The organism is Nodosilinea nodulosa PCC 7104 (assembly GCF_000309385.1).
Lineage (GTDB): Bacteria > Cyanobacteriota > Cyanobacteriia > Phormidesmidales > Phormidesmidaceae > Nodosilinea > Nodosilinea nodulosa.
Map to the genome: position 1 here is coordinate 2,944,815 of NZ_JH976537.1, position 115,343 is coordinate 3,060,157.

82 protein-coding genes, 2 pseudogenes and 1 riboswitch (1 of these 85 only partly in view) are annotated in these 115,343 nt (G+C 58.9%); of the genes and pseudogenes, 30 read left to right on the top strand and 54 right to left on the bottom strand.

All coding sequences use genetic code 11. The annotated features are described in order from the left end of the window. Both LEPTO7104_RS40110 and LEPTO7104_RS0113705 read left to right on the top strand, forming a co-directional pair. Window positions 1-209 (top strand): annotated as a pseudogene (locus LEPTO7104_RS40110) (IS1634 family transposase); the annotation flags it as partial. A gap of 22 nt (window positions 210-231) precedes the next feature. After that, window positions 232-1,041: pseudogene (locus LEPTO7104_RS0113705) on the top strand (ISKra4 family transposase); the annotation flags it as partial. Between the two features lie 184 nt (window positions 1,042-1,225). Here LEPTO7104_RS0113705 and LEPTO7104_RS38275 read toward each other — a convergent pair. Beyond that, the gene (locus LEPTO7104_RS38275) at window positions 1,226-1,558 is read right to left on the bottom strand and encodes a DUF5615 family PIN-like protein (protein WP_071527238.1); all 333 of its coding nucleotides are present in this window, start codon (window positions 1,556-1,558) and stop codon (window positions 1,226-1,228) included. After that, a complete protein-coding gene (locus LEPTO7104_RS0113715) occupies window positions 1,555-1,785 on the bottom strand; it encodes a DUF433 domain-containing protein (protein WP_017299156.1) in 231 nt (76 codons plus the stop codon). Before LEPTO7104_RS0113715 ends, LEPTO7104_RS38275 begins: the two co-directional genes overlap by 4 nt. A gap of 673 nt (window positions 1,786-2,458) precedes the next feature. Between LEPTO7104_RS0113715 and LEPTO7104_RS41660 the strand changes: the two genes are divergently transcribed. Beyond that, entirely contained in the window at window positions 2,459-3,607 is a 1,149-nt protein-coding gene (locus tag LEPTO7104_RS41660; protein WP_026072685.1) for a transposase, read from the top strand. Window positions 3,608-3,735: 128 nt separating this feature from the next. After that, on the top strand, window positions 3,736-4,218 hold the full coding sequence (locus LEPTO7104_RS0113725; protein ID WP_017299158.1) for a hypothetical protein: 483 nt from the start codon (window positions 3,736-3,738) through the stop codon (window positions 4,216-4,218). Here LEPTO7104_RS0113725 and LEPTO7104_RS0113730 read toward each other — a convergent pair. The 3 genes from LEPTO7104_RS0113730 to LEPTO7104_RS33800 all read right to left on the bottom strand — a co-directional run bounded on the left by LEPTO7104_RS0113730 (window position 4,163) and on the right by LEPTO7104_RS33800 (window position 7,389). Then, entirely contained in the window at window positions 4,163-4,915 is a 753-nt protein-coding gene (locus LEPTO7104_RS0113730; protein ID WP_083887169.1) for an IS1 family transposase, read from the bottom strand. The two genes, LEPTO7104_RS0113725 and LEPTO7104_RS0113730, sit on opposite strands and share 56 nt — an antisense overlap. A 497-nt stretch (window positions 4,916-5,412) precedes the next feature. After that, window positions 5,413-6,828 (bottom strand): dihydropyrimidinase, encoded by a 1,416-nt coding sequence (gene hydA / locus LEPTO7104_RS0113735; RefSeq protein WP_017299159.1) that lies wholly within the window; start codon window positions 6,826-6,828, stop codon window positions 5,413-5,415. Window positions 6,829-7,143: 315 nt separating this feature from the next. Further along, window positions 7,144-7,389, bottom strand: a complete 246-nt coding sequence (locus LEPTO7104_RS33800) for a hypothetical protein (RefSeq protein WP_017299160.1) — start codon at window positions 7,387-7,389, stop codon at window positions 7,144-7,146. Window positions 7,390-7,589: 200 nt separating this feature from the next. Continuing rightward, window positions 7,590-7,681, top strand: a riboswitch (Glutamine riboswitch). Window positions 7,682-7,713: 32 nt separating this feature from the next. Between LEPTO7104_RS33800 and LEPTO7104_RS41665 the strand changes: the two genes are divergently transcribed. Continuing rightward, window positions 7,714-8,199 carry a DUF4278 domain-containing protein gene (locus tag LEPTO7104_RS41665; protein ID WP_017299161.1) on the top strand — a complete coding sequence of 162 codons (486 nt, stop codon included), beginning with the start codon at window positions 7,714-7,716 and terminating at the stop codon, window positions 8,197-8,199. Here the strand turns inward: LEPTO7104_RS41665 and LEPTO7104_RS0113750 are convergent. The 4 genes from LEPTO7104_RS0113750 to LEPTO7104_RS0113765 all read right to left on the bottom strand — a co-directional run bounded on the left by LEPTO7104_RS0113750 (window position 8,196) and on the right by LEPTO7104_RS0113765 (window position 11,722). Further along, the gene (locus LEPTO7104_RS0113750; protein WP_017299162.1) at window positions 8,196-8,990 is read right to left on the bottom strand and encodes a lipoate--protein ligase family protein; all 795 of its coding nucleotides are present in this window, start codon (window positions 8,988-8,990) and stop codon (window positions 8,196-8,198) included. The genes LEPTO7104_RS41665 and LEPTO7104_RS0113750 overlap by 4 nt on opposite strands. Continuing rightward, window positions 8,987-9,898, bottom strand: coding sequence for a lipoyl synthase (gene lipA, locus LEPTO7104_RS0113755; protein ID WP_026072686.1), 912 nt, complete (start codon window positions 9,896-9,898; stop codon window positions 8,987-8,989). Before lipA ends, LEPTO7104_RS0113750 begins: the two co-directional genes overlap by 4 nt. A gap of 87 nt (window positions 9,899-9,985) precedes the next feature. Next, window positions 9,986-10,351, bottom strand: a complete 366-nt coding sequence (gene folB, locus LEPTO7104_RS0113760) for a dihydroneopterin aldolase (protein WP_026072687.1) — start codon at window positions 10,349-10,351, stop codon at window positions 9,986-9,988. A gap of 195 nt (window positions 10,352-10,546) precedes the next feature. Beyond that, window positions 10,547-11,722 carry an RNA polymerase sigma factor, RpoD/SigA family gene (locus tag LEPTO7104_RS0113765; RefSeq protein WP_017299165.1) on the bottom strand — a complete coding sequence of 392 codons (1,176 nt, stop codon included), beginning with the start codon at window positions 11,720-11,722 and terminating at the stop codon, window positions 10,547-10,549. A 519-nt stretch (window positions 11,723-12,241) separates the two neighbouring features. On the opposite strand from LEPTO7104_RS0113765, the gene priA reads away from it, so the two are divergent. Both priA and LEPTO7104_RS0113775 read left to right on the top strand, forming a co-directional pair. Then, window positions 12,242-14,785 carry a primosomal protein N' gene (priA, locus tag LEPTO7104_RS0113770; RefSeq protein ID WP_017299166.1) on the top strand — a complete coding sequence of 848 codons (2,544 nt, stop codon included), beginning with the start codon at window positions 12,242-12,244 and terminating at the stop codon, window positions 14,783-14,785. Between the two features lie 587 nt (window positions 14,786-15,372). Beyond that, window positions 15,373-16,233, top strand: coding sequence for a pantothenate kinase (locus LEPTO7104_RS0113775; RefSeq protein WP_017299167.1), 861 nt, complete (start codon window positions 15,373-15,375; stop codon window positions 16,231-16,233). A gap of 39 nt (window positions 16,234-16,272) precedes the next feature. Here LEPTO7104_RS0113775 and LEPTO7104_RS0113780 read toward each other — a convergent pair whose 3' ends face one another. Beyond that, on the bottom strand, window positions 16,273-17,121 hold the full coding sequence (locus LEPTO7104_RS0113780) for a M48 family metallopeptidase (protein WP_040696694.1): 849 nt from the start codon (window positions 17,119-17,121) through the stop codon (window positions 16,273-16,275). A 246-nt stretch (window positions 17,122-17,367) separates the two neighbouring features. Here LEPTO7104_RS0113780 and LEPTO7104_RS0113790 point away from each other — a divergent pair, with 246 nt between their 5' ends. Both LEPTO7104_RS0113790 and bioB read left to right on the top strand, forming a co-directional pair. Then, a complete protein-coding gene (locus LEPTO7104_RS0113790; protein ID WP_017299170.1) occupies window positions 17,368-17,904 on the top strand; it encodes a DUF4330 domain-containing protein in 537 nt (178 codons plus the stop codon). Between the two features lie 214 nt (window positions 17,905-18,118). Continuing rightward, window positions 18,119-19,174: a biotin synthase BioB gene (gene bioB / locus LEPTO7104_RS0113795; protein ID WP_026072689.1), complete on the top strand. Its 1,056-nt coding sequence runs from the start codon at window positions 18,119-18,121 to the stop codon at window positions 19,172-19,174. A 33-nt stretch (window positions 19,175-19,207) separates the two neighbouring features. On the opposite strand, the gene LEPTO7104_RS0113800 is transcribed toward bioB, so the two are convergent. Then, window positions 19,208-19,744 (bottom strand): TetR/AcrR family transcriptional regulator, encoded by a 537-nt coding sequence (locus tag LEPTO7104_RS0113800; protein WP_083887181.1) that lies wholly within the window; start codon window positions 19,742-19,744, stop codon window positions 19,208-19,210. Window positions 19,745-20,379: 635 nt separating this feature from the next. Between LEPTO7104_RS0113800 and LEPTO7104_RS40120 the strand changes: the two genes are divergently transcribed. Then, window positions 20,380-20,541, top strand: a complete 162-nt coding sequence (locus tag LEPTO7104_RS40120) for a hypothetical protein (protein WP_017299173.1) — start codon at window positions 20,380-20,382, stop codon at window positions 20,539-20,541. A 100-nt stretch (window positions 20,542-20,641) separates the two neighbouring features. Continuing rightward, on the top strand, window positions 20,642-23,110 hold the full coding sequence (locus LEPTO7104_RS33810) for a serine/threonine-protein kinase (protein WP_017299174.1): 2,469 nt from the start codon (window positions 20,642-20,644) through the stop codon (window positions 23,108-23,110). On the opposite strand, the gene LEPTO7104_RS0113815 is transcribed toward LEPTO7104_RS33810, so the two are convergent. Together LEPTO7104_RS0113815 and LEPTO7104_RS0113820 are read right to left on the bottom strand one after the other, a co-directional pair. After that, window positions 23,107-24,585 carry a M16 family metallopeptidase gene (locus tag LEPTO7104_RS0113815; protein ID WP_026072691.1) on the bottom strand — a complete coding sequence of 493 codons (1,479 nt, stop codon included), beginning with the start codon at window positions 24,583-24,585 and terminating at the stop codon, window positions 23,107-23,109. The genes LEPTO7104_RS33810 and LEPTO7104_RS0113815 overlap by 4 nt on opposite strands. 129 nt (window positions 24,586-24,714) lie before the next feature. Beyond that, window positions 24,715-26,301 carry a M16 family metallopeptidase gene (locus LEPTO7104_RS0113820; protein WP_051158499.1) on the bottom strand — a complete coding sequence of 529 codons (1,587 nt, stop codon included), beginning with the start codon at window positions 26,299-26,301 and terminating at the stop codon, window positions 24,715-24,717. 323 nt (window positions 26,302-26,624) lie between these two features. Here LEPTO7104_RS0113820 and LEPTO7104_RS0113825 point away from each other — a divergent pair, with 323 nt between their 5' ends. From LEPTO7104_RS0113825 to LEPTO7104_RS0113835, 3 genes are all read left to right on the top strand, one after another. Next, complete coding sequence (locus LEPTO7104_RS0113825) at window positions 26,625-27,425, top strand: MlaE family lipid ABC transporter permease subunit (RefSeq protein WP_017299177.1); 801 nt, start codon at window positions 26,625-26,627, stop codon at window positions 27,423-27,425. 130 nt (window positions 27,426-27,555) lie between these two features. Beyond that, entirely contained in the window at window positions 27,556-27,945 is a 390-nt protein-coding gene (locus tag LEPTO7104_RS0113830) for a DUF3119 family protein (protein ID WP_026072693.1), read from the top strand. Window positions 27,946-28,017: 72 nt separating this feature from the next. Beyond that, window positions 28,018-29,145, top strand: a complete 1,128-nt coding sequence (locus tag LEPTO7104_RS0113835) for a DUF3086 domain-containing protein (protein WP_017299179.1) — start codon at window positions 28,018-28,020, stop codon at window positions 29,143-29,145. A gap of 52 nt (window positions 29,146-29,197) precedes the next feature. Here LEPTO7104_RS0113835 and LEPTO7104_RS0113840 read toward each other — a convergent pair whose 3' ends face one another. After that, complete coding sequence (locus LEPTO7104_RS0113840) at window positions 29,198-30,559, bottom strand: UDP-N-acetylmuramoyl-tripeptide--D-alanyl-D-alanine ligase (protein WP_017299180.1); 1,362 nt, start codon at window positions 30,557-30,559, stop codon at window positions 29,198-29,200. A gap of 605 nt (window positions 30,560-31,164) precedes the next feature. Between LEPTO7104_RS0113840 and LEPTO7104_RS0113850 the strand changes: the two genes are divergently transcribed. Then, window positions 31,165-32,460: a hypothetical protein gene (locus LEPTO7104_RS0113850; RefSeq protein ID WP_017299182.1), complete on the top strand. Its 1,296-nt coding sequence runs from the start codon at window positions 31,165-31,167 to the stop codon at window positions 32,458-32,460. A 94-nt stretch (window positions 32,461-32,554) separates the two neighbouring features. Then, window positions 32,555-33,646: a hypothetical protein gene (locus LEPTO7104_RS33815; protein WP_017299183.1), complete on the top strand. Its 1,092-nt coding sequence runs from the start codon at window positions 32,555-32,557 to the stop codon at window positions 33,644-33,646. Between the two features lie 56 nt (window positions 33,647-33,702). Here the strand turns inward: LEPTO7104_RS33815 and LEPTO7104_RS0113860 are convergent, their stop codons facing one another. Next, a complete protein-coding gene (locus LEPTO7104_RS0113860) occupies window positions 33,703-34,137 on the bottom strand; it encodes a hypothetical protein (RefSeq protein ID WP_017299184.1) in 435 nt (144 codons plus the stop codon). Window positions 34,138-34,700: 563 nt separating this feature from the next. On the opposite strand from LEPTO7104_RS0113860, the gene LEPTO7104_RS0113865 reads away from it, so the two are divergent. Beyond that, complete coding sequence (locus tag LEPTO7104_RS0113865) at window positions 34,701-35,240, top strand: DoxX family protein (RefSeq protein WP_017299185.1); 540 nt, start codon at window positions 34,701-34,703, stop codon at window positions 35,238-35,240. Between the two features lie 120 nt (window positions 35,241-35,360). Here LEPTO7104_RS0113865 and LEPTO7104_RS0113870 read toward each other — a convergent pair whose 3' ends face one another. The 3 genes from LEPTO7104_RS0113870 to LEPTO7104_RS0113880 form a co-directional block, all read right to left on the bottom strand. After that, window positions 35,361-37,433, bottom strand: a complete 2,073-nt coding sequence (locus LEPTO7104_RS0113870; RefSeq protein ID WP_017299186.1) for a cation:proton antiporter domain-containing protein — start codon at window positions 37,431-37,433, stop codon at window positions 35,361-35,363. A gap of 157 nt (window positions 37,434-37,590) precedes the next feature. Continuing rightward, window positions 37,591-38,718 (bottom strand): diguanylate cyclase domain-containing protein, encoded by a 1,128-nt coding sequence (locus LEPTO7104_RS0113875; RefSeq protein WP_017299187.1) that lies wholly within the window; start codon window positions 38,716-38,718, stop codon window positions 37,591-37,593. 224 nt (window positions 38,719-38,942) lie between these two features. Then, window positions 38,943-41,918, bottom strand: a complete 2,976-nt coding sequence (locus tag LEPTO7104_RS0113880) for a chemotaxis protein CheB (RefSeq protein ID WP_017299188.1) — start codon at window positions 41,916-41,918, stop codon at window positions 38,943-38,945. A 394-nt stretch (window positions 41,919-42,312) separates the two neighbouring features. Between LEPTO7104_RS0113880 and LEPTO7104_RS0113885 the strand changes: the two genes are divergently transcribed. Both LEPTO7104_RS0113885 and LEPTO7104_RS0113890 read left to right on the top strand, forming a co-directional pair. Then, window positions 42,313-44,607 carry a GAF domain-containing sensor histidine kinase gene (locus LEPTO7104_RS0113885; protein WP_196358114.1) on the top strand — a complete coding sequence of 765 codons (2,295 nt, stop codon included), beginning with the start codon at window positions 42,313-42,315 and terminating at the stop codon, window positions 44,605-44,607. Between the two features lie 63 nt (window positions 44,608-44,670). Beyond that, the gene (locus tag LEPTO7104_RS0113890) at window positions 44,671-45,306 is read left to right on the top strand and encodes a response regulator (RefSeq protein WP_017299190.1); all 636 of its coding nucleotides are present in this window, start codon (window positions 44,671-44,673) and stop codon (window positions 45,304-45,306) included. Between the two features lie 69 nt (window positions 45,307-45,375). Here LEPTO7104_RS0113890 and purB read toward each other — a convergent pair whose 3' ends face one another. From purB to LEPTO7104_RS0113905, 3 genes are all read right to left on the bottom strand, one after another. Next, complete coding sequence (purB, locus tag LEPTO7104_RS0113895) at window positions 45,376-46,671, bottom strand: adenylosuccinate lyase (protein ID WP_017299191.1); 1,296 nt, start codon at window positions 46,669-46,671, stop codon at window positions 45,376-45,378. 146 nt (window positions 46,672-46,817) lie between these two features. After that, window positions 46,818-50,306 (bottom strand): hypothetical protein, encoded by a 3,489-nt coding sequence (locus LEPTO7104_RS36980; protein WP_020479978.1) that lies wholly within the window; start codon window positions 50,304-50,306, stop codon window positions 46,818-46,820. 129 nt (window positions 50,307-50,435) lie between these two features. Further along, entirely contained in the window at window positions 50,436-53,219 is a 2,784-nt protein-coding gene (locus tag LEPTO7104_RS0113905; protein WP_017299192.1) for a UPF0182 family membrane protein, read from the bottom strand. A gap of 473 nt (window positions 53,220-53,692) precedes the next feature. Between LEPTO7104_RS0113905 and LEPTO7104_RS0113910 the strand changes: the two genes are divergently transcribed. Both LEPTO7104_RS0113910 and LEPTO7104_RS0113915 read left to right on the top strand, forming a co-directional pair. Beyond that, a complete protein-coding gene (locus LEPTO7104_RS0113910; protein ID WP_155523636.1) occupies window positions 53,693-57,055 on the top strand; it encodes a tubulin-like doman-containing protein in 3,363 nt (1,120 codons plus the stop codon). A 139-nt stretch (window positions 57,056-57,194) separates the two neighbouring features. Continuing rightward, the gene (locus LEPTO7104_RS0113915) at window positions 57,195-58,757 is read left to right on the top strand and encodes an ABC transporter substrate-binding protein (RefSeq protein WP_017299194.1); all 1,563 of its coding nucleotides are present in this window, start codon (window positions 57,195-57,197) and stop codon (window positions 58,755-58,757) included. A gap of 130 nt (window positions 58,758-58,887) precedes the next feature. Here the strand turns inward: LEPTO7104_RS0113915 and LEPTO7104_RS0113920 are convergent, their stop codons facing one another. Further along, complete coding sequence (locus LEPTO7104_RS0113920) at window positions 58,888-60,810, bottom strand: lipase family protein (protein WP_017299195.1); 1,923 nt, start codon at window positions 60,808-60,810, stop codon at window positions 58,888-58,890. 104 nt (window positions 60,811-60,914) lie between these two features. Beyond that, window positions 60,915-61,061, bottom strand: a complete 147-nt coding sequence (locus LEPTO7104_RS40125) for a hypothetical protein (RefSeq protein WP_017299196.1) — start codon at window positions 61,059-61,061, stop codon at window positions 60,915-60,917. Between the two features lie 232 nt (window positions 61,062-61,293). Between LEPTO7104_RS40125 and LEPTO7104_RS0113930 the strand changes: the two genes are divergently transcribed. The 4 genes from LEPTO7104_RS0113930 (at window position 61,294) to LEPTO7104_RS33825 (ending at window position 62,970) form a co-directional block, all read left to right on the top strand. After that, the gene (locus tag LEPTO7104_RS0113930) at window positions 61,294-61,497 is read left to right on the top strand and encodes a hypothetical protein (RefSeq protein WP_026072696.1); all 204 of its coding nucleotides are present in this window, start codon (window positions 61,294-61,296) and stop codon (window positions 61,495-61,497) included. A 193-nt stretch (window positions 61,498-61,690) separates the two neighbouring features. After that, complete coding sequence (locus LEPTO7104_RS0113935) at window positions 61,691-61,984, top strand: RNA recognition motif domain-containing protein (protein ID WP_017299198.1); 294 nt, start codon at window positions 61,691-61,693, stop codon at window positions 61,982-61,984. A 169-nt stretch (window positions 61,985-62,153) separates the two neighbouring features. Further along, the gene (gene rpsU, locus LEPTO7104_RS0113940) at window positions 62,154-62,342 is read left to right on the top strand and encodes a 30S ribosomal protein S21 (RefSeq protein WP_017299199.1); all 189 of its coding nucleotides are present in this window, start codon (window positions 62,154-62,156) and stop codon (window positions 62,340-62,342) included. Window positions 62,343-62,433: 91 nt separating this feature from the next. Then, window positions 62,434-62,970, top strand: coding sequence for a hypothetical protein (locus LEPTO7104_RS33825; RefSeq protein WP_017299200.1), 537 nt, complete (start codon window positions 62,434-62,436; stop codon window positions 62,968-62,970). Between the two features lie 32 nt (window positions 62,971-63,002). On the opposite strand, the gene LEPTO7104_RS33830 is transcribed toward LEPTO7104_RS33825, so the two are convergent. The 6 genes from LEPTO7104_RS33830 to LEPTO7104_RS0113975 form a co-directional block, all read right to left on the bottom strand. Further along, window positions 63,003-63,854: an FkbM family methyltransferase gene (locus tag LEPTO7104_RS33830; protein WP_017299201.1), complete on the bottom strand. Its 852-nt coding sequence runs from the start codon at window positions 63,852-63,854 to the stop codon at window positions 63,003-63,005. A gap of 187 nt (window positions 63,855-64,041) precedes the next feature. Beyond that, a complete protein-coding gene (locus LEPTO7104_RS0113955; RefSeq protein WP_083886984.1) occupies window positions 64,042-65,412 on the bottom strand; it encodes an IS4 family transposase in 1,371 nt (456 codons plus the stop codon). A gap of 138 nt (window positions 65,413-65,550) precedes the next feature. Continuing rightward, on the bottom strand, window positions 65,551-66,744 hold the full coding sequence (gene bioF, locus LEPTO7104_RS0113960) for an 8-amino-7-oxononanoate synthase (RefSeq protein ID WP_017299202.1): 1,194 nt from the start codon (window positions 66,742-66,744) through the stop codon (window positions 65,551-65,553). Window positions 66,745-66,792: 48 nt separating this feature from the next. Then, a complete protein-coding gene (locus tag LEPTO7104_RS0113965; RefSeq protein ID WP_017299203.1) occupies window positions 66,793-67,215 on the bottom strand; it encodes a VOC family protein in 423 nt (140 codons plus the stop codon). A 27-nt stretch (window positions 67,216-67,242) separates the two neighbouring features. After that, window positions 67,243-69,537, bottom strand: coding sequence for a 1,4-alpha-glucan branching enzyme (gene glgB, locus LEPTO7104_RS0113970; RefSeq protein WP_017299204.1), 2,295 nt, complete (start codon window positions 69,535-69,537; stop codon window positions 67,243-67,245). Window positions 69,538-69,654: 117 nt separating this feature from the next. Beyond that, complete coding sequence (locus LEPTO7104_RS0113975) at window positions 69,655-69,951, bottom strand: hypothetical protein (RefSeq protein ID WP_017299205.1); 297 nt, start codon at window positions 69,949-69,951, stop codon at window positions 69,655-69,657. Between the two features lie 137 nt (window positions 69,952-70,088). Here LEPTO7104_RS0113975 and LEPTO7104_RS0113980 point away from each other — a divergent pair, with 137 nt between their 5' ends. Next, entirely contained in the window at window positions 70,089-70,811 is a 723-nt protein-coding gene (locus tag LEPTO7104_RS0113980; protein ID WP_155523637.1) for a pre-peptidase C-terminal domain-containing protein, read from the top strand. Between the two features lie 201 nt (window positions 70,812-71,012). Here the strand turns inward: LEPTO7104_RS0113980 and LEPTO7104_RS0113985 are convergent, their stop codons facing one another. The 22 genes from LEPTO7104_RS0113985 to LEPTO7104_RS33865 all read right to left on the bottom strand — a co-directional run bounded on the left by LEPTO7104_RS0113985 (window position 71,013) and on the right by LEPTO7104_RS33865 (window position 108,211). Further along, window positions 71,013-71,774, bottom strand: coding sequence for a phycobilisome rod-core linker polypeptide (locus LEPTO7104_RS0113985; RefSeq protein ID WP_017299207.1), 762 nt, complete (start codon window positions 71,772-71,774; stop codon window positions 71,013-71,015). A gap of 156 nt (window positions 71,775-71,930) precedes the next feature. Beyond that, window positions 71,931-73,331: a class II fumarate hydratase gene (gene fumC / locus LEPTO7104_RS0113990; protein ID WP_017299208.1), complete on the bottom strand. Its 1,401-nt coding sequence runs from the start codon at window positions 73,329-73,331 to the stop codon at window positions 71,931-71,933. Between the two features lie 144 nt (window positions 73,332-73,475). Beyond that, entirely contained in the window at window positions 73,476-74,168 is a 693-nt protein-coding gene (locus LEPTO7104_RS36985) for a PEP-CTERM sorting domain-containing protein (RefSeq protein WP_017299209.1), read from the bottom strand. Window positions 74,169-74,360: 192 nt separating this feature from the next. Next, window positions 74,361-75,557: a DNA double-strand break repair nuclease NurA gene (locus tag LEPTO7104_RS0114000; protein WP_017299210.1), complete on the bottom strand. Its 1,197-nt coding sequence runs from the start codon at window positions 75,555-75,557 to the stop codon at window positions 74,361-74,363. A 653-nt stretch (window positions 75,558-76,210) separates the two neighbouring features. After that, complete coding sequence (locus LEPTO7104_RS0114010) at window positions 76,211-77,431, bottom strand: ferrochelatase (protein ID WP_026072697.1); 1,221 nt, start codon at window positions 77,429-77,431, stop codon at window positions 76,211-76,213. A 203-nt stretch (window positions 77,432-77,634) separates the two neighbouring features. Then, a complete protein-coding gene (locus LEPTO7104_RS0114015; RefSeq protein ID WP_017299213.1) occupies window positions 77,635-80,883 on the bottom strand; it encodes a hybrid sensor histidine kinase/response regulator in 3,249 nt (1,082 codons plus the stop codon). Between the two features lie 181 nt (window positions 80,884-81,064). Beyond that, a complete protein-coding gene (locus LEPTO7104_RS36990) occupies window positions 81,065-83,992 on the bottom strand; it encodes a methyl-accepting chemotaxis protein (protein WP_017299214.1) in 2,928 nt (975 codons plus the stop codon). 60 nt (window positions 83,993-84,052) lie between these two features. Continuing rightward, window positions 84,053-84,646, bottom strand: coding sequence for a chemotaxis protein CheW (locus tag LEPTO7104_RS0114025; protein WP_017299215.1), 594 nt, complete (start codon window positions 84,644-84,646; stop codon window positions 84,053-84,055). Window positions 84,647-84,697: 51 nt separating this feature from the next. Beyond that, complete coding sequence (locus LEPTO7104_RS0114030) at window positions 84,698-85,063, bottom strand: response regulator transcription factor (RefSeq protein WP_017299216.1); 366 nt, start codon at window positions 85,061-85,063, stop codon at window positions 84,698-84,700. A gap of 59 nt (window positions 85,064-85,122) precedes the next feature. Next, window positions 85,123-86,325 (bottom strand): response regulator, encoded by a 1,203-nt coding sequence (locus LEPTO7104_RS33845; protein WP_017299217.1) that lies wholly within the window; start codon window positions 86,323-86,325, stop codon window positions 85,123-85,125. Between the two features lie 218 nt (window positions 86,326-86,543). Next, window positions 86,544-86,825 (bottom strand): hypothetical protein, encoded by a 282-nt coding sequence (locus tag LEPTO7104_RS0114045; protein WP_017299219.1) that lies wholly within the window; start codon window positions 86,823-86,825, stop codon window positions 86,544-86,546. Between the two features lie 488 nt (window positions 86,826-87,313). Then, a complete protein-coding gene (locus LEPTO7104_RS0114050; RefSeq protein ID WP_017299220.1) occupies window positions 87,314-87,817 on the bottom strand; it encodes a hypothetical protein in 504 nt (167 codons plus the stop codon). Between the two features lie 9 nt (window positions 87,818-87,826). Then, window positions 87,827-90,877, bottom strand: coding sequence for a hybrid sensor histidine kinase/response regulator (locus LEPTO7104_RS0114055; protein ID WP_017299221.1), 3,051 nt, complete (start codon window positions 90,875-90,877; stop codon window positions 87,827-87,829). 117 nt (window positions 90,878-90,994) lie between these two features. Beyond that, window positions 90,995-94,471, bottom strand: coding sequence for a GAF domain-containing protein (locus tag LEPTO7104_RS33850; protein ID WP_017299222.1), 3,477 nt, complete (start codon window positions 94,469-94,471; stop codon window positions 90,995-90,997). A 226-nt stretch (window positions 94,472-94,697) separates the two neighbouring features. Then, entirely contained in the window at window positions 94,698-95,213 is a 516-nt protein-coding gene (locus LEPTO7104_RS33855) for a chemotaxis protein CheW (RefSeq protein ID WP_017299223.1), read from the bottom strand. Further along, window positions 95,210-95,596 carry a response regulator transcription factor gene (locus LEPTO7104_RS0114070; protein ID WP_026072699.1) on the bottom strand — a complete coding sequence of 129 codons (387 nt, stop codon included), beginning with the start codon at window positions 95,594-95,596 and terminating at the stop codon, window positions 95,210-95,212. The genes LEPTO7104_RS33855 and LEPTO7104_RS0114070 overlap by 4 nt, the downstream gene beginning before the upstream one ends. 194 nt (window positions 95,597-95,790) lie before the next feature. Further along, window positions 95,791-96,831 (bottom strand): response regulator, encoded by a 1,041-nt coding sequence (locus LEPTO7104_RS0114075; RefSeq protein ID WP_026072700.1) that lies wholly within the window; start codon window positions 96,829-96,831, stop codon window positions 95,791-95,793. 941 nt (window positions 96,832-97,772) lie between these two features. Beyond that, entirely contained in the window at window positions 97,773-100,316 is a 2,544-nt protein-coding gene (bcsA, locus tag LEPTO7104_RS0114080; RefSeq protein WP_017299226.1) for a UDP-forming cellulose synthase catalytic subunit, read from the bottom strand. 177 nt (window positions 100,317-100,493) lie between these two features. Further along, complete coding sequence (locus LEPTO7104_RS0114085; protein WP_020479979.1) at window positions 100,494-102,797, bottom strand: cellulose biosynthesis cyclic di-GMP-binding regulatory protein BcsB; 2,304 nt, start codon at window positions 102,795-102,797, stop codon at window positions 100,494-100,496. 56 nt (window positions 102,798-102,853) lie between these two features. Beyond that, window positions 102,854-104,122, bottom strand: a complete 1,269-nt coding sequence (locus LEPTO7104_RS33860; RefSeq protein WP_225886982.1) for a family 8 glycosyl hydrolase — start codon at window positions 104,120-104,122, stop codon at window positions 102,854-102,856. Between the two features lie 112 nt (window positions 104,123-104,234). Next, the gene (locus LEPTO7104_RS0114095) at window positions 104,235-106,475 is read right to left on the bottom strand and encodes a tetratricopeptide repeat protein (RefSeq protein ID WP_017299227.1); all 2,241 of its coding nucleotides are present in this window, start codon (window positions 106,473-106,475) and stop codon (window positions 104,235-104,237) included. Between the two features lie 221 nt (window positions 106,476-106,696). Next, on the bottom strand, window positions 106,697-108,211 hold the full coding sequence (locus LEPTO7104_RS33865) for a hypothetical protein (RefSeq protein WP_155523638.1): 1,515 nt from the start codon (window positions 108,209-108,211) through the stop codon (window positions 106,697-106,699). 758 nt (window positions 108,212-108,969) lie between these two features. Between LEPTO7104_RS33865 and LEPTO7104_RS0114110 the strand changes: the two genes are divergently transcribed. Continuing rightward, window positions 108,970-109,704, top strand: coding sequence for a hypothetical protein (locus LEPTO7104_RS0114110; protein ID WP_017299230.1), 735 nt, complete (start codon window positions 108,970-108,972; stop codon window positions 109,702-109,704). Window positions 109,705-109,830: 126 nt separating this feature from the next. On the opposite strand, the gene LEPTO7104_RS33870 is transcribed toward LEPTO7104_RS0114110, so the two are convergent. Continuing rightward, window positions 109,831-110,373 carry a pentapeptide repeat-containing protein gene (locus LEPTO7104_RS33870; protein WP_017299231.1) on the bottom strand — a complete coding sequence of 181 codons (543 nt, stop codon included), beginning with the start codon at window positions 110,371-110,373 and terminating at the stop codon, window positions 109,831-109,833. Window positions 110,374-110,508: 135 nt separating this feature from the next. Then, window positions 110,509-110,853, bottom strand: coding sequence for a hypothetical protein (locus LEPTO7104_RS0114120; RefSeq protein ID WP_026072702.1), 345 nt, complete (start codon window positions 110,851-110,853; stop codon window positions 110,509-110,511). A 266-nt stretch (window positions 110,854-111,119) separates the two neighbouring features. On the opposite strand from LEPTO7104_RS0114120, the gene LEPTO7104_RS0114130 reads away from it, so the two are divergent. Together LEPTO7104_RS0114130 and LEPTO7104_RS0114135 are read left to right on the top strand one after the other, a co-directional pair. Next, window positions 111,120-111,434 (top strand): antibiotic biosynthesis monooxygenase family protein, encoded by a 315-nt coding sequence (locus LEPTO7104_RS0114130; protein ID WP_017299234.1) that lies wholly within the window; start codon window positions 111,120-111,122, stop codon window positions 111,432-111,434. After that, entirely contained in the window at window positions 111,412-111,948 is a 537-nt protein-coding gene (locus LEPTO7104_RS0114135) for a GNAT family N-acetyltransferase (protein ID WP_017299235.1), read from the top strand. The genes LEPTO7104_RS0114130 and LEPTO7104_RS0114135 overlap by 23 nt, the downstream gene beginning before the upstream one ends. Window positions 111,949-112,087: 139 nt before the next feature. Here LEPTO7104_RS0114135 and glcD read toward each other — a convergent pair whose 3' ends face one another. Further along, window positions 112,088-113,560, bottom strand: coding sequence for a glycolate oxidase subunit GlcD (glcD, locus tag LEPTO7104_RS0114140; protein WP_017299236.1), 1,473 nt, complete (start codon window positions 113,558-113,560; stop codon window positions 112,088-112,090). A gap of 217 nt (window positions 113,561-113,777) precedes the next feature. Here glcD and LEPTO7104_RS33875 point away from each other — a divergent pair, with 217 nt between their 5' ends. Further along, a protein-coding gene (locus tag LEPTO7104_RS33875) for an alpha-glucosidase family protein (protein ID WP_017299237.1) crosses the window boundary here: on the top strand, window positions 113,778-115,343 show its 5' portion. Its footprint extends 159 nt past the window's final position; the window shows 1,566 of its 1,725 coding nt (coding positions 1-1,566); the start codon lies at window positions 113,778-113,780; its stop codon lies off the right edge, out of view.

Consider the following 115,343-nt stretch of genomic DNA (forward strand, 5'->3'; position numbering starts at 1 on the left):
GTAATCCCAAGCGGGCGACGGCACGTCCGACAGCCGAATTACTGTTGGCCAGTTTTCGCGACATTACTCTAGTCATGGTGAATGCACGAGGGCAGACCTATGCCCATCTGACGGAGCTGACGCCTTTACAGCAGCAGATCTTAAAGGCTCTCAACTTCCCGGTAAGTATTTACACCCTGCTGGGGCCCGTATCTGACGAACCACCTTAGAAATGAGCGAACCGGGAGAGAACAGTTAGGCGTAAAGGCTTACAGCCGTCTCAGTGGTGGCCTAGAGAAAGCCAACTTACGCTTAAGTGCTAACGAATCGTTTCAAGGTGCAGAGGATGACATCGCGGCCCTGACCGGGATGAAGGTCGGGCACTCGACCCAACAACGCCTGGTGGGGCGTCAGTCGTTCGAGTCTGCCGAGGCCAAACAAGGCGTCAGTGAGGTCAGCATTGATGGCGGCAAAGTCCGTCTGCGTGACCTGGTGGAGTCCACCAGCCCGTGGCGAGACTACAAAGCGGTGCGGGTGCAAGGGATCTACTACAACGCCTTCTTCCAGGACAATGAGAGCTTGATTGACTATCTCAGCGCTCAGCGATTGCTCTCCCCGCTGGTCTGTCTGGGCGATGGTCACGCTGGAGTGTGGAATTTGTTTAGTCAACTCACCACCGTTGAGACCCGTTGGGAAATCCTCGATTGGTATCACCTCAAAGAAAACCTCTACAAAGTCGGTGGGTCGCTCAAGCGCTTAGCGGCGGCGGAAACGCTGTTATGGCAAGGTGAGGTGGCGTCTGCCCAGGCCCTCTTTGCGGACTGTCGGCGCAAGCAAGCCCGCAACTTTGAAGCTTATCTGAGCACCCATCGGGCTCGCATCGTGAATTATGGAGCCTATCAGAGTGAGCAACTCTGCTCCATTGGTTCAGGAGCCGTTGAGTCGGCTGTCAAACAGATTGGGCGACGTCTCCAAATCTCGGGTGCCCGCTGGAATACGGCCTCCGTCAATGCAATGTTGAGTCTGCGCTGTGCCTACCTCAATGGTCAACTCGCAAGTTGACTATTTTGTCGAAAGTGGGATGCTCCCGGTTGACGAAGGAAACCCAACAAGCTGGAAAAATCCTTACTCCCAGAACATCGTGTCTTGAGGGATGATATCTTCATCAGTTCTTGAATTATTCTGGCTGAATGGTTGCGCCGTTTTTTTAAGTGTTGGGTTTCGCAAACTCAACCCAACCTACCAACTAATGAAGCTCCAGACAGTGCAAATCGGGGTTGCTCAAGAGTTCTTGAATTGCTATTTCTCCGGAACGAATTAATACTTCAACTTGGCTGGTTGGTGCATTACCGCACCGGAGCCAAACAACTTTGGGTGGAGAACCATAAAGCCGACTTCTTTCAGGGAAATCTGCATCTTGCGTCACGATGCAGAAGTCATTGAGCTTAGCAAATTCCCAAATCTCGGTATCTGTTTTCTCAGCTAGGTTGTGAAATTGGACATGGCTGGATTCAGGAAAAATATCAGCTAACCGATTAACCAGCTTACGACTGAGGTTTTGATCAAACAGCAGTTTCAAGCAGCACTCACCGATGCAACTAAACGATGTTCACGATCAGCGGCAAACTCCAGGCAAGCTCTAATATCGGTTTCCGTTAATTCTGGAAAGTCGTCAATGATCTCATCGGTAGACATGCCAGCTGCTAACCACCCCAGAACATCGTAAACCGTAATCCGCATCCGGCGAATGCATGGCTTGCCACCACGCTTATCAGGTTCAATCGTAATGATGTCGCGATAGCTCATAATGCGGATAGGTTGATTAGGTATACCTAAGTCTAGAGCAGGCTAACACCTCGCTGCAACGGACAGCAGGTAATTGGTCGGCCAGAAGCAAGAGGCTGCCTGCCGTCGTTGAGCTTCACCATTATCACGATCGCTACCAAAGTAGTTTAGCTGCCACGTTTTGACGGGTGCATAGAGACGCCTCGTCACGGACCGCCGTGATGCCAAGGACAAGAAGCCCTAAGGCAAAACCACAGGGTCGCCCAAAACCTTAACTTTATTCAGAGGGTCATCGATTCCCGTTCGCAATGCGCTAACGAAGAAAAATATAGAATCGACAGTGCCCCAAACAGAATTGATAGAGAAAAATATAGAATTGACGATGCTTCAAACAGAATTGACAGAGAAAAATACAGAATCGACAACGCTCTAAACAGAATCGATGGAGAAAAATATAGAGTTGGCAGTGTTCTGGAGCGAATCCGAAGGACTTTACTCCAGGAGCCTACGCCATTTTGCCTATTGACAGCTTGATACCTGATTGACTGACAAAAGGTGCTTGTCAAGTTCTTGAAACGATTGACACTAGGGGGCTTGAGCGACCTTGAAAATCTGTGCGGGAGCCAGCATTCTAAGATGAGATACCACTCAACATCAAGAATGCTGTGAAAAAAACTCCCGCCTCTACGATGCCTTGAAAATCTGGACGAGTCAATCGGGTGAATGGGTTCACCTGACCCATCTGACCACCTGTCTCTGGATGGTCGTCGCGTTAATCCATACCGGTGAGGTGAATTTGACCCGATGGTTGCCGCATCTGCCGTGCCGGGGCCACCAGGCGCAAAGTAAACAACGCCGACTCAGTCGGTGGTTGCACAACAGCCGCATTAACGTGCATCGCCTCTATAAACCCCTGATTCAAGCGGCATTAGCCCATTGGCAAGAGGACGTGCTCTATCTAAGCTTAGACACCTCCGTGTTTTGGGATGAGTATTGCTTGGTGCGATTGGCCGTCGTTCATCGAGGACGAGCCATGCCGGTGGTCTGGCGGGTGCTAAAACGGCGAAGCGCATCGGTGTCGTTCTCGGACTATCGCGAGATGCTGCACCAAGCCGTTGACCGACTTCCTCAGGGCGTCAAGGTGGTGCTGCTGGCGGACCGAGGCTTTGTTCACACCGACTGCATGCGAGCAATGAGCACTCAACTCGGGTGGCACTACCGCATTCGTCTGAAGCGAGACACCTGGATTTGGCGGGAGGGGAAAGGCTGGCATCAACTGAAGGACTTCCATCTGAACCGCGGTGAAGCCTTGTGCTTTCACAACGTCAAACTCCATCAGGGTCAGTGGTTTGGCCCTGTCCATCTGGCGTTTGGTTACAACAACATTAATGGTGAGTTTTGGGCCATCATCAGTGATGAACCCACCTCCCTGCATACCTTCGAGGAATACGGGTTGAGGTTTGATATTGAAGAGACCTTCTTAGATGACCAATCGAATGGCTGGAATGTTCAGAAATCAGAGCTTCGCTCCATCTGTGCCCTCTCTCGCCTCTGGTTTATCCTGGCCGTCGCGACCCTCTATGTAACCGCTCAAGGCGTTGACGTGGTCGAGTCGGGTCGGCGTCGCTGGGTGGACCCCCATTGGTTCCGGGGTAACAGCTACTTTCGCATTGGCACCGACTGGGTTAAAACTGCCTTGGAGAGCGGATGGCGGCTTATTCGGCGTGTCGTCTTCACCGGCAACCGAGATCCTCAACCCGCCATGGCCTCGCGGAATCAACACCACCGCCGCACCTACCAAGTGGAATTCAAGATACGAACGTACCAATACGCGACGGCCTAGTTTTGTCAGTCAACCAGGCTTGATACACATCAACTCCCGTATATTTACAGAAGCTAGTCGAAGCTTTCATAGAGGATTTATTGAAAAGTGCATCACGGGATGCATCATCCCCTATTTGAAAATCCAAAATGAACAATCAAACCGTAACGGCTACACTATCTGCCCAAGAGGTTTCAGAGATCTTGGATCAGTTTAAAGAGATTCGCGAGCAGCTTACCTTCCTGATTGGTTTAACTCCCCAAGAGCGACGTCAAATGACCAAAATGGGTCTCAAGTCGCAAACATTTACCACTCGCGCTCTAGACATGGCCGCCCAACACATCGACATGATGCCGCGCCATCTCGATGTCGAAGAAGCCCGCCGCGATCTAGCCCTCTTCGAAGCGCTGAACCCTATTTTGCAGGCCGTGAACCACTTCAAAGAACTGCTGGAAGATACCCAAATGCTGGCCGGTAGCGAAGCCTATGCCGCAGCCCGGCTAGCCTACAACTCCGCCAAAGTGACAGGCAAAAATAGAGGGCTGGATGACGTCATTGAAGATCTGGTAGTGCACTTTAGTGCAGGCCAGAGGAAAAGACGAGGTCACCTTGCTCTGCGAGCTTCTGTCTGATTTGGCGATTGTAGTCATGGATGAACAGCCAGATCGCCCCGATATGGTTCTTGAGCTTCTTGGAGAACGACAGGGTCTTCCTCACCAGTCGGGCAATTCGCTGCCTCAGGGTGTTGTTCAGGCGCTCGATATAACTCGTCAAGCCGCTGTCTTTGCCCACGGCCTCATGCCGTTTGCTCGGAATCACCGTGACGTAGGCCTCCCAGAAGTCAGTGTAGACCTTGGCGCATTGTCGATAGACCGCTGGGATGGACTGCCATAAGGCGATGGCCGACTCCCGAGAGCGGTCACCGATGTGGCAACCAATAATTTCTCGGGTCTTGGCATCCATGGCCAACCAGACCCATTGTTTATTGCCTTTATGACCGACAAAAGACCACAATTCATCCATCTGCACCGCTAGCGGGCCTTTGGGCTTGGGAATGACCGCCGCCGTTTGGGGAACCGCCTCATAGACGGCATTGGCATGACCTTGAAGCCAACTCTCTGACACCGCCGTGGCCCTCGCAATGCCCGCCAGCGGGATCTTCTCCTGTAACAGCCGATTCACCAGTGCCTTCGTCTCCTTCGGCTTCGGTCGCCATTGCGGATCTTCGACGAATTGACGTCCACAGTCCCGGCACTTGTAGTTTTGCTTCCCTCGGTGGCTAGTGCCGTTCTTGGAGATGTCATGAGACCCACAGGTCGGACAGGTCATCTCAATCGTCATGGGGCCGACTTCCTTGTCCTCGTGATGGTATCGCCTGATTTTCCTCTTTCCCGTGCACTAATGCACTACCGAAGATCTTTCTCAGCAGTTTCGCAAATCGCGCCGACAAAGCGCCACGGCTCAGTCTCCCGCTCCCCAGTCGCAGACGGCCTAATTTAACCTCAGTTCGGGATAATGCCGTCCCCTCCTTTGGAGGGGTGCCCGGAGGGCGGGGTGGGTCAAAACGGCTACCGCAAGGAATTGGCTGGAGACGGTGAAGTTCCGCAACTAGCCCCGCCTGACCCACCCCTACCCCTCCCAGGAGGGGACAGCAGGCCTACCTGTGCAGAGAATTTTCTTATCCCGAACTCAGATTAACTTACCCTATATAGCGCTTCACAGGCCCAAGCCCCACCGCCGCGATCGCGGCCTTGTCGGCAATCATTGGGGCGATAGTCTTTTTATCAGATCACTGCCGCCACCCAACCTACAAAAACTACAAAAACCTACAGAACTCGCCCCGACGCGCCGCGCGGCAGGTACTCCCCCATGCCAGCGCCCCCCAGCCACTCATCCCCATCCACAATGCACTGGCCGCGCAGAAACACCTTCTTCACCCTGCCCGTTACCTCGCGCCCCTCAAACAGCGAGTAATCCACCAGGGAATGGTGGGTGCTGGCGCTGAGGGTGTGGGTTTCGTTGGGGTCAAACAGCACCAGGTCGGCGTCGCTGCCCACGGCGATCGTGCCCTTGCGGGGAAACAGGCCAAACATTTTGGCCGGGGCGGTGGCGGTAAGCTGCACAAAGCGGTTGAGGTTGATGCGCCCCGCTCTCACACCGCCATCGTAAAGCAGGGTGAGCCGCAGCTCCACCCCAGGGGCACCGTTGGGAATGCGGTTAAAGTTTTCGCGGCCAAACTGCTTTGACTTGAGAATGCCCAGGGGGTTTTCGTTCATGCAGAAGGGGCAGTGGTCGGTGGCCACTAGCTGCAAGTCGTCAAACTGCAACCCCCGCCAGAGGGCGTGTTGGCAGTCATGGTCCCGCAGGGGTGGGGTCATCACGTACTTTGCCGCCTCAAAGCCGGGGGCATCGTACTCAGACCCATCGAGGAATAGGTAGTGAGGGCAGGTTTCGGCAAAGGCATGGATGCCGCGATCGCGCGCCTCCACCACCGCCTCCAGAGCCTCCTTCGCCGACAGGTGCACAATGTACACCGGCACCTCCGCCAGCTCCGCAATCCGAATCACCCGGTGGGCGGCTTCACCCTCCATCAGCCGGGGACGAGTGAGCTGATGGTACTTGGGCGAGGTGTTGCCCTGCTCCAGCGCTTCCTCAATCAGCGCCTGAATCACCACCCCGTTTTCGGCGTGGAGGTTGACCATGCCGCCATGATCGCCTGTGCGGCGCATGGTTCTAAAAATATCGGCATCGTCTACCATCAGCACGCCGGGGTAGGCCATGTAGAGCTTAAAGCTAGAAACCCCGTCGTGGTTGATTAAATCGGGCAGTTCTGCCAGAGATTCAGGGTTTACGTCCGTGAGAATAACGTGGAAGGCATAGTCGACGCAGCACTGGGGCTCTGCTGCCGCCAGGCGCCTGTCCAGCGCGGCCTTGGGGCTGTCGTTGTGGAACTGCTGGGCAAAGTCAATGATGGTGGTGGTGCCGCCAAAGGCCGCCGATCGCGTGCCCGTTTCAAAGCTGTCGCAGGTATAGACATCGTTGCCCATGGGGGTTTCCATGTGCACGTGGGCGTCAATGCCGCCGGGCAGCACCAGCAACCCGGCGGCATCGTGGCGCTCTGCATTCTCCACCGAAAGCTGGCGGCCAATGGCTTCAATGCGGCCATTTTGAATGAGAATGTCGCCCTGGTAATCGTCTACCGCCGTGACAATGCGACCACCCTGAATCAATACCGATGTCATAGCAGCTCCTTTGGAGCGAAATGGCTGGCCAATCTGGCCCAGGTTGCGGCAACTCCCTCTAGGGAAAACGCAACGCTGCCATGACTATAGTTAGAGACTCCGCCCTTGCCCATTAAATAAATGTGCAGGAAATAGAGGCGTGGGCAGACCTGTAGTGAAGCCATCAGCGCGAAATTGGGTTTAATGCCCTACTTGCGCCCGGTTATACCTGGTACTCGAAGGCTGAACTATGCCGACTGTTCCAGCTCGCTTGGCTCCCTAGCTCCCCTGCTCCCCTGCGATTGACAATAGTCGTCACACTTGTGCCCCAGTCTACTAGTTGCGATAGTGCAACTCCTCTAGCCAGGTGCGCAACTCGTCGGCAGAGGCGTGGTCAATGGCAAGCTGAGTCATAGGATCGTAGGCGCTCCAGCGGGGTTCGCCAGAGGTGCTGCTGGTCCACACCCGAGGTTCTGTGGTGGCTTCTAGGTGGGTCAGCGTTTTATTCCAAAACGATTTGAGCTGGGTAGCCAGGCTGGATGCAGGGCTAAACGTATGGATTGGCCAATAGCTGGTGTTCATGGAAAGATCTCCTTTTGCGTGCGAAGGGTTTTTCACCCTCAATACCACCATATATTTCTGTATCAGAAATAACAAAAGCTTTCTGTCATGGCTGGCATGAATAACTTTCATGGGTCATATCGGGGCTTGACCCTCTGTATAGAATTGTCAAAAGCCGATATTCCCAAAAAACAGTAGCGTATTATACAGATATGAAATGAATCGTTCATCTCACTGCCCGTTAAGTCGGTGCATGCCCCTCAGGCACCCTGGCAAAGAGACGGAAGTAGGGAAACTCCCGAAGGAACGCGCCTCACTACGCCATCGCTTCTAGGAGGCGACATTATGAAACTCACCTATCGCGGCATTAGCTACGAATTGACCTTTAACCCTGCGCCCAAGCTGGGTAAAACCCTTGGCACAGGCCATTATCGCGGTGCGCCCGTGGTATTTAAAGCCCTGGCCGAGCTGCCAGCCCAGCCCGCTGCAGATTTGACCTGGCGCGGAGTGCCCTATCGCACTGGTATTGCAGCCCCTGCGGCTCCGGTAGAAATTCCTGCCGTTGCGGCTAGTCTGGCGACTGCTCCAGCGGTTGTGGCCGACCCGGTGCCCGCCAGCGCTGCTCCGGCGACCAGCATTTCCGACCTGGCGAGGAACTTGTTTATTCGTCGCCACCAGCGCAGCCGTCGGCGCGAACAAGGCATGATGGTGCGGCTAGCCGCTGAGGTTGGCATTCCCGTTGAGGATGCCGCCCACTATGAAAGCCATATTCAGGGCAAAATGCCCCACGATTTCTCTGGGTACGATCGCGGCTCATCAGCCATGAGCTAGCTTCTAGACGATACGGCAGATGGCCCGGTGCGCTGGCACTCCGGGCCATTTTTTTGGGCTAGAGCATAGATGTCGATCCACTCGCGATCGCTGAGCGGCTGGGCCATGAGCTGAGCATTAAAACAATCTGCGGCAGCCTGAGTTAGCGATGCCATCACCTGAGATAGGGTTAGCCCACGCTGCATCGCTAGCTGAGCCTGGTTCGGCTGTGGCCCCGGCGTTTGAAACACCTGCTGCCACAGCTCTGGATCGGGAGCGAGACTTATGGATCCATGCTGTAACAGGTAGGTGCCGCGCCGCAGCTGGGCGCTGCCAATAACTTTATGACCTTGAGAATCGACTAGATCGGCGCTGGTAGCCAGGGCAAAGCAGTTGGATGAACGACTGTAGTCGCGATCGGGCTGGCCAAACCCTAGCGATACGCCCAGCTTTGCCCAACCCTCAATTAAGAATTGGCAGAGGAAGCGGTAGACCTGACTTCGGCTACCTTCAACCGCAGACGTAACCAGGGCATAGGTCAGATCGCCCTGGTGCAGCACGCCGCGTCCGCCGGTTGGTCGCTGCACCAGATCCACAGGCTGCCCCTGCCAACTCAGGTTGCGCCAGTGGTCCGGTATCTGCCGCCGCTGGCTGACGCCTAGCGAAATCGCCGCCGGATTCCAGGTGTAGAACCGCAGGACGGGCGGATGGCCGTGGTGCTGGTGCTGGTCGAGCAGCCAGGTGTCGATCGCCATCTGCACTGCACCGGGGGCATCCAGCAGGGGAATTAGCCGCCAGGGTTGTCCCGTCACGGGGCTTCTCCGGCGTGGTACGAGCTGCGCACCAGGGGGCCAGAGCGCACGTGCCCAAAGCCGAGTTCGCGGGCGATATCGCCCAGGCGGTCAAATTCTTCTGGCGTCCAGTACCGTGCAACCGGGCGGTGAGCCAGCGAGGGGCGCATGTACTGGCCCAGGGTGATGCGATCGCACCCCACCCCCCGCAAATCTTCCATGGCCTCAATTAGTTCCGCCTCGGTTTCGCCGTGACCGACCATCAACCCTGACTTAGTGGGCACTGAGGGATCAAATTCTTTTACCAGAGACAGAACGCGCAGGGAGCGATCGTACTTGGCCCCCCGCCGCACCGGGTCTTGCAGTCGCCGCACGGTCTCCAGGTTGTGGTTGTAGCAGGCGGGCTTTGCCGCCACAACGGTTTGAACGCGATCGGCTTGGCCGTCGTCCCGCGACGATCCGCCCCAAAAATCTGGGGTCAGCACTTCAATATCAGTCCCTGGATTCACCTGGCGAATTCTCTCCATCACGGTGACGAACCAGCTCGCCCCGTGGTCAGCCAGGTCGTCCCGCGCCACCGAGGTCAGCACCACGTAGCGCAGGCCCAAGAGACGGACGGATTCGGCCACCTGCTCTGGCTCGTGGGGGTCGAGGGTCATGGGCGCATGGCCTTTCTCCACCTGGCAGAACGAGCAGGCGCGGGTGCACACCGACCCCATCAGCAAAAAGGTGGCAGTGCGGTTGGCGTAGCATTCGCCCCGGTTGGGGCAGCGGCCCTCTTCGCAAATGGTGTGAATCTGCCGCTCTTTGACGATGCGCTGCACCGTTGAAATCTCGCTGGCGTTGCCAATCGGGCGGCGCAGCCAGTCGGGCATGCGCTCTAGCTCGGCTCTAATCTGCTGACGCGAGTTAGTTGTAGAAGAAGTCATTAGCTACCGCAGGGCACTGCCCGCCAGATTCTTTACCGCCAGAAAATCGAATCAGCCCGTCAACTGAAGGCAAACGACCGTTTGCTCCTACTGGATTCTATCGCGGGTAATTTCTACCGCAACCTGGCCTGTATAGTCGGGGATAGGCGGCGTGAGCTTTGTCACCCGAACCGTCACCCGCTGTAGACGTGGGTCAGACTCCAGGGCGGCGGCGGCGATCGCCCCGGCCAGGCGCTCAATCAGCACATAGTTTGCTTCCCGAACAATGTGCTGGGCGCGGTTGATCACCGTGCGGTAGTCGTGGGTGTCGGCCAGGCGATCGCTCTCGCTGGCCTCAGCCAAATCTAAATACAAAATAATATCGACCTGAAACCACTGGCCCAGCACGTTCTCCTCGGGCAGCGCTCCGGTGTAGCCGTAGGCTCGAATATTGGTGAGATGAATGGCATCCATAGGTGCAGTTTGTGGGGCGGAGAGGGCGATGGCTGGGTCGGCCAGATTCTCCCTGTCGCTGGCCCTGCCCATTCCAACTAAAACCCCCCTTGAAAAAGGGGGGCATAAGGTGATCTGAGGAGGAAACTTAGAAGCCTGTCCAGGGTCAGGCACACCAGAAAAAGGAATCAAGAAATATAGATAGAGGGCAGCGATCTACTTCAGCCAGCCCTTGAGGCGGGCCGCTACCTGGGGCCGCCGCAGCTTGCGCATGGCCTTGGTCTGAATTTGGCGCACCCGCTCCCGCGACAGGTTAAAAATGCCGCCCACCTCTTCTAGGGTGTGGGTTTCGCCCGTAGCGAGGCCGTAGCGCAGAGTAATAATGTCCTTTTCGCGCTCGGTTAGCACCTCGGCCAGCACGCTGGTAATCTCCTGGCGCATCATGTTTTCGCTAATTTTAGATTCCGGCGTCTGGGTGCTGCTGTCTTCCAGAAGCTCCATCAGTTCGGTGTCTTCCCCTTTGCCGACGCGGTGGTTGAGGGAGAGCGATCGCCTGCGCACCTGCTGCAAACTCCTGAGCTGGTCGACCGAAACATCGAGGGCATCGGCCAGCTCTTGCTCACTGGGGTTGCGCTGCAAATCGCGGCGCAGATCGCGGTGAGCTTTTTTCAGCTTGTTCAACTTTTCCACAATGTGGATGGGCAGGCGAATGGTGCGGGCATCGTTGGCAATGGTGCGGGTAATGCCCTGACGAATCCACCAGTAGGCGTAGGTCGAAAACTTGTAGCCCTTGTCGGGATCAAATTTTTCGGTGGCTCGGTTCAGCCCCAGCGCGCCCTCCTGAATTAGGTCGAGAAAGGGCACCCCGCGATTTAAATACCGCTTGGCGATCGACACCACGAGCCTCAGATTAGAGCGAATCATTCTGCGCTTGGCGGTGCGACCCTCATGGAGTTTTTGGGTGAATTCGGCCTCGCTGATCTTTAACTTCTCTACCAACTCCTGACGATTGGGTTTACGGCCCAACTCTTTCTGAAGTTTTTCGCTGGCGCTTTCAACCTTAGATAGGAACCTGACCTGCCGCGCCAGCTCAATTTCTTCGCTGGGTTTTAGCAGAGGATAGCGAGCCATCTCCTTAAAGAAAGCGCCAACGGCATCGTCAGTTAGGGTCTTGCTGTAGCCCGACAGCCCCATCTCCGACATCGCCTCTGACTGAGAAAACTTAGCCAGTACCTCGCGGTCTTCGTCCCAGGCCGTGAGGTCAGGGGTGAGCTGGCTATCCGCCGCCGAGACCTTTTCTGCCATCCGATTTAGGTCGGTGTCGAACCCATCTATGGATTCGTCGGGCCAAGCAATAGAACTGTCTCTGTCAGAGTTATATGTAGTAGTCATGGGGTAAGGAGAACTGTATACCTACAGGTCAAAGCGTGCGGATTTGGAGCATGTATATTGGGAGCGCCCTGCTGATGGCAACCCCTGACAAAACGCTTGATCCCGGAACTGGATCTCGGACTTATTTTGTGAGTCCACAATACGGATATTTTTGTGAATTCCCAGGCAATGTAACATTTCTTTGGCAACTTGCGTAGTGTAACAGCGAAATCAAAAAATGGACTAAAAATCTAAGGGAAACCTGGACTGGTTTTTTGCTATCCTCAGATACTTTGCCTAGGCATTGATCGCTGCCTAGGAATAATGGCTTATCCCTTTAGGTAGAGTCCGTTGCTGTTGCCCCTGGGGAAGATCTCTGGGCTATTTTCTGTTAGACCCTAAGGGAGAGTTTTCCACAGGGTGAAAAAGTTTTCCACAGAAAATATGCTGTGGAAAACCTGGGGGTTTTGGGGCGCTAAACGGCTAATCTCTGGCCCAGACTCGTACACTGGCAGAGGTAGCGTAGGTGGTGTAGCAAGCGTGGGCCTTGGTGAGAGCAATACCCAGCCCCAGTGGGTCAATGTTTTGGTGGACTACGGCGGTCAGCCCGCCGAATATACCTATGCCGTGCCTGCTCATTTAAAGGTGCAGGTGGGCGATATTTTAACGGTGCCCTTTCGTCACCAGAGTGTTGGGGCGATCGCGCTTTCCCTTTCCCCCACTCCGCCAGCGAATCTGCTGCCCGACCAGATTCGCGCCGTAGGGGGCATCGTCGAACAGCGGTTTTTCGCGCCCTCCTACTGGGCGCTGCTGCAGCGAGTCGCCCACCACTACCAGGTGCCGCTGATGCAGGTGCTCAAGACGGCGCTGCCGCCAGGGCTGCTGGCCAGGTCGCAGCGACGACTGCGGCTCAGGCGCGATCGCGTTCCCCAGACTCGCCCCGATGTTCTATCGCCGGGGGGCTCCGCTCTCCTCGACGACCTCCAGCGATCGCGCTCCGCAGACTACACCTGGCCCTATTTGCAAAAGCGCGGCCACAGCTATCGGGCCATGCAGCAGCTGGTTCAGCTGGGCTGGGCCGAGTCCTACCTGTCGCCGCCCCAGCCGCCCCAGGCCAAGCGGCGCCAGGCGGTCACCCTGGTGGGCGGCGACCCGCTGCCCATCGATCTCACCCCTCGTCAGCAGGACATCATTGCAACCCTGCGCCGTCAGGGCGGCGATCTATGGCTGAGCGATGCCCTACAGCTGTGTCAGACCACCAGCCCCACGCTCAAGCGGCTGGCCCAGGCCGGCTGCCTGGTGATTGAGCCCCGCGAGCAGCTGCGGGCTGAATCTGGGCCAGCGCTAACGCCTGACCAGCCCAAGGCCCTAACCGGGTATCAGGCCGCCGCCCTCGACTCTATAAATAGGCATTCGCAGGGCCGTCAGTTTTTGCTCCACGGGGTGACCGGGTCGGGCAAAACCGAGGTGTATCTACAGGCGATCGCCCCTCGCCTTGCCGCCGGACAGTCGGCCCTGGTGCTGGTGCCCGAAATTGGCCTCACCCCCCAGCTCACCGATCGCTTTCGCCGCCGCTTTGGCGATCGGGTATGGGTATACCACAGCGGCCTGGCCGATGGCGAACGCTACGATACCTGGCGGCAGAGCCTGCGGCCCCTAACCCCGCTAGTGGTCGTCGGCACCCGCTCCGCCATCTTTATGCCTCTGCCCAACCTGGGACTCATTATTCTTGACGAAGAACACGACAGCAGCTACAAGCAAGACGTTCCCCCCTGCTACCACGCCCGCACCGTTGCCCGCTGGCGGGCTGAATTAGAGAACTGTCCCCTGGTGCTTGGCTCAGCCACGCCATCGCTAGATACCTGGGTGCAGTGCCGGGGGCCGGGCGAAAGCCAGCAGGAAAACCCAGATTGGGCAATACCCACCATTAGCCCAGCTCCCCCCCACGCCCCCACGCCCCCACGCCCCCACGCCCCCACGCCCCACTCTCTACCCTGGACCTACCTATCGCTGCCCGAGCGGGTACAGGCCCAGCCCCTGCCCACGGTCGCCGTGGTCGATATGCGCGACGAACTGCAAGACGGCAACCGCAGTATTCTCAGCCGCCCGCTGCAAACAGCCCTGGCCAACATGAAGGCCGAGGGTAACCAGGGCCTGCTGTTCATTCATCGGCGGGGGCACAGCAGCTTTGTATCGTGCCGCAGCTGCGGCCATGTCATGATGTGCCCCCACTGCGATGTGTCGCTGTCGTACCACCAGCCCAAGGCAAACAGCGCCATGACCCTGCGCTGCCACTACTGCGGCTTTAGCCAGGGCCACCCCAAGCAGTGCCCCGCATGCAGCTCGCCCTACCTCAAGCACTTCGGCAGCGGTACCCAGCGGGTGGTCAATGCTCTGGGCGAAACCTTTCCAGACCTGAGCTGCATTCGCTTCGACAGCGACACCACGCGCACTAAAGGCGCCCATCGCGCCCTGCTCACCCGCTTTGCCGAGGGCAATGCCGACCTGCTGGTGGGCACCCAAATGCTGACCAAAGGTATCGATCTGCCCCAGGTCACGCTAGTGGGCATCATCGCCGCCGATGGACTCCTATATATGAATGATTACTGGGCCAGCGAGCGGGCGCTGCAAATGCTGATTCAGGTGGCGGGTCGGGCCGGTCGCGGCACCCTGCCGGGGCAGGTAATTTTGCAGACCTACACCCCTGAGCACCCCGTCATAGAGGCCGTTACTCGGCACGCCTACGAGGGTTTTATCGCCACAGAATGGACGCAGCGGCAGCTGTTGCAATACCCCCCAGCCGGGCAGATGATCCTGCTGCGGCTGAGCAGCACCGATCCTATCGGAGTGCAGGAAACGGCTGAAGCTCTGGCACAGCGTGTGGCCCAGGCCCTCAAAGGCTCGCCCTATCAACTGCTGGGCCCGGCTCCGGCCACCATACCCCGCCTGGCGCAGCGCTATCGCTGGCATCTGCTCGTCAAGGGACCGCTGGGGCATGCTCTGCCCAACCTGCAAGACTTGAAGCAGTACTGCCCCGCTTCAGTTAGCCTCACCATTGATGTAGATCCGCTCAATTTAGCTTAAATTAGGGGCTTAGAGGATCCAATCGTCTATTTTTTGCGGGAAGTGTTGTTACCATTGCTAATCCCTGTAACGGTGAGTAACGATAGGTCAATGGCCTTCTCACCTCCCGCCTACTGTGATAATTTGGATATATCGAAAACAACTGAATAACCCGCAAGCCCAATTCGGTTTTATCGCCCTGTAGAGCTTGCAAGTAAGCTGAAAAAACCCAAAATCGCTGTTTACAACCCTCTTAGAGGTAGTCATTATTTGGCTTAACCTATCCTAATTGTCGGCCAGACAACGGGTTGTGGTAGCAAGTGTAGTTTAGCGAGCTTTGTGATTCCGCTAACTTTTCCTTCATTCTAGAGGTGTTTAACTCGGTTAAGCAACCTATTCCAGCCACGGCAATCCCGAGTTTGTCTGGCGTATATCACAAAAGTTTTAACGGAGAGTGGCCACGATGGTCACTCTTCAGTTGTTTAAAGGGTTATTTCTAACGTCCGGCGCCCTAGACTATTCTGGAGATAAGAATTCGCTGGCAAAACGCCCCGGCTTAAAAGATTTTTCTTGGAACAGCTTTTTGTTTAGCTATTAATAGTTGAGCTATGGACACAGGTCAACGCGCTGTGTGGCTGGCCTTGATTATGGGCAACAGCCGCTGGCACTGGGGTGCTTTTGAGGCGAATGGGCAGGGCCAGGTTTCCTCGAGCGATCGCTGGCTGGGCAGCTGGCATACGGCACACCTATCTCAGACTCAGGTTCAAATGCTGCAACGGCGTCACTTTGCCCCTAGCGCCTGGCAGCAGATCGACAGTTCGGTAACCCTACCGCCTGCTTTAGCGGATGGCGGCATACCTTGGGCTGGGCCGCCGCCTGAACTGTGGCTGGCTTCAGTGGTAGACGCTCCCCTCGATTGGCTGGCCCATTACCCGGCGCTGCATCAGGTCACCACCGCCGAGGTGCCGCTGCAAAATACCTACCCAACCCTCGGCGTCGATCGCGCCCTGGCCCTGGCGGGGGCTGGAGAAGTCTGGGGGTGGCCAACCCTGGTGATTGACTGCGGCACTGCCCTGACTTTTACCGCTGGGGCAGACCAACGCCTGATCGGGGGTGCTATTTTGCCGGGGCTGCGATCGCAGCTCTTAGCCCTCCACGCCCACACCGATCGGCTGCCCGCGCTGGATCTCAATTTAGACCAGTGGCCCCAGCGCTGGGCGACCGATACGGCAGCGGCGATCGCCAGCGGTATTCTACATACGCAGCTGGCGGGCATTCGCGACTTTATCAGCGCTTGGGAGGCCGACTGGGCCGATGGCTCGATCGGGCTGACCGGAGGGGACAGCCGCACGGTCCACCAGCTGCTGGCCCAGCAAACCCCGGCCCTGGCCCAGCGGGTCAAGGTAGATCCAGACCTGGGCTTTTGGGGCCTGAGAATTTGCCGCCGGAGGAGTCTGAAGAGGCGATAGCCCTTTAGTTTTGCGCCCTATTTCCAGAGTTTTCTAGTTCTAGAGTCCTCTAATATGGTTCTTGTAGGCATTGGCATCGGTGCCGACGCCGTTGTTGGGATACAGCCCCTCGCTGTTCATGCGCTGTAGATTGCTGACCCGGTTGCCGGGGTTGGGGTGCGTGCTGAGAAACTCGGCGGTGGACCCCCCCTCCAGCTTTTGCATGAAGGTGATAAATCCCCTGGGGTCGTAGCCCGCCCGCCCCAGCGTATTGAACCCACGGCGATCGGCGTCATACTCGGCTTCGCGGCTATTGGGCAACTGCAGGGCCAGCTGCACGCCCAAATTGACCAGCGTATCCTGGCTGACCTCTAAGGCTCCGGCCACCCCGCTGGCCAACGCCGTCTGCCGCATTTGATTGATGGCGTGGCGACCGCCAATGTGGCCAATTTCGTGGGCCATAACCCCTGCTAGTTCGGCTTCGTTAGACGCCGCCTTAATTAAGCCTGACTGAATGTAGACATAGCCACCTGCGGTCGCAAAGGCGTTGATGCTGTCATCCTCTACGACCTGGAAGGTGTAGGGTATGTTGGGGCGATCGCTGTTGGCCGCCAGCCGCTGACCAACCTCATTGATATAGGCATTGATGGATGAGTTGCGGTTGTAAACCTTTACGCCCTGGGCCTTGAGCTGCTGGTCGATCTGGCTGCCCAGGTTGACTTCATCCTGGTCAGATAGATTGCCCAACTGCACATAGCGAATGCCCTGAAAAATCAGGTCGAAAATGCCGGCCTGGGAGGGGGTGGGAGTCGCCAGGCCAATGGTGACGGCCATTACGGCGGCAAGCAGGCCGTACAGCCCGCGCCGCAGGAAGGAATTCTGCTTTAGCGAAGTGAGAGGAGAAAGCATAGAAGCGCCTCGCGTGCTGCTGAGGGTCATGACTACTTCCATCTTGCCCGGCCCAGCCCGGAGCCGCCACAGGAAGTGGCCAATAATAAATTTGGCTCTGCCTGCGCCGCCTGGGTTCTGCCCCTGCGCCCCTGGGCCTACCCCGATCCAAATGCCGCAAAGGAACCGGCCTGTGCTTCAATGGTATCGATCATTCCGCTCCTATAGAAACCCTCAATCCCTCCCTACGTCGAGGGCATTTCAGTCATGACCCTACTTGACTCCAAAGGTCGCCTGTTTGGCAAAGTCAGCATCTTAGATGTCGCGGCAGGCCTGATTATTTTAATGGTGCTGTTCGGTATTTTTCTGTATCCCGGTACGTCGGGGTCGGTGGCGCAGGTAGGGGCGACCACCAAACCGGTAGAAGTGGACGTCATGGTGCGGGGGCTGACCGCCTCCGACCCCGAGAAATTGTTTAATGCCATCAAGAATTCAGAAACCACCAACATCATTATTCGCAACCAGCCCTACGGCCAGGTCAAGGTGAAAGATGCGCGGCTGCTGCCCCGCAGTACGGCGGTGCCCCAGCCCGATGGCTCTGTCAAAGCCCTGCCCGATCCTCGCCCAGAGCTGGACTACACCATCGACATGCTGATTACGCTGGCCGACAATGCCCAAATGACCGACACCGGCCCGGTGTTTGGCAACACCAAGGTCAAAGTGGGTACCCCCATCGAACTCGATGGCGACCTCTACAACTTCAACACCAGCGCGGTCGATGTGCGGGTCTTAGAGGATAGCTAGCCAAAACCGTCCCGATCTTCCAGGTTTCTCAGGGGTTTCTGGCCGCACAGCCGAGACATTTCCCAGAGGCATTGCCAGGGGGCCGACAGCTGCTTGCAATAACTTCCCCAATTCCCCAGGGAGGATGCAGCCAGCTTTTGCAAGCCAACCCGCCTGGGGGATTTAATCTGAGACAATAGACCTTGCCCCGTTGGAACTCATTGACCTCACCGCTATGACCGCCATCTCTGCTCCATCCCGTGTCGATTGGCAAGCTCTGGCAGACCAGGCTCTAGCCGGTGAGGTTCTGAGCCGTGAGCAGGCCCAGGCTGTGCTCACGGCCCCCGATACCGACCTGCTCGATCAGCTGGCGGCGGCCTACCGGGTGCGGCGACACCACTGGGGTAACCGAGTGCGGCTGCATTTTTTGCTCAATGCCCAGAGCGGGCTGTGCCCAGAAGACTGCCACTACTGCTCTCAGTCGAAGCTCTCCACCGCTGAGATTGAGAAATATCCCTTCATGGCCCAGGAGAAAATTTTGGCCGCCGCCGAGCGGGCTAACAGCCTCAAGGCAGGTACCTTTTGCATGGTGATTTCGGGGCGATCGCCCTCCGATCGCGTCTTTGGCGACGTGCTGGAGGCCGTGCGCCAGGTCAAGGCCCGCTACCCGATGAAAATCTGCGCCTGCCTGGGCCTGCTCGACGAGGCCCAAACCCAGCAGCTGGCGGCGGCGGGGGTAGACCGGGTCAACCACAACCTCAACACGGGCGAAAACCACTACGGCGATATCTGCACCACCCACACCTTTGGCGATCGCCTGGCGACGATTGAGGCCGTGCAGTCTGCGGGCATGACCACCTGCTCCGGGGGCATTTTTGGCCTGGGTGAGTCGAACGACGACATTGTTGACATGGCCCTGACCCTGAGGCGGCTGGGGGTAACCAGCGTGCCGCTGAATTTTCTGATTCCCATTCCGGGGACCCCCTTCGAGGGACGCCAGGAGCTGAATCCACGCCGTTGCCTGCGTATTTTGTGCCTGTATCGACTGCTGCTGCCTGCCCAGGAAATTCGCATTGCCGGGGGGCGCGAGGTGCAGCTGCGGCAGCTCCAACCCCTGGGGCTGTATGCCGCCAACTCCATTTTTGTTGGCGACTACCTGACTACTCCGGGCCAGGCGGCCCAGGCCGACTACGCGATGATTCGCGACGCCGGGTTTGTGCTGGAAGGCCCCGACGGCAGCGAACTTGAACTGCCGGAGGTGCTGGCCAGCGAGCCGGTTCAGGCGGGGTAGAGGGGATATGGCCCAGGTGCTTGCCTGGGCGGCCTACGATCGCACCACCAAATCCACTAAACTGTCGACCAGGCGGCTGGGTTCCATGGGCATGATGGCTTCCCCGTGCATCATGCTTTGGGTCATGATGAAAAACACCATTGAACCCAGCACTATCCGCGCCGTGGCTTCTGGATCGGGCAGATCTAGCTCCGGGCAGTTTTTCAGGTAGTCGGTGAGGCGATCGGCGGCGGGCTTCGTCAGGTATTCTACGAAAGCCTGGGCCAGCTGCGGAAACCGCCCCGACTCCCCAGCCACCAAACGAACAAAATTTTGGTAATCTACGTCGTGCAGCTCGCTTTCGATAGCCTTGGTAACCAAGCGTCGAATCACCGCCTCGGGGCGGCCTTCCAGGTTGCCGTCCCCCATCACCTGCTGGCAGCGAGACTCGGCCACGTACTGAACCAATGCCCTAAACAGACCTTCTTTATCCTTGAAATAGTTATAAACCGTGGGCTTAGAAACACCAGCGGTGGCCGCTACCTTGTCCATGCTGGTGCCCGCATAGCCATTTTGCAGAAACTCTTGCATGGCTCCCTGCAAGATTTGCACGGCTTTGTCATTCAGCACTGACGGACTTTGGACCACGCGTTTCTACCTTCCTAACCTAACTGATTCATGTATAGCACCCAGCCGCTAGATGACAGCAGCCCAACGGCCTCAGTGCATGGGAAAGCACCGTCTATCCTTGGGTATCTCCCGGGCACTGAGGCAACAGAGTATAGCGCTATACCTTTATCTTAACGGGCCATTGATTAATTTTACCAAACCGTTTAGTATAGTGTCATTGCCTGACCCGCTGCGGGTTAACCCTGTTAACTCCAATGCTTCGGTTCTGGCAAACTCGTAGCGATCGCGCTGCGGCCTGCTATTCCCTGATTTGCCACCCACCGTGGGGAGATGCCAGCGGTCCTGAGCGGCGAAGCATTTCGTCGGTGACCTACCGTCTCCTGCGGCCTTTGGTCCTTGCCAGCGGAGATAGAGGTTAGGTGTCTGGTTTCTCCCAGGTCTCCATCCAACGGCTCTGGCCTGCTCTGAGCTGCCCGTGGGTCAAACCGTGCTCAAATCTGGCTTTCTTCCCGAATTGGCTGCCGGAAACGGTGAGTCTGACGCTGTATCTAATCAATCGAGACTTTAGCTACCGCCCTGTATCGAGGTGGAAATTCATGCAATCTAGCGTTTACCGCGACCTCAAGTGGAACCGTCTGCTGCTCACCCTGCTGGTAACGCTGGTCGTTGCCGACACCGTGCCCTGCCCGCAGCTGTCGCCAGGGCTGCTGCACTTCGTTGCCGTCCATGTGCAGGCGGCTGCCCGCGGCGGCCAGTAGGGGCTGCGATCGCATTCTGGAGCTAAGATTCCGTAAACCAACCCCTGGACAGGCCGTTTGGTGATTAAGCTAGGGGGTGCCCCCCCGCCGCGCCCTGTCCATGAATTCGTTTTCTAAAACCAAGACCGCCGCCCTTTCCACCAGCTATCTGGTCAAGGGCTGGGTGCAGCGGCAAATTAAGCGAGACTGGGTCAAGCTTTCGCTGGCGGGGCTGTGGCTAACCTTTGTAGCCGCCCACGTAGCCACCGACTCGCCCCTGGCGCAGCTCGTCGAGCGGCAGCTGCAAACGCTCTTTTTTGAGATGCGCGGCCCTGTGGCGGCTCCCAGCGATGTTGTCATTCTGGCCATGGATGACGATTCCTTTGGTCAAGCCGAGTTCTACCGCACCGATCCCGATCAGTACAGTTATCTGGCCCCTATTTCTACCAGTCCGTGGCAGCGTGAGGCCTATGCCATCGCCATTGAACGCGTCCTGGAGGCTGGGGCCAAGGCGGTGGCGCTCGATATTTTGATGTTCTCTGACAGCAGCCATGGCCCTGCCGATGACCAGGCCCTGGCCGATGTGCTGACCCGCTACGGCGATCGCGTGGTGCTGGCTACCTCCGTAGACGATGTCAACATCCGCCAGGGGCTCCTAGTAAAACCGACCCAGCCCCTCCCCAAGCTGCTCGATACCCCGGTTCACGTGGGCAATATCAATTTCCCCATCGAGCCCGATGGCCGTATTCACCGCCACGGGCGCGCATACCTGGATGGCCTGCTGGGCAGCCAGGCCGACCTTGACCCCGGCCAAATTGACAGTGAGGTTCAATCCACCCAGTCCTTTGCAGAGGCCACCCTCCAGGCGGCCGGAATCCCCCATGCGCCTTACCGGGGTGACTTTATCAACTTCTATGGACCTACCTACAGCTTTAACCACGTGCCCTTTTGGGAGGTGCTCGACCCCGACACCTGGGCGCACAACCTCGAAAACAAGACGTTCAAAGACAAAATTGTGCTGATTGGAGGTACCGCCAAATCTCTCCAAGACTTTCACCAGGCCCCGTTTTCGGAAACCTTGTTTTACCCCAAGACCATGGCCGGGGTTGAAATTTTGGCCACCGACATTGCCAACCTGCACAGCGGCAACAACCTGCGAATGGGCATACCCAACCCCTGGCTGCGGGGGCTGCTGGTCTTAGTGGGTGGTGGCGGGTTTGTGCTGCTGCTGCGGTGGTTTAACCGTCCCGTCTCTCGCCTGGGCTGGACGGCGGCGACGGCGGGGGGCTGGTTCTGGATGAGCTATGGAGCTTTTGTGGGGGCGGGGTTGCTGCTGCCCACTGCGGCACCGATCGCAGGACTCACCCTGCTGGGCAGCACCTACATCGTGGCAGACATTATCACAGAACAGCTGCGTAAAAAGCGTCTGCGCCAAACCCTGGAGCAGTACGTTACCTCCCCGATTGTGCAGGAGATCATCAGCCAGCAGGATGACCTGCAAGACCTGCTGAAGCTGAGGGAGGCGGAGGTGATCGGCCTGCTGCTGGCCAATCGCTACCGCATTGTGCGACTGCTGGGCTCGGGCGGCTTTGGCGAAACCTACGTAGCCGAAGATACCCAGCGCCCTGGATCGCCCGTCTGCGTGGTGAAGCAGCTGCGCATTATCAGCAATGATCCGAGGGCTCACCGCCTGGGCAGGCGGTTTTTCCAGGGCGAGGCCGAAACGCTAGAGAAATTGGGCCACCATGCCCAGATTCCGCGGTTGCTAGCCTACTTTGAAGCTCAAAACTCATTTTATCTGGTCGAAGAAATGATCGAGGGCCGCCTGCTCAAGGATGAGCTTGTCTCTCGCCGCCCGATGCCCCAGACCTACGCGCTCGATCTGCTGCTGGGGCTGCTGCCGGTGGTTGCCTTTGTGCACAACCAGGGGGTTATCCACCGCGATATTAAGCCCTCCAACATTATTCGGCGGCAGGCTGACGGGCTGCTGGTGCTAATCGACTTTGGGGCTGTGAAGCTGATTTCTAATAAGCTGGCGGATACGGGGGTAAACCTTACTTCCACTTCCACCATTGGTGTGGGAACCCAGGGCTACATGCCCAGTGAGCAGTCGGCGGGTTTACCCAAGTTTGGCAGCGATCTCTACGCGCTGGGGATTACCGCCATTGAGGCCCTGACCGGAATACCAGCCTACGCGCTGCGCCGCGATGTCAACGGAGAGTTGATCTGGCGCCATGAGGCGCCTCACCTCGACCCTGAGCTTGGCGATGTTGTCACCCGCCTGGTGCTCTATGACTTTACCGATCGCTACCAGCGAGCCGAAGAGGTGCTGGCCGATTTGAGCCGGATTGAGTCACGGGTGCGATCGCACCCGCCGCTCGAAGGTATTCGGGTCGTTAGCGGCGATGGGGCGATCGGTGTTCCCCCCTACGGCGTATGGGTTGACAGCATGGCTACCGACAACATGGACGACCCCGAGGCAGCCGAAGATTCCACCCGTATGCTGCCCGGTGACTGGTTTGCCACCGCCGGAGAAGTCTCCGCCAGCGATACTGACACCGACAGCTCCGAGTCCAATTCTGACCCCTAGGCCGGTGGGTCGGGAATGGTGATATCGATGGGCGTAACGGTGATGTTGGGAGCCAGAGAATCCAGACTGGGCTGAATTTCGGCTGGATTGCCGACCACCAAAACCACCATCTGCTCTGGATTGAGGTGAGCCTGGGCTGCTGTCTGAACCTGAGCTATGGTCGTCGCGCGCACCCGGTCTTGGAACTGAAAGACAAAGTCCTGGGGATAGTCGTAGTACTCGTAGCGGATCAGCCGCGCCAGGGTCTGGTCGGGGCTTTGGAAGTTGAAGACAAAGCTGTTGAGCACGGCATCCTGGGCCTGCGCCAGTTCTACCCCGGTAATGGGTGCGGAGCGGATGCGATCGATTTCGGCCATCGTTGACTTAATGAAGGGCACAGTGGCCTCAGATCGAGTTTGACCGCCGCCAATAAACAACCCCGGATGGTCGTAGCGAGGCGCCCAGTAGGCATAGACCAGGTAGGCGAGCCCCTGGCGCGATCGCACCTCATTGAACAGCCGCCCGCTAAAGCCGTTAAGCACCTCGTTCATGACCGATAGGGCGGCGTGGTCGGGATAGTCCAGCTGTCCGCCCAGGTGGCCCAGCTGAACATAGCTCTGGGTCAGCTGGGGTTGCGACACCATAAATACCCCGGCTCTGGCTTGCTCCACCGTCGGTAGCGTGGTGTCCAGGGCCGCTCCGGTGCCCTGCCAATCGCCAAAGTAATCGGCAATCCACTGCTTCATCTGAGCGCTGTCAAAATCGCCCACGATGCCCAAAATGGTTTTCTCCGGGCGAATAGAGGCCTGATAGAACCGCTCAATGTCGCCGTGGTCGATGGCCGCCAGGGTGGCGTACTCCATCGTGCGAGCGTAGGGGCTGTCGGCCCCGTACACCAGCTTGCGAAACTCCCGACCAGTGATGTCATCAGGATCGTCGTTGCGGCGGGCAATGCTGCCGCTGTACTGGCGCCTGAGCAAATCGATTTTGTCGTCCGCAAAAGCGGGCCGCTGCACCACATCGGCAAACAGAGCAAAGACCGCTGCGGTGTCTTCGCTCAGGGCGCTAAAGCTGGCGGTGCCGTCACTGGTATCAATGCTGGTTTCAATGGATGCAGCCCGCTGTTCCAGCGCCTGGTTGAGGTCATCGGCACCCAGGTTGGTGGTGCCCCCCAAGCGCATGGCCTCGCCGGTCAGGCTGGCCAGCCCTACCCTATCGGCGGGTTCAAACCTGGTGCCGGTGCGAAAGGTAGCGCTGCCGCTGACCAGGGGCAGCTCGTGGTCTTCGAGCAGGTAGACTACCAGGCCGTTGGGTAGGGCGTAGCGTTCATAGGCGGGGAGTTCAATATCTGGCAGGGGCGAAAACTCAAGCTCATCGAAGTGGCGCGGCGTCAGGGCGCTGGCCGATGGCTGCCAGGCCAGCAACAACCCGCCAAACAGCCCGATCAGGGCCAATAGCGGCATCATTCTCCGCCGCAGGCTTCGACGGTTACCCATAAACCAGCTGATCGAGTTCATCACTGTGCGTTCCAATTACCGTAGGTCTGAAAGGTGAGTAGTGCGGAGGTGTCTGTAGGAGCTGTTTATCTGCCAATCTGGCGAAACCATGGGGTTCTGGGCCCTCAGCTATTCAGCTGAGGGAGCCTGCACCAGCTTGCCCACGGTGCGATTCTCAGGGCGGAAGAGATCTTGGGCCACTCGCTGAATATCTGCCGCCGATACGGCCTCAATGGTTTTAAGGTTGTTAAAGATATTGCGCCAGTCGCCGGTTTTGGCCTGGTACTCGGCCAGAAGCGCGGCCATCCCGCTGTTAGAATTCAGGCTTTGCAGCAGCCCGGCGCGGGCCTGAGTTTTAACCCGAGCCAGCTCCTCGGGGCTGATAGTTTCCCGCTGGAGGCGCTGAAGCTCTTGGGCAAAGAGGGTGCCGATGTCTTCGGGGGTGTGGCCGGGGGCAGTGAGACCATAGATTAAAAAGATGTTCTCGTAGCGATTGCCCGGAAAGCCATTCAGGCTGCCAATATCTAAGGCAACGCCAGCGTCGTCAACCACGGTCTTATAAATTCTGGAGGTGCGCCCTCCCACCAGCAAGCTCTCAATCATGCCGTAAATAACGTGGTCAGGGTGGTTGAGGCTGGGGCGGTGGTACCCTTCCAGGTACCAGGGTTCTGTGGGCAGGGCTAGAGAAAACTCCTTGGGTGCGGTTTGAGGCGGCTCATTGACCGCGGGTTCAGGCGGCACTGCCCGAGCTGTGTAGCGGCTAAAGTAGACTTCAGCCAGCCGCTTTACTTCGGCGGGGTCAACATCACCTACCACCGCAGCGGTCAGGTTGGCAGGGCCGTAGTAGGTGTCGTAAAAGGTTTTAACGTCTTTGCGGGTGGCCGTAAAGAGGTCATCCTGGTAGCCAATCACCGGGCGACGGTAGGGGTGGCTGACAAAGGCCTCCTCCAAAAACCGCTCGATCATGGTGCCAATGGGCGAGTTGTCTACCCGCATGCGGCGTTCTTCGAGAATAACGTTCTTTTCCTCGTAAAACTCGCGAAAAACAGGGTCTAAAAACCGCTCCGACTCCAGCGACATCCACAGCTCTAGCTTGTTGGCGGGCAGACTGTAAAAGTAGCGGGTCTCATCGGCAGAGGTGGTGGCATTGAGGCCCACACCCCCCGCCTGTTGAACAATCTGGCCGTACTGGTTTTGCTCTACATAGCTGGCGGCTTCTTTTTCTAAATCCGCTAGCTTGGCCTGTAGTTCGGCTGTTTTGGCGGTGTCGTTCGCGGCCTGAGCCGCCAAGAGGTTGTCAAACACCCCATCGAGCTGAGTCAATACCGCCTTTTCTGCAGCAAAGTCTTTGGTGCCAATTCGGCTGGTGCCCTTAAAGGCCAAATGCTCTAGGTAGTGGGCGATGCCGGTTTTACCGTCGACTTCATCTACGGCACCCACATTGGCGTGGATCATAAACGACACCACCGGAGCCTGGTGTCGTTCCATTACGATAAACTTCATACCATTGTCGAGGGTAAACTCGGTCACGGCCTCGGCCACCCGGTCTAGATAGGGCTGGATGGTCTGAGCGGTTTGCAAAGGCTCGCGCGCTGCCGCCGGGGCCACGGGCCACCACAACCAAAGACTGACCAGGGCTACCAGACCTATTAGAGTCGGGCGTAGGCGACCTGACCTCGCCCGAGCACCGTGGACAACCGGCGGTTTTGCGTTCATAAGCTGCACTCAAACAGATTAGATCTAGACTCCGACCTTCAGGATAGTGGAGTCTTGTGGACAATGACCACTCAACTCCGAACTCCTCCAGACGCCCCCAAGGTGAGCTATAGACCGGCTAGGGGCAGTTGTCAAAGCCTCAAATCCTGGGTAGAGTTCCCATAGACCTGGGGCGGAGTGCGCGATCGCGCCTCTTACTCCCCACCATTTCTAGTGCAGGTTGGGGAATGTACCCAGGGGCAGGTCTGGCCCAGGCTGCTAGCCACCATCAACATCGGTATTGTTCAGTTCTGCATTGTTCAGTTCTACAGAGGGGTCAGGCTTTGACACAGGCGGCGGACGATAGCTCGAACCTGAGGCAGTGGGGTCGTCGGGCTCTAGCGGCCATTTTTCTGTCGGGTCAGGTGGTCATCCACCTGATTTCCCGGCCCATACACCGTCGCAACACCCTAGAGCAAATGGCGGCAGTGGGGCCAGAGTCGCTGCTGATTGCCCTGATTACGGCTTCCTTTGTGGGGATGGTATTCACCATTCAAGTAACGCGAGAATTTCTCAGCTTTGGGGCCGGAGCAGCCGTAGGCGGCGTGCTGGCCCTCACCCTGGCCCGAGAGCTAGGCCCAGTACTAACTGCCGTGATTATTGCTGGGCGGGTAGGATCCGCCTTTGCCGCTGAAATCGGCACCATGCGCGTCACCGAACAAATCGACGCCCTACAAATTCTCAAAACCGACCCCATCGACTATCTGGTCATTCCGAGGGTGATAGCCTGCGCCCTCATGCTGCCCCTGCTCAATGTGCTGTCGTTCATTACCGGCATGACTGGCGGACTGCTCATTGCCACTAACCAGTACGGCATTTCTTACTCAGTCTTTTTAGACTCCGCGAAGAATTTCCTGTCCATTTGGGATCTGGTCAGTTCTTTGATCAAGGCATTTTTCTTTGGTATTTTGATTGCTGTCATCGGCACCAGCTGGGGATTGACCACCACCGGTGGTGCCAAAGGCGTCGGGCAGTCCACCACTACCGCCGTAGTGACCGCACTCCTGGCCATTTTTATCAGCAACTTTTTTCTTTCGTGGCTCATGTTTCAGGGCACAGGCAGCGCGGTCATCAGCAACTTTTAGCCTGCGCTATTTGGGCCGTTTAGCATCGCCTTTGCCGCCCTGGTGGTGCTAGGCGCCAGAGAAGGTTCAGAGCAGCTCTGAGGGCCAGTTTACATATACTAAAAGATGTCCCTACCGCTGGTTGTAACTCGTGACCTCTACCTCAACGAAGGCCCCCATCGATTTACCCCCGAGCTACCGTATACCCTTAGCAGTCATGGGGTTAGCAGTCCCGCTGGCCTTTGTGCAGCTGTGGCTGGGTGGTTTAGTTGGTGCGTTCGGTCTGTTCTTGCTGGCGCAGAGCCTGACGCTCACCCTTCGCTTTACCGATAGCGCCTTAGATATATACCGTCGCACTACCCTAATCCGCCGCTTTCCCTACGCTGAATGGCAGCACTGGGAAATTTTTTGGCAACCGTTACCCGTGCTCTTTTACTTCCGCGAGGTCAACAGCATTCATTTCCTGCCCATCCTGTTTGACCCCAGCGAACTGCGAGCCTGCCTGGAAACCCACTGCGCCATGGATCAAGACTCAGAGTAGCGGTCTGGAGCGGTGCTGGGGCGAACCCGGCTCTCATCTGATAGGCTGACATCAGGGTCTATGGGAGCCAGTATGACCGCAGATGAGCTATCGAAATCGAACCTGGGGCCGGAGAGCGGCACCGGAAGCTATGGCAGCTCTGAGGTGAGTGCCAGTTCCCCTTCTGCCGACTCTAGCGGGCTTAAGTCAGACTGGAGCAGTCGTATTGATGCCCTGCGCCAGCAGGAAACCGACCTGAAGCGCGCCATTGTCGATCTGCAATCGACCTATAACCGCCTGACCCAGGACCAGTTTCAGAAAATTCAGGCTGATATTGGCCGTATGGTGCAGCAGGGTACCGTTGACCTAGAGCAGCGCAAACGCAGCCTGCAAAAGGAAATTGAAGCTCTTGAGCGCCGTCAGGAGCGGATTCAGACCGAAATGCGCACCACTTTTGCCGGGGCCTCCCAAGACTTAGCGGTACGGGTGCAGGGGTTTAAAGACTATTTGGTGGGTAGCCTGCAAGATCTGGCGGTGGCGGCAGAGCAGCTCGACCTAGCTTCGGCTTCGCGCTCTAGGGCGGTGCCCGAAGGTGAGGAAGGCGGCAACGCACCAAATCGCCCCTCACCTCGTCGGGCTGTTGCCGACTCTGCCCCTGCCCAGCCCGCCTTTGCCTCTAACGCCTTTCAAGATCAAACAGAGCGCGTCCGCAGCCTGCTCGATCAGTACCGTATGCGACCCGACTACTATGGTCCTCTGTGGCAGCTGCGCCGGACGTTTGAGCCGATTCACGCCGAACGGGTTTCAAACTGGTTTTTTGCCCAGGGCGGGCGGGGGGCGGTAAAGAGCATGGGCAGCCGTCTACAAAATGTGCTGGTGGCCTCAGCGGCACTATCTGTCTTGTATGCCCTCTACGGCAACCGTCTGCGCACCCTGGTGCTCTCCAACAGCCCGGAGCGCTTGGGAGAGTGGCGACGGGGTCTGCAAGACTGTCTGGGCATCTCTCGGGCTGATTTTGGCACGGGGCAGGGGGTAATGCTGTTCGATGCGCCTGAACCCCTGGCTCAGCGGGCCGATCGCATTACTGCCGACAGCGGCCTGCCTTTTATTGTGGTAGATGAGGCCGAGTCAGTTATCAGCCTGGCGCTGCTTCAGTTTCCGCTGTGGTTAGCGTTTGCCCCCGACCCCATGAATCCGGCAGCTGAGTATGACTACTACTAGCCCTTCCTAAGCCGCTGGATGCTTAGCAGAGGGCGAGCTGACGCCAGGGAGACTACTGAGCCAGCGGACCTAGGCAGGCCGCTAGCCTGTCGACCACCTGGTCTAGAGCAACCGATCGCGATGCTTTGAGCAAGACGCGATCGCCCGGCTGTAGCACTTTTAGCAGATAGTTCGCCAGGCTGTTGTGGTCGCTAAAGGCAACGGTCTCAACGCCTTTAGCGCCTTCAGCTAAAGCCACCGCCTCTGGGGAATCGGCCAACGTCAGTAGGCTATCTAGACCTAACTGGCTGACCACTTGGCCCACCTGGCGGTGCAAAGCCACAGATTGCTCCCCCAGTTCTTTCATGGTGCCCAGGACGGCAATGCGGCGCTGACCTGGGGTCTCGGCCAGCAGGTGGAGGGCAGCGGTCATCGACTCTACCCCGGCATTGTAGGTTTCATCGAGCAGCACAATGTCGTTGGGCAGCGCCATCTGGCGGGCGCGCCCGCCGGGCAGATCTACGTGCAGGCCGGCGCTGAGCACCCGCCAGTTGAGGTCGAGGGCCTGCATAACGGCGATCGCGGCCAGCAAGTTCAGCGCGTTGTGGCGACCGGCAAGCGGCAGGGGCAGCCTGACCCCCTGCACCTCTAAGGTTTCACCGTTGAGGAGGTGGCCCTGCACCTCGCCGCCCTCCAGCCCAAAGGTAATGGTGCGCCCGGCCCAAACTGTCTTAGCGGTAGCCATCAGCCGGGCGTTGTCGTAGTTAAGAACGGCGATGCCGTGATTCGGCAGCTCCGCCAAGAGCTCACACTTGGCGTTGGCAATGGCCTGCTCAGAACCCAAACGGCCGATGTGGGCAGTTCCCACATTGGTAATGACGGCGATATCGGGGACCGCAATGCGGGCCAGTCGAGCGATTTCTCCTGGCCCTCGCATACCCATTTCAACCACGCCAAAGTCATGTTCAGGCCGAAGCTGAAGCAGGGTTTTAGGAACGCCGATATCGTTGTTGTAGTTTGCCTGGGTTTTGTGCACCCGCCCCTGGGTGCTCAGCGCGGCGGCAATTAGCTCTTTGGTTGTAGTTTTGCCCACCGATCCGGTAATGGCGACAATGCTAGCGGGCTGCTGGGTGCGCCACCAGTGGCCCAGGTCCTGGTAGGCCGTCAGGGTATTGGCGACAGGCAGGCAGGGCAGATGCGGCAGGTGCTTGCCCCGCTCTACCACGGCGGCGATCGCTCCGTTCGCGATCGCCTGCTCCACAAACCTGTGGCCGTCGAATCGATCGCCTACAAGAGCTATGAATAGGGCGTTTTCACGGAGATCGCGTGTATCCGTAGTAATATTTAATACTTGCTTTTCCTGAAGTGAGAGCGGCACATTATCCAGCGGGGCCTGTATAGCCGCCGCCAGGGCCGCCAGGGATGAAAAACCCATAGCCTTAATTTAGTATGCTGTAGCGGACATTGCACTACATCAGCTTTTTACCAAAGCTTTTCTACAAAGCAACCTTGATTGTAAGGGAATTTTGGCTGAAGGACACCGAAAGAACTTCCCAAAATGCGGGTATTCTAAGCCTCACACTCCCCTCCATGAAGCCATCTAAGGGCCTGCTAGCGGTGATGATGGCCCTCGACCCTCTTCCCAACGCGACCGCCTCAGTCTAAGGTCTGGAGTGCAGCATTGATGGAGCAAAGCAACTATCTCTGGATCAGGAAAGGTGGCGTTGGAGTTTACGGTTACCTTATGGTTTGGTAATAAACTTTACTGGAATTTCGTTAACGCTACCGACATAATCTCAGAAACTAGAAGATTCACGCAGTAATCTGAAGGTACGCGAGCGGTATTCCAGTGTAAAAACTGACGCGAAGAGGCTTGTATACGGCTTTTAATGAAGCCTAGGGACTATTACTGCCATCTGAACTGTGCATCTTCCAGGTTCGTATTCTAACTGCTGGTTATATTCCAAAGTTTTTCCCATCTCAGCCTGTGGGGGCTTATACGCACAACCCCACCTGTGATGGGGCAAGGGCGGTGAATCCGTGAAGACAAAAGCGACCTATAACAATCGAATTACGACCGCCGACGAGCAGCGCATATACAGCCATCTGCTCGCCTGCGTAAGCGTGGAATCTCCCGATGCCATGATTGCTCGGTTCCAGGCGCTGTTTTTGGACGGGTTTGGCTATCCCGATCGCGATGTTGTTGCAGCCCTCGATCGCCTGCTGGCCGGACAAGATGTCGAAGACTATTTTCGCTTCATCCTCAATCGCTGCTGCCATATCCTGATCAATCGCTGGCAAACGAATACCCAGCTTCAGCCCGCCATTCCTATTCTGATTGAGCTGCTGGAGTCTGTCCCGACTGGCCGGGTGCCAGAGCTGTCGCGATCGCGGTCGGTTCGCCGTCTGCGCCAGGTCACCGAGAGCTTTCGGGACACTGAGCAGTACTGGGCGCTCAAGCGTTTGGCCAACATCATTGAGGCTCGCCACTCCGCGCTGCCCCGCAACCGCCAGGCCGAAGCAGTACCCCTGGGGTCATTGATTAACCGCTACCCCTACCTGTACGAGCACTGCCTGGTGACCGAAGACAGCGATCTACAGCACCAGCAGTATGTTCGCAGTATGCAGCTCGAGGCCCAGCACAAGTTTGAGGTCGACCTGACCCACTATGTTACCTATCGGGTGCGCCAGGGACGGCTGCATCGCCAGGGGCAGGCAGATTTTGTCGATAAGCTGCGGGTAGTGCCGAACCCCACCCTGCTGAACGATCAAGACCTGGCATCGTCGCTCAAGCAGTTTTCCCGCCGCCGCGACCACGGCCAAAGCTACCGCGATGGGGCTCAGCGCTTTTTGCTGACCCACGACCAGGGGGCTTCATTTCGGCAGTTTAAGGAAGACCTGTTCGACTACATCATCACCGATGTCAATGCTGGCTACAGCCAGCGGCAGTTCAAATCGATGCTGCAAGACCATCTGCTATCTACCTTTACCGATAGTGACAGCAGGCCCGTCGATGACTTCCTGCGGGTGCGGACCTGCAGCAATTTGTTTAACTTCTTGGTGGTTGATCCGTCCGCTGGCCGTCAGCACTACGTATTTCTCGATCTGATCAACAACCTAGGGCCTGTGCACACTACAGGCTTGCTGCTGAGAATTTTGCTGATTTGTCAAAAGGTTAGGCCCTTTCTAGAGCGGCGCTTCTCCATTTTGTTCAACCATTACGAAACGGCCTCCAGCGACACGGTGGCCTGGTTAGTCAATATGTTTGAAAACATCAACATCGCCCTCAGCCTGAACTTTGGCACTGTTGACCTTTCTCACACCAAAGCTCGCTAACCCACAGCCGCTAACCCATAGCCGCCAATCCATGGCTCGCTGATCAGGGGCGAATGCTAAAGTCGTACCACGCTAGCTCTCCGTCACATCTAACATGTACGACCTTGTTTCTGCCGCCCTGGGTGCTCAGCAGCTGACCCAGGCCGCCCAGCTGATTAAGCAGTGGCAGCAAAAGACGCCCCAAGACCCGTGGCTCAAGCTGGCAATGGGGCAGTATTGGGAGGCCAAAGATGAGCTAGAAAAAGCCCAGGTTACCTATACCCGGCTGCTGCAAACCACAGCTAACACTAAGGTGCTGATCAATGCGCGGGAGGGAGTCCAGCGGGTGCGCGATCGCCTGGCCCGCCGTCGAGAGCACGAACTCAGTGCGGCGAAGCAGCAGCCGGGTGCGGCGAGTATGGCGGTGCTGGCTCTGGAACCGGTGACGGGCGATCGCAGAGAGCCTGCGGCCCAGGGTCTAGCCCGGATTATGCAGGTCGATGCCTATACCGCCAGAACTCGGTTGCCGAGCAAAACCTGGCGCTTGCTGCGAACAGGGCCAGCGGGGGAGTTGCAGTACTTCTGCGAACAGCTAAGAGCCGAAGATATCCCTGCCCACTGGGCTACGATAGATCAACTCAGGGGGCTGTCTATCTTTCGGGTGCAGGCTATTCAGGCCATAGAACCCCAGCTCACGGTGATGTGCCAAAGCAGTACTGGTCAGCGGGGCACCATTCAGCTGGCCTGGGGCGACATTACCCAGTGGGTGGTGGGGCAGCTGCCTATCTACGAATCGGTGGTTGATTTAGACGCGCGGGGCAAACTTAGGCGCAAAGACGCTACCCAAGACTACAGCGAGGTGATTGACTGGCACCTGCATGGGCGGGGATGCTTGCTGCGGCTGTGCGATCGCACCTATCGATACCGCGATGCCGTTCCCCTACCGCCCGCCGACGGGTTTCCCTCACCGCTGATTGCCGCTGCCGCCTGGAAGGCTATGAAGGCCTATTTTGCAGACCATATTTTGACAGCTCCCGTCACCGATTTCAGCGGCTTTGGGGAGAGCGCCCTTGATTTTATTGATTTGCTGCCCCATTTTGATGCCCATGTGGACTTGGGGCGATCGCTTCCCTCGCCCTGGGATGGAGCTTTTCACCTTTACAGTAGCCTGAGATTTCTATCAAAGGCCAACAAAGACAGGGCTTAAGGCCAAGCCCTAAACCCTGCAATCTGCCGCTGTTGGTTAAAAGTCTGGAACCGCGCCTACCGCGCTTTCACTTGTTTAGCCATATCCATAAACGGAGACAGGCTAGGGCCAGGGCGACGACGGCGGGGCTGACTGGTACCCACAGTGGTCAGGTAGTTGGAGGCAAAAGCCGTGGCCACAGGCTCAGCCGGGGCTGCGGGTACAGGAGCAGGAGCCGCTTTAGCTGGAGTTTTAGGCTCTTTAGGCTCAGCTTTAGCTTTTTTAGCCGAAGCTTTGGCCTCTGCTTTAGCTGGGGCAGCAGCCTCAGGCTCAGCCTGGGCCTCGACAGGGGCTGCGGCTGGAGCGGTGGTAGGTTCGCTATCGCTGTCAGACTCGTCTGCCTCTAGAAAAAACTCGGACTTTTTGCCCAGACCGACCAGGCCACCAACGGTTTTGAAGATGCCGCCAATTAGCCCAAAGATTGCCCCAAAAATAGACTTGATTAAACCCATGGGTATGTCCTTGATTTATCTGCGTTTCTGAATTGATTATCAAGTTCCGTTACGTCCTATCACAAGGTTGAGGTGCAACTAGAGACAAAAGTTAACATCGGCCCTCAGAATTTTTGATTCAACACTCGAGCTTTGGATTGACGGTTTGCACGTGAGTTAGGCCAGGGTCTTGTTACCCCCATGGATTAAAGATTGGGCTAATCCCCCAATCCGATCGCCCTCTTGCTGCCCCCAAAGGCCGCGATCGCATTCTAGACAGGCTCTAGCCGCATTCTTGCTGAGGCCCGCCAACTAGTCGGCAATGGCGTCCCAGCATGGGACGCACTCTGCTTCGGTTCACAGCCACAGCAGCTAGCCACCGAGGATATAGGACGCAGGATGAGGAATCCTGCATTTGAGCACGGTGAATGGGCATCCAGCCCCGACGCAAATGGCGGCCCTAAGCGCAGGGCGCATCCCCACCCCGGTTATTTAGCGAAGGGAGAAAAATTAAGAGTCGAGCCTTTATTTTTCTTGAAACTTCGTTACGATAATTAATAACGATGTTAACTTTCTTTGCTCCTATGATTGCTCAGCAACGCATCCTATCCCTGGGCAGCCTTGCGCTTCAGCCCAATCAGTCTGCTAACGCTGCTTTTCAGATTTCCTGGACAATTCTGAGAGTCGTGGCCGGTGTCGTCATGATTCATAACGGTCTCGACAAGCTGGCCAATATCGAAAGCTTTGCCCAGGCCTACGTGGCCTACCTGGGCCTGCCCTTCCCCATCACCCTCAGCTACATGGCGGCCTTCACCGAGCTGATTGGCGCTCCGCTGGTGGCCCTGGGGCTATTGACCCGCCCTGCCGCCCTCGGGCTGCTGTTTACGATGCTGGTGGCCATGTATCACCACGTTAAGGTGGCGGGTCTGAGCATTCCCTACCTGGAGTTGTCTGCCCTCTACGCCGCAACCTTTCTGTTCTTTGTGGTCAACGGTGGGGGATGGTTTTCTGTCGATGCGGTGCTGGCCAACCTGCTCAACCGGCTGCGCACCAGCCAAACCGCTGGCAAGCGCGCCTCTTTGGAAGATGTTTTCCAGCGCGATAAGGCTGGCTCTGCCCTGTAATACCGAATCCTAACCGAATCCTATTTGTTCACACCTGGCCCGTAGGAGCGTTGCACTGCAACGCCCCTACGGGCCTTCTGCTTTGCTCCAAAATTGCCGACTTGAGCCCCAACATTGACCTTACGTGTGGGGTTCTCCAAACAGCACCAGGGAACAGGTGGCCTCATCGATGACCTGGTGGGTGACATCGCTTACCGCTAGGCCCCCTGCCGTGCGCCGCCGCATCGATCGCAGCACGATCATGTCGTGGGTCTGAGCGATTTCGAGAATGACCTCGGCGGGGTTGTCGCTGTCGATGGTGAGTAGGTTCCAGCTAATCTTCGGGCCGTCGGCCATGACTTTGCTGAGGGCCGCCTCCAGGGCCTTGATCTGGTCGTCGGGGGTGTGGCGATCGCGCACGTGCAGCAGCGTTACCGCCGCACCGTGGGAGTCGGCAAACACCTGGGCAAAGCGGACCGTGCGCACCGCCTGGGGCGTCACATTTTTCATGGGTACCAGAATGCCGCGAATTTCGGTCGGTTCGGTCAGCAACCGGGCCACCGCCACCGGGCAGTGGCTGGACCAAAACACCTCGTCTACGAGGGTGCCAAACAGTTTGGCCCGAAACCCCTGGCGACTCCAGCCCAGCAAAATCAGGCTGGCGTTTTGCTCGCGGGCGGTGCGGGTAATGCCCTCCGACACATCGTCATCGATGCGCAGCACCGAATAGGCCTGGGCGTTAAGCTCCCGGCTCAGGGTTTCGGCCCGGTGCAGCAGCTTGCGGCACTGCCCGAGGGCGGTGAGTAGGTGGGGGTCATCCATGTGCACGTGGGCGCGGGCGACGGTCACCGGAATCACGTAGCCGCCCTCGTGGCTGGCCAGCAGGGCGGCCATTTCAATCAGGTAGTGCTGGGTCACCGGGTTGTAGATGGGCACGACCACCGTAAACGGCCCGGTAATGGTAAAGTCGGCCCGGTTTTCGGGGGCATCCCCGTAGTCAAACCACAGCGAGGCCAGCTCGGCGCGGGGAAGTTTGGGTTCCACCAGCTTGCCCGCGTACCGAGCCGTCAGCAGCGGCCCCGCCACCGAGGTAACCAGCATCATCACAATGACGGCGTTGAACACCAGGGGTGAAATAATGCCCTGCTGCATGCCCACCAGGGCCGCCGCCAGGGTGGCCGCCACCTGCGGCAGCGACAGCGACCACATGGTGAAAACCTGTGTCCAGCTGTAGCCATAGAAGGGCTTGATGACCAGGGCCGCCAAAAACTTGCTAGAAATAAGGCTGACCGTCAGCGTTATGGTAAACGCCAGGTTGGTGGTCATCGACTCCATCAGCAGGTTGAGGTCGAGCAGCAGCCCCGTGCACACAAAGAAAAAGGGTATAAACAGCACCCCACCGACAAATTCCACCTTTTCTTTGACGGGGCCGTTGCCCACTACGTCGTTGACCGCCAGGCCTGCCAGAAACGCCCCGACAATTTTGTCAACGTTGATCAGCTGCGACCCCACCGCCGCCACGAACACCGCCGCCAGCACAAACAAAAACTGGTTGCCTTCGCGATCGCCGTTGCGCCGAAAATACTGCTTGCCTACCCAGTCGATGCCCACCAGCACTGTTGTGGCAAAAATGCCCAGCATGAGCAACTGGGCCACCACCGTCTGGGCCGAAAATTCGCCCGCCTGGGCGGCGACGCACATGGCCAGCACCAGCAGCGCCCCAATGTCGGTGAAAATCGTGGCACCCACGGTGGCCGTCACCGAGGGTTCTTTGGTTACCCCCAGGCGCATCACAATCGGGTAGGCCAGCAGGGTGTGGGAGGCCAGCAGCGAACCCACCAGCACCGCCGCAATCCAGTTGAAGCCGAAGACGCGGCTGAGCAGTATGCCCGCAATGAGCGGCACCGCAAAGGTGGTAAAGCCAAAGCCCAGGGAGCGGTTGCGGGTGCGCTTAAAGTCTTTGAGGTCGATCTCCAGACCGGCCACAAACATGAGATAGATTTTGCCCACATCAGAGAGCAGGGTTTCCACATCGCCCGCCGGGTCGAGCAGCCCCAGGGCGCTAGGCCCCAAAATTACCCCCGCCGCCAGCAGACCCACCAGCCCCGGCAGCCGCAGCCGCTCAAAAATAGGCGGAATAATTAGCGTTACCAGCAGCAAAATTGTGAACGCAATGATCGGGCTATTGGGTAGTTCGCTTAAAAGTCCAGCCACAGCATCGCCTCCACAGAACAGGCTTGAGCTATAAGCGTATTCGATTTAACGGGAGATCTCTGCATCTGCAAACTCAGGGGCCGGTTGCCGCCGCCAGCCGGCTACCTTGGGGAGGGACGGTTGGCCTACGCGCTGTTGGTTTTTGGCTGCCGGGAGGTTACTGGAGTTCGCCATCGAGCCGGGTGCGGCGGCGATCGCGGCTCCCGGCCAGCCCCACTGAAGCGTTATAAAACCAGTAGCCGCAGTTCTGGGTTTTGGCCTGGTAGAGGGCGATGTCGGCGTAGCGCAGCAGGGTTTCGGGGTCGTCGCTGTCTTGGGGAAACAGGGCAATGCCAAAGCTGATGCTGATCTGCAAGGTGTGCTCCCTGAGCGTAAAGGCTGGCTCCAGGCTGGCAATGATGCGATCGCAGGTGAGCGCCACCGCCTCCGGCGACTCCACCGAGGGCAAAATCAGGGTAAACTCATCGCCGCCCCAGCGGGCCACGGTATCCTGCGATCGCAAGCAGCTTTGCAGACGTGTCCCCACTTCCCGCAGCACCTCGTCGCCGACCCGATGCCCCAAAACATCGTTGACCATCTTGAAGCGGTCTAGATCTAAAAACACCACGGCCAGCTGGTCTTGCTGGCGTTGGGCCTGGGCCAGGGCCAGCGGCAGGCGATCGTCAAACAGCATCCGATTGGGCAGGCCGGTTAGCGCGTCGTAAAAGGCCTGATGGCGAATCACGGCCTCGGCCTGCTGGCGCTGGGTAATATCGCGCAGTGACCAGAGCATGGCTTCACTCTGCCCCTGGGCATTGCCAACCGCAGCAGTGGTAACAGCCACCGCCAGGGGCGGCAGCTGGCGGCGGTTCAGTTCAATATCGAAGGGCTCAGTGCCCTGGGGCAGGGCTAGCCGAGCTGAAACTTTGGCCCTGTCATCTGGCTCAACTAGCACGACCAACGGCTTGTGGACCAGGTAGGCCGGGTCTACGTCAAACAGAGCCGCCGCCGCCCGGTTGGCGTGGTGAATGTTGCCCCGTCGATCGGTCACCAGGTAGCCGTCGGGGGCCAGCTCAAACAGGGTGTGGTAGCGCTGGCGCTCGACCTCAATCTGCTGTTGAGCATCGATCAGGCTTTGGTTTTGTCGCTGGAGTTCGGTGTCGGCAGCCTGCAATTCTTCTAGGACAAAATACAGCTCTCGCAGTGCCTCATTCAGCAGGTCGGGCTGCACTGGCAGGGCCGTAGCGCGCTGGCGCAGCAGCAAGGCCCGTTGGTACACAGCCTCAATCTGTTGCGAAATGCCCATGGTGGTGACAGCCTCCTGGGCAGAGTTGTAGGGCGTGACTAAACATTACCCTGTAACCATCGCTGGCTGGTCTGGACGAGTTAGCTGGATAACTCACCCCATTGGTATCATTACAGAGTTTTTAGGAACAGCGCTGATTTCTGAGAAGAATTATTGACCGATGTAGAGTTTCTCTCACGCAATGTTGCCGGAGGTATTTTGAGGATTGTTTTGGCCTTCGGTTTCTAGGGGCGATCGCCCTCGGGTTGAATGGTTAACAAAATCATTGGGCTACCGGTTGTCGTAAAGATTTGGCGGGCGTTGAGCTGCATCACTTGAGGGCCGATGTGGTCGAACACATAGCTAACCTGAAAGTTTTCGACCTGGGTATTTTGGGGCAGCAGGTCTTGCAGCAGCGATCGCAGCTGGGGAATATTCCACTGCCCGTTGCCGATCTCAAAGATAGAGCGGCCCTCGGTTTCCTGGGGTGTAACTTGAAAGACGGCGTAAAACTGCCCGTTGGCCCTCACCACCCGCAGGGCGGCATCCAGCACCAGCAGCGAGTCTCGCACCATTTCAACAATCGCTTCGGCGTAGTCGCGGGCCTGGATTAACTCCTCGGTGCTGCGTTTTAGCCCATCGATATCGACCAGCACCAGCACCGCCCCGTCAATGCGATTGTCGAGGGTGCGGTAGGGGCGAATGCGCAGGTCATACCAGTGGCCATCCTGGTCTTGCACCTCCCGGCTGTACTGGATGAGGGTGGTAATGACCGCCAAAATCTGCGCTTCTAAGTCGTCGATGGTGAGGCGATGGTTAATATCGCTGAGGGGGCGGCCAATGTCGGTGGGAATGAGGTTAAACAGCGCCGCCGCTGTGGGGGTAAAACGGCGAATGCTGAGGTCGCCCTCAAGCATGAGAATGGGAATGTTGATGCTGCCCAGCAGATTTTGAAAGTCGTTGCTGATCCGCGTAGTTTCGGCGTTGCGGCGGTACAGCTCGTCGTTGATGGTGCTGAGTTCTTCGTTGGTGGCCTGAATTTCTTCCTTGGCGGTTTGCAGCTCTTCGTTGGTGCTTTGCAGTTCCTCGTTGCTGGAGAGAATTTCTTCGTTGGCGGCCCGCAGATCCTGGTTGGTGGCCTCCTGCTGTTCGATGATCGATTGCAGGTGCGATTTGGTGGTTTCTAGCTCCTGCTGCAAGCGGTGGGCGTTTTGACGCTCTGGGCTGGGGCTTTCCTCTGTGGAGCCTGCGATCGCGCCTTCCTCCGCCTGGCCCTGATCTTCACGGTCAAACAGCACCAGGAAGTAAATTTCCCCCTCGGCGCTGGGCTGAAAGGGCAGCACCTCGATGGTTACCGGGAAAACGCGATCGCCCTCGCGCAGCAAACTGGCCTTGCGGACCGACTGGCCGAACTGTCTGGCCTGGTAGAGGGCGGTGCGCAGGTCCAGCCGCAGCGAGTCTTTGGCCATGGTGAGCAGGTTGAGGCTGGCTCGCCCTGGGGCCGGGCCGAGATAGGCCCCGGTTTGGCCGCGAAACTGCAAAATATCGAGCTGGCTGTTGACCACAACCCCCACCGGACCATAGCGACCCAGCACTACCTGGTCTGCCGCACTGTAGATGTCGAGGGTGGGGCGGGGTTCTTGGTAGCTAGGGATTGCCGAGGGCGTTTCGCGATCGCGGTTGACTTCTACCAGATCTAGGTTTAGCCGCAGGGCCGCCGACTGCTTAGCGTAGATCTTGTACTGGCGATCGAGCAGGGTAAACAGGTCAGAAAATTCCCCCACGGTTTCGGATGAACCCAGCATTAAAAACCCCCTGGGCTTGAGGCCGTAGTGAAACATGGGCAGCACCTTTTTTTGCAGGGCGCTGCTGAAGTAAATCAGCACGTTGCGGCAGCTAATTAAATCGAGCCGCGAAAAGGGCGGGTCGCTGATCAGATTTTGGCGGGCAAACACGCACAGCTCCCGCACCGGCTTGCTGATCTGGTAGCCCCCCTCCACGGGCACAAAAAAGCGCTGTAGCCGGTCGGCGGAAACCTCGGCCACTTTGCTGGGCAGGTAAACGCCCAGACGGGCAATTTCAATGGCCGTTTCGCTAATATCGGTGGCAAAGATTTGAATCGGCGGGCGCTGGGGCTGGTTGGCCAAAAATTCCAGTAGGCTAATGGCAATGGAGTAGGCTTCCTCCCCGGTTGAGCAGCCCGCCGTCCAGACGCGCAGCGACAACTCCGGCGAGCGATCGCGCAGCAGCGCCGGAAACACCTCCCGCTTCAGGCAGTCAAACGCTCCGGCATCGCGAAAGAAGCTGGTAACGCTGATTAAAATTTCCTGGTACAGCGCCTGCACCTCCGCCGGGGTCTCCTGGAGATACTGCTGGTAGCGGTCGATCTGCTCGATGTGGTGCAGCGCCATCCGCCGCAGAATGCGCCGTTTGAGGGTGGTGGGCTTGTACTGGCTAAAATCGACTCGGCTGCGGGCCTTGAGCAGGGCAAAAATGGCCGACAGCGTGTCGGCCTCGCTGACCGCCGCCGGTAGCTCGGCGATGGGGCGGCTGACGTAGGGGTGGCGGCTGAGGCTGGCCAGGGTAGCGGCGATCTGATCGGGGGGCAGCACAAAGTCGACCTGGCCGGTGGCAATGGCCATGTGGGGCATGCTGGTCACCTGGGCCGAGTCCTCCGACTGGGCAAAGGTAATGCCCCCCGCCGCCTTAATGGCCTCTAGCCCCAGGGTGCCGTCTGAATCGCCCCCCGACAGCACGACTCCAATGGCGTTGTGGCCGCGATCGCGGGCCAGCGCCTCAAAAAATCGGTCAATGGTTTTGTTCACCCGCTGGGTAGATTCCCTGGGCTGGAGCCGCAGCCGTCCGTTTTCGATATCCAGCAGCGCGTTGGGCGGAATCACGTAGATGTGGTTGGGGGCCACCGCCAGCCCGTCGGTAATCGCCTGCACCGGCATTGAGGTCGTGCGGGCAATAATATCGCTCAGCAGGCTGCCCTGGCTGGGGTCGAGGTGCTGCACCAGCACGACCGCCATGCCGGTGTCCGGTGGGAGGTGGGTGAGCAGCTGAGTAAAGGCCTCTAGCCCCCCGGCTGATGCCCCAATGCCCACCACCGGAAAGCACCCGTCGTCGTCGGCTCTGTCGTCGGTTCTGGGGTCATCTTCGGCGGCGGCTGGTAGAGAGCGATCTTGCGGCGGCTGGGAGTCCGGCGTTGGGGAAGACATGCAGCAATAACCTGGGGCTAGATCGGCGATCGAGGTCAGCCAAGTTCCTTAATCTACCGCAGTGGTTCCTGGGGTGAAGCGCTTTGACTTGGCGTAATTGTATCGTGGCGACAGGATGAGCTTATGCAGGGATTGAGCGAGTTGCCAGATCGGCCCACGTAGGTAAGCCCGATCGCCTCAAACGCTGGTATCAGAGCTGTCGATTTCAGATTGATTTGGATGGAAGCACAGTCTCTGCTTCTGGGCCGCAGGACGGTCAGGCTGATTCCAAAGTGGTTCTCCAATGCGGGGCTGGTGCATACCGAGGTGACAAAATATAGGCAGTCAGCATGGTGGGCAGCTACCCTCCAGCGATAGCTCAGCTGCTATGCTAGGGGCCAAAACAACCCATGCTGTGGCTTTTACCTCCAACCCGCTATCGCCTGATCCAGCTGATCGGCAGGACGCTGCTATTGCAGACGGTCGCGATCGCATGCTACAGCGGCGTGATCAACTTTTAGAAGCTGCCGCCGCCGCCGCCAATCTTCTACTTACGCTGGAGAACCTTGACGAAGCGATTGATACGGCTCTGAATTTAATCGCGGCAGGCGCAGGCTGCGATCGCATCAACGTTTTAGAAAATGCCGCTGATGCGTCATCAACGGTGCCCGACTACTACACCGTACTCTACGAGTGGACTAGCCCAGGGACGATACGGCAGGCGACCCATTCGGAGACAGCTCGCATCAGCAGTGCAGGGATAGAAGCCTTTATGGAGGAGTACTATCTCCACGGCGATGGATTTGGCGGACTGCTGGAAGACTGGATTGAACCCCTGCGAAGCGCCTATGCCGCCGTTCAAGTCAAGTCGAGTTATTCCGTGCCGATTCGCGTCAATGGGCGGTGGTGGGGCGTATTGTGCTTTAACTACTGCCGCGAAGCCATTTGCATCAGTCCGGCAGAGGTGGCCATTTTGCGAACAATCGCAGACTTTATCGGCAGCGCCATTCAGCGCGATCGGATCACTCGTGAACAGCAAGAATCTGCCCAAAGGCAGGCTTTAGAGCTGGAAAAAGCTAACCATGTGCTCAAGCAAACCGTCGATTTGTTGGTAACTGAATCCGACCTAAATCGCTTTTTAGATCATGTTCTAAAGGCTCTTTCTGAACAATTTGATGCTCCCCTAATCCAGTATTGGGAGCATCCAGAACCTGGCAATATTTCCTATCTAAGACTGGCCTGTAGTAACGGTAAAATTCTCACTGTAGCCGACCTGCCTGATGATTGTTTTGTAAGAGGCATCCAAATTCCGCCGGAACTCATTGGATATGAAAATCTCCACACTCGCAAACGCCATTTTGTCGTAGAAGATGTGCCTGCTGATCCGATTCAGCAGTCGATCTTTTCTCCTCTAAATTTTGACTTAGAGACGTGGTGTACCGAAAATCACATCAGGAAGATGATTAACATTCCTCTGATGCGGGCAGGAAAAACGACAGGGGCACTTTTACTTTATTTTCCCAGTGGTCACTATTTGAGCGAGCAACAGACTGAGCTGATGCATGCGCTGGCACAACTGGTGACGCTGGCTATTCAGCTGACTCAGCTGGCAGAAATTAAGCAAGCAGAAGCGATCGCCCAGGCGCAAGAACAAGTGGCGCAAGAACGGGTTGCAGAATTAGTTAAAGCAAACACAGCCCTCAAGCAGTCTCTCGATACCCTTGCCGCCGATCCCGACCTGGATCGCTTCATTGGGCACCTCCTGAAACTTATTGCGGATCAATTTGACGCCCCGGCAGTGGAGTATTGGGTACATGCCACCCAGGCTGAGCCTGAGACTAATGCCTACGTCCACTTAGCCTGCTGGCAGGGGAAGATTTTTCGCCACCTGCCCGAGCAGCACCCCGACCTCGACCTAATCCCGTTTCTCAGCCTGCTGCTTAGCGTCAGCGACACCACCATTGGTGCCTTAGTCATCTACCTACCCAGCCATAGCACTGTCTCGGGTCAAGTCATCGAGCTTGCCCATGCTCTGGCCCAACAACTGACTCTCGCGATCGAGCTGACCCGCCTGGCCGAAGAGGCGCAGCAGGCGGCTCTGCTGCAGGAGCGGGCCCGTATGGCGCGCGAAATTCACGATACCCTGGCCCAGGCTTTTGGCGGTATTTTAATGCAGCTGCAGGCCGCTACCTACTTTACCCCTACACAGTTAACAGCCGCGCAGAACCACGTGATGACCGCCCAAGCCCTGGCTCGAGATGGCCTGGCCGAAGCTAGGCGATCGGTCTGGACGCTGTATCTAGAAACCGCTGAGTACGAAGATTTGTCTCGGACGATCGCCAAGTTTATTGCCCAAACCGCGTCGGGGCAGCCGGTGCCTATCAGCTTAGACATTGAGGGTATTCCCTATCGCCTTCACCCCGACCTGGGCCTGAATCTGCTCCGCATTGCTCAGGAGTCGGTTACTAATGCTCTGCGCCACGCCCAGGCCCAAACTATCTCCATTGGCCTCAGCTACCAGCCGCACACCCTACAGCTGATCATCCGTGACGATGGCTGTGGCTTTGATTCACAACCGTCTAGCTGGGGATTTGGCCTATTGGGCATGCAGCAGCGAACCGCGCGGCTGCGTGCCACTTGGCAACTTGTCAGCCAGCTGGGGCAGGGCACCACTATTACGGTCACCCTGGCTAATCCAGCTATTCTTTAAGTTCACTCTACGCCAATTACCTCGCCAATTACCTCTGCCTCACACCTAGCCTACAGACCAACCATGTTGACTCAACCCACCGAGACAATCCGCATTTTGGTCGCCGACGATCATCCGATTGTGCGCCAGGGTTTGGTAGCTATTTTGAATGACCAACCGGATATGTCCGTCGTGGCCGAAGCCAACAACGGACAAGAGACAATTGAGCAGTTTCGTCTGCACCAGCCCGATGTTGCCATTCTCGATTTGCAGATGCCCGTCGTTAGCGGCGTAGAGGCGATCACCAAAATTCGTGCAGAATATTCCCAAGCCTGCATCATCATGTTTTCTATCTATGAAACCAATGAAGATATCTACCAGGGCCTGCGGGCCGGGGCGAAGGCGTATCTGCTCAAAGACACCCCCTGCGGCCAGGTTTTAGAGGTGATTCGGGCGGTTAGCACAGGGCAGCGCTACATCCCGGTAGACATCGGCATTAAGCTAGCAAATCGCATGAGCCAGACTGATTTGAGCGATCGCGAGTATGAAGTACTAACTCTGATGGCAAAGGGTAAAAACAACAGGGCGATCGCCGGGGAACTCCTCATTGCCGAAAGCACTGTAAAGTTTCATGTCGCCAATGTGATCAGTAAGCTCCGGGCCAGCGATCGCACCCACGCCGTGGTCAATGCCCTCCAGCAGGGCATCATCAAGCTGTAATCCCAAATCCGCACCACCCCGCCTACTTGCCTATAGTAAAAGCGCGGCGGTAAAGAAACGGTAACCCACCTAAATTCCCAGCCGCTGAAAGACCTGATCTAGGTTTCTCAGGTGGCGATCGGGGTCAAAGCAGGCGGCAATTTCCTCAGCGGAAAGCCGCCCCTGCACCCGCTCGTCGGCCTCAATTAGCCCCCGAAAGTTGCCGTCGTCGGTGTTCCAGGCCTGGTGGGCGCAGCCCTGCACAATGGCGTAGGCCTCCTCGCGGGCCAGCCCCTTGTCCACCAGGGCCAGCAGCACCCCCTGGCTAAACACCACGCCGCCGTAGACGTTCATGTTGCGGGCCATGTTGTCGGGGTAGACCAGCAGGTTTTTGATCAGCTCGGTGGTCTCCACCAGCATGAAGTGGGTGAGAATGCAGCTGTCGGGAAAGGCCACCCGCTCCACCGAGCTGTGGGAAATATCGCGCTCGTGCCACAGGGCCACGTTCTCCAGCGCCGCCATGGCGTTGCCCCGCAGCAGCCGCGCCATCCCCGTCAGCCGCTCAGAGCGAATCGGGTTGCGCTTGTGGGGCATGGCCGAGGAGCCCTTTTGTTTTTTCGAGAAAAATTCTTCCACTTCCAGCACGTCGGTGCGCTGGAGGTTGCGAATTTCGACCGCAAAGCGCTCAATACTCGCTCCCAGCAGGGCCAGGGCATTCATAAACTCGGCGTGGATATCGCGGGAGATCACCTGGGTGGAGGCGGTGTCGGGGCGCAGGCCCAGGTTTTGGCAGGCCAGGGCCTCAATTTTGGGATCAATGTTGGCGTAGGTGCCCACCGCGCCGGAGATCTTGCCGACGGCGATCGCGTCTTGCAGGCGGGTCAACCGCTCCCGGTGGCGCAGCATTTCGGCCAGCCAGCCAGCCAGCTTAAAGCCAAAGGTAATCGGCTCGGCGTGAATGCCGTGCGATCGGCCAATCATCACCGTGTCACGGTGCTCCTGAGCTCGGTAGCGAATCGCCTGAATCAGGCTCTCCACGTGGGTCAGAATCACCTGGAGGCTGTCCACCAATTGCAGCGACAGGGCCGTATCCAGCATGTCGGAACTGGTCATACCTAGGTGAATGTAGCGCCCTACGTCGCCCACGTACTCGTTGACGTTGGTGAGAAAGGCGATCACATCGTGGCGCACCTCAGCTTCAATTTCGAGAATGCGCTGGGGGTCAAACTTAGCTTTGGCCTTGATTTCCTCTACCGCCTCTGGGGGAATGTAGCCTAGCTCAGCCTGGGCTTCACACACCGCGATTTCAACCCGCAGCCAGGTTTTGAATTTGTAGTCGTCGGTCCAGAGGTCGCCCATCTCGGGCAGGGTATAGCGTTCAATCAAGGCTTTGGTCTGAATACAACCGTCCCATTCTACCCGTCTGCCCCAGCCTGTGGAAAACGCGCCCGACGATCTGGCCAGAAAACTGGCTGGACCGTCGGATTCTGAAAAGGTTGGCTAGAGGCTGGGCGCGATCGCCCCAAAGCTCCCTACTTAAGCCGCTGCACGTTTTGCTGGGCGTAGGTCAAATTGGGCTGGTAGTCCACCACCTTCTGCTGGGCCACAGCGTAGTTGGGGTCTGACTTGGGCACCCGCTTCATCAGCTCAATGGAATTGGACCAGGAATCGGCAACGGCCTGCCACTGGTCCGCTGTGCTGGCGGTCTGGGCCTGGTTAGCCGCGGTCTGGGCCGCATTGACCGCCTGCCTGAACAGGTCTTCCTGGGGCACGTCAGCGGGGGGCGTGGTGGGCGCAGGTACCGCAGGCTCAGTCACCACGGTGTCATTCCCAGGGGCGGGCTGTCGCAGCCGACCCAGCACGCTGTTGAGCAGCAGGCCTACCAGCGCCAGGACCAGCGCCCCAAGACCCAGCCCCACAATTAGCCGCAGCGGCAGGCCCGAGCGGCCCCTGCCCTCGTTTTCAAACTGGCCAGGGGCCAGGGCCACGTGGGTAGAGGGATCGGAGCCAAATTCTTGAATAAAGTCGTCGGTGGCGTCAGGCTCATCCTCCAGCAGGACAGCACCGTTGCGGTCTTGAATGAAGCCGTTGCTGTCATCGTGGCTGTCGCTGAAGATGTCGTTGGCGTCAAAGCCCTCATCCCCAAAGCCCTCATCCCCAAGGCCTTCATCCCCAAAGCTCTCATTGCCAAAGCCTTCGCCAAATCCCTCGTCCTCGAAGCTGGCATCGGCGCCAAATATCGGGATCTCAGGCTCGGCCTCATCGCCGAAGCCCGATACCTCAAACCCAGGGCTGCCGGTTTCATTAATGTCAAACTCGACCGATTCAAACGCCAAATCTGCTTCGGCGTCATCGGTGTAGTCAAGCGGGGCAGGGGTTACATAGGTCTCTGCAAAGTAGGTTTCGGGCTGCTCTTCAATCAGCGCGTTGTCATAGTCGTTGGACTCGCTGAAGCCGCCCTCGGGGGCTAGATCGGGCCTGAAGTTGCCCTCCACGGTCTGATCGAGTTCCATCGTCGAGAAGGGCAGATCGGCCTCAGCCCCCAGGTCAAAGGCCTCTGGCTCCCTCTGCGGCGTCTCAAAGTCGGGGGCATCGGCGGTGTAGTCCGTCTCCTCTGCGATTGCCCCCATCTCAAAGGGATTCGGCGTTGGATCGATGCCCTCGCTCTCGGGATCAAAGACCAGTCCGGGATCAAACTCGGTGCCTGCATCAGCTTCAAAGTCGCTGGGGGTGCCTAGGTCTAAACCGGGGCTAAAATCGTCAGGGACCGCATCCCAGGGCGGTGCGGCTGAGGCTGTAAGGTCAGGGTCGGCAGGCTGATCCCAGTCGGCGCTAAAGCCTGGGTCAAAGGCTTCGGCGGGAGCGGCTTCATCGGTGCCAAAGTTATCGGTGCCAAAGTTATCAGTGGCCAAGTTATCAGTGCCCAGGTCACCCATGCTTAGATCGCCGTAGTCGCCTAGGTCGGTGTCTGTTTCAGCACCCATGGCTAGGTCGGGGGAAAACTCGTCGAAATTGTCGGTGAATGGGGTGGTTGAAGCCTCGCCAGGGCCATCTGTAGCCAGATCAACGTCGCCGCTGCCCAAGGCATCAATGCCCAAGTCATCGGTGCCCAGGTCGCCATAGTTATCGAGGTCGGCTTCTGCTTCGTCGCCCAGGGAGAGGTCAGTTGAGGCGTCGGCCCAGTCTTCGATGAGGTCATTGGCGGCCAAATCGAGGGTGGCAGCGCTGCTCAGGTCTTCAAACACAAGCTCCTCGGCGGTGGGAGCTGCGAGCAGATCGTCGGTACTGTCAGTGGCCTCCAGGGCCAGGTCCTCAGATTCAAAATCGAGGAATGCAGCGTCTTCAAAGGCGATCGCCCCTGCGCTCCCAGCTTCTGCTTCGGGCGTTTCCGGCTCTGTATCTGCCCTCACATCACTATCGAAGTCAGCGTCTAGGTCGGCCCACTCATCGGGGCTAGTTAGCTCCGGGGTCAGAATATCGTCCAGGGCGGCCAGGTCGTCAATGGCAGACCCGTCGGCCCCTGCAGCGGGGGCGGTATTACTGGTATCGCTATCGCCCCACAGATCGTCCAAATCCATCGTTTCATCGGGCGCGTGCGGGCTGGCTGGAGGCGTATTGAGGTCAAAGTCCAGGTCGTCGGATTCGAGATAGTCGGCGATCGCGGCCGATCCATCCTCTGCCTCCGCTAGGCTCAAATCTGCTTCAGGCTCAAACTCTGCCCCAAAGTCCAGATCCAGGTTGTCCGCAGACCCCAGGGCCACTTCATCTCCAGCGGCGTCAAACCCTAGATCGAAATCTGCGGCGTCTAAATCCAGGGCATCGGGGACGCTGCCCTCAGCGGCAGGGTCAGCCAAATCAAAATCTAATTCGCCTAATTCGCTAGTGGCGGGGTCGGCGGCGGATGCTGCGGCGAGAGATGCTTCGGTGAGACCAAAATCTAGCGCCCCCATCGAACTGTCGGTAGTGGGTTCTTCTACCCAGCCCAGGTCAAGATCGCTGTCAGCCTCCCCAGAGCCATCGACAGCGCCCAGCTCAAAGTCGAGATCGCTGGTGTCGCCCACCTCCCCCGAGTCGTTGTCCAGACCCAGGTCGAAGTCGAGATCGGTGCCGGTTTCGCCCGATGCTTCGGCGAAGTCCAGATCAAAGTCCAAAGCTGTTGGATCAGTCGACTCAGCTGGCCCAGCGGCCAGATCGAGGTCAAAATCGAGATCTCCGTCGAGATCCCCATCCAGATTTGCAGAGTCGGTGGCCTCGGCTAGACCCAAATCAAAATCGAGATCTGTGGGGTTTCCAGGGGGCTCCCCCGCCAGCGCTAGGTCTAGATCGAGATCTTTGCTGTCGAGGGTATCGTCAAAGCCGCTACCGAGATCCAGGCCATCCGGGCTGCTTTCACCCAGGTCAAGGTCAAAGCTGTCGGTGGCCTCAGGCCCAGAGGTTGGCTCGGCCAGGTCGAGGCCAAAGTCACCGTCATCAAAGTTTAGATCGAAGTCCGCTGCCCCGGAGCTGACTTCGCTGTCGCTATCGGTCAGGCCCAAATCATCGAGGCCCATATCGGCTCCGCTAAATTCGTTGCCCAGGGCGGCATCCAGGTCGCCGAGGTCGTCTATCTCCAGGGCAGAGCTGTCCGCATCAAACCCCAACGCTGCTCCCAGGTCTGTGTCGTCGCTGGCCGCAAAGTCGTCGGGGGCAGCGTCAAAATCCAGCTCAAAGGCGCTGGGATCGGTCTGTAGCGCCAGATTTTCGCTCCAGGCGCTAGTGCTGGCCCCAGTCTGTTTACCGCTCACGATCAGGTGATGCACAGCCGCTAGCTCCAGCCCCGTGATGCCTTTTTTGACGTAGGCGACCAAATCGGCCTGATTGGGAATTTGAGCACTCTCCAGGTTGACCTGGAGGGTGTTTTCCTGCTGCACGACGTGGGCGGTGATACCCTGGGCCTCGAGATGGCGATTCATCAGGGCCGCGATCGCGTCTGGGTTGCCCTGGCGGGCCAGTTGCAGAACATTGGGGGGCGTAGTAGACATAGAGGGCTATTGAATTCGATGAATTCAGCGCACGGGCCGGAGAATTCCCTATAGTATGCCCGTGGTGGCTAATATTGGCACAATCAACCTTTTGCGGTACGTAAACCTAACGTAATGTCACCCCAAATGTTACGGAGTTTGTTGGTTTAGCTGTCTCAAAATGCTTTCTAGCTGCTGTTGGGCCTCGCCGTAGCGCTGCCAATCTCCCTGCTGGAGGGCCTGCTGCCCCGCCTGGTAGGATTCAAGGGCCGCCTGCACTAGCTCGGAGGTCGTGCTGGCGGGGGGGGATACTGACCCCGGCGATGGGGTGGTGGGTGCCGGTGTGCTCGCTTCTCCAAAGATAGCATCCAGGCTTTCATCCAGGGTTTCGCGCATGACGACGCGATCGCTGTAGGCGACAATCACCCGCCGCAGCTCGGGCAGCTCGCCCTGGTCGGCCCGCAGGTAAATGGGCTGCACGTACAGCAGCGACTGCTCCACCGGAATCACCAGCAGGGTGCCGCGAATGACCCCGGACCCCTGCTGACTCCAGAGGGTAATTTGCTCTGAGATTTCCGGGGTCTGGCTGATGCGGGCCTCGATCTGGGTGGGGCCAAACACCAGCTCCTGCTTAGGAAATTCGTAGAGCAGCAGGCGACCGTAGTTGTCGCCGTCGGATCCGCCCGCCATCCAGGCGATCATGTTGTCGCGGTTGGCGGGGGTAAAGGGCAAAATTTGCAGAAACTCCTCCTGGGCCAGCTTGGGCAGCTTCATGATCACGTAGTACGGCTCCATGGGCTGCACCGCGCCGTCGTCTACGACGTGCTCGGGGAAGCGCCACAGGTCTTCGCGGTTGTAGAACACCTCCGGATTTTCCATGTGGTAGGCCCGGTACATCTGGGCCTGCACATTAAAAATATCGTGGGGATAGCGCAGGTGCTGGCGGTAGCTGTCGGGCAGATCGGCTATGGGCTTAAACAGGTCAGGAAAAATGCGGCTGTAGGTAGACAGCAGGGGATCGGTGCTGTCGCGGGCGTAGAGCTCCAGGGTGCCGTCGTAGGCATCGACAAAGACTTTGACGGCATCGCGAATGTAGTTGACGCCGTTGCGCATCAGCGGATTGGCGCTGTCCACCAGCGAAATCAGGTCGCTGCGGCGGTTGAGCGGCTCGGAGTAGGGGTAGCGATCGCTGCTCGTATACCCATCCAAAATCCACTTAATGCGCCCGTCAATGACCGCTGGGTAGGGGTCGCTGTCGAAGGTGAGAAAGGGTGCTACCTGGCGCACCCGATCGGTAATCAGCCGGTGGTAGTGAATGCGGGTCTCGGGGCTGAAATAGTTTGAAATCAGAATGCGGAAGTTGCCCAGGTCGTAGGCGTAGACCAGTCGACGCAGCCACGAGGTGAGCGGTACTCCCCCCGCCCCGGTGTAGCGGTAGGCGGCGTTGGTGTCGCCCTGGGGGTAGTCAAACTCGTCGGTATTGGCCCCGGTAAAGATGTAGTTGCGGGTGCTTTCGCCGTAGTAAATGCGGGGCTGGTCGAGGGGCAAGTCAACGGTGCTGCTGGGGGGCACATTGCGAATGAAAAACTCCGGCAGGCCGTTGGGGGTGACCTGGTTGACGGGGCTCATCACCACGCCGAAGCCGTGGGTAAATTTGAGCTGGCGGTTGATCCAGTTTTGGGCCTCGGGGGGCAGCTGCTCCACCGGCAGCTCCCGGGCCGAGAGGCTGACCTGGCGGTAGTCGCCGTTGAGGGTGTAGCGATCGATATCGACATCCTCAAAGTTGTAGTAGAGGCGAATTTCCTGCAGTTGCTTGTAGGTGCTCAGCAGGGGGGCGTAGTCCCACAGGCGAATATTGCCCACGGTGGGGCCGTTGGTCTCAATCAGGTTGCGGGTCAGGCTGTTTTCGGCAGGGAAAGGCTCTGAGGTAACGCTGGTGAGGTTGTAGGCCTGGCGGGTAAAGGCAATGTTGTGCTCAATGTAGGGGCGCTCGATGGTCAGCTCGTTGGGCTCGACCACAAAGTTTTGCTGCAACCAGGGGTAGAGGCCGTTGACCAAAATCAGCACGCCCAGGTAGATGACGATGCCAAAAATCGGCAGCGAAAAGCCGCTGCGGGCCAGGGCAATCATAAACAGCGCCGCCACCGCCAGGGTGACAAACCCCATCAGCCAGTAGGCCTGGAGCCGGGCGTGAACGTCGGTGTAGCCCGCCCCAAAAATGACGCCGCGATCGGAGTACAGCAGCGAGTAGCGATCGAGCCAGAAGCCCGCCGCCAGCACCACTGCGATCGCCGCCAGCAGCAGGCACAGGTGGGCCTTGGCCTCGCCGGTCAAAAAGTACTTCCAGCCCCGCTCCGGGCGTACCTCCCCCTTGAGGGCGTAGACCGTGGCGGCAATCAGCAGTGCCCACACCAGCAGCCCCAGCAGGTTGGCCTGTAGCCCCTCCCACAGGGGCAGCTTAAACATGTAAAAGCCGATGTCGCGCTGAAAGATCGGGTCGGTGACGTCAAAGGCGGTGGGGTTGAGAAATTGCAGCACCGTTTGCCAGGCCGACGCGGCCCGCAGGGCCACCCCCAGGGCCAGCACAAAAATTAGCCCCACCATACCCAGGTGCAGCAGCCGTTCTAGCTGGGCACGCTGGGCTGGGTCGCTGTGGCGAGCCGAAAATCGGTAGGCGCGATCGCGGGTCAGCCGCTGCGCCATGTGGTAACTCGCCCACAGCCCCCCGCCGTAGAGGAGAAACCCACCCGCCCCCAGGGCCAGCTGCCACTTAACGCGGAGCCAAAACACCGACCCGTAGCCCACCGACTCAAACCACCACGACTCGGTCAGTAGGTGCACCAGACCGCCCGAGAACACCAGCAGCAGCGTCACGGCTACCAGCCAGGGCAGCAGGCGACGAACTCGGAGAGACTTGGTGGAAGAATAGGTCACAGGTAGGGTCGGTAGGGGCAGATATATGTTTGGGGCAAGACTCTGGGGCAAAACTCTGGGGCAAAGCGCCTGAACGTCATACTTGAGCTGCCGTTGCTTCTAAAGTTTAACGACCTCATCTCGCAGACAAGTCGCCAACCTGCCTGGACTTAACCTTTTTTAGGACGGCGATCGCGCTGTTCTCTGCCCCCAGTTGTGGTCAATGTTGCGGTCAAATCTGTGGTGGGTCGCTGCCGCCTGCATGGGTGGGTTGCAGCATGAGGGCAATTCTGACCGCGAAAATACCTGAGGATTTTGCTTCCTCCCAAGGGTGCAGGTTCTGCGCCCTACCCTGGGGCGCGTTCTTGTCCAAAAACCCCTTAGGTTAACCCAGCCAATTGTCAACTTTTGATAAGCCCTTGCGGAATGGCCGCAGTCCTACGGAAGTTACTGGGGAAACCTAACGGCAATAGCCCTGCTTCGGTGCCCCACCCATGAGTGAATATACTGGTATGACCCCCACCGTAATCATCGGCCTGGGGGGAACCGGCAAAGAAATTCTGATCAAAATTCGCCGCATGATTGTGGAGCAGTACGGCTCCCTCGATGCGCTGCCGATTGTCTCGTTTTTGCACATCGACACCGAGCAAAACGCCCGTGTCTCCGAAGCTCAGACCGTGCTAAAGCAGGATATTTCCCTGCGGCCCATCGAGCAGGTGTGGGCCAAGGTCGAAGATGCCAAGGCGATTCTCAACAAGCTCTCGGCTTACCAGTACCTAGACGAGTGGTTTCCGAGCGAGCTGAAGGGCACCGACTCGATCTTGTCTGGGGCGGGGCAGATCCGCGCCCTGGGCCGGTTTGCCTTCAGCCTCAACTACCCGCTGATTAAGGACTACTTCACCAAGGCCAGGGGGCGCATCGTCGGCCACGAAAAGTTCATGCTCGATCGCTGGAAGGTGCAGCTCGACAAGGGCATCAACATTTTTGTGGTGTGCTCGCTCTCCGGCGGCACCGGCTCGGGCATGGTGATGGATCTGGCCTACAACCTGCGCGACTGGGTGCCGGTGTCAGAACTGCCCCAGACCAGCGCTTTTTTGGTGCTGCCGGGGGCGTTTTCAGGCCTGGGCGATCGCGTCATTGCCAACGCCTACGCCGCCCTGATGGAGCTGAACCACTACAGCCGCAGCGACACCCGCTTTGACGTGCAGTACAGCGACAGCCAGAGCGATCGCATCACCACCCAGAGCGGCCTCGATACCCCCTTCAACTTCACCTACCTGGTGGGTAACAGCAACGACAAAGTCACCTTCCCCACCCTGGGCGACGTGCTGGAGATGGTCTCTCAGAACGTCTTCCTCGACTTTACCTCCGGCTTTAGCCAGTACAAAAAGCTGGTGCGCGACAACGTGCGCAAGCACTGGGCCAGCCCCGACGCCCTGGGCTATCCGCAGAACTTCATGAGCTTTGGCCTCTCCAGCATTCAGTTTCCGGTGGAGCGAGTGCTGAACGCCTGCTCGGCCCGCCTGGCCGCCAAGCTGGTGGACTGGTGGAGCAACCCCACCCCCGCCCCAGCGGCGATGTCCGACCTAATACGCACCGAAATTCTCCCCGGTCTATTCCTGGCCGAATCCGAGCACGACCACCAGATCATCGACAGCATCAGCATGGGCGACAACAAAAAGCCCTACGCCAAAGAAGTTGCCGACTGGGTAGCCGGGGTGCGCAAGCGCCGCAACGACCTGAATATTCCCTTTGAAAATCTCCAGCGGTTTATCTCCAACGAGCAGGAAAAATATTCTCCCCACTTCAACGACACCGGCACCGACCCCAAGCGCTGGAGCGACTACTTCCAAAAAATGTGGGACAACCTGAGCTGGCTGATTCCTGAAAAGCGCAAGGAGCTGCGGGCCACGGTTTACCAGATGGTAGAAGACCGCTTCCGGGGACCGAAGTTTACCCGGCAGTTTCTAGAAGTGCTGATCGAGGTCTTTGCCGACTTTCGCAGCAAATTTGACCAGGACCGGCAGAAATACTGGCTGCCAAGGGAGCGATCGGCCCAGAACGCCCTGCAAACCCTGCTGAAGCAGATCGACGATCATGCCAAGCAGATGATGATGCTCAACCGCAAGAAAGTCATCGAAGACGACTTTCAGGGCATCATGCAGGCGCTAGAGCAGGTCTACGTCTCCAAGGTGGAGGTCAAGGCCCGCACCCTGGGGGTGATGCTGCTGGACGGCCTGCGGGAAGAAATTGACCAGCTCCTGGTCGATCTGACCGCCTTTGAGACCGTGCTGGCCAACGTTCAAACCGAGCTGAAAGACAAAGAGCGCGTCTACACCCGCGAAACCGGCGGCCTGACGGTAAACGGCATTTTGCTCTACGACGAAAAAGAAATTGACGCCGCCTACACCAAAACCGTCGCCGACCAGGAAGAAACGCTCTGCCAGACCCTCTCCCAGCAGGTGCTGGAAGAGCTGCGCCTGCGCCTGTTTGATCTCTATCCCTTCGACGCGCTGAAGACGAGAGACCTCTACGATCGCCTGCTGGGTCAGGCTATGGATGTGTTTCGTCGGCGCAGCCAGCTCGACATTTCCACCGCCCGCAAATTCCTCGAACAGTACCCCACCGTCGAAATGCAGGAGGCCCAGATCAAAACCACCTTTGAGAAGTCGGAGGCCTTTTTGCGCCTCAGCCAGGAGCAAAAGAAACTGGGCTGGGACGACAAGCTGGAGAAGTACCAGAAGCTGGTGGGCATTCAGGGCGGCAGCAAGCCCACCGACCCCGCTGTAGCCAGCCTGCTGCCGATGATTCGCAAAACCAGCACCGTCACCGACAAAGAGATTCGCCCCCTCAACGACCCCTACCACATCTACTTTGTGCAGGAAACCGGGGCCTTTCCGCTGCGAATGATTGAGGGCATGGAGCGGATGCGATCGCTCTATCGCGCCGTTTCCCAGGCCGACCACAACCCCCTGCACACCCACCAGGACTACCGCCAGTTTGGCGACGTCATGCCCGAAACCAGCAACGAGCGCCAGGCCCGCTACAACCTGATGCTGGCCAACGCTCTGGGCCTGGTGCGCCAGGAAGACAACCGCGTCACCGGCTTTGCCGAGGTCAAATTCACCTACCGCAACAAGCTCACCGGCTTTGATCAAACCGAGGTAATGGGCACCACCTGGCAGGAGGCCGAAGATTTCTTGCTCACCGACCAGAACCGTCGGCTGGCAGAAACCCTGGACAGCGCGATCCGATCTATCGGCGAGCAGGCCGCCACCAAACCCCAAAAGCAGGCCCTCTACGACCAGGTGATGACCTACCTGACCCAACAGGAGCAAACTCTCCCCGGCGGCTCCGACAGTGCCGAGTACCAGCGCATCCAGGCGGCGATCTCCAACTTCGTCACCACCCACCGCCTCTTCATCCCCTCCGACACGCCCACTCCCTCACCCGCCACCCCATCACCCGCCACCCATCCACCCATCCACCCATCCACCCCCCCGCCCCCCGCCCTTGACTCCGAGAACCTGGGCAAATACGCCAAGCTGGTCGAGACCTGCTATCGCCGGGGTACACCCTCCCCCACAGAGCTGGAGCTACTGGAAAAATTCCGGGTCAAGTATGGGGTTTCGGTAGAGCAGGCCAATGCGATCGCGGCCCAGTTTTTGCCCCAAAACACGGTGGAGAATGCCGCCAGCGAGTTTGCCCTGATGTTCCGCGCCTTCCTCGATAACGACGGCGAAATTGATCTCGAAGAGCAGACCCAGCTCATCGATCTCCAGGAAGAGCTGGGCCTCACAAACGAACAAGTCGCCACCATTGAGGAGAACGTGCGAGCTGAAATGAACCGGCCTTAGGAATTTTGGATTGGCGATTTTGGATTGTCCCTTTCCTCCAAGGAACGGTGAGCAGGTGAGATCGCCTCAGCTATTCAATCCAAAATCCAAAATCCAAAATTCCCCCACCTCTCCACCCCATCAACTCTAAAAAATCACCATGACCGACAGCTTCAATCACGTCACCTGCCCCAAATGCGGCTACGAAGAAAACTCCACCACCGCCCAGAAGTGTGAGATCTGTGGCCAGCCCCTAAAAAAGAGCAAATCCATGGCTCCGATCATTGCGGGGGTTGGGGCTGCCCTCTTTTTGGGGGCGCTGGGCTTCACGGGCTACAACGCCTTTTTCCGTAAGGATGCACCCCAGCCCAACCCTCAGGTCACCAATCCTACCAATCCTCCGGTGGATGCCAATGCGGGAGGAAACACAACGGCTGCGACCCCGACGACGACCCCAGGGCAACCGGGCAATGTCGCCAACGCCCTGAGCTGGGGAGAGAGAGTCCTCTTTACCGACACCTCCAACCCCGACATGCAGGCCGGGGCCGCCGCCTACGCCACGGGTGACTATGCCACTGCCGCCGCCAGGTTTGAGGCGGCCCGCCAGGCTGTTCGCAACGACCCGGAAGCACTGATTTATGCCAATAATGCCAAGCTGGGGGCAACTCCGGCCCTGGGTATTGCCGCCGTGGTGCCCATTGGCGACACCCCCAACACCGCCCGCGAGCTGCTGCGCGGCGTGGCTCAGGCCCAGGATGAGGCGATCAAGGCCGGGACGCCCATCAAGGTGCTGATTGCCGACGATCGCAACGATGCCGGTCAGGCCACCGCGATCGCCAACGCCCTGGTGCAAGATCCCAACGTTATCGGCGTGATTGGCCACGGCACCAGCACCACCACCCTGGCCGCCGCCCCCATCTACCAGCAGGGCCAGCTGCCGATGATTGCCCCCACCAGCACCACCACAGAGCTGACGACGATTCCCCGCCAGGGGAGTAATTTTGTCTTTCGGGTCATCCCCAGCGACCAGTTTACCGGCACCACCCTGGCCCGCTACATGCTGTCTGAGGGCAAAGCCAAGCCGATTGTGTTCTACAACTCCCAGAGTTCCTACAGCAAGTCGTTGCAGGATGCCTTTACCACCACTCTGGGGCTAGAGGGGGGCCAGGTGGTGAAGCTGGTTGACCTGTCCCAGGGCAACCCCACCGCCGAGCTGCAGGGCAGCGGTGCCGATGCCATTGTGCTGCTGCCCGACTCGGCCACCTTTGATGCGGCGATCGCCGTCGCCCAGCTCAACAATGGCCAGCTGCCGGTGCTGGCCGGAGATGCCTTTTACCGCATTGAGGCCCTGCAAAAGGGCGGGGCCAGCCTCACGGGTACCGTGGTGACGGTGCCCTGGCACCCGCTTAAATCGACGCCGCCCTTCGCCCAAACCTCGTCCAGCCTCTGGGGTGGCGATGTCAACTGGCGCACGGCCCTCAGCTACGATGCCTTCCAGGCGTTTCGCTCAGCCCAAGCGGTGGGCAAAGTTGCCCCCGCCAGCGGGCCGCAGGGGCGAGTAGCCCTGGGTCAATCCCTGGCTGGGCAGGGGTTCTCTGCTACGGGCTCAACGGGAGCGATTAGCTTTTTGCCGTCGGGCGATCGCAATACCACCGTCTTGCTGGTCAAAGTGCAGCCGGGCAGCCGATCGGGGACTGGCTTTGACTTTGTGCCTCTGCCGTAGGGTGTGGGGAGGAGTGCGTGGGGGCGTGGGAGCGTGGGAGCGTGGGGACAGGGGGCGTGGGGGCAAAATTAGGCTTCCGATGTGGCTTGCCCTATAATCCGCCTCATCACCCCATCACCCCATCACCCCGTCACCCCTCCGGGGTGCTCCGCCGTGCCCGCATGCGCTCTTTCATGCCTTCCACAAAGTCGCCGCTGATCATGCCCTGCTCGATCTCTAGCTTGGCTTCTTCCTCTTCGCGATCGAGGGCCTTTTGCAGGTTGGCCACGTAAAACTCCATCTTGTGATCATCCACGGCGTCGGGGGTGCCGGAGGTGAGAATGGCGCGGATCATGCCAAACAGTCGGTCGGGGAAGCGCTGGAACATAAAGGACTGGCGGCGCAGGCTGCCAGCGTCGTTGAAGTAGCGAAACTGACCCATGTGGCCGTACACCCGCGTTGGCACCCAGGGAATAATCTGGGGCGGTATCATTGGCACGATGTCGTTGTTGTTGACGTAGCGAATGATGCGATCGCCCATCCTGCCATTCATGTAGTTGACCAGTTTCCAGTCGGCCACGCGGGGCTGGCCAAAGGTGTAGAGCCCGGCGACCTCAAATCCCTGGGCTTCTAGCGCGATCGTGGCCACTGCCGCCAGCGCGCCCCCCAGGCTGTGGCCCGTCACCCAGAGTTTGGTATCGGGGGTGACCCATTTTTTCAGGTAGTAGACCACCTGCTTTTCCACGCTCTGCCAGGCGTCTAAAAACCCCCGGTGCACCCGCCCCGTGGGGGGCACCGCTTCCTGGTCGGCCAGCACCGTAAACTGCTTGAGGCGAATCTTCAGGTTGGTCTTCCAGTCGTTTAGCTGTTGAGTGCCTTTAAACACCAGAATCAGGTTGTTGTCCTTGCGGAACATAAACGCCTGGGTGTCGGTAATCAGCATGTTGAGGTACTTGAAGTTGCTGCGAATGTCGCGCTCGCTGGCCTCTTCACCCTCCCGCAGCCAGTCTTTGATGACATCCACTACGTACTGGCGATTTGACATCCGCTTCCACTTATTGTCGATGTCCTCGCTGAGCCACAGGCGCGAAATGTCGGTCACATACTCCCGGTCTTCGTAGACCAGGTGGGCGGCCTTGGCCAGGCACAGCGCCCGGTAGGTGTCGTACTTACCGTCCTCCGCTGTTTCAATGCCGCTGAAGTCGTGGGTGGAGTAGGGTGGCGACAAAATTTTGAAGCCAAACCGCTCAAACAAGTCTTGCACTCGGCCGTAGCCCGCCCAGGTGATGTAGTGCGACAGCTTGTCGTAGAAGCCAGACCCCCCCTTGCGGCGGTAGCGGCGATCGCCAATCAGCCTGATCCAGTAGATGATGAAGGGCTTGATCTCTTCGGCCATCACCAGCCCCGACTCGATCATGATCTCGAAGTACTCCAGCCCGCCCAAAAACGAGTCAAACCAGTCGCGCAGGGTGACTTCAATCACAAACTCTTCGTTGTCGTACTGCTGCACCAGCTCCATGGTTTTTAGGGGAATGGTGCTGTTTTGGCTGGCCAGGCGCTTAATTTCGTCGAGCCCGTTGCGCATTTTGACCATCTGATCGTGCGATCGCAGCGCCCGCCTGAGCCGATAGTCGTTGGCCTCAAAGCTAATCAAGTGGCCATCTTCCGGATGGTTGATGTAAAACGTACGGTACTCCTCATAGTCGAGAATATCCAGCACGTTTTTAACCGCCGCGCGCTCGCGAAAGGCTTTGACCTCCTGGCGGGCCAGCTCGACTCGCTGCCAGCGCCGCTGCTGCTGGTAGATGTGCAGCCAGGTCAACGCGATAAACGCGCCGCCCGCCAAGCTCAGGCTGGCCAGCAGCAGCGCTGGAGAAACTCCCCTCACAACCCTTAGAGGAGCCCTCAGCAGCCGCCTGGGCATGCCCTGGCCTATAAACCCCGCCGAGTTGGCGGCGGCAGATAGCTGAAGTACCGGGTTCGGCACTAACTCCGCCGCAGGTGCCGAAGCGACTACACCCGCAGTCAGCCCCAGCGAGACCCCAAAAACCCAAAAAAAACGACGAATGGCCATAGTCTCTAGCGACAAACTTCCATTTCTTGCCCTGATGCTACCGGAAAAACCCCTATACAACCTATAGAGGACCGCCCCATCCCTAACTTGTCAAATGATCATGGTCAAGCGATCGCCGCCGTGACCGGAGTCAGCCAGCTGAGCAAGCTAGGGTCTATCCAGTACAGGGCGGCCAAAACTAGCAGCAGCAGCAGCACGCCTCCTAGCAGCCACAGGGGCCAACGGGGCGTTACCTCAGACGGCTGGCTCATGGTTAGGCGCTCCTAGGACCTAAGCGGATTTAAGCCATTTTGAGTTGACTGGCCGTTTTTGGCTACGGGGTAGCGCTTCCCAGGCCGCCTGCCCGCGATAACGCCATCCCAATCACCCCTATGGCAGGGATCAAATTCTCTCCCTATGGAAAAGGCTAGGGTTGTTACAATTTTTAAGGGGTTTTCCGTCTGAGGTGGCCCCAACGCTGAATTACGGGGTTAAACAGAAACAATGGCGGTTAACTGTGCAGTAGATTGTAAAGACGGCTGTGTGCTGGGGAATGACTGTCCCAACCTGAAGTACACCGCCGAAGCCTCAAAATTTATTGCGGACACCTCCCTCGACAAAATGCTCGAAATGGCCGATGAGGCGGTGCGGCGCAAAATGATGGAGCGGGCCTCGCAGCCGCCCAAATGGGTGCTGCCAGAAGACTAGGCTATTCTGCTTGGCAGCGTTGCAATGCTCCTTTAGAGCGACTATGCCAACGCCCGATCAGGGCTACAAGGTATGCCTGTGCTATCGTGTGACAAGCAAGTTGTTAGTAGCATTACCGGCTTGGCATCGTCCTTAGTTGAGTACATCTCCTTATAACTTTCTGCTTTTTCTCTCTCTACTTGGAGATGCGTCCATGTCGATTTACGTAGGCAACCTGGCCTTTAGCGCCACCCAAGACCAGCTCACCGAGGTCTTTGCCGAATACGGTGCCGTTAGCCGGGTGAGCATGCCCACCGATCGCGAAACCGGTCGTCCTCGTGGCTTTGCCTTTGTAGAAATGGAAAGCGAAGCCGACGAAGATGCGGCCATTGAGGCCCTAGATGGGGCAGAATGGATGGGTCGTGACCTCAAGGTCAACAAAGCTCGCCCCCGCGAATCGCGGGGTGGTGGCGGCGGTGGTGGCGGTGGCTGGAATAGCCGTCGCTAGGGCTTTTGCCTTGGTTGGGGTGTTGGCGGCCACCCACTAAAGCATCGAGCCTAAATGCATCGAGTCTTTGCCAGCTGGGTATCGCAGGAGCGATATCCAGCCGTTTTAATCTGACGCTGACGGGCGAAACAGTTGAGCTAGCGTTAGCGAAGTTTTTCAGGAGTAATTAATGGCCCAGGTTGTATTGGGAGAAGACGAAAACATTGAATCGGCCCTGCGGCGCTTTAAGCGCAAGGTTGCTCGGGCCGGGATTTTTTCAGATATGCGAAAAAATCGCCACTTTGAAACCCCGATCGAAAAGCGCAAGCGCAAAACCATCGCCCGCCAAAAACAGCGCCGCTGGGGCTCAAAACGCTGATCTCAAGACGCTGATCAGAGAGCCGGTCCAGCTTCCCTAGCCATCGGCTCCATAGGTTTATTAATGTTGCTCGCATAGGAGAGACCGGCTCATGCTTCCCGACTCAGCACAGCAGGTTTCAAAGCTGCGCGCGCAGTTTTATCGCTCGTTTGCCGACACTCTAGAGACATCGGCCAATATTTCCAGGGAAAAATCCTACGCCAGTACCCTGCCTCGGGTGTCTTGGACAGATGAGCAGGGCCGCTTAAACTATTTGTGCATGTATGCCCACTCGGCCCCAGATGTGCTGCTGCCCGATCGCCCGCTGGTGCTCCGCATCGGCGTCAATTCAGGCGCAGAGCTTGCTGTAGGCTCCAGCCCTGGCCGGGGTAGCCGTCGCTACAACTGGACCTGCCAGTTTTATCTCACCCTGCTCTCCGACGAATTACCCGCCGCTCTACCCTGGATTGTGCAGGCCTTGGGGCAGCCCCAGGGCCTCGATCTGGGGGCTCTCGAGGGGCTGCCTTACACTCTGGAAGGTGCGGCGGGGCCAGTCAATTCCCTCTGGAGCCGTCTGGCGCTGCAGCAGATGGAGCGGCCTCTGGCTAAGGCGATCGCCACCCCCGACTATGTCGCCCTGCTAGGCTAATCACGGCAACTCACGGCCGGGCAACCGGGGCGTCACGGTTTCATCGCGCTGGCGGTGGAGTCGTGGTTTTGCGCTAGGCCGGGGGCATGAAATGTCTCAGAGCAGCTGGCCGTGGAAGAGTTTATAAATAGGGCATTTAGATAGATCACATGGCCATCTTTGGCCTGAATTTGGTCTAAGTTGCCGCTGTAGCAATATCCAATACGGCTCAGGAGTTCAAAAATCTGGTGAAATGTGGCCTGCCCGTTGTAGAGGGGATCTAGGGAAATTTCGACGATGCAGGCCTTGGCCCGGCGAAAGGTCTGCTCGCCGCCCTGAATGACGCGGTCTTCGTAGCCCTGGACATCCAGCTTGATCAGCAGATCGCCGGGCGGTAGGGGGGGCAGTTGGGCGATCGCCGCATCTAGCGGCATTTGCACCACCGCCACGCCCTGCTGCTTGGCCATAATCGGGTACACCGCTTCCCCCAGGGGTGTCGTCGGCAGTACCGACGACGAAGCGCTGAAGTATAAATGCTGCTGCATTTCCACGGTCCCGTGGGTTTCGCCCAGCGCCACTCCGAGCACCTGCACCCGTCCTTGCTGCTGCTGTGCCCAGTGCTTAAGCGGTGCTAAAGCCACGGGCAATGGCTCAAAGGCATAGATCTGGGCGGCGGGAAACAGGCGACTCATCCGTCGCGAAAACTGTCCCTCGTTGGCCCCAATATCTAGAATGGTGCCAATGGGCAGGGCGGCCAATCCCAGCAGACGCCGGTCCCATTCCTTTCCCAACAGCTGGGTGCCCCAGTTAATCAGGCGGTTGCTGATGGCGTAGCCCCGCTGACTCAGGTTGATTCTTTTGAGCGGGTGCGGGGAGGAGGGCGCTGCTGCAAAGAGACGACTCATAGGGCGTTGCGTTGTGGAGTTGAGCGACTGGGGCTGGCTTTTTTAGCAATTTCCCAGCCATAGTATCCCCATACACCCCATCTCTATTAAATCGATCCCCGCAAACCCTCTCCACAAATGCCAGCTCAGAACGCTTGGGATGGTTTATGGGAAGCGCCATAGTAGAATGTCACTGACGTAAGCCCTATCAAGCTACCAGCTTAGCTTTCAGGACTGAGCGGGGTTCCTGCATTCTCGGGAACGGTTTGGGACGACGTTTGACGACTCGGGGTTCTGAACGGTTGGGGCGAAAGGGAACAATCAGCTCTTGCACAGCGCTTAACAAGGCCTGGTAGCCTCGCTGTTGCTGGGATGGAGCGAGATGGAGAAACTCGGGTCGGAAGTGATTAAATTGTTGCCGAGTGCCCTGAAGGGAGAGCCGTAACGCGTCGACCTCAGAGTCGGCAGTCGCCTCCCACATGAGGGTTCGCAGCAGATTGTAGGTCAACAGATGAACCCAAATGCTTTTGGTCACCATAGCGGGCGTTTTGGCGGCAATCATCTCCATAGCTAAGGTGGTCTTGAGATGCCTGAGATTGACTTCGGTGGCCTGCCAGCGGAGGTGATAGAGTTCGGCCAATTTAGCTTTGCGATACCGCTTGGCGTCCATCAGGGTGGTCACCACTACGATGTTGGTCGGTCGAAACCCAGGCGTCTGAATGGAGAGAAAGACTTCGCGTACCTCAATCGACTCGGGTAAGGCTTCAAACTCCTCAGGCGAGAGGGCGTCGGGGCATTGCTTGGGGCGTTGCCACCGGACAATGTGGTCGCCAATCCCAAGCTTTTTGCCACGCCTGAAATCGCAGCGGCGCTGATGGTGCTTGCGAAAAACGGCATCGGCTCCCGTCAGCGCGACCCAGGCCAGATCCACATAGGTGCCATAGGCCGAATCGGCCACCACCACATCCTCTGGGCGCAGGGTCTGGTAAAGTTGGCGGGCTAAGCGCCACTCACTCACCCGAAAAGGAGCCATCGCTACCTCCAAGACCGCTCCCGTAGTCACGCAAAACCACACCTGAAGCTTCAACAGCGGAAAGCCACAGCCCGTCTTCTGATTGCTGTGTTGGGGATACGCCGCTTGATTGGCCTTGGTATCACTCATCAAGACCGTCGTGGCATCAAAGGCCTTGACTCGGCGACCACACCACCGTTGTTCCGGGGATACTTTCCGTTGTAACGCCCTCGTCACTCGCTTTAGTAGGGGTGGGAAAATGGACTCGCTCAGGCGCTTACGCGCTTTACTGTACCCCCCGGTATCGGCTGACGGCGGCTCTAAGCCCGCCAGGCTCATCCAGGCCACCACCCGCTTGACCGCATGGCTGAGACTGCCATCGACATCAAGAACTTGGGAGATCCAACTCCACAGCACTACCATTGGGGTGTAGAGCACTTGGCGATAGGCGATGCCTTGTTCGTCCACTACAGCCTGGACTTCGGCTTCCGGTAGAACCTTGGCAAAGGGTAGACCGATACTGTTTTGGTATTTCTCCTTGAGGACATCCGCACGATTCGGCATCATAGAGACATGGTTTTGGGCTTCGACGCTTCGATCTTTACAGATCAAGCGCTTGAAGCCTTTTCTGCTCTCTTATGTCAGTGCCATTCCGCCATAGTAGCCCGGGTCTGGCACAATTCCACTCAGGATTTTAAGGCTTCCCTACAGCGCCAATATCTCCTCTAGCCCGACCAGCAATTGCTCTAAATGGGGCCGTTGATGGGTAGCCATAAGCGTAATGCGCAGGCGACTGGTCGGTACCGTGGGCGGTCGCACCGCTGCCACCCACAGCCCCATTTCCTGCAACCGCTGACTTGCGGCCACGATCGCCTCAGCCGAAGGCCCCTCCAGGCAGATGATGGGCGATTCTGAGGGGAGCCGCCGCAGCTGTAAAGAGGCCGCTTTAGCGCTGGCCAAGATCCTGTCAAGCTGCTGCCTGAAAATGGTGGCATTGCTCCAGAGGGCTTGGCGGCGCTGGGGTTCTTGTCGCACAACGTGCACCGCCGCCAGGGCCGCCGCCGTATCTGCCGGGGATAGGCCCGTGGTGTAAATCCACCCGGGGGCGCGGTTGCGCAAAAAGTCCGTCAGCGCCGCCGATCCGGCCACGTAGCCGCCCAGGCTGCCCAGGGCTTTGCTAAGGGTGCCTACCGCAATCAAAGGCCGTCCAGCGCAGCCCAGGTGCTCTACAGCACCACTGCCGCGCGCGCCCAGAACCCCCGTGCCGTGGGCCTCATCTACCAGGACCATGGCATCGTAGGCAGCAGCCAAATCGAGAATGTCTGGCAGGGGGCAGAGGTCGCCATCCATGCTGAACACGCTGTCGGTGGCGATCAGGCAGCGGCGGTGGCGATCGCGGTGAATCTCCAGCAGTTCTTTCAGGTGCGCCATATCGCCATGGCGGTAGTCGAGCGCTGTGGCCCCGCTCACGCGGCTGCCGGACCGCAGGCTGGAGTGGTTGTACTCATCGCCTAGCACTAGATCTGGGTTGCCAACCAGGGCGGCGATCGCGCCCAAGTTCGCCAGATAGCCCGAGCTAAAGACGATCGCGTCGTCGGTGCCCTTGAGGGCGGCGATCGCCACCTCCAGCTCCCGGTGCAGCTGGCGGTGCCCGCTGAGCAGCCGCGAGCCGGTGCTGCCGGTGCCGTAGGTCTGAATGGCGGCGATCGCCGCCGCTGCCAGCCTCGAATCGCTGGCCAGCCCCAGGTAGTCATTGCTGGCAAAGTTCACCAGGGTCTGCCCTTGGCGCTGTACCATGGCCCCGGCCATGCCATCGATAGGCTGCACAGAGCGGTAGCGGTGGGCGCGGTGCAGGGCTGTCAACGATTTATCCAGCCACCCGTAGGGATTGGTGCCCATAGTTGTGATGCCGATCGCATTGGTCCTGAGTAGACGCCTTGGGCTCGCTCAACCTGGCGCTGTCCACTGCGGGTTCCACGCCACCTCCCAAAGGTGGCCGTCCGGGTCTTGGAAATAGCCAGCGTAACCACCCCAAAACGTTTCCTGAGCGCCCCTAACCAAGGTTGCACCAGCGGTATTTGCCTGCTCCATGACGGTATCAACCTCTGCTCTGGAGGCCACATTGTGCCCCAGGGTAAACTCCGTTGAGCTGGGTGCGCCCCCAGCTAGTCCAGTGTCGCGGGCAATGCTCTCGCGGGGCCAGAGTGCCAGTCGCAGCCCGGGCTGGAGATCGATGAAGACAACCGCTCCATGCTCAAATTCCTGCCCCACAATCCCGTCTGTTGAAAGACCTAGGCCATCGCGGTAGAAACGCAGCGATCGCTCCAAATCATCCACGCCAAGGGTGATGACAGTGATGCGTGGTTGCATAGGAGGCCTTGATTAGCTAACCCTCAGCTACTGACCCGATAGGGCTTTCTGGGTTTCTTCCGAAGTCAGCTTCAGCACAATGACTCCCAGGGGAGGCAGGGTCAAATCCAGCGAGAAGGGGCGGTTGTGGAAGGCCCAGTCCTCAGACCACTTGCCGCCCAGGTTGCCCATGTTGCTGCCGCCAAAGTCGCGGGCATCGCTGTTGAAGAGTTCCCTGTAGTAGCCCTTCTCGGGCACGCCCACCCGGTAGTGACTGTGGGGCTGGGGCGTAAAGTTGCACACCACCACCACAAAGTCATCGGTGCCCTTATCGCGGCGAATGAACGACACCACGCTGTGGCGGTTGTCGCTGCAATCAATCCACTCAAAGCCCGCCTGGTCGAAGTCCTGGGTAAATAGAGCCGGTTCGCTGCGGTAAAACTCGTTGAGCTTACCCATAAAGTGCTTGAGGCTGGCGTGGGGCTGGTACTGAAGCAGGTGCCATTCCAGGTCGCCCCACACGTTCCATTCGCTCCACTGGCCAAACTCCATGCTCATAAACAGGGTTTTTTTGCCCGGATGCATAAACATGTAGGTGTAGAGGCAGCGCAGGTTGGCGAACTTCTGCCACTCATCCCCCGGCATTTTGCCCAGCATGTTGCTCTTGCCGTGCACCACCTCGTCGTGGGAGAGGGCCAGCATAAAGTTTTCGGTAAAGGCGTACCAAATGCTGAAGGTAACGTTGTTCTGGTGGAACTGCCGGAACCAGGGATCCATGTTGAAGTAGTCCAACATGTCGTGCATCCAGCCCATGTTCCACTTCAGGTTGAAGCCCAGGCCGCCCACGTAGGTAGGCCAGGAGACCATCGGCCAGGCGGTGGATTCTTCTGCGATCGACAGCACCCCGGGAAAGTAGGTAAACAGCACGTGATTCACCTGGCGCAGAAAGTCTGCCGCCTCAATATGCTCACAGCCGCCGTAGTCGTTGGCCACCCACTCGCCGTCTTTGCGGAAGTAGTTAAGGTAGAGCATCGAGGCCACTGCATCGACCCGGATTCCATCGATGTGATACTTTTCAAACCAGAAGATGGCGTTGGCCACTAAGAAGTTGCGCACCTCGTTGCGGCCATAGTTAAACACCAGGGTGCCCCACTCTTTGTGCTCGCCCTTGCGGGGGTCGGCGTGCTCGTAGAGGTGGGTGCCGTCAAAAAAGGCCAGCCCGTGGCCGTCTTTTGGAAAGTGACCCGGTACCCAGTCGACAATTACCCCAATGTCATTTTTGTGACATTGGTCAACGAAATACATAAAGTCCTCAGGGGTGCCGTAGCGAGAGGTAACGGCGTAGTAGCCTGTCACCTGATAGCCCCAGGAACCATCGAAGGGGTGCTCGGCTACGGGCAGCAGCTCAACGTGGGTAAAGCCCAGTTCTTTGGCGTAGGGAATCAGGCGATCGGCCAACTCTCGGTAGGTGAGAAAGCGAGCCCCGGGCTTGAGTTCGGCCACGGTAACGACGGGTTCTTTGGTGCCGTCAGGGCGCAGGGCGGGGCTGGCAGAGGATTCGTGCAGCCACGAGCCCAGATGCAGTTCATAAATAGAAACGGGCTGGGTGAGAGGCTCGGTTTGCCGCCGTTTTTCCATCCACTCCTGGTCTTGCCAGCCGTAGCTGTCCAGGTCGGTGACAATCGAGGCGGTCTTAGGCCGAATCTCTTGCTGAAAACCGTAGGGGTCAGACTTTTCGTAGATGTGGCCGTCGTAGTTTTTAATTTCGTATTTATAGTGGACACCGACTTCCAGACCAGGGATAAACAAATCCCAGATGCCGTTGGAAAGGCGGCGCATCTGGTGCTTACGGCCATCCCAGTAGTTGAAGTCGCCGAGGACCGATGCGTTGCGGGCGTTAGGAGCCCATACCGCAAAGTAAACCCCGCTCACCCCTTCCACTGTGGTGAAATGGGCGCCGAGCTTCTCGTAGATGCGGTGGTGGTTGCCTTCGCTGAACAGGTGAATGTCGAAGTCAGTAATGGCGCGGGTTTTAAAGGCGTAGGGGTCGTAGATGACCTGAACATGGTCGCCGCTGACGTACTTGAGCTGGTAATTGGCCAGATCTTGAACCTCCAGCACACACTCAAAGAAGTGGGGGTTGTGGTTAGACTCCATGGCCACTTCTTTGTGCTCCTCTGGCAGCACCACCCACGCCCGATCGGCTTGGGGCAGGTAGGCTCTTACGGCCCAGACGGTTTGCCCATCCTGCTGCACCATGTGGGGGCCAAGAATCTCAAAGGGGTCGTGGTGCTGGTTCCAGACAATCCGGTCAATCTGCTCAGCGTCAACGGTTGCAGGCATGTTATTAAAGGTCCACGGGGGATATAAACGGGCTGTGTAAATTTGCTATCTGCGGAATAGAGTAACAAAACTTAGCTATTTCCACAGGGAAATTTTTGCATATACGGGCAGTCATGGCTAAGGCAGAAACAGAAGAATTGGCTTGAGAACCCGTCTAAACTCCAGTAGCTGGATGAGCTGAGCAATGTCGGGGTTAACGATAGTGCTGGTGTTGGGATCGCGCAGACGCTCCTGCAGAGCGGCGTAGTCAGCGGCAGAGATCGGCTCGTTGTCAATGGGCGATCGCGCTTCAGTAATAACCTCGGTGCGCAAAACCTCTTCTGGAATCTCGGTGGGGGGCGGCAGCGCCAGCGCAGAGTTACCCAGGGTGGCGATTATCCCTGATCCAATCAGTAGTAGAGGCAGGCGAGGCATAAATGGGGATAACGACTTAGCTTCAGTATTACAATAGCCTGCTGCGTCACCTTGCGAACTCTATCGTAGGCTGGGTCAGCCTGTGCTAGGCTGCATGGCAAGATTTGTGTGTTCGTTATTTCCCTAGGGGAGGTTGCATGGGTTTTTTGAGGCTGTTTTCTGGGGGAAGACTGTTGTCTGCCGGACTGCTGACGCCGTTGACCCTAGTAGGTCTGCTGGCTGGTGCCTCGTCTGCTCAGACTGATCCCGTCCTGCAAGAGACGGGCACTATCTATCCGGCCCAGGCCACCTACACCTTTGATGGCACCACTGGGCAGTCCGTCACCATTACCTTGGATAGCGAAGATTTTGACCCGGTGCTGTCGCTGCTGGGCCCTGACGAGGCCGAAATTGCCACTAATGACGACTTTGGCGGCACCCTGAATTCTAAAATCATTGTTGAATTGCCCGCCAGCGGCTCCTATACGGTGGTTGCCAAGTCCTTTTCGGGGCAGGGGGGCGACTACGATCTCGTCGTGCGTGCCTCCACTGAGTTTGAGATGGCCTACGCCGGGGCTGAGGCTCTAGCTATGGCAGAAGACTACCCAGGCGCGATCGCTGCCTACACCAAGGCGATCGAAATCGACCCCGATCAGTCGTCGGCCTATCTGGGCCGTGCCCAGGCCGTGCTAGGGCAGGTCTATGTCGAGCAGGGTGATGCTATCCAGGCGCCAGAGGATATCCCCCTGGAAGCGCGTGAGTCGGTGATTGCTGACTTTGAGAAGGCGGCTGATCTACTGGAGGCTAGCGGCTCTGAGGACTGGGCTACTTCACTGCGGGAGCAGATAGAGGTGCTGCGCGGCGCTGGTAACTCAAATTAATCTGGCAACTTTTCCGGATCAGGTGTCGTCTGAGCAGAAAAGGTGAATGGTAGATGCACCCTGATAAGTCCCACTGGCGATCGCCAGGGGATTTTTTTTGTCTAGGGGCCGACGGGCCGGCACGGCAAAAAAGAGGATGCAGGCGATCGCCTACATCCTCAAGGTGTTCTAGAAATTTAACCGAATGGTGCTGAGGCCTGACTAGCTAGGCACTTTGCGGTAGGGCACAGCGTTGGCGATGTTGATATCGCTGGTGGAGACCCGAGCGGGGGCCGCACCAGTAGCCCCAATGCTGCGGGCCATGCCCAAGAAGCCTTGGGGGTTGCCAGCGGTAATCTTTTTCTCTTGGGGTACATACCGCTTGACCTGAGACTGCCACACAATCTGCGGAAAGCCCAGCTGATTGCGGTGGTAGGCGTCGTAGCGGGGGTTCTTGATGTGGATAGGACGCTCGCCTTCGGGGCGACCGGGCAGCACGCGGCGCTTCTGGTAAGGCACCGTGTTAAAGCCAAAGCTGCTGAGGTACTCCTCGCTGTCGAGAAGCTCATCCACCAGGCCTTGGACGCCCTTGTTGGCCACTACGATGGACCAGGCAATTTTTTCGCGATCGCTGTATACGTCGCGGCCCAGAATTTTTTGAACGCAGTGTTCAACAAACTTGTAGTTGCTGTTCTTCTCGTAGAAGCTGTTGTAGAACGTGGGCGACAGGGCCAGGCCACGAATAAAGTCGCGTACGGTGATTTGGCCGTTACGCAGCTGCGACTCCAGAAAGATCTGGCGATCGCACTTAAAGGCGTGGAAGAACATCTGCCGATAGGCTGCCTCAATCAGCGCATCCATATCGCTGGTGTCGTACAGATCATCGGTCGAGAAAAACCTGGGCTGCTCGTCGCCACCGATTTCGTAAGCAGAAACACGCTGGTTTTGGCTGGACGGGGAATAGTTTAGTAACGGAAGAGACACGTTTGAATCTCCAGAATCTTAGGAAAATTTACAAACTTTAAGGATGATCATACGGGAATGGCTGCCGCGAACCTGAGCAACCTGAGTAAATCAACATAGTCCTTAACAATCCCCAGGAGTGGGCCCCAGGAGTGGGCGCTGAAGCGGCGGCTAGGCCTAGGGCTGGGTCATGCGGCGGGGGTCGATAAGCATATCAAACTCCGCTTCAGACACATAGCCCAAGGTCAGGGCCGCCTGCCTGAGGGTGAGATCGTGCTCAAAGGCGTGGTGGGCAATCTGAGAGGCCTTGTCGTAGCCAATGGCCGGGCTGAGGGCGGTAACCAGCATCAGCGACTGCTGCACGTACTGATCGATCTTTTTGCGGTTGGGGGTCATGCCTACCACCATGAACTCCGTGAAGTTGCGGCAGCTATCGGCCATCAGCCGGGCCGATTGCAGCAGGTTAAAGATCATCATCGGCTTGTAGACATTCATATCCAGGTAGCCGCTGGCTCCGGCAAAGGCCACCGCCGCGTCGTACCCCATCACCTGTACAGCCACCATGGCTAGAGCCTCGCACTGGGTGGGGTTGACCTTGCCCGGCATAATCGATGACCCCGGCTCGTTTTCAGGCAGATTCAGCTCTGCAAAACCGGCGCGGGGACCACAGCCCAGCAGGCGAATGTCGTTGGCAATTTTGTAGAGTGAGACCGCCAGGGTTTTGAGCACGCCGCTGGCCATCACGATCGCGTCGTGGGACCCCATCACCGTGAACTTGTTGGGGGCGCTGACAAAGGGGAGTTCGGTAATCGTTGCAATGTGATTGGCGGCGGCTTCGGCAAATCCTGGTCCGGCATTGAGTCCGGTTCCCAACGCTGTGCCACCCAACGCCAGTTCGTATAGCCCCGGCAGTGCGCTATCAATCCGCTTAAGGCTGTCATTGAGCATGCCCACGTAGCCAGAAAATTCTTGGCCCAGAGTGAGGGGAACGGCGTCTTGCAGGTGGGTGCGGCCAATTTTGACAATATCGGCCCAGGCCTGGGCTTTTTCGTCTAGCGCATCGCGCAGTTGGGTGACGGCAGGCCGCAGCTGCTGAACGAGGACCTGGGCGGCCGCAATGTGCATCGCTGTGGGAAAGACATCGTTAGACGACTGCGACATGTTGACGTGGTCGTTGGGATGAATGGGGGTCTTGCTGCCGATCGCCCCGCCTGCGATCTCAATGGCGCGGTTGGCGATCACCTCGTTGACGTTCATGTTGCACTGGGTGCCGCTGCCGGTCATCCACACGTGCAAAGGAAAGTGGTCGTCGAGCCGGCCCGCAATGACCTCATCGGCGGCTTGCACAATTAGCTTGGCTTTCTCCTCGGGCAGCTTGCCGAGGTCTACATTGGCCAGGGTAGAGGCTTTTTTGGCGATCGCGATCGCCCGCACCACTTCCAGGGGCATTTTGTCCTGGCCGATGGAAAAGTAGCGGATCGATCGCTGGGTTTGCGCGCCCCAGTAGCGATTGCTGGGCACGGCGATCGCCCCCATGCTGTCGGTTTCCTGGCGGGTTTGCGGTTGTGACTCGGCCATCGTGTCTATTCCCCAGAGCGGCTCCCTCCGATTCAACCACAAGCCAGCGGCTCAGAGCCAAGCAGTCTATACAAAAAAGCTCCGAAGACGAGGGTGCCTCCAGAGCTTGTGGTTGCTGTCAGGGTATGGGGTATGGACGACGTTCTAGATGCGCTTCTTGCGCGCTAGGCCCACGGCGCTCAGGCCGACCAGCACCAGGGCGGCGCTGGAGGCAGGCTCGGGCACGCTGGTTTTGGGCTCTTCTGGGGTGAGACCGCCCTTGACCATAAAGATGGACGCGTGGGACAGATCTTTTTGGTCGAAGGTGGCCCAGGAGCCGCCCAGGGTGTTGGTGTTTCCGTCCACATAGTAGGCCGTGTAGGCGTTGCCAGCCTTGAGGCTGATCACAAAGGGAGTGGTAACCGCCTGGTCCAGGCTCCAGGAACCTGCACCTTTGCCGGTTTGCACCCAGCTAAAGCCCAGGTCTTGAGATGCAACTCCAGAACTTTCGGGCAGAAAGGACAGCTGACCGCTGTCGTACTTGCCGCCAGAAACCCAGTTGTCGGTGCCGAGGGTGCTGTTGAGAAAACTGGTTAGATCAGCGCTAACGCTGCTGGTGAAGTCGTTGCCCGACATGGTTAAACACTGGCTGTAGCTCAGCGACGACCCCCCGGCCAGGGGGTTGCTGGTCACCGAGCCGCTGGCGCAGGTGAGGGGCGCGGCTGGCTGGCTGGTTTGACCGCCGCCAGAGCTACCCTTTCCACCACCCTTGTCAGATTTTGCCATGGCCGCTGGGGTAATGAGCCCTAGCAGGCCGGTTAGCACCAGGGCAGAACCAAGAATCGTAAATGCTTTCATGCAGGGCAAATCCTCCTTAAGTAGGCACTGTGAGCAGCAGCCATAGACGAAAGGGGGCGTTGCGTCTGATGGTCTCTCCGAGACGGATATGGGTTTTTGGGTGTACTTTCCTACTTAAACACCCTCCGTAAATGATGGCGTAGGGCAAATTACGGAGTTTTCGGCTGGTTTACAGAGGCTTTATGGTATGCCCTAGCGGCGGCGCTGTTTGCTGACCATTTTGCGCGACAGCCGCAGGTTGATGGCTTCGCGATCGGCCCAGTCTTGCAGCACCCGCAAAAAGAGGTGCTTGTCCTGGCCTTGCAGCACGGCGGTTTGGTCGGCGGTTTCGATGCTGTAGGGGTAGCCGCCGCCGACAATCACTTCGCCGCGCACCCAGTTGAGGTATTGGGTTATGTGGCCGCTTTCCCACATCCAGCGGGGCATTTCCAGGCGCACAGGGTAGCCGTCGCGGGTGGTTTTGAGGTAGGTGAAGGCGATCTGGTCGCCGTAGCCCTCGTACTGGTCGAGAACGCCGCCGCGATCGCACTGAAAGACCGCCGTGCGATCGCCCCAATCCATCAGCCGGGCCAGCAGTTGGGCATCGTGAATGCCTTCCGTGGCCTCTAGCCCGTAGGCATGGTGCAGCATGCCGGTCAGATCGTGGGCGTAGGAAGTATCGACATAGCCAATTAGAGGAACACGGCGGCGATCGCTGGCCTCTAGCAGCGAGAGAATTGACTGCACGTAGGCGGTTTGACTCTCCTGATCAAAGGCTTCGGCGAAGGTGACTACCAGAGCGCCGTCAAAAAAGACCAGGGTGCGATCGGGTTCCCGGCAGGTGTTGATGTACTCCACCAGCCGCGCCACCTCCATCTGAAAGCGACGAATATTGACCCGTCGCTCCACGGGCTGAGCCGGGTTTGGCCCCAGTTCCTTGGGCGTCATCAGGTCGACGCGCACATCTTTTTTGTAGGCACGCTCAGCGCTGTGGGGGTTCTCGAACCAGCCAATTTGAATTAGCGCGATCGGGATAGAGATATCTTTGCCTGGGGAAATTTGGGAGCCATCGACCGCAAAGGTGGTGACGTTTGCCAAAATGGTTTGCACCCACTGGGCGCTCTGCTCGCGGTTAGTCCAGCGATCGCCCACCGGACCAGATTCAGCAAAAAAGAACGGCACAATCCCTTTCTCGGGCGCCTGCTCAGGCGTCAGGGCTTCCAGGGGGCGTGCCCCAGCGGAGTTGGAGTGGGGCAGTAGAGCCAGCTGTTGAGCCTGGGAGAGCAGAGCAAAGTCGATCCAGGCGCGGTTGTAGGCGTGCAGTAGCTCAAACTTAGCTCGGCTAAAGGAGCTAAACGCCTCTCGCTTTTGGTCAAGTAGAGCTTTAATCTGGCCTGAACTCACTGGCATAGCCCGTCCATTGTTTAGAACACCTGTATTAACCGGTGATTCTAGCGGCTTTGCCGTAGCTTGTCACCACTTACCCACCGTCAGAATGGCAGATGGGCAGGAGGATGGTGAGGTATTTAGCGATCGTGCCAGCGCAGATTTTGTCCACAGCAAACGTTTGCTGTGGGCTATGGAATGCTATGCCATAGCTAGGCATCTTTTGCCTATTGGTGCGTCTGCCGTTGCTGGCCCTCGAGATGCTGAAGTTCAGTAGCATCACCATGTTGAGGGCGCTGGGCACTGGGCAGCCTAGAGATATAGCAACTAATCCCAACCCCTGACATGATCTTACAACTTTACCTGTTGGCCTCATTGATGGTGTTTTTGCTCGCCATCGGCCCGTTTTTTCGCGATCCGTCCAATCCTAGCCGCCGTCTGAGCAGCTGGGCATTTCTGGGCTTAGCTGTGGTGTGTAGCCCCCTCACCCTGCCCAATATGCTAAGAAGGCGGATGGCAAAGTCAACGCTCATCCGCCTTCATTAACTCAATTGTGGCCTCGGTTTAGACTGGGCCACAACCCCCTTACGGCTCACCTGAATTAACTGCTGCGCCCTTCGAGTACAGCAACAGTTTCAGTCGGTGAATGCCATCTCACCCGATCGCCAGCAGGCAGCTTAGTGGTGATGATGGCCGTGATCGTGGGCGTGCCCGTGATCGTGAGAATGCCCGTGGCCCGACAGGTGGTGATCGTGGGTGTGGCCGTGGTGGCTGTGTACTGCGGCCGCCTGGGATGCGGCTAGGGAGGGGTTGATGGCCAAGGCATCTTCTTCGAGCAGATCGGCAATGTGCTTGTCGGCCCAGGTGGCCGCCATCGCTAAGAAGGCCGGGTCGTCGTTGACGCAGGGCATTTGCACGTAGGTAACGTCGGGGCGCTTGCGGCGCAGCCCTTCAATAATGTGCTCGACATCGAGCAGGGTTTCGTGGTTTTCGGTGGCAAAGCCGATGGGCATAAACACCAGGGCGGTGGCCCCCAGGTCGATCAGGTTGCGGGCAGCGAGATCGGCGTTGGGCTGGGTCCACTTGATCAGTGGGGTGTCGTGGTTGAGCCAGCCGACGGAGATCAGCGGATATTTGTGGATCAGCCTGTCTCGCACTTTGTCGTAGAGTTTTTGGCTTTCGTCAATGCCGGAGGTAAAGCCCTTGGCCTCGTGGGGGCAGCCGTGGTTCATCAGCACGATGCCGGTTTGCGACGGCAGGTGGGCAACGGCCAGGTGGTTCTTGATTTTGTCTTCGACCATTGAGGCCAGGTAGTCGATATAGTCCGGCGCGTCGAAGAAGGAGGGAATGTAGCGAGTACCTTTTATCCAGTGCTCGGTGCCGTCGGATAGCTTGGCCAGCGCATCGTTGACCTGCTCGATCGCGATGCCGCTGGTAAAAATAGAGTCGACCACCAGCAGGGGATAGATCAGCAGCTTGTCGTAGCCTTCGGCCTTGACCTGCTCTAGCACCTGGTCGGGGAGGAAGGGCTTGCAGAAGTTGAAGGCTTTGAAGACCTTGACGCGATCGCCCCAGCGCTCCTTTAGATTGGCTTCAATACCAGCCCGCTGGGCTTCAAAGATAGCGTTGTGGGGAGAAATAAAGTTGCCGTGCTGGTGGCTCCACTCGTGCAGGTCAAAGGCGGCTAGCAGCTTGGCCAGGGGTGGATAAACCCAGGTGGGAACAGGGGCGAACTTGGCCGTGAGCAGATTTAGGGCCTGCTCGTTGTAGTTGGCAAAGTCTTCGTAGCTCTCGACTTCGCCGTAACCCATTAACAGTACCGCTACCCGGCTGTCGCCAGAGGATGAGGGATGGGAGTGAGATGCAGACGTTTGAATAACGTCGGGAGTTGCAACCATGGTGCCTGCTCTTTTGAAATGTTATTTTCTACAGGCTAACATCCCCCCTAGGGGGATAACATTAACAAAACCAGCAGGTTGGTGTAGGGCTATCAACCAGTTTAGCTAAGGTAACCTGCTCAAGAATGCTACTGAGGCAGGCGGCAGGGGATTATCCTCCCCCAGGGAGATTTTTTTGATTTGGAGCGCGCTCGCCTGGCAGTCTATTGACATATTGCGGCTTCGGTACGGATTGCTGCGCGAATTGCACCTAAGAACTCCTGCTCTAGGTAGGGTTTAGAAAAGTAGCCATTGGCCCCCAACTGCATGGCTAGCCAGCGGTGTTTGTCGTTGCTGCGAGAGGTCAGCATCAGCGTAGGGATTTGCGCCAGAGCCGGTTCTTGACGGCGAGCGGTGAGAAATTCAAAGCCATTCATGTTGGGCATTTCAATATCGCAGACAATCAGCCCGACGGTGGGGTTTTGCTCAAGCTGCCCTAGGGCCTCCTGACCGTCGCGGGCTTGCAACACGCGGTAGCCAGCCCGCTCCAGGGAGAAAGCCAAAGTGCGGCGGGAGGTAACGGCATCGTCTACTACCAGCACCGTGGTAGCGGTGGGCTGGGTGACCTGGGGAGAGTGGTGGAGGGGATGCTCCAGAGGGTTTTCTGAACCTGCGGCCGCAGGACGGCTGAGCAGGTTGTCTAAAAAGGCCTGGCCATCGATCACCGGAATGACGCTGCCATCGCCTAGCACCGTGCAGCCGTAGGCGTAGGAGGGTGGGCTGAGGGCCACGCCAAAGGGTTTAATCACCGATTCTTGCTCAGTGACCAGGCGATCGACCTGAATCGCGAAGAAGCGATGGTCTGATGCTGCTCCCGGAGAGCGATCGCCTCGCGCCAAAATGAGAACGGGCGCTTCCCAATCGGCGGGGGCGGGGACCGCTGCTAGTACCTGGCTAAAAGGCAGTTCGGGCCGCAGACAGCGGTAGGAGAGCAACCGGCCTAGCCTGTACACCGGCAAACGCTGGTCGCGCCAGGTGAGCCAGGCCTGGGTGGGGGATTGTTCGAGCTGGTCTGATTGGGGCACCAAAATTTCGGTAATGCTGTCGCTGCGAAAGGCAATCGGGGTGGAGCCTGCAAAGCCAATTAGCAGGTTGACGATGCTCAGGGTCATGGGCAGTGAGAGGGTGAAGCGAGTGCCCGCCCCTGGCACAGACTGTACTGTGACAGTACCCTTGAGCCGCTGAATTTGGTCTTGCACAATGTCTAGGCCAACCCCCCGCCCGGAGAGATCGCTGACCTGATTGGCGGTCGAAAAACCTGGCTCAAATAGGTAGCGGTAGAGTTGTTCAGCGGTGGCTGCACCAGCCTCTGCCGCCGACAGCCAGCCTAAGTCGACTAGCCGCTGGCCCACGCGCGCCAGATCGATGCCCCGGCCATTGTCGCTGACCTCAATGTCGATCTGGCGGCCCCGATAGCGAGCCCCGATGGCAATTTGGCCTACCTCCGGTTTGCCCTGGCGCGATCGCTCTTCAGGATGTTCTAGGCCGTGGTCAAAGCCATTGCGCAATAGGTGCAGCAGTGAGTCATAGAGCTTTTCGAGCACGGCTTTGTCCATCAGCAGGGCCGTGCCTTCCAGGGATAGCTCAGCGGGCTTGCCGTAGGTGTGGGATAGATCGCGCAGCACCCGGGGCAGGCGATTGAGGACCTGCCCGAGGGGAACCATGCGGGCATACATCAGGTCGTCTTGCACCTGGAAGAGCATTTTGCGGTGCTGCCCTAGCAACTGGTCGGTCTGACGATTAAAAAGAATGATGTCAGCGGCGGCTTCTTCCAGCTGCACCATCTCCTCCAACAGGGTTTGAGTGTGGGTGTAGAGGGCCGTGTAGGTGTCCATTTCTAGGGAATCAAAACCAGAGCTAGGGGGCGTCTGCCGCTGCGACTGAGTCAGGATGTACCCATCGATACCTGGCGCCTGGGGCTGGCGCTGGGGGGCAATCAAAATTTGGTCTGACAGTTCCTGGAGCTGCTCTACGGTAGCCCGCACGCGATCGAAGCGGTTGACCAGTTCTCTCAGACCCAGGCGGGTTTGGTCGGTTTGCAAGGCAAGACCGTTGCGATTGATGATCAGTTCACCGAGCTGGTTTTCGAGACGGGCCAGGCGCTGGGTATTGACCCGTACCGTGAGGCCGATGGGGAGGGGATCGGCGGGGGGGAGGAGGGATGGGGGAGATGGGGGAGATGGGGGAGGTGGGGGAGATGGGGGGTGCGCCTGGGGGTGGTTCTCTGCCAGGAGAGCTGGGGCCGGGGCGTTTTCATCTGCTGCTGGAACTGGCTCACCATGGCCAAATATGGTTTCAATGGAGATGGCCGGTTGTGGCGTAGGGGAAAGCCCGCTGGTGCTGGCTGACTTTGAAGATTTGGGGATAGACGGGCCAGGCACAGACGGGCTGGGGTGGATGGACTCTACTGCTGGGCCAGTCAGTTCGGTGGCCGTTGGCGGCTGGTCCTGGGTTAGCCAAGCTAGGGCATCGGCTTCTGAGGGCAGGTCTTGATCCCAGTCGCTGTCTGCCCAGGGTTGATCGAGATCCCCAAAAACCGATGCTAAGAATTGCTCTGAGGCAGATTCTAGGGGGAGTGCTGGACTTGGTTGGAGGGAGGGTTTGCTGGGTGATAGCGAACCTTCGGTGGCCGCTGCCAGGGCTTGCAGAGCTGCCGAGGGCGCACCGCCAGTGGTGGATCTACTGGTTAAGACAGCCTCTCGACCCTGGCTAAAATCTGCGATCGCCAGCCGGGTAATCTCTACTGCCTGGTCTGGGCTGGTGGTCAGTGCCTTCAGGGTCGTCTCGGCTATCTGGGCAAACCCCGATAGATCGAGCAGTTCGGCAAAGCCCATGAAGATTTCGGCCTGGGCTCGCAGCTCTCCAGCGACCTCGTGGGCCTGGGGATGTTCTAACACTTTGGCCAAGCGGTTTAGCCCCTGCTGCACGTCAATTTCGAAAATAGATTTGGCCATGTCAAACCCCAGGTCAGAGGAGCTGGGGATGAAGTTTTCGGTTGCGGCCATGGCGCTGGACAGGATCTGCTCCAGGCCTGATAAAACGGGTTCTGCCCTAGCCAGCGCCTGGTCGCCGTCAAATCTTCCCTCAGCGAGCTGCTGGGTCAGGGGCAGCTGCAGGCAGTCAAAGGCGCACAGCAGCTGCCGTTCTAGCTCGCTATCGATGACGACGGTGTCACTGTAGAGGGCTTTGAACAGGGCTTCGAGCCGGTGGGCGATCGCTTTAATTGGCTCCAGGCCAACGCTGGCTGCCCCACCCTTGAGGGAGTGGGTGGCTCGCATGATCTGGTGAATCTCAGCGATGTCTCGCTGCTGACCCAGGCTCAACAGTCCCGACTCGATGGTTTGCAGCAGCTCCGGGGCCTCTTCTAGAAAGAATTGGTAGGCGTGGTCGCGGATGTGGGGTTCGGTAGCCATGGGGAGAGGGGGAGATGGGGAGAGGGGGAGAGGGGGAGAGGGGGAGATGGAGAGATGGGGAAGGTGAAGAACATTTGAGGGGTGGGGATGGCGAGAATAACTGGTGGATTTGGCTGTTTACTTCCTCATCCCCTCATCCCCTCATCCCCTCATCCCCTCATCCCCCCATCCATCCCCCCCGCTAGCTCACGGTGAATCGACCTACCTCTTCCTGCAAGGACTGGGCTACGGAGCGCAGCTGGTCAAAGGCGTCGGCGACCTGGTTGGCAACGCTGGAGTTTTCGCTGGCGGTGGTGGCCATGCTGGTCATGGTTTCGCGGACGACTTTGGAGGCCTGGGACTGGACGACGGTGGCGTCGGCGATCGCGGCCACCAGAGCGCTAATCTGACGGCTGGTGGCGGTGATTTGGTTAAGGCTCCGGCGGGTTTCATCGACTAGCTGGGTGCCGGTGACCACCTGCTCAGTGCCGGTTTCCATGGCGATGACCACGGCGTTGGTTTCGGCCTGAATGCTGGCCACCAGCTTTTCGATTTCGGTGGTGGCTTCGGCTGACTGACGGGCCAGCTCGCGCACTTCCTCGGCCACTACCGCAAAGCCCTTGCCCCCTTCCCCGGCGCGGGAAGCCTCAATGGAGGCGTTGAGGGCGAGCATGTTGGTCTGGGCCGCGAAGCTGCTGATCAGGTTCACCACGTTAGAAATTTTCTGGGACGATTCGCCCAGACGCTTCACTTTTTTTGCGGTGTCGGCCACGGTTGCGCGAATGGCCATGATGCCGTCTACCGTGCGATTCATGGCGTCGTCGCCTTGAGCTACGGTTTGCTCCGCATCGAGCACCGCCGCTTCGGCTTTTTCGGCATTGGTGGCTACCAGCTGCACCGAGGTAGCCATCTCCTGAACGCGATCGAGAGTGGCCAGAATGTCGGCGGCTTGTCGATTGGCGGACTCGGCCAGGGTGCGCACGGAGGTTTGGCTGGTGTCGGTGGTGGTGGCCACCTGGTGGGAGGCATTTTTGACCTGCACCACAATTTTGCGCAGGTTGGCAATGGTGGCGTTGTAGGAGTCGGCCAGGGTGCCAATTTCGTCTTCGGTGACCTTGGCCCGCACGGTCAGGTTGCCCTGGCTAACCGGGTCTACATCCATGAGCAGTTGCAGTGCGCTGCGCTGGAGGCCTTCTTTAATCTGCCGCTGCTCGTCTGCCAGGTGCTGGGTTTTTTCGATTAGTTTGACCCGCTCGATCACCAGACCTAGCTGTAGCCCGATCTGCTTGAGAAACTCAATTTCAGAGGGTTGCCACTGGTGGCTGGTGCGGCAGTGGTGGGTGATGAGAAGACCGTACAGCTGGCCCTGGCTGATAATGGGCACACCCAGAATGGATTTGACCTCAAGGTTGCGCAGCAGAGCCTGGTGTTCGGGGTGAAAGGGGGCGGTGGCGACGTTGTTTTCGAGCAGAATGCCCTCGGCCTGATATTTGTTCAGGGTTTCGGTAGGAATGCACGGATCTCCCAGCTGTTGCTCGTAGGCACTGGGCAAATTTGCCCCAGCGGCTTCCGCTACAATTGCCCCGCTCCAGTCGGAGTTGAACTGGTAAATCACAACTCGGTCAGAGGCGAGGATGTCGCGGACCTCGGCAACCAACTGGTCGTAGATGGGCAGTAGGTTGGCGGAATCAACAATTCTGGTGCCGGTGATGGCGGCGGCCAGGTTAGCGCGGCGGGTGTTGAGGGTTTGCTCACGCAAAGAGCCGCGCACCCGCACCACCAGGTCGTTAAAGGTTTGCGCCAGGGTTTGGGCCTCGGAGGAGCCAACCAGGTCGGCTCGGGCGTCGAGGTTGCCTTGGGACACTTCCTGGGCTTTGCTGGCCAGGGCGTCGAGGGGAGATGATATTGCGCGGGCAATAGTCCCCGTCAGCAGGATGGCTAGTCCTCCCAGCCCCAGGCTCAGTAGCCCCAGGGTGATCAGATTGCGGTGGCTAGCGGCGCTAATTTCGGCGGCATCCATGGAGGCGATCGCCACCCAGTTGAGCCGGGGCACCGTCGCTAGAGCGTACTGTTTGTCGCGGTAGGTAAAGGTTGCAACCAGGCTTTTTGCGCCGCTAGTCGCAGTCACATTGAGGTTTTGGACCGGAAAGGCGGCGTTCAACTGCTGCCTTAGCGCTTGGGTGTCCGTGGACGGTTTGGCCTGGGCCGCCGTGGCCAGATCGGCGGCCAGTTGCCCCACCACCTCGCCCCCGATCAGGGTTAGGGATTGAGACGTCAGGGCCGTTTCTTTCCCCTGGTTGTTGAAGGTGGCCAGGACGTAGCTAGAGGCTGGTTCGAGCAGCTGCACCTGCTGGGAGCCTTGAATACTGACGCTGGCCAGATACCCGTTGAGCTGTGCAAACTCGGCGGTGGGAATGAAAAATTTGACCACGCCTAAAAATTCGCCGCTGCTGGGATCGCGAATGGCCTGGCTAAAGTCGAGGCCTACCTGAAAGGTAGAAGCATCGTAGCCTGGCTGGCTAAACCAAAACCCGTCGCGTTTGGCCAGTTCCCACCAGTCTTCTCCAGCCTGAACAAAATCGGAGGGAGGGTTGCTATAGCCCACGTTGAGGCCGTTGGCCTCAGTGACAATGATCTCGGCAAATTGCTTGGTTTTGGCGGTTTGGATGAGGTAGTCGTTAAATCCAGGGTTGGTAGCCAGCTGCTTGGTCGCCCTAAAGCGTGACTCTAGCTGGGCTTCAGGTATTTGCATCAGGTTCAGGTCTGCCGTCAGGCGGCGATCGCGGCGTACCTTGGCTAAAATCACCGGATTTTGGGCAAAAATTTGGGCGAAGGCAATTTGATCGTCCAGCTTGCTGCCGCCGACTTCGCTGGCGAGCAACGCCTGCCCCCGCAGCGACTGTTCGAGGGTATCGCGGGCGCGGCTCTGGGTCAGGCTGTAGGTGACAAGGCTGCCTACAAATAGCGGTAGCAGACTTAGGGGCAGCACCGTTGACAGGAGCTGCTGCCGCAGACTGCGACCCGCTAGATAGGGTCTGGTAAAGCGCTTGGCTGGGAACGCATTGCCGGAGCTGGCCTCGGCGCCATGGGTCTGCTGCTGGGGGTTCGGCAGAGAAGGGGCTTGAGTCATAGGAAATAACCTGAAAGATTCAACTAAATTGCTGGGGGCAAGGGTGATGCAGCCCGTGGGTCAGGGCCACGGCTGGGCCATAGCCGATAAAATTGCCGAGCCGTCTAGAATGAGCGGCAGCGGGTGCTGGCCCGACGCGCAGCACCCCTGCAGAAACGGCAAAAGGCTGGGCGCGATGTGGGCTGGCAGCGGTTCGGAGGCTGGGGCTGGGTAGGTCACCATAGCCTCTACGGCACTCACCACTAGGCCCAGGGTGGGCGGCGGCTCGCCGATGGTCAGGGGCGCTGAGGTGGGCGGCTGGATCACGACGACGGTATGTTCGGTAGCGGCTTTGGCCTGCTGGTACCAGGGCACGAATCCCAAAAAGTGTCCCAGGTCGGCTATCCACAGCAGGCTGCCTCGCCAGTTGTAGATGCCCATTACCCAGGGGGCCATTTCAAACATCGGCACCACATGGCTAGGGGCCAGCCGCATGATTTCGACCAGGTTAGACCCTGGCAGCAGCAGTAAATTGCCGTTCACGGTGATCTGCAAAAACTGTTCTTCGGAGGCCGCAGGCGGTTCACCCTCAGCTCCAGGGGGGGCTGGCAAAGGCGGGGCGGCGGCGTTTTCGGTGGCGGAGTCGTCAGCGGCGATCGCGGCTTCGAAATCCATAGCTCGGGCTCCATATTGATTGAGGATGAATCGCTGGATGCGGGCAGCCCGCTAGAGCTTGACCCACTGATTGACGGCCTGGAGGAGCTCGTCTTGATCAATGGGTTTGGCCAGGTAGGCGTCGGCGCCCTGCTTGAGGCCCCAAAATCTATCCATCGCTGTGCCCTTGGTCGAGCACATAATCACGGGCACCTGGTTAGTTGAGGCGTCTTCTTTCAGCTCTCGGCAAATTTCAAAGCCGCTGCGATCGGGCAGCACTACGTCGAGAATAATTAGATCAAAGTGATGGCTTTTGATCTGCTCAAAGGCTTCTTCGGCGCTCTTGGCGGTGAGTACAGTAATGCCGCGATCGCGCAGGCAGAGGGTCAGTATTTCTTTATCGGTAAGGCTGTCTTCAACTATTAGAACTTTGCTCATGAATACACCTTAGAGGGAGGATAAATTTGGGCAAATAGAAAGCAATTGAGAATGAAATCTTAGGGTTTGGAAGGCGAGAGATGCTTATGAATAACGGAAAAAATTACAACTGGCTCCATCGGCTTGCTTAAAAAGTCGGTGGCCCCAAGCAGGCGAGCCCTCACCTGATCTACCAGGCCATCGTTGCCGCTGAGAATGACAATGGGGGTGTCTTTGAAGCGAGAAATCTTGCGCAGGCTGCCGCATATTTCATAGCCATTGGTGTCGGGCATGACCAGATCTAAAAAGATGAGATCTGGCTTTTGGGCCAGCAGTATTGGTATGGCCTTAGCCCCCTCGGTAATGGGCAAAAAATCGTGCCCCGCCGCCCGAATCACCTGCCCCATGGCTTTACAAACCATGGGGCTATCGTCAACACAGGCAATTTTGAGAGGCCGATGATCCCCCTGAACGCGACTGCCGATCGGCGGATCAGGCCTGTCTATAGCCGGAAAATCGGCCACCTCGACTAGCCTGATCCACCCAGATTGAAAGTAGGGCTGTAGTGCCTGGGTGAGATTGAGCACGTCTTGCCCCAGCTTGACCGCCAGGTCGCGCAGGCTGCGCTGTCCATCGAGCAGCTGCATCAGCGAGGCGTACACCCTGGGCGACACCTGCTCTCGAATCGGTTCGGGGTGCTGAATTATCGGCGCCAGGTTGGGCGAATAGGTTTCGAGCCCAACCTCTAGCCAAGCCTCCCAGAGGGCTGTCACCGAGGGCAGTAGGGTAGGGCCGTCATCCACAGAGATAGGCAATGTCCTGGGGTCGAGCGCAGGCTGCCGAATTAAGAGATATTGGGTGTCGTGGGCCTGCACCACATCGAATAAAATGTCGACCACAACATTGGTGCAGATCGCTCGCAGCGCCTGGAGCGAAAGCTGTTCCTGGCTTAGCCAGCTCTGCATCAGTTGATAATCCCAGCTCTGGAGCCAGCTGGAGTTGGGGGTGGCGGCTAAGGATTTTTGCAGAACCTGATAGCTCAGGGCAGGCTCTGGCCAACGGGCCTGGGCCTGGCGATACCACTGCCGGATGGGGTGCACCCCGCCGCTGCCGTAGACCACCTGACCCCGGTTGAAAAATAAAGTCCACTGCTGCCCGTCGGGGGCGGACCAAACGAGCTGACCGCTGAAATCTGAGCGTCTCAGAACCGGGAAAATTTGAAGTTTTTTGACTCGCAAATAGTGCGCTAGGGGCTTGGGATATTCTGCTGATCTGCCACTCATGCTAGGAACTCAAAAAATAAGACGACAACTGAAGCCCGCGGTATGGCACCTGTCGCTGGGGCTAGGGCAGTCCGATAAAATTGCCGAAGGGCGATCGCAGGCCAGAACTTTTGTAGGCCAGATTTCTGATCTGGCCTTGCAATACATTGACTAAGCTTTCCTAGCCAATCTGGCTGGTGCCGTGGCTGCGAAAACAAGAGTTTCAGCAGTCAAAATTCCTATTGACCTGCCGCAGATGCGTCCTGATTCATGAGTTCTTGTATATGGGCGGGCTGGAGCTGAAGCCAGTCAATGATTTGGGTCAAATTCCAGCCTTTGTACTGCGCGATCGCCCGAATTTGGCTCAGGGTAATCGTAGGTGACGGCTCAGATAGCCAAGATTGAATCACATACCTCGGTATATTTAATTTTGCCCCCAAGGCTTGCTTGCCATGGTGGTTAAGCTCCTGCTTAAGCCACTCCAGCAGAGCACTGGTATTCCAGGGATAGTAGTTTTGCATGGTCAATAATTTAGCTAAGATAGTTGTGATCAAAATTGGGGAACGATTTGATTCAAATAATAAAGATAAAGTGTGACAACTTTGTGACTAAAAGCAGATATAAGGAATCTAAAATAAATTTTTAGAAGTCACTAAAAAACCCTCGGATATTCTCCGAGGGTTTTGCCATTCGACATTAGTTTATCGAATTATAGTTATATTGGTTAGAATATCTAGAAATCCTAAGAACGTTCAAACGTTTGAACGTTCTTGTAAGACATGTCTTAACCAGACGATCTGACGCCACAAAAAGCGCGCGCGGCGATTGAAATCATGACCTGATTGCCCTGAGCCAATCATCCCAACTTCCGTCTTTTGGATCAAGCAATGCGGTTGATTGGCGATGCATTTTGAAGGCATCTTTGTAAATATCAAGCTGATGTTTTTTAAATCAAAAGCTTCCGGTTTTGGATAGGTGGGTTGCCGTATTGCATCAGCGGTGCGGCAGATTAGGGCAGCAGCGCATCTACCTCCAGCAAAAATAGAGGAGGCTCGACCTCGTTGAGAGTGACCAGGGTGCTGATTCCCTGGAGGTGGTTGATCATTAAGTATGTAGCTGGTACTGGGCTAAAGGCCGACTGGCGGGCTCGTTTGAGGCAGGGAATGCCGTCTGTCAGCAGTCCCAGCAGCCCGAAGCGCGGCGAATCAATTACCACAATGGACTGTAGGGAGGGGGCGGGCTGTGCCGCTGCCGCCGATACGGCGCTGTAGCCTGGCAGCAGTGGGGCTGTCTGATACACGCGATCGGCAATATCCATTATGGGGATATTTTCGTTGTAGAGCTGGGCCAGCCCTAGCTGTACCGCCGAAGTTTGGGCGGTAGGCGCAATGACCCGGCGGGCCACGGTCAGGGGCAGGCAAAACCAGTTGTGGCGCAGCTGAAAGGCGATCAGCCGTAGGCTTGGTTCCTGGGCTGGACGGCGGCGATAGCGGGCGAGGGCATTGTAGGTCAAGGGAGCCTCCTAGGACACCAGAGCAGGCTGAATTAAGTCTTCGAGGGTTTTGAGCAGGGTTTGCTCGTTGTAGGGTTTGGTAAAGTAGGCGGCGGCCCCCAGGCTCATGGCCAGCTGGCGGTGTTTTTTGCTGCTGCGGGAGGTCAGCATGGCCACGGGCAGGTTTTCGTGGCCGGTTTCGGCTTTGAGTCGGGCCAAAAAGCCGTAGCCGTCAAGGCGGGGCATTTCGACATCGCAGATGACGGCTTCGACGGCTAACCCGGCCACCAGTTTGTCAAGGGCATCCTGACCGTCTTTGGCCTGAGCCACCTGGTATCCGGCTTTTTCGAGGGTGAGGGCTAGCAGCCGGCGGACGTTAATTGAGTCGTCAATGAGTAGCACAGTGGGTTTACGGGTGGCAGTGCTGGCCTCGTAGCGGGGGCTGTTGGTTAAAAAGGCGGGAATGGGCGTTTCGTCCAAGGTATTGGCACCGGAGGCTTCGCAGCTGGCGATCCAGTAGAGCAGCTCGGCGGTGTTGACCAGGGGCACCACCTGGCCGTCGCCCATAATAGTGCAGCTGTTGAACCCTTTAGGCATGGGCAGGTTGCCCACGACTCGGCGCAGGGCGACCTCTTGCTCGCCCCACGATCGCTCGACTTGCAGTCCCACCCAACGCTGGTTGGCCTGCACCAGCAGCACCGTGGGCTCGGAAATGGCGGGGGTGGTTTCGGGGCTTTCAATCACCACCGGGCAGTTGAACTGAAGCCAGTCGGCGAGCCGCACCAGCTGTACCAGTTCGCCATTCCACTCAAAGCTGTCTCGCCCGGCGGTGGTGAGAATGGATTCGGCGGGCAGGGCCAGAATTTCTTCGATCGCATCCACCGGAAAGGCCATGCGCATGCCCCGGCTCTCGGCAATCAGCACCCGCGTCACCGACAGGGTAAATGGAATCGCGATTGTAAAGGTCGTGCCTTCACCGGGCTGGGTATCGACCCGAATGTCGCCGCGAATGTCCTTGAGCTTGCTGCGCACGACATCCATGCCGATGCCGCGCCCTGACAGGTCGGTGACTTCGCTGGCGGTGCTGAAGCCTGGCTCGAAGATCAGCGACAGCAGCTCCTGGGTGCTGGCGGCGGCGAGCAGGCCTTCGTCAAGGCCCATGTGGCGGGCGCGATCGCGAATTTTCTCCACCGCAATGCCGCCGCCGTCGTCGCGAATGGTGATAATGGTGCGGCTGTTTTGCTGCTGGGCTGAGATGGCGATCGTGCCGACGGCGGGCTTGCCGCGCTGCTGGCGGGTGGCGGCGTCTTCAATGCCGTGGTCGAAGCAGTTGCGGATGATGTGCATGAGCGGCTCTTGCAGGGCTTCGAGCACGTTGCGATCGACCAGGGTGCGATCGCCCCTGAGCTTGAGCTCCACAGGTTTGTCGTACTGGAGCGACATCTGCCGCAGGGAGCGGGGGTAGCGATCGAAAATATCCGCCAGGGGCCGCATGCGCAGCTGGGTCAGGTTTTTTTGCAGCTGGCGCGAGGTTTTGCGCAGGGTGCGGGTGGTTTGCTCGGTGCCGTCGAGGGAGAGCTCGATGTCGGCCCCCACCTCTTGCAGCTGAATAATGGTTTCAATGATTTCGCGAAAGGGCAGGTGCAGATCGCGGTAGTGGTCGAGTTCCAGCACGTCGAACTGCTGGCGCAAAAGGCTATCGGAGGTTTTGGCGGCGGGCTGGGCCGGGGCGGGCAGCAGGGGCTGGTCCTGGGTGGCCACGCGATCGTAGGCGGCGCGCAGATCGCTGTTGACCTGATCGAGGGTCCGCATCCGGGTTTGCAGAGTGCCGACTAGACCCCGCAGGCGGCTGACCTCTAGCTCTAGACGATGGCGCTCGATGGTGAGTTCGCCAAACAGATCGCTGAGCTGGTTGATCTGCTTCACCGGCACTCGCACCGTGCTATCGCTGGCGGCCCTATCGGTTTCACTGGCGCTCTGGCTGCTGGCAGCCCAGGTGCTTCCCTGAGCTGCGCCCTGGGCTGCGCCCCAGCCAGCGGCGGCGGCAAAGGCGTCAGCGGCTGGGGTGGCCTCTGGCCCGGTGCTCTGTGCATCGCCACGGGCGACGCTCTGGTCAACCGTCTGGTCAACGCCCTCCAACTCCGCCAGGTCGTCATCGATATCGATCAGGTAGTCGGGGCGCAGCCCAGGCTCGTCGCCCAGGGGCCAGAGGGGAGCGGTAATGTCGCCATCGGCGAGGGTGGGAATCGGGCTGCCAGCGGGTTCGATCGCAAAGGAGTCGGCTCCGTCGGCAGCCGCTCCCATGCGGGTGGGAATGGCGGTTAGCTGGCCCGTGAGAACCAGGGTCTGGGCCTGCCTCCATACCGCTAGGGCCTCCTGGGCAACGGGGACGAGCGCCTCGTCGACAGCGGCGGTCACCCGATCGGCAACCGACTGGCACAGGCTGACAAACCCCTGGAGCTGAAGCATTTCTCCCAGGCCCCCCAGCTCCTGGGCCAAAATTTGCGTCTCCTCCCGCAGGCAGGGGGACGACTCAGCCAGCGCCCCCTCTAGCCGGATGAGACAGCCCTCGACCTCGCTCTGGAACAGCAGCGGGATAATATCCTGGCCATCCTCCGGGGACAGCATGGAGTAGGCGTCTTCGTCGACTGGGTCGCCCAGGCGATCGTGGAGCTGCTCAAAGATAGGGTTGGCGTGCTGCTCTACCCACGACTGCTCGACCGGGGGCTGGGGCAGGCTGCCCTGGCTGAGGCGCTGGCGCTGGCCCACCATAACCTGGCTGAGGCAGTCGACCGCCGCCAGCAGCAGCTGCTCTAGGGAGTTGTCGATCTCGACTTTGCCGCGCTGCACCTTGAGCACCTTGAGGCTGTCTTCAAGGCGGTGGGCAAAGTCGCTGAGCAGCTGAAACCCCATCAGGGCTGCCCCTCCCTTAATGGAGTGGGCGGCTCGCAGGGCTTCGTTGATGGTGCTGGCCTCGAAGGTTTGGGGCAGCCCCATCAGGTGGGTGCCCAGGGTTTCAAGGTATTCTTGGGCCTCGTCGAGAAACTGAAGCCGAATTTCAAGTTCCTTTGCGTCGGACATGGTTTGGGGAGGGGTAGGGGGGTGCGTGGGTGCGTGGGTGCGTGGGTGCGTGGGTGCGTGGGGGCGTGGGGGTGTGGGGACTTTGTAACCTCGTCACTCCATCACCCCGTTACCCCATCACTCTTCACCGGTCTTAAACGTCCCCACGGTGGCCTGGAGCGATCGCGCCACATCCACGGTCTCCCGCAGGGAGGTGGAGATGTCGCGGGAGGACTGGGAGGTGCGGGTTGACTCCTGGGCGATCGCCTGCATGAGCTGCGTCACGTTCTCAGAGATTTCCACCTGGGAGACAGTGGCGTCAGAAATCGATCGCACCAGGGCGTCGATCTGCTGGGAGACATCGAGAATGCGGCCCAGATTGAGCTTGGCGTCTTCCACCAGGCGGGTACCGGCGACCACCTCGGTGGTGCTCTGGTCCATGGCGTCGACCACCTCGGCGGTTTCGCGCTGAATGGTTTCGACAATCCGCTCAATTTCTTTGGTGGCTTCGGCGGAGCGGGCGGCCAGTTCGCCGACCTCTTCGGCCACTACCGCAAAGCCCTGGCCCTCTTCCCCAGCGCGGGCGGCCTCAATGCCGGCGTTGATGGCCAGCAGGTTAGTCTGCATGGCAATCTGGTTGATCAGCGAGACCGCCTTGGAGATCTGCTGGGACGATTCGCCCAGGCGCTTCACTTTTTTGGAGGTTTCGCCGATGATTTCCCGCAGGGTGAGAATGTTCTGCACGGTCAGATCCATGGCCTGGCCGCTGGTCTCGGCGGTGGCCGAGGCGCTGTTGGCCACCACGGCGGCCTGCTGGGCGCTGCGGGCCACCTGCTGAATGGAGGCGGTCATGGCCTCCACCGAGGCCAGGGTTTGGGTGACGTCGTCGGCCTGGCGCAGGGCCTCGGTGGCGAGGGCCTGGATCGCGCCTTCGTTTTCGCCCAGGGAGGCGTTTACCTGCTCGGCGGAGGTTTTCACCTTGGTGACAATCTGCCGCAGGCTTTCCACAATTGAGTTAAAGAAGTCGGCAACGGTGCCAATTTCGCCAGCCGTGACATCGGCGCGCACGGTGAGGTCGCCGCGGGAGGCCCCTTCGACCTCGCTGAGCAGCTCGACTAGCTGAAGCTGGAGGGCCTCCTGCTTCTGGCGACGCTCCTCGGAAAGGGCCGTAGTTTGAGCGTAGAGTTGGGCCTGCTCTAGGGCGAAGCCCAGCTGCACGGCCACCTGGCGGAAGAAGCTGATCTCCATAGCATCCCAGCTGCGGGGTCTGCTGCACTGGTGGGCGATCAGCAGCCCCACCAGTTCGTCGTTGATGAGAATAGGGGCGACCAGGTTGGCCTTGACGTTGTACTGTTCGAGCTGGCGCAGGTGGCACTCGGTCAGCCCCGCCTCGGCCAGGTTGGACACCGCCTGCACGCGGCCCTGGCGATACTGCTCGATGTATTTTTCTTTGAAGCAGGGGTCGTAGAGGTCGTTGCCAAGGGCGGTGGGCCAGCCCTGCTCGATCGACTCGGCCACAAAGGTGCCCTTCCAGGTGTCGTCGAACTTGTACACAACGACGCGATCGCTGCGCAGCGCCCGGCGGGTTTCGGTGACGGCGGCCCTGTAGATGCGCTCCTGGTCCAGGCTTTCCCGCATCAGAGAAACAATCTCGTTGAGCTGGCGCTCGCGGGCGGCGTTGATCTCCTGCTGTTGCAGCAGGCGGGCCTGGCTGAGGGCATAGCCAATCTGCACCGCCACCTGCTCTAGCAGCTCAATTTCGTCGCTGCTCCAGTGGCGGGGGCGATCGCACTGGTGGACGCACAGCAGGCCAATCAGCTCATCGCCCGCCAGCAGCGGGGCCACCATATTGGCCATTACCTGTAGGTTCTCCAGAATGTCGCAGTGGCATTGGGACAGCTCGGCCTCTGTGCGGTTGGCCATGGAGGTCACCTGACCTGAGTAGTAGCGCTCCAGGGCCTCGGGCGTGAGGGGGTCTGCGATCGATTGGCCCATGGCTCGCTTCCAGCCGCGCCCGACGGCCTCGGCGGTGACATCGCCCGCCTTAAAGTCGGGGTGGAAGCGATAGATCAGCACGCGGTCGACCCCTAGCACTTCCCGCAGCCCCTCAACCGAGGTGCTGAGAATGGTCTGCTCGTTGAGGGACTGACGAATGCGGCCGGTCAGGTCGGCCAGCAGTTTGGCGCGGGTGGCGACGGCCTGCTCTTTTTGGCTCTGGCGGCGCAGCAGGTCTTCGGAGCCGGTAATGTTTTCGGCCAGCTGGTTAAAGGCCTGGGCCACCTGGCCCACTTCGTCGGTGGCAAACACCTCAGCGCGGGCCTCGCGATCGCCCATGCCAAAGCGCCAGGCCGCCTGCTGAAGATTTTTCATGGGCCGCAAAATCGATCGCCCCAGCAGGCCGGCGATCACCACGTCAGCCCCGAGGGCCACGAGCGCGATCAGCAGCTGCAGCCGCAGGCTGTGGCCAATTAAGGCGTTGAGGCTGGCTTCGGAGGTGCCCCGCACCATCACGGCCACCGGCTCGCCGTTGAAGTCTTTGATGGCGCGGGCGGCCAGGGTGTAGGTGGTGCCGTTGATGCGATCGCGGCGGGTCACCTCCCCTGGGCTGGCGGCGGCTTGCTCAATCAGGGCGGGCGAGTCGAGGGGCACGTTGGCGGCGGCCTGATCCAGCTCGGCGTTGTCCCCGGCGTAGAGGCCCGTGGCCAGGTCAAATCCACCGCTGCCGTCGCGCTGATAGATGGCGCTGTAGCCGTTGCCAAAGGGGGCGATCGCCCCCTTTGGCATGTTGTCTTTACCGTTGACAATATCGCCCGACACCAGCGCCCCCACCACTTGCCCAGAGGCCGGATCGCTGACCGGGGTAATCGTGTAGCGAATCAGCGCATCCTGGTTGACAAAGCCCGAGGGCAGGGGCGGGGCTTCGTTGCGCAGCTCATCCCAGCTAACGATGGCGCTGGTTTTGATCTGGCGGGGGTTTTGCAGCACGGTGCCCACCAGGCCGTTGGGGTCAAACTGCTGACCCCGGCGATCGCGGTTGGCATTGGCAATAATGCTCAAATCGTTGCCCACCAGGGTGGCGTACTCAATATTGCGGGCCTTAATTTCGTTCTTTAGAATTTGCTGCACCGCCGCAATTGACCCCGGCGGTATCGCCTCGCCGCGCGCGTGGGCCGCCGCCGCCTCGACAATGGCGCGGTTGTCGGACTGGCCCCTGAAGCCAAACCCCATCTGGTTAATCTTGATGTTGTACTCAATATCGGTGACGGCCAGCTCGGCCTTGGCCTGATTGAGCAGCTGACTGCGACCGCCCACGACGATCAAAAGCGACCCCACCCCCACCAGACCCAGCACAGAAATCACCTCGGAGGTAAACAACCCCGCCATTTGCTTCTGCCGCACGCTGAGGTTGCTGAACCACTGCACCCAGCCCCACTGCGCCTGCTGGGTAATTTTGACCGCGTTTCGCACCTCCGGGCCGTAGGCTACGCCGCGATATATCAACCCGCTGGATTTGTCATCCGGTGAACCTTGGCCATTCTCCATGCCGTTGGGCTGGCCTGGAGCGAGATCTTCATCGGCAGGGGCAGGGGTATAGGGTCGAAAGTCTGTGGTCATGGGTCAACTACCTTAATGAAGTGGCTGTATAAAGCGAACCGGAGTGAGTGGGAGGAACCGCCCAGGCGGCCGGAGCACTGCCCCAGCCAGCGGTCTGAGCTGGCACAAAGAATGGTTGAGATGCTGAAGAATCGCTGATGGTAGGGAGGCCAAGGCCCAAAGTTGACCGGGGCAATGGCGGGTGGAACAGACCCCAGGACCTGTCGCAAAGCCCTAGGGGTAAACGCTAAAGCGCCTGGAGGGCCGGAGCGCGCAGCAGGGCCTCGCCGTCCAGGCTCAGCAGCACTTCTCCCTCCTGCAGCACGCAGCCCCGCAAAAAAGGCACCAGCCCTGGGGGAACATGGGCCGGGGCGGGCTGTAGGTGCTGGGGTGGCAGGCTGAGAATGCCGTCGATGCGGCTGACCCGCAGCCCCAGGGCCACCGTGCCCACCTGCATCTGCACCAGGTGGTACTGCTGGGAGTTGGGGTAGGCGGTGGGCAGCCCCAGCAGCAGGGCCAGATCCACCACCCACAGCACCTGACTGCGGCGGTTGATTAGCCCCAGCAGGGCGGGGTGCATGTTGGGCATCGGGGTAATGCTGGCCGCCGGAGTCGCGATCGCCTCCTGCACCTGGCGCGTGGACAGCAGGGCGGGCTGGTGGCCCAGGCTAAAGCGCAGATAGCTCTGGGTCAGCGGTGCCAGCGATTGGGCCGCCAGGGCTGCCCCCGCAGGCTGAGACTGAATTAGCGATAAATTGCTCATCGGTTGACCCTCATCACCGCCATCACAGACTGCACCAGCTGGTCGCGGGTGTAGGGCTTAGTCAGGTAGGCGTCGGCCCCCTGGCGCATGCCCCACAGGCGGTCGATATCTTGATTTTTGGAGGTGCACAGCACAATCGGTACGTGGGCGGTGGCGGGCTGCTTTTTGAGGCTGCGGCATAGCTCAAAGCCGCTCATGCCGGGCATGACCACATCGGTGACGATGACATCGGGGGGGTGCTGAGCCGCTTTGTCGAGGGCCTCCTGGGCCGTAACGGCACAGATCACCGTACAGCCGCTGTCGCGCAGGTAGTGCACCATTAGCTCCATTTCGGAGGGAGTATCTTCAACCACCAAAACAGTGCCTGCTAGAGTCGCTTGCATAATAAATTTACCTAGGGAATGGATAGGCCACAGCAGCAATAATTCGCGACGCAGTGGTGGTCGAAAATTGCCGCCAGGGCGGGAAAAATTCGTAAAATCTCTGGGCATGCGTCCGGCTGCCCGTCAGCAAAAAGGCGTGATCGGGCTAAACAGGCTGCCCTCAAGCCTCAATTTGCAGACAGCCGTAAGCCCAGCTAATTCAAATATTTAAAGATGAACTTAAGCAGATCGGACTGGTTAAAGGGTTTGGTTAAGTAGCCCGAGGCTCGCACCAGTTTTGCCTTAGCGCGATCGATAAAGCCAGTGTTACTTGTCACCATAATGATGGGCGTGGTTTTAAAGTCTGGGTGACGACGCAGCAGCGAACACAGCTCATAGCCATCCAGGTTGGGCATGGTGACATCCAGCAAGATTAAATCGGGTTTATTGCGAATCACCTGCATCAGCGCTTTTACCGGATCGTCGATCATAATTACCGAGAAGATTTTGTCGTCTAAAAAGCTGTTGATTGCCTGCAAAACGGTGGGGCTATCGTCGATGCAGGCAATGGTGTAGTGGTCCTTGGCCCCCGCTCTAGCCGCACCAATACCCAGACCAGCGACGCCGCTATTGGCCATAGATGTGGCTGGGGGCGCAGCGGGGGCGGCGGTTAGGGTAGCGCCCCCCAGCCGCTGGGTGCCGCCGTTGAGCTGGCTGAAACTGCCCCGACGCTGTTTGAGGCGGGCGTAGCATTCTTCTACCGTGGTGCGCAGGTTGAGCTGGCAGTACCGGGGGGCATTGCCCAGACTGTTGCCTTCGATCAGTTCGTAGCTACCCTGGCGCACCTCCAAAAAGCCTTCCAGCACTTCCTTGGAAATTGTTTCAACCAGGGTTGAGGCCTGATTGTGGTGCAGGTGCTGCTGCTCGACCAGCCAGCAAATGGCCCGATAGTCGGCCAGGCTGGTGGCGGCGGTAGCCTTTTGCTCAAACAAAAGCCGCACCTGCACGCGCACGGCGCTGACCAGGGAGGGCACCTGTAAACTCAGCCGCCGCAGGTGGCCGTCCAGCCGCTCGAAGGCTCGGTCGACTGTGGAAACGTAATTGATTTGTCCCTGGTCTAAACAGATTAGCCAGGTGTTGGTTGGGGTAATGACCTGTAGACAGCCGGTCACCTGCCGACTGCTCACCTGGGCTAGCAGGCTCAGCGGGTGCAGTGGAGTAGGAGAAGATGGTGATGCCATGGGAACGGTGTTCAAGAGCGATGGTTGCATAGCGGTTCACTACAGAGAAAAGGAAATGCACAGTGGGCGGTAGATAGCATGGACGGCTGGGCTGTGAGCTGCACCGCCACGCTGCTTTGGGTGGGTCTGGGGCCAAGGCTGAACTGAAACAGCGAAAATAGCGCTGCTGCGGAGTCTTCTGGCGAAAAATGCTGGATTTCTGGCGGTCAATTGGGCGATCGGGCCTGTTGACCAACGCCGTGGCTGAGGGCGCGATCGCGCCCTCAGCCCTCAGCTTCCGCTGGGTCAGACTTGGATCTGGCCCGCTGGCTTCGGATGATTCATCAACCGTGGCGTCTATTGCCTCTATTAAAGAAGGCGTCCATGGATTGATTGCGGTCAAAAATACAATTGCGCCTGTACAATCGCGCCTAATACGATCGCGCCCAACAATATGCTGATTCAGCCTGATTCAGCTCTCAGGACCTGACTCTAATTCAATCATTCTCAAAGAAACTGCGATTTTGGCAGCTATTTTTGAAGGGGTAGATGCGTCAATGAGGATGGGTAGAAGCCTGTGAATCTTGTCTAGCCTGGAGGCTAGATGGAGAGATAAAATCAGAAAAAATCTGATATTGATCTCAAAAAATACAAGGTAATTGAAAAGTGAAAATGATCAGGAACTAAGCGCTAAACCGTTACCTTTGTGATTTGATAATAACAGATTAAGGAGGTTGCATTATAAAAAGCAAGTGAATGATAGAAAGTGATTTTGGCTGACTATAAAGTGGGGGTAAAGGTTTTGATAGCCCGGCCCTGTCTGGACTCGATGGCCCAGAAATAGCGCCGAATAGATACTATCCCTCGCCACCGACAGGTCAGTTTTTAGGGCTGTACGATGGCCCATAGCCGGGCCGGAAAAATATGCGGTGCCGCCCTGGCCGAGGGCCAGACTGCTAGCCTGGGCAGGAATAAAATTAGGCCAGCGATCGCAGCAGGGTTTGAATCTTGCGGCGCTGCTGGCCAGCTAAGGCGGTGGGAAACGTTAGCTCCAGCACCATCCGCGACTGGGCAGCATTCAGCGTGGGCAGCTCTATGGCCTGATCGACCTGGGCCACCAGACTTTGGGCGGTGGGCAGGGTCGGGCCAGCCGGAAACAGCAGCCCTACGGTGGGCAGGGTTTCGAGCAGGGTGGCGCGGTCTAGCTCGGAGACATTCTGCACCTCCAGGCGCAGATCGCGGCTGCCCATTTCGACCACGTGGGCCGAGTAGCTGTCGCCGTGCCAGCCCTCCCAGGCCAGCTCCACCGGGGCCTGCACCTGCTTGCGCATTTTTTGGCCGGTGGCGGGCTTGAGGTCAGTGAACACCCGCCACAGGGTGGTGGCGATGAACCGCAGCGATCGCAGCGGCTTGTCCACCTGCTGGCGGGTCTGCGAGTACCATTCCTTCACGTCAGAAAACAGCACCAGGGTCAGATCGTCGGCCTGGTGGGGGCTGAGGTTGATAAAATCCATCGCTAGCTCGGTTTCCAGGCGGCTGGTGGCCGTAGCCCGTACAATCTGGGCTTCCAGCAGGGCGCGGCCATCGTAGTCGCCCACCAGCTCCACCCACACGTGGTCGGCCACATTGGGCCATTCGTCCAGCAAAATTTGGGCACCGCTCTCGCTGATGTCGATGGTTTTGCCCGCCCAGCTGTGGCCGTCGCTGTGGATAATGGCGGTGAGCTGCCGGGGCAGGCGGTGGGCGCGGCGCAGCTGGGGTTGCTCCAGCGCCACCAGGCAGGCGGCCAGCACCAGCACCAGGTTGAAACTGCACCACAGCGCGTTGATCATCACCGCCTGGGCGTCTTCGGGGCTGAGCAGCAGCCAAAAGGGCACCGCTACCAGGGAGGCCGCCGTCAGCAGGCCCAAAATCAGCAGGTAGCGCACGCTGTTGGCGTCGAAGGTGCGCTGGTTGACTACCAGACCCTTAGCGGTGACGTTAAAGCTGCCCAGCTTGGGGTTGACCAGGGCCAGCAGCGTCACAATCCCCGCCTGAAACGACATGGCAAACTCGTAGATTTCGTTCCAAAACGAGAACCTCACCCGCTTGTAGGGAATGTGGTTGGTCTGCATTGACAGCACGATGTGGGGCAGCGCGTAGAACAGTGTCTCAATGCCCAGGCCCCGCACCGAGTTGATGCTAAACAGCAAAAACAGCGTTGGGGCCAGGGCGTACATCAGCCGGGGGAAGCCAAAGAAAAAGTGCGACGTGGCGCTGAAATAGCAGATCCGCTGGGACAGCGACAGCTTGAGCTGGCGGTTAAACAGCGGATTCTCCAGGCGCAAAATTTGGGCCATGCCCCGCGCCCACCGCACCTGCTGCCCCACGTAGGCCGAAAACTTTTCTGGGGCCAGCCCTGCCACCATGATTTTGTCGTAGTAGATGGTGCGGTAGCCCAACGAGTGCAGCCGTAGCGAGGTATGGCAGTCTTCGGTGACGGTTTCGGTGGCAATGCCGCCCACCTCTAGCAGGTGGCTGCGCCGCACCACCGCCGCCGAACCGCAAAAAAAGGCGGCATTCCAGGCGTCGTTGCCCTTTTGCAGCACCTTGTAAAACAGCTCGTTGCCCACGGGCACCTGGCCCTGGGTCAGCAGGTTGCGCTCAAAGGGGTCGGGGTTGTAGAACCAGTGGGGCGTCTGCACCAGGGCCACGGCGGGGTCGAGAAAAAAGCCCACCGTTTCTTTCAAAAACCCCCTCACCGGTATGTGGTCGCAGTCGAGAATCAGCACCAGGTCGCCCGTGGTGCGCTCCAGGGCGGTGTTGATGTTGCCCGCCTTGGCGTGGTCGTTGTTGTCGCGGATCAGCAGCACCGCCCCCAGTTCATCGCAGATGGCCTGTAGCTCGGCCCGCCGCTCGGGGTACTTGCGGCCGTCGTCGAGCACGTAGACCTGCTTTTTGGCGGTGGGGTAGTCCATGGCGACAGAAGCCACCACGGTTTTGCGCACGATCTCCACTTCCTCGTTGTAGGTGGGAATGTACACATCGACCGTCGGCCATTGCTCCTGGGGCACAGCAGCCAAATCTACGGGCCTGCGATCGCGCAGCCGCAAGGTTTGAAAGTACGACAAAAACAGCGTTCCCAGGGCGTACAGCTCGGCTCCGTAGAGCAGCAGAGAGAAGGCGGCATCGATGCCGGTGTCGAAGTTGAGGGTGTAGCGGGTGCGGTAGTAGAGGTAGCGCAGCGTTGTCAGGCTGCTGAGGGCAATCATGAACAGGTGCAGCCGCTCGCGATCGCCGCTGCTGCGGGCGTGGCTATCCTCCAGGCTGAGAATGCTGTAGCCCAGGGCAATCAGCAGCGCCGCCACCACCCCCTGCTGCCAGATCGCCGGATGGGCCAGCAGCAGCGGCTTGGTCAGCAGCCCCAGGCAGACCAGCAGCAGCAGCATTTGCCCCTTGCTCAGGTGCCGGGTCAGGGCGTAGGCGCGATCGGGCAGGGTTTTGGTCAGCCAGCGGTGGAGGGGTGGGGTGGGGTGGAGCATTTGGGGGAGTGGGCGGGTGGATGGGTAGGCGGGTAGATGGGTGGGTGAGCGGTGAGGAGGGTGAGGGAGGTGGGGAGGGTGAAGAATGTGAGGAAGATGGGGAGAATAACTCGTGGTTTTTGGCTGTTTACTTCCTCATCCCCTCATCTCCCCATCCCCTCATCTCCCCATCCACCCTCACTCCCCAGCACTGCGCCGCAGGTACGCCTGCGCGGCTCCGTAGAGCAGCAGGGCCAAGACCACGGTGGCGGGCACGATCAGCAGCCAGTTGTGGCGGGTGACCTGCCAGAGCCAGGGGTAGGGGGTGGTGGTGGCGAGCTGCACCTGGGGCGACTGGCGCAGGGTGGCCAGGCGGTAGTCGGCGCTGGTGTAGGGGTCGGGGTTGGGCACCTGGGCGCTGACCAGCACGGTGTCGCCTTCGATCTGGTAGAAGAGGGGGTCGTGGTGGAGCAGGTCGGTGATCTGGGCCAGGCCGCGATCGTCGCGGCCGCTGAGGGCCAGCACCACCCGCTGCGGGTTCCAGGGCGAAATCACCGATTTCATCAGGCCTTCGCCGTCGGGCAGGGGTTGCACCTGGGTATCGCCCCACTGGCGCGTGCTGCGACCCCGCAGGGCAAAGCCGTCTGCGGCAAGTAGCTCGGGAATGGGGAACTGGGATTGAACACCGATCGCCACCAGATGGCGATCGGTACGCACCTCCTCGGGCAGATCGCCAGGCTGATAGACGGCGAGCTGTACCGAGTCCGCTTGGCTAAGGCGGCCCAGGCGCTCGGCCAGCTCCAGCAGCACCGCCATGTCGGTACCGGTGGGGGCATCGGGCATCACCACCGCCGTGGTGGCCAAATCCTGAGGGGCGGTAAAGGGGTAGCCGGTTTTGAGCAGGTCCAGATCGGGCAGGCTGGTGACGGCGGTGCGCTGGAGGCTAAAACTGGTGTCGCTGTGGATGGTGCCCCAGAGCTGCTGGTCGGTGACCCGGCTGCACGATCGCCGCTCGCGAGGATCTAGCCGAAAGTTGACCTGGAGCTTGGAGGTGGGGGTGACGCGATCGCCCGGCAGATCGACCTCCAGGGTGCGGTGGCTAGCGCCTTTCACCTCCGTCAGCCGCTCCCCCTTGAGCGATACCCCGTCTAGCTCCACATCCACCAGGGAGGTGAGGGGGTTCACCTGGGGGCCATAGCTGTAGGAGAGGCGCATTTTGCTGCCCCGCAGCAGGCGATCGTCGGGCAGCGCCTTGAAGGCAATTTCCATGGCGGGGGCGTGGGAGCCGCGCACGGTCATTTCGCCCAGGGGCTGCCGGATGGGGCTGGTGAGGTCGGTGAGCAAAAAGTCGTTTTCCTCAGGCAGATAGCCGGGCCATTGGCGGGGCGACGGGGAAGGCACCTCCCCGGCCTGGTTGACCACCACCCCGTGGCCGGTGGCAATCTGCTGCTCCTGGGGCTGCACCAGGTACTGTAAGGCCTTAGCTACCCCGGTTTCACCATTGCCGGTAATGACCAGCACGGGTGAGCGATCGTCTGCGGCGGCGGCCCACATCAGCAGTCCCGATTCCGCCGGGAGCGGCTTGCCTGTGTCATCCACAAACTCGCCATCCTCTAGGGCAAAGGGCAGGGTCAGATCCGCCAGGCCAGGCTGCTGCGCCGGAGTTCCCAACACAATCAGCCGTTCTTCGGCCTTGAGATCCGTCAGGGTCTTGACCAGGCGGGTGTCGAGGGAACGGTACTGGGCGGTGCGGCCCAGGTAGGTTTGCAGCCGCGCCGTGGCCGTCAGCCAGGGGCTATTGAGAGTGACGGGTTGCAGATAGGCCACCTGGTTGGTCTCCAGGCTCAGGGTGTCAAACAGCGGGTAGGGAAACTGGCTAAAGTCGGGGGTCACCGCCTGGGGCGCATAGTCAAACACCAGCTTGGAGTCGGGCAGCACTTCGGTCCACAGGGAGGGGTCGAAGGGGTCTTGGGTGCAGGTGGGCGAGTTGTTTTGCAGCGCCGCCAGCACCAGCTCGTTGTCGTCTTGCAGCAGATCGGTGGGTACTTCTAGTACCGCATCGCCAATTTCGCCCATGGGCTGGTTGAGCGGCAGGCTGCCAATGCTGGTGCCGTTGATCAGCACCGTGAGGTTAGATCGGGTGGCATAGAGGGCCGCCGAGTGCCGGTAGCGCAGCAGTACCTTGACCGATTTTGCCTCCCAGTTGCGGGGTCGGGTAAAGTGCAGCCGCTGCTCGTCATAGATGCCGCTAAAGCGCAGACGGTTGCCCACCACCGGGCTGCGGTTAAATTCCAGCACGTACTGACCGGGTTCGCCGGGGGCAATGACCGAGGCCGCAGGCAGGCTGGTGGGCAGGGTGATTTCTGCCAGAGCGGGGGGCTGCGGGGCAGGGGGGGCGGCCTCCTGGGCCAGCAGGGGTTGCCCGGTGATCAGCAGCAGGGTGGTGAGGTAGAGGGCCAGACGGCGACGGGCAAGGGCGGAGAGGGAGGGGAGGAGGGGCATGGTGGGCGGGGGATGGGGAGGTGGGGAGGTGGGGAGGTGGGGAGGTGGGGGAGTGGTTAGGGGGGGCAGTGGCTCGCGGCGGCTTTGAGGCGATCGGGGGAGACGTCTAGGGGCAGCAGGCCAAACCAGGCGAGGTTTTGGGTGTAGTAGGCGGTGTCGCTATCCCAAAAGCCGTCTTTGTAGACGGGCTGGAGTTTTTGGCGCAGGATGTCGTCTGCGATCGCGGCATCGACCCGCAGCAGGGCCGGATACAGCATGGCGTAGTGGGCGGTGGCCTCAAAGCTGGCCTCTGCCCCGCCGTCGAGGGTGAGGCGGGCGGGCAGGCGACCATTTTGCTGCCAGCGGCGGATTAGCTCGGGGGTGCGAGCTTCTAAGTAGGCCTGGGCGCGGGGTTCGTCAAACCAGGCGGCGTCCTGCGCTATTCGCCACCACACCCGAAAAGCATCGAAGCTGTAGCGGCTTTGCAGCGGATAGTCGAGGGGGAGCTGACGATAGGTGCCCGTGGTCGGGTTGTAGGCAATCCAGTCGGGGGGCAGGCCGGTAGAAGAGATATCGGCCAGGTCGTTGAGCATTGTGTAGCCGCTGTCGATCAGGCTGTTCCAGTCGTGGTCGGGGTCGATCTGGGCGAACAGGCGAAAGCTGGCGGGGGCAAAATACGACGGGTTGAGAATGATTTGCCCTGGCTCCAGGCGAAAGGCCTCGGCGGGGCCGGGAATCAGCTGCCGGGTGCCGTCGGGCAATGCCACCGTGCCGTACTCCCAAATATCGGCCAGCAGGGCGCGGGCTTCGTCGAGGTACTGGGGGCAAGACCAGCGCTGGGCGGCCAAAACCAGGGCGGTGGCGGCGTCGATGTCGGCATCGGTGGCGAAGTTGGCATCCAATGTGCCCCAGCTGTTGTCGGGGCGCTGGCCCCACTTCCAGGCCCAGAGCAGGTCGGTGGGTTCGCCCGCATCATTCACCCGAGCGAGGTTGTTTTTGGCCCAGCTGTAGGTGCGATCGAAGGTGGCGGGGTCGTTGATGGCGACGGCCCGCAGCATGGCGTAGGCTTGGCCTTCGGAGACGGTGCGATCGCTGTCTTCCCGGTCAATCACCCGGCCATCGGTTTGAATGAAGCGATCGCGGTAGGCCTGCCAGCTTTCGATCAGCAGGTCATTTTGGGGGCTGCTGACGGGCAGTGCCAGGGCGGAGTCATCGCCGGATTTTAGGCAGGCGCAGGCGGTTTGGGCGGTGCAGCTGGGTGCGGCGGCCATCAGCACCAGGGCGATGGGCAGCAGCGAGAGCAGCAGGCGGGTTTGTGGGCGGCGCAGGTGGAAGAGTCGCATCATGGTAGGTCACCGTGAGGGGCGTGGGGGCGTGGGGGCGTGGGGGCGTGGGGGCGTGGGAGAGGTGGGGGAGTGGGGAGATGGGGGAGGTGGGGGGGAGGCGAGCAATTGGACGCTAGTAGCGCTCCCAGCTGGGTTGAAAGCCGCGGCGGCGGAGTAGCTCAAATTCCACATCTTCGGCGCGCTGCTCTAGGTTGACGGCGGGGGCGGCTTCGGGGGGGATTTGCCGCAGCTGCTCCAGGGCCGAGAGCTTTTGGTCGTCGGCGATGTTGAGTTCTGCGATCGCGTACCGAGCTTCCCAACGCTCAGGATCTAGCTCTAAAACCTGACTGTAGAGGGCGCGGGCGGCGGGCAGATTGCCCTGCTGAAACTGCACCCCGGCCAGGGCGCTGAGGGCACCGAGATTTTTGGGTTCTTGCTCTAATACTTGCTGGTAGGCGGCGGCGGCCAGGGGCAGATCGCCCTGGCTCTGGGCCAGTTCGCCCTGGAAGAAGTACAGGGTCAGGTCGTCGGGGTGAGCGGCAATCAGCGCTGCCATCGCCGTCTGGGCCTGGGCGGGACTGGTTTGGGCCAAGAGCTGAATTGTGCGCCACCGCAGCCAGAGGTCGTCGGGCTGCTGAGCCAGCAGAGTTTGGTAGAGTTCGGCCCGAGCGCCATCGGCGGGAAGGGCACCGACTAGCTCAAGGAGATCTGGCGGCGGGTTTTCTAGGGATTGAGATGCCAGCCAGCTATCGAGGGCGGCGGTGGCCTGGGCGGCGGTGATCTGCTGGGTGCGGTAGGCCAGCAGCGCGTAGCCGAGGGGATAGTCGGGGTTGTTGGGGTTGGCCGCGATCGCCGCCAGATACACCGGCAGCGCTGCTTCGGGCTGACCTTGCAACGTGCGCACAAACGCCAGACCTCGCAGAGCCTCGGCGGTAGCTTGGTCGCTGGGCTGAGCCGCAATCACAGTCTCATAGCGGCGGGCGCTGGCCTCCAAATCGCCAAGCTGACGCTCTAGATCGGCCACCAGCAGCTCGGTGCCCCAGTCGTTTTGGCCTGCGTCGGTGTCGCGGTAGCGGGTCAGCGCATCGCGAGCCACCTGCAAATCGCCTTGGCTGAGATAAATTTGGGCCATTCGATACGTCAGTAAGGGGGCATCCACAGCCGCTGCTATGGCTTGGTAAACGGGCAGTAGATCCGGGTCAGGGTCATCCAGCCGCACTAGGGCGGTGGTAATGGCCCGCTGCTCAGGGGCAGAGCTGGGCGGTGGCGACAGCAAGGGTAGAAGCTGCTCGGCGACGGTGGCGGCGCTTTCGATGCCCAGGCTGTAGGCCAGCAGGTGTGCCTTCACTCTCAGGCTGGCGGTGCTGGGGGTTTCTACCGCTAGTTGCTGAAACATAGTCAGGGCCAGAGGTTCCGTATCGGGCCACTCGCTCAGCACGTCCGCTACTTCGACCCGCAGGCCGTAGCTGGGGGCGGGGGCGGCATCCAGGGCCTGCTGGTAGAGCACCGTGGACTGCTCAAACAGGTCGGGGGCATTCTGGCGGCGACCGATCGCGCTGTAGGCGCGGGCCAGGGGCAGCCGGGCCTGGGGGTTGTTCACCAGGGGACTTAGCAAGTCCAAGGCTTTAGCGGTTTGGCCGCTGGCATCGTAGGCGTTGGCCAGGCTGGTGCGAATGCCCAACGAAAGGTCGTCGGTGCGGCTGGCCTCCCTGAGTTCAGGCTCCAGCAGCGCGATCGCCCCCGCTGCATTTCCCGTCTCTTGCAGGGCCAGGGCGTAGGCGGTCAGCACCTCCACCGGCAGCGGCCCCGTCTGTCGGTAGCGGTTAAACAGAGCCAGGGCACCGGCATAGTCGCCGCTGAAGGCATAAATTTGCGCCGCCCCCAGCAGGGCTTTAGGGGCAGGATTTTGGGCCAGCAGCCGATCGTAGTCGGCCAGAGATTCCGAAAAGTGGCCCTGGTAGCCGTAGAGCAAGGCCCGCTGGCTGAGGGCGACGGAATTGTCGGGATTTTGGCTTAAAAGACGGGTCAACGCCTGAATGCCGCCCGCCTGCCACTCGGGCCGGTAACCCCCCAGCTCACCCAGGGCGGCCAGGGCAGTGGAATCCTGGGGACTGACCTGAAGCACGGCCTGGTAGGCGTTCCAGGCATCGGCGTCGCGGCCCGCCCGCTGGTAGGCGATCGCCAGCCCCAGCCGCGCTTCCGCTGAGTTGGGCTGCTGGCGCAGGGCCGCCTGAAAGGCCGCGATCGCGTCATTCACCCAGCCGCGATCGAGCAGGGTGTAGCCCTGGCTGGTTTGGGGCGATGTCTGGGCCAGCGCGGCGGGGCTGGCGACGAGTTCTAAACCAAGAACGAGGGCTCCTGTGGCTCCTAGCAAGAGGAAATTTTGCGTTATGAAACGTCCTCTAGAGATCCCCCCAGCTATTTCAGGTAAGGGATTTCTCTGCAATCCCCCCTTTTTAAGGGGGGTAGGGGGGATCCCCCCAGCTATTTCAGGCAAGGGATTCTTCTTAAAGCCCCCCTTGGGAAAGGGGGGAGTTTTGCCATTGTCCAGTTGTTCATGCCCCCCCTTTCTAAGGGGGGTAGGGGGGATCCTCTTCATTCTGCTGCCCTCCGCAGGGGGTTCCATCTCAGGTCGTAGCGCAACCGAAAGCCCAGATAGGTCTCTGTGAAAGCGTTGCGCTGCTGCACGCTGACTCCGGCCCGCAGGTTGTCGATAACTTGGGCGTCGTAAAATAGCTCCCACACGTCGGGAGTTGGCCTACCGCTGGCCTGGCGCAGATCGCTGTTCGAGAGCTGGCGACCGTAGCCCAGCCCCAGGCGATCGCCCGGCATAAATACATCCAGTCCGTTGAGGCCCAGGCTGTAGGTCTGGCCGCTGGCCCCCAGGGTTTGGTTGGTGTACCAGCCGTAGCGACCAAAAAAGCCCAGCCTGAGACCGGGAATAAAGGCCTCAGCGTTGAGGCCAAAGCCGGTTTCGCGATCGCCCGGCAGTGGGCCAAACTGGCCGTTGCCCCGGTCGATGGCAAAGATTTCGTCAAAGCCATCGCGGCGGCCCGCATCGGTTGAAGTCACGTAGGTGCCGCGCACAATGGCATTGCCAAACCGCACCCCCACTTCTCCAGCAAAGGAGTCAATGGCAAAGCTGCCCAGGTCGCGGCTCGACGAAAAGGCCGTGGCGGTCAGCGACAGCGCATCCACCGGGGTCCAGTTCACCAGGGCACCCGGTCGCGAGGCCACATTCACAGTGCTCAGCGCCGGGTTGGTCTGAAACACCGGGTTAAAGAAATGGGTCAGCGAGTCCTTGGCAAAGCTGTTGCGATCGAGGTACGAGGTCAAATCCATCAGCCCCACCGTCAGCCGCAGCTCGGGCAGGTTGGCGGGGGAAGCCGTCAGGTACAGCTCGCTGAGGCTAAGGCCGGTTTGGTCGGTGTCAGAAAAGGCCTGCCCAGTGCTCAGATCGACCGTAGCTCCCACAAACACCGAGGGGCTGAGCACGTAAATTCCCCCCACTCGCAGCCGGGCCGAACCCTCGCCACCCTCTTGCAAATAGGCCGCCTGCGCAAATACCTCAGAGCGCTCCGCCGGGGCCAGCGTGGCCTCTGGCTTGGGGGTGGGCACAGCGGGCGGCAAAACCTCCTGCTCGGACTGAGCGGCGTTGCCAGCTACAGGCTCCAGCACGGTTGGCGCCGCATCTGAGGCCTGACTCGGCGCGGGTGTCCCGGCGGGAAGTGTCCCAGGCGCCTCTGCCCCGGTCGCCGACACCAGCGGCCTGCCCTGGGCCAGCCCCAGGCCTGGTCTGGGCTTCGCCGCGCCTGGCTTGGGTAACGGCAAAGGGGTGGGGGCCGGCGGTGACCCCACTGCTAGCCTGGCGGCATCATGTTCGGGGGGCAGACCGGGCCTAGATGTATCGCGATCGCTGGTCAACGTATCGCCCCCAGGTAAATTCCCTGGAGATAGCCCGCCGTTAGATAAAGCGTCTGCTGCCCAAGTATTGTCAGATAATTCGCTGCCCCAGGCGGCGGGGGCAAGCCCAAGCAGCGCTGTTGCCAGCACCAGACCTGTTGCCGCGCCAGGGTTTAGCGCATATCGCAGCGCTAACCAAGCACCCATAGAATGCTTCATAGAATACTCAAATATGACTGGATCAAAATAAGCGTAAAAGCTATATCCGACTTCTTAGAAGCCAGATTAAAAGGCATAGACTGGACGCTTCAGGTAGCCACCAGTAGAGATCAGAATAGGGTTATCTAAAACTCTCTTTTCTGCTTTGGGCAAGCCAAAATAATCGAAATCGCTGTGCATTTTGCTGGTAATTTGGGCGAAAAACCTGGGGTTAAGGCCTCAGATCGCCAGGGAGCACGGCTTAATTATTAGCGTTAAAAATGCTAAAAACTAGATGGCTTTACATATTTGTGGCTTGGATAAAGAAGGCTGAAAATCCAAGTGTAGTCACCCAGTGATGCAATAACCCTGCCGAAGAAATTTTAGATTGAAGACAGTTTGGAATCAGGTATTAGCGCTACCTCCTCCTACAGATAGATTTCACCCCGTCAGGATAAAATGTCCATAAATTTCCGAGCCTGGGAAATTCTATATGGAGTTGCAAAAGCCATGCCTTTAGCGTGGAGATCCGCTATGGGCTGTGGTTGTATAAGGTGAGGCGGCGATTCTCACGCTGCTAAGGCCCGTCCCTAGGGCGTTAGGTTCCCTCGTTTTGCTGCCAGCACTTCCTTCCTCAACTCCTCTATCGGCGGCTTCTCCAGCAGTCCTTTAAACCCCAGGGCAGCGGACAGAGATCTATGGAGAACCCTGTGGGTAGCTCTCGCCAGGGTGGAATGTGCTGGGTCGATCTTCCCTACCTATTGGCAATGATGCTTTCACAGCTAAAGAAAACTGGGCTACTGCTGGCATTTATGCTGGTGGTCTGTACGGGGTGCCGCGCCCCGCTGCTGTTGTCCCCTCCCCCCATCGCAGAGGCGACCACCTTGACGATCGAGGTCATTGCTCTGGATGGTGGGGAGTTTGCCCTGGCAGGCACTACAAACTTGCCCGACAACACTCAGCTTACGGCCATTGCCCTGCGCTATCTGGTGCCTGAACGGGCCATCTCTGGGGACAGCCCGCTCTACTCGGTGCTGGACTACCAGCCGGTCACCGTTGCCAAGGGCAAGTGGTCAACCCAACTCAGCCTCTGGCAGGTGGGCGCCGATGGTCGCTACCAGGAACCCTGGCAGGCCCAGGCCCAGGCGCTTAAGCTGGTGGCTCAGCCCAGTGAGACGGTGCAGTTTGCCATTACGCTGGCTCCCCATCGTTTGGGAGCAGCCCTCAGTAATAGCCAGCTTCAAGGCGGTGGCCAACAGCGACTCGCTGCCTTGCTGCGGCTGACCCCTGCTGGAGAGCCCTTTTTGTGGGCCGACCAGTCTCTGGCGGTAGGTCTGCCAACCGGACGAACGACTCCTCCGGCAGGTGTGTTGGCCCGCACCAACGGCGGCTGGGGCGATCGCTACCTGCTGGTGCCCGAGCCACCCCTGCCCTATACCCTGACTCCCGCAGACGAGCGTCAGACTACGGCTCCCCTCACCCCAGACGAGCTGCTGCGCTAGATCTGCCCAGTCTTCTGCGGCGCAAGTTTAGATACTGTTTTTAGGGCTAGGGAGCAGGGGAGCTAGGGGAGCCAAGCGACCCTGCCCCCGGCTTAGGAATAGCCCCCAAACGCTCGCCCTAAAGCACTAGGATTGCAGGGAGGGTTGAGCGGTAGGACATTCTGAATTGCGAATGGTGCCGTCGGGCATCACGGTCTGACAAAATTTAGCTCCAGTCAGGTTGGCTCGCCTCAGGCTGGCCCCGGTCAAGTTGGTGTAGCGCAGGTTGGCCCAATAGAGGTTGGCATAGGTCAGGTCGGCCTGGGTCAGGTTGGCCCCCTCTAGGTTGGCGTGGCTGAGGTCGGCGTGGTCAAGGCAGCTCTCGCGCAGATCGGCATTGACAAAGGTGGCGCGGTGACAGCGTACCCTGTGCAGATCGGCCTCGCGCAGCACGGCATTTGCCAGGGAGGTGCCCCGCAGGTTGGCGTGGGCCAGCGTAATTTGATACCCGTCGATGTGGGTCAGGTCGGCCTGGCTCAGGTTTGCTCGGGTCAGATTGGTGCGGCGCAGGTCGGCATCGACCAGGTGGGCTGCGGTCAAATCTAACCCCTGCAAATCCAGCCCGTGCAGGTCGCGAACGCCCGATTGGTAGTAGCGGTTGATCAGTTCTCGTAGGGTCGCTGAGGTCATTGCTGTAGTGCCCTTGGGGAAAGGCTAAAAAGAATGCAAAAACAATGGGAGCGGCTGTTACACCTACCCCCATTGTCGCGCCGCGATCGCGCCAGCGTATCAAGCATTACAAGAATGCTACATTTTCAGCCCAGGCTAGATGCGCCCGACACCTTTGCTGCGCTCATCGGACTGAGTGGTAACTTTACCAGTCTCGTCAGTTTGGTTGATTTCGCGCAGTTCGGCCTGGCGCTGGGCCTTCTGGGCCTCTTCCTCTTCGCGCAGGTCGCCGGGCTCATTGATGTACATTTCAGGCTCAATGGGGTAGTTGTTGGCCAGACCTTCCTTATCTACGGTTTGGCCAGCACTGGTGTCGATAGAGTTTCCCGACTCATCCCGCACTTGCTTGAAGTTGGCACCCTCACGCTCTTTGCGGGCAGCGGTTTCTGCCGGAATCATATGAGGGTCGTAGTTATCACTGTCAACTCTAGGATTGGACATGGAGCCTCCGTTGCAAATAATTTAGCGACTTAGGTAGGCTTAAATCTTGCAATCGGCCTACCAATCACTAAACCAACCTTAAAGCTGCATCCGCTTCCCTGTATCTACCGAGGGGATGGGCTGTTTCTATGCCCTTTGAAGGAGAGGAGAAAGCCTTATTTTTCAGCAGCGAAAGTAAATTTTATGGGTACCGATTGATGGGGAAAGCGGCTTTTGTGGCAATGTTTTTGGCATGGGCGAAGAATTAAACGTGAAGGATTGAACCTGTGATTTTAGAAGCTGCAGTTTTGACCGTTAAGCCTGGTGCTCAAATAGACTTTGAGGAAGCCTTTCGCCAGGCATCCAGCATTATTGCCGCAATGCCGGGCTATATCTCCCACGAGCTACAGCGCTGTATCGAAACTGAAAACCAGTATTTGCTGCTGGTGCGCTGGCACACCCTAGAAGATCACACGGTGGGGTTTCGCCAGTCGCCCGAGTATCAGACCTGGCGATCGCTGCTGCACCATTTCTACGATCCGTTTCCCACCGTTGAACATTACGAATCGGTGTTAAGTCATGCCAGATTTCCCCAATCTTGAGACTCCGCGTCTGTGGCTACGTCAGGCAACCGAAGCCGACGCAGAAGCTATCTTTCGGCTCTTTTTAGATCCTCAGGTGACACAATTTCACGACCTCGATACCTTCACTCATATCGATCAGGCTAGAGCTGTGATTGAGCGTCGCAAAAAGGGGTTTGAGAGCGATCGCGGCATCCGCTGGGCGATCGCTCTCAAACTCCAAAATATTCCCATTGGCTCCTGCGGGTTTACCTGGGATAGAGCGTTAGATCAAGCCGAGGTTGGTTTTGAACTGGCCAGTAAATTTTGGCGACAAGGCATCATGACAGAAGCGCTGACTGCCGTCTTGAGCTATGGCTTTGAAGTGAAAAATTTAGAGCGCGTGACGGCTGAAATTATGCTCGACAATATAGCCTCCAGACAATTGCTCAAAAAACTAGGGTTTCAAAGCCAGGAAATACTTAAAAAACGCGGCTTTTGGAAAGGGAAACACCACGATTTGGAACAGTTTGTACTGAGTAAGCCACAGCCTTGATGCCCTATCGTTCCTATACTCCGTGTGAGATGCCTATGATGGCTCTCCTGCGCCTCGTATGAGGATCCGCAGGAGCTTTCGGAGAGGTGATGTCAACGCTGGAACGTTGGCGCGATAGAAAGCGGGCGGGTTATTATCCCTAAAACCGCTCTACCTCTGGCAGGGCTGCTGCCGCTACGCTGCGGGCCGCTTCGCCACAGGTGCGAGGGGTGGGCAACAGCTTGGTCGGGTTGGCCAGCATATTCGGGTCAAAAGCCTGCCGCACCCAGCCCATCGTCTCCAGGTCGGTGGGCGAAAACATGTCGGGCATGTAGCAGCGCTTGTCGGCCCCGATGCCGTGCTCGCCCGAAATACTGCCTCCCACCCGCACGCACAGCTTGAGAATGTCGCCGCCCAGCTCCTCCACCTGTTCGAGCTGGCCGGGAATGGCGTTGTCGTAGAGAATTAGCGGGTGCAGGTTGCCATCGCCAGCGTGGAAGACGTTGGCCACCCGGTAGCCGTGGCGATCGCCCAGGGCCTCAATCTCCTTCAGTACGTAGGGCAGCTGGGTGCGGGGAATCACGCCATCCTGCACGTAGTAGTCGGGGCTGAGCTTGCCCATGGCGGCAAAGGCGGCCTTGCGGCCCTTCCACAGGCGCAGCCGCTCGTCGGGGTCGGTGGCAACGGTGATGGTGCGAGCGCCGTTTTGGCGGCAGAGGGTGGTGATGCGATCGCCCGTAGCGGCCACCTCCGCCGGTAGCCCGTCGATCTCAATCAGCAAAACCGCCGCCGCATCGCGGGGGTAGCAGTTGGTGGCCACCACGTCTTCCACAGCGTTGAGGCTAAAGTTGTCCATCATTTCCATCCCGGCGGGGATGATGCCCGCGCTGGTAATTGCCGAGACGGCCTCCCCCGCCGCCTCCACTGAGGTGAAATCGGCCAGCAGCACCTGAATCGACTGGGGCGCTTTGAGAATGCGCAGGGTAATTTCGGTGGCGATGCCCAGGGTGCCCTCGGAGCCGACAAACAGGCCGCAGAGGTCATAGCCAGGGGTTTCGGCTACCTGGCCGCCGATATCGGCAATGTCGCCATTGGGCAGTACCACCTTCAGCCCCAGCACGTGGTTGGTGGTGACGCCGTACTTGAGGCAGTGCACCCCGCCCGAGTTCTCCGCTACGTTGCCGCCCACCGAGCACACCGACTGGCTGGAGGGGTCGGGGGCGTAGTAAAAGCCCGCGCCGCTGACCGCCTGGGTGACCCAGTTGTTGATCACCCCCGGCTGCACAGTTACCCGCTGGTTATCCAGATCCACCGCGAGAATCTGATTCATGGTGGCGGTGACAATCAGCACCGAATCTTCGATCGGCAGCGCTCCGCCCGACAGGCCCGTGCCCGCCCCCCGCGCCACAAAGGGCACCTGAAACTCGTTGCAGATTTTTACCGCCGCCGCCACCTGCTCGGTGGTTTTGGGCAGTACCACCACCGCTGGCCGCTGCCGGTAGCTGGTCAGGCCGTCGCACTCGTAGACGAGAATTTCTTCTTTGCGGCGCACGACGCGATCGCGCCCTAGCGCAGCGGTAAACGCATTAATAATCGGTGCCCAATCCATCTGCGATCGCGCTGCTACGGTCATGGCCCACACTGCTCAAGATGTCTGTGATCCTACCCTGAACGGCGGCGGTCTGGCCGGGCGATCGCCATCGACTCTGGGCGCTGGCGGGCTTTTTGGCCTGCCGCCATTCCCTTCGCCTGAGAGATTGCTGGGTCAGGGCCTTTCCCCCCTCTGGCGGATACTCTCCAAAACTCTCCTGCCGAGAATAATAGAACCCGCGTTACTAAGGAACCACCCCATGCAAACCGTTGAATGGTGGCAGAACGCCGTTATTTATCAAATTGTGCCCTGGAGTTTTCTAGACACCGATGGCGATGGCCGCGGCAATCTCAACGGCATTATCGACAAGCTAGACTACATTGCGGCGCTGGGCGTCGATGCCATTTGGCTGACCCCGATCTACGAGTCGCCCATGGATGATTTGGGCTACGACATCACCGACATGCTCGATATTGACCCGGTCATTGGCGATCTGTCCGTCTTCGACAAACTGCTGGCGCTCACCCACGCCCGCGGCCTGCGGATGATTGTCGATCAGGTATGGGGGCACACCTCAGATCGCCACTTCTGGTTTTTAGAAAGCAGCAAAGACCGCAGCAACCCCAAGGCCGACTGGTACGTGTGGGCCGACCCCAAACCCGACGGATCGCCGCCCAACAACTGGCTGTCGGCCTTCAACGGTGATTCGGCCTGGGCCTGGGAACCCCAGCGCGAGCAGTATTTCCTCTTTCACTTTCTGCGCAGCCAGCCCAAGCTCAACTGGAGCAATCCTGACGTGGTGGAAGCCATTTTGCAGCGGGCTAAGTTTTGGCTAGACCGGGGCGTTGATGGCTTTCGCATCGATGCGCCCAATTTCTTTCTGCACGATCCGGAACTGCGAGATGAACCAGTGCGCCCCGAGGATGCTCCCCATCCCGACGGCATCGACCCTAAAAACCCGATGGCCAAGCTGATGTTTGAAAACAGCTTTTGTCGGCCTGAGGCGCTGGAGGTGCTGAGGCCGGTGCGCGAGCTCATCGACCAATACCCCAGCACCGTCACCCTGGCTGAGGTCACCCTCTGCGAAGACTCGATTCAGCTGTCGAGCGAGTATGTGATGGGCAATCAGCGATCGCACCTGGCCTACAACAGCGCCCTGCTGGTCGAAGAACCCATCAGCGCCGACCTCATGCGCAACACCCTGGCCAAGGTTGAAAAGCATTTCCTCAACGGGGGCAACTGCTGGATGGTCGGCAACCACGACTACGGTCGCCTGCGCAGCCGCTGGACAGGGTGCGATCGCGAGGGCACCCCCTATCCCGAAACCTTTTATCACCAGATGGCGGCGATGCTGGTGGCCATGTCCGGCGCCCTCTGCCTCTACCAGGGCGATGAGCTAGGTCTCAACGAGGCCCGCATTCCCGAAGATATCCCCGAGAGCCAGATTCAAGATCCCTTTGGCAAGGCTCTTTACCCCGATGTCGTCGGACGCGATGGCTCGCGCACCCCCATGCCCTGGCAGGCCACCGCCGTAAGTGCCGGATTCTCCAGCCATGCCAGCACCTGGCTGCCCATTCCCGAGAGCCACCGCCCGCGGGCCGTAGATGCTCAGACCGAGGATCCTAGCTCGCTGCTCAATACCTGGCGGCGGCTGTTGCACTGGCGGCGCCAGCAGCCAGCCCTCATGCAGGGCGATTGCCGTATTCTCAATGCCGAAGCCCCGCTGTTTGCCTTCATTCGCGAGGCGCCCCAGCAGCGGCTGCTGTGCATTTTCAATCTGAGCCACGACACGGCCCATTTTGACCTACCTGACGAAATGCTGCCC

Excerpts from the sequence above, each read along its gene's own strand:
- LEPTO7104_RS33870 (WP_017299231.1), bottom strand. The coding sequence starts at position 110,373 with ATGACCTCAGCGACCCTACGAGAACTGATCAACCGCTACTACCAATCG.
- LEPTO7104_RS0113715 (WP_017299156.1), bottom strand. The coding sequence starts at position 1,785 with ATGAGCTATCGCGACATCATTACGATTGAACCTGATAAGCGTGGTGGC.
- LEPTO7104_RS0114030 (WP_017299216.1), bottom strand. The coding sequence starts at position 85,063 with ATGAGCAAAGTTCTAATAGTTGAAGACAGCCTTACCGATAAAGAAATA.
- LEPTO7104_RS0113725 (WP_017299158.1), top strand. The coding sequence starts at position 3,736 with ATGAACAATCAAACCGTAACGGCTACACTATCTGCCCAAGAGGTTTCA.
- folB (WP_026072687.1), bottom strand. The coding sequence starts at position 10,351 with ATGGATGCCATTCATCTCACCAATATTCGAGCCTACGGCTACACCGGA.
- glgB (WP_017299204.1), bottom strand. The coding sequence starts at position 69,537 with ATGCCTGCAACCGTTGACGCTGAGCAGATTGACCGGATTGTCTGGAAC.
- LEPTO7104_RS0113815 (WP_026072691.1), bottom strand. The coding sequence starts at position 24,585 with ATGGGTAACCGTCGAAGCCTGCGGCGGAGAATGATGCCGCTATTGGCC.
- LEPTO7104_RS36980 (WP_020479978.1), bottom strand. The coding sequence starts at position 50,306 with ATGTCTACTACGCCCCCCAATGTTCTGCAACTGGCCCGCCAGGGCAAC.
- LEPTO7104_RS0113930 (WP_026072696.1), top strand. The coding sequence starts at position 61,294 with ATGGCGGTTAACTGTGCAGTAGATTGTAAAGACGGCTGTGTGCTGGGG.
- LEPTO7104_RS33845 (WP_017299217.1), bottom strand. The coding sequence starts at position 86,325 with ATGAGTGGCAGATCAGCAGAATATCCCAAGCCCCTAGCGCACTATTTG.
- LEPTO7104_RS0114110 (WP_017299230.1), top strand. The coding sequence starts at position 108,970 with ATGATGCTTTCACAGCTAAAGAAAACTGGGCTACTGCTGGCATTTATG.
- LEPTO7104_RS0113920 (WP_017299195.1), bottom strand. The coding sequence starts at position 60,810 with ATGGCCATTCGTCGTTTTTTTTGGGTTTTTGGGGTCTCGCTGGGGCTG.
- LEPTO7104_RS36990 (WP_017299214.1), bottom strand. The coding sequence starts at position 83,992 with ATGACTCAAGCCCCTTCTCTGCCGAACCCCCAGCAGCAGACCCATGGC.
- LEPTO7104_RS0113890 (WP_017299190.1), top strand. The coding sequence starts at position 44,671 with ATGTTGACTCAACCCACCGAGACAATCCGCATTTTGGTCGCCGACGAT.
- LEPTO7104_RS40125 (WP_017299196.1), bottom strand. The coding sequence starts at position 61,061 with ATGAGCCAGCCGTCTGAGGTAACGCCCCGTTGGCCCCTGTGGCTGCTA.
- LEPTO7104_RS0114015 (WP_017299213.1), bottom strand. The coding sequence starts at position 80,883 with ATGGCTACCGAACCCCACATCCGCGACCACGCCTACCAATTCTTTCTA.
- LEPTO7104_RS0113980 (WP_155523637.1), top strand. The coding sequence starts at position 70,089 with ATGGGTTTTTTGAGGCTGTTTTCTGGGGGAAGACTGTTGTCTGCCGGA.
- LEPTO7104_RS0113935 (WP_017299198.1), top strand. The coding sequence starts at position 61,691 with ATGTCGATTTACGTAGGCAACCTGGCCTTTAGCGCCACCCAAGACCAG.
- LEPTO7104_RS33855 (WP_017299223.1), bottom strand. The coding sequence starts at position 95,213 with ATGAGCAATTTATCGCTAATTCAGTCTCAGCCTGCGGGGGCAGCCCTG.
- LEPTO7104_RS0113860 (WP_017299184.1), bottom strand. The coding sequence starts at position 34,137 with ATGGGTTTAATCAAGTCTATTTTTGGGGCAATCTTTGGGCTAATTGGC.
- LEPTO7104_RS0113975 (WP_017299205.1), bottom strand. The coding sequence starts at position 69,951 with ATGCCTCGCCTGCCTCTACTACTGATTGGATCAGGGATAATCGCCACC.
- LEPTO7104_RS0114025 (WP_017299215.1), bottom strand. The coding sequence starts at position 84,646 with ATGGATTTCGAAGCCGCGATCGCCGCTGACGACTCCGCCACCGAAAAC.
- LEPTO7104_RS41665 (WP_017299161.1), top strand. The coding sequence starts at position 7,714 with ATGAAACTCACCTATCGCGGCATTAGCTACGAATTGACCTTTAACCCT.
- LEPTO7104_RS0113910 (WP_155523636.1), top strand. The coding sequence starts at position 53,693 with ATGAGTGAATATACTGGTATGACCCCCACCGTAATCATCGGCCTGGGG.
- LEPTO7104_RS0113775 (WP_017299167.1), top strand. The coding sequence starts at position 15,373 with ATGGACACAGGTCAACGCGCTGTGTGGCTGGCCTTGATTATGGGCAAC.
- bioF (WP_017299202.1), bottom strand. The coding sequence starts at position 66,744 with ATGGGCACCAATCCCTACGGGTGGCTGGATAAATCGTTGACAGCCCTG.
- glcD (WP_017299236.1), bottom strand. The coding sequence starts at position 113,560 with ATGACCGTAGCAGCGCGATCGCAGATGGATTGGGCACCGATTATTAAT.
- LEPTO7104_RS0113835 (WP_017299179.1), top strand. The coding sequence starts at position 28,018 with ATGACCGCAGATGAGCTATCGAAATCGAACCTGGGGCCGGAGAGCGGC.
- LEPTO7104_RS0114070 (WP_026072699.1), bottom strand. The coding sequence starts at position 95,596 with ATGCAAGCGACTCTAGCAGGCACTGTTTTGGTGGTTGAAGATACTCCC.
- LEPTO7104_RS0114120 (WP_026072702.1), bottom strand. The coding sequence starts at position 110,853 with ATGTCCAATCCTAGAGTTGACAGTGATAACTACGACCCTCATATGATT.
- LEPTO7104_RS0113865 (WP_017299185.1), top strand. The coding sequence starts at position 34,701 with ATGATTGCTCAGCAACGCATCCTATCCCTGGGCAGCCTTGCGCTTCAG.
- LEPTO7104_RS33865 (WP_155523638.1), bottom strand. The coding sequence starts at position 108,211 with ATGGGTGCTTGGTTAGCGCTGCGATATGCGCTAAACCCTGGCGCGGCA.
- LEPTO7104_RS33810 (WP_017299174.1), top strand. The coding sequence starts at position 20,642 with ATGAATTCGTTTTCTAAAACCAAGACCGCCGCCCTTTCCACCAGCTAT.
- LEPTO7104_RS0114010 (WP_026072697.1), bottom strand. The coding sequence starts at position 77,431 with ATGGTTGCAACTCCCGACGTTATTCAAACGTCTGCATCTCACTCCCAT.
- LEPTO7104_RS40120 (WP_017299173.1), top strand. The coding sequence starts at position 20,380 with ATGCAATCTAGCGTTTACCGCGACCTCAAGTGGAACCGTCTGCTGCTC.
- LEPTO7104_RS0113765 (WP_017299165.1), bottom strand. The coding sequence starts at position 11,722 with ATGACTACTACATATAACTCTGACAGAGACAGTTCTATTGCTTGGCCC.
- LEPTO7104_RS0113915 (WP_017299194.1), top strand. The coding sequence starts at position 57,195 with ATGACCGACAGCTTCAATCACGTCACCTGCCCCAAATGCGGCTACGAA.
- LEPTO7104_RS0113790 (WP_017299170.1), top strand. The coding sequence starts at position 17,368 with ATGACCCTACTTGACTCCAAAGGTCGCCTGTTTGGCAAAGTCAGCATC.
- bcsA (WP_017299226.1), bottom strand. The coding sequence starts at position 100,316 with ATGCTCCACCCCACCCCACCCCTCCACCGCTGGCTGACCAAAACCCTG.
- LEPTO7104_RS0113955 (WP_083886984.1), bottom strand. The coding sequence starts at position 65,412 with ATGATGCCGAATCGTGCGGATGTCCTCAAGGAGAAATACCAAAACAGT.
- LEPTO7104_RS0114085 (WP_020479979.1), bottom strand. The coding sequence starts at position 102,797 with ATGCCCCTCCTCCCCTCCCTCTCCGCCCTTGCCCGTCGCCGTCTGGCC.
- lipA (WP_026072686.1), bottom strand. The coding sequence starts at position 9,898 with ATGACTTCTTCTACAACTAACTCGCGTCAGCAGATTAGAGCCGAGCTA.
- LEPTO7104_RS0113875 (WP_017299187.1), bottom strand. The coding sequence starts at position 38,718 with ATGGGCATTTCGCAACAGATTGAGGCTGTGTACCAACGGGCCTTGCTG.
- LEPTO7104_RS0113880 (WP_017299188.1), bottom strand. The coding sequence starts at position 41,918 with ATGTCTTCCCCAACGCCGGACTCCCAGCCGCCGCAAGATCGCTCTCTA.
- LEPTO7104_RS0113820 (WP_051158499.1), bottom strand. The coding sequence starts at position 26,301 with ATGAACGCAAAACCGCCGGTTGTCCACGGTGCTCGGGCGAGGTCAGGT.
- LEPTO7104_RS0114045 (WP_017299219.1), bottom strand. The coding sequence starts at position 86,825 with ATGCAAAACTACTATCCCTGGAATACCAGTGCTCTGCTGGAGTGGCTT.
- LEPTO7104_RS0113800 (WP_083887181.1), bottom strand. The coding sequence starts at position 19,744 with ATGCAAGAGTTTCTGCAAAATGGCTATGCGGGCACCAGCATGGACAAG.
- LEPTO7104_RS0114000 (WP_017299210.1), bottom strand. The coding sequence starts at position 75,557 with ATGCCAGTGAGTTCAGGCCAGATTAAAGCTCTACTTGACCAAAAGCGA.
- LEPTO7104_RS33800 (WP_017299160.1), bottom strand. The coding sequence starts at position 7,389 with ATGAACACCAGCTATTGGCCAATCCATACGTTTAGCCCTGCATCCAGC.
- rpsU (WP_017299199.1), top strand. The coding sequence starts at position 62,154 with ATGGCCCAGGTTGTATTGGGAGAAGACGAAAACATTGAATCGGCCCTG.
- LEPTO7104_RS0113730 (WP_083887169.1), bottom strand. The coding sequence starts at position 4,915 with ATGACCTGTCCGACCTGTGGGTCTCATGACATCTCCAAGAACGGCACT.
- LEPTO7104_RS33825 (WP_017299200.1), top strand. The coding sequence starts at position 62,434 with ATGCTTCCCGACTCAGCACAGCAGGTTTCAAAGCTGCGCGCGCAGTTT.
- hydA (WP_017299159.1), bottom strand. The coding sequence starts at position 6,828 with ATGACATCGGTATTGATTCAGGGTGGTCGCATTGTCACGGCGGTAGAC.
- fumC (WP_017299208.1), bottom strand. The coding sequence starts at position 73,331 with ATGGCCGAGTCACAACCGCAAACCCGCCAGGAAACCGACAGCATGGGG.
- LEPTO7104_RS33830 (WP_017299201.1), bottom strand. The coding sequence starts at position 63,854 with ATGAGTCGTCTCTTTGCAGCAGCGCCCTCCTCCCCGCACCCGCTCAAA.
- LEPTO7104_RS33815 (WP_017299183.1), top strand. The coding sequence starts at position 32,555 with ATGTACGACCTTGTTTCTGCCGCCCTGGGTGCTCAGCAGCTGACCCAG.
- LEPTO7104_RS0113965 (WP_017299203.1), bottom strand. The coding sequence starts at position 67,215 with ATGCAACCACGCATCACTGTCATCACCCTTGGCGTGGATGATTTGGAG.
- LEPTO7104_RS0113840 (WP_017299180.1), bottom strand. The coding sequence starts at position 30,559 with ATGGGTTTTTCATCCCTGGCGGCCCTGGCGGCGGCTATACAGGCCCCG.
- LEPTO7104_RS33860 (WP_225886982.1), bottom strand. The coding sequence starts at position 104,122 with ATGATGCGACTCTTCCACCTGCGCCGCCCACAAACCCGCCTGCTGCTC.
- bioB (WP_026072689.1), top strand. The coding sequence starts at position 18,119 with ATGACCGCCATCTCTGCTCCATCCCGTGTCGATTGGCAAGCTCTGGCA.
- LEPTO7104_RS33850 (WP_017299222.1), bottom strand. The coding sequence starts at position 94,471 with ATGACCACAGACTTTCGACCCTATACCCCTGCCCCTGCCGATGAAGAT.
- LEPTO7104_RS0114135 (WP_017299235.1), top strand. The coding sequence starts at position 111,412 with ATGCCAGATTTCCCCAATCTTGAGACTCCGCGTCTGTGGCTACGTCAG.
- LEPTO7104_RS0113780 (WP_040696694.1), bottom strand. The coding sequence starts at position 17,121 with ATGCTTTCTCCTCTCACTTCGCTAAAGCAGAATTCCTTCCTGCGGCGC.
- LEPTO7104_RS36985 (WP_017299209.1), bottom strand. The coding sequence starts at position 74,168 with ATGAAAGCATTTACGATTCTTGGTTCTGCCCTGGTGCTAACCGGCCTG.
- LEPTO7104_RS0114055 (WP_017299221.1), bottom strand. The coding sequence starts at position 90,877 with ATGTCCGACGCAAAGGAACTTGAAATTCGGCTTCAGTTTCTCGACGAG.